Genomic DNA, 113,768 nt, shown 5'->3' with positions numbered 1-113,768 from the left:
TCGCGCAGGTCCATCACGATGGCCACCGGCCGGGTGTCGGCCAGTGCCCTGAACTCGTTCGCGACGTGCTGGTTCGACTCCGTGTCGAGCACGCCCGCCACGCGGATCACGGGGATGCCGTTGTGCGCTGTGGCGGTGTGCGCGCTGGCCGGTGCGTCGTGGCCGGTCTGTTGATCCATGTGGGCTTCCTCGAACGTCGGAGTGTGCTTGCGGGTTCTCGAGAACGTGTCGTCGGCCGGTCAGGCTGGAGGTGATGTCATGCCGCGGTGTCCGGCCGGCAGTCCTGGCCGGTGGTGCGGCTCAGCACCGCCAGCACGTCTTCCAGCCGACCGCGCCGCTGGAACGCCTGCCGTTGCCGCACGGCGCCGTTGCCCAGTTGCAGGACCTTGGCGAGCAACGCGGTGACGGCGCGCAGTTCGCCGGTCTCGCGCAGCACCGGCTTGACGTGGCGGAGCAGGTGGTGCAGCAACTGAGCGGCCGGGACGCGGCGGTTGGTGAACAGGTCGATGGCCTGCCCCGGGAGACCGTCGTGGGCGGCGCGCCAGCGGGCCGCTCGCAGAGCCTGCTCCGAGACGGGCAGCGCGCGCTCTCCCCGTCCGACAGCGCGGACGGCGGTGACGACCAGTGCGCGCACGAGGGCCGCCAGCAGGACGGTCTCGTCGACCGTGGCCGGCACGTCGGAGACCCGGACCTCGACGGTGGGCAGGTGGTCGGAGAGCCGCACGTCCCAGTAGAGCATCGCCCGGTCCACTACCGCCCCGCTGTCGACCAGCATGTCCGCCACCGCGTCGTAGTGCTCGGCGGAGGTGAAGTAGGGCGGGACTCCGGAGCAGGGCCAGCGGCTGATGAGCATCGAGCGCCAACTGGCGTAGCCGGTGTCCGCGCCGTGGTGGATCGGGGAGTTGGCGGTCAGCGCGAGCAGCACCGGCAGCCACGGCCGCAGGTGGTTGCACACCTGCACAGCGGTCTCCCGGTCGGGCACGGCGACGTGCACGTGGCAGCCGCACACCCCGTGCTCGGCGGCCAGCAGCCCGTAGTCGCGCCCGATGCGCCGGTAGCGGTCGTCGTCGGTGATCGGCTGCTCGGTGGACCCGGCCAGGGGGACGCCCACCGCCAGCAGCCGGCCGCCGGACCGCAACGTCGCCGCCGCGGCCACCGACCGCGCCATCAGCAGATGCTCGCGCACCTCCCGCATTCCCCGGCAGACCGGGGTGCTGCTCTCCAGTTGCACTCGGGTGATCTCCCGCTGGAGGTCGGTGCCGAAGCCGCCGGCCACGTCGATCACCTCGCCCGCCGCGGGGAGGGGCAGACCGGTGGCCGGGTCGACGATCAGGAACTCCTCTTCGACGCCCAGGGTGGGCAGGTCGGAGTTCACGGCGAGCGGGCGGTGGGTGTGGATCATGTCGTACCTCGACGTTCTCCGGTGATCCGCACGCGATCCGGCCGCAGACCGTCGCCACGCGCCATGAGGACGGCGCGCACTCCGGGCGGACGTTCGCGCAGAGACGTCGGCACGCTGTTTGACCGACCAGATGTCTTCCGGCGATCTTGCCTGTGCCCGCCGGAAGGAGCGCTGGAATACCACCCCGCGGCGGCGACAAACTTCTGCGAGTGGAGGAACAGCTCGCGAGCACCGATGCCGGTACCGGCCGGAACGGGTGGTTTCGACGACAGGCCCCGGGTTATCCGACCGGGACGTCAAACAGTCGGCGATGCCCGGAGCGCGTCGGTCGTGACACCTCTTGACCGATGCGCGCGCTTCGAACCCACTGGAGTCGCCATGGCGACCAAGCCTTGTCCCAGCCGCGGTGCGATCGTCACCTATCTCAATCCCGACGTCATGCACCCGTCCGTCTACGTGCGTGGAGTGGTCATCGGAACGCACGTGGTGGACCCGCAGACCGCACACACGTGGGTGCCGGTCATACGGTCCGACGGCACGATGCTGGTGCTGGACACCGCCAACATCATCAAAGTGGCGGCTTCCTCCTGAGGCCGTCGGCTCGAGGTGCGTTTCGTGCCTGGTGCCACGGGTACGGCTTCGAGATGACGCGATCCCACGGTGATGACGCCTCGGAGGAGGCGAAGCTCGCCACCGAGCAGGAAGAAGGCCTCGGCGAGGAGGACTCGTCGCTGCCCGACCGCGACCAGGAGGAGGACTCACCGGCGCCATGAGTGGCGCCGGACCCGAGGTGGTCGTGCTGGTCGGGTTGCAGGCGTCCGGCAAGAGCACGTTCTTCCGGCAGCGCTTCGCCGGCACCCACGTGCACATCAGCAAGGACCTGATGCGCAACGGGAGCCGCAAGGAGGCGCGCCAGCACGCCCTCCTCACGACCACCCTCGCCCGCGGCGCCTCGCTGGTGGTCGACAACACCAACGCCTCCGCCGCGGAACGGCAGCGGATCATCGCGGTGGCCCGCGACTTCGGGGCTCGGGTGACCGGGTACTGGTTCCCGCCGGACCTCCCCGTGCTGCTCGCGCGCAACGCCGCGCGGACGGGCCGGGCACGTGTTCCGGACGTCGCGCTGTTCGCCACGCTCGCGCGGCTGGAGGAGCCGGGCGTCGAGGAGGGGTTCGACCGCCTCTTCGTCGTGCACACCCTGCCGGGAGAGGACTTCGCGTGCCGGGCTGCCGGATGACGCGCCGTCGTGCTCCAAAACCAGATGTTGAGATCATCTGGATGTTATGAGTATCGTAGCTGCCCGTGAGAACACGAACGGAGCGGCGATGGTTCGGCTGACGCGGGCGCAGCAGCAAGAACGCACACGGGCGGCGGTGCTGGCAGCGGCGGAGGAGGAGTTCACCGAGCACGGCTACGCCCTCGCGAAGGTGGACCGGATCGCCGAGCGGGCCGAGCTCACCCGCGGTGCGGTCTACTCGAACTTCCCGAGCAAGCGGGCGCTGTACCTGGCGGTGCTGATCAGCCTGGTCGAAAGCGCCGCCGTCGCGGAGCCGCCGAACGCTCCGGCGTCGCTGCCCGACGCGTTGGGTTCGTTCGCCAGGGTGTGGCTCGAGCGGCTGCCCCTCGCCGGTGAGACGGCGGGGGGAGGACGGTTGCAACTGCGCTCGCTGGTCGGCGTCCTCGACGACGACCACGGGCGGGCGGTGCTCGCGCAGGCCGCCCGGCTGGAGGCGACGCTGCTCGGGCTCGCGCTGGAGTCGTGCGCACCGGCACGACGGGTTCGGCTGGCCTCGCTGGTGCTGACGCTGCTCGACGGCGCGGGGTACGGGGCCGAGACCGCGCCGGGATCGGGTGATCCGTTCGACCTGGCGCTCGCCTGCCGGCACCTGGCCGGGATGGACCTCGCCGACACCTGGGCGCCGCCGCACCTGTCCTACGTGGAGCCGGCGCGGTCCTGCGCGGAGGGCTGGGACCCGCCCGCGGCTCTGGTGGACCGGATCAGCGGTTCCGAGGTGGACCTCGGCGCCGACGGTGTGGTCGTCGTGCTGGGAGCGCGGCGTCTCGCCGCGGCGGAGGAAGCCGTCCGCTCCGCTCGGCAGGGGGAGCGGGTGACGGTCGTCGTCGTCACGGGTGATCCGGCCGAGACCGGTCGCCTCGTGCGGCTGAGGGTCTCCGATCTGACGGCGTCTCTGCGGCGCGTGTTCGCCGCGGATCCCCTGCCGTGCCTGCGTCTGGTGATTGACGACGACGCTGCGGTGGCATCCGCGCTCGGACTCGCGGACGCCGGCGACGAGACCGAAGCCGCGGTGCGCGTCCAGGACGGGACGGTCGTCGCCCGTGCCGCCGGACGAGGTGCAGGCCATGCCGCGGCGATCGTGTCACGGCGGCGGAAGGCCGGCCGGTGACCCACCTCGCGACCGATCTCCTCGTGCTGCACACCCTTCGCTGCATCGGCTTCGCCGGCACCGCCCGCATCGCCGCGACGGCCGGGCTGAGCGAGGCCGACGCGGAGTCCGAGCTGATCGACCTCGCGGTCACCGGTCTCGTCACGCACCAGGCCGGCGAGTTCGGCGGGTGGGGTCTGACGGCCTCCGGCCGGGCCGCGGACGCCGAGCGGATCACCGGCGAGCTGGAGGCGGCGGCCGCCCGTCCCGCCCTGACGGCCGCGTTCGACGGCTTCCTGGTGCTCAACCCGGAGCTGCTCGACCTCTGCACGGCCTGGCAGCTCCGCTCCGTCGACGGCGTGGTCGTCGCCAACGACCACAGCGACCAGTCCTACGACGACCGGGTCCTCGACCGGTTCACGGACTTCCACCGGCGCGCTGTTGTCGTGCTGGACGAGATTTCCGCGGCGTTGCCCCGGTTCGGCCGCTATCGGTTCCGGCTGGCCGATGCCTTGCAACGCGCCACTTGTGGTGCTTCGGAGTATCTGACCGATGACATCGCGTCGTACCACGCCGTCTGGGCCGAGTTGCACGAAGACCTGCTCGCGACCCTGGGGATCCCGCGATGAGGTGGATCCGGCGGCTTTCCGCCGAGACCGGGGAGACGGCGGAAGTGGTGGGCGGGAAGGCTCACGGCCTCGTGGCCCTGCACCGGCTCGGGCTGCCCGTGCCGGCCGGGTTCGTCGTCACCGCCGAGGCGTGTCGCGAGTACCTGCGCGACGGGTGCCTGCCCGACGGGCTCGAGGACGAGCTGCGCCGGGCGATGAGCGACCTCGAAACCGCCACCGGACGGGACTTCGGCGGAGTGCGGCGGCCGTTGGCGGTGTCGGTCCGTTCCGGGGCGAGCGTGTCGATGCCGGGCATGATGGACACGATCCTCAACCTGGGTCTCACCGCGGAGTCGACCGCCGCGCTGGCGGCCGAGACGGGTGACGAGCGGTTCGCCCTGTCCTCGCGCGAGCGGTTCCTGGCCGGCTTCGCCGCCGCGATCGGGGATGGCCGTCCGATCCCCGACGACGCGGCCCGGCAGCTCGCGCTGGCGGTGCGGACGGTGTTCTCGTCGTGGGACGCGCCGCGGGCGCAGACCTACCGGGAGCTGCACGGCATTCCGCACCACCTCGGCACTGCGGTGATCGTCCAGGCCATGGTGTTCGGCAACCGCGACGACCGCAGCGGCACCGGCGTCGCGTTCAGCCGGGACCCGAACACCGGCGCGAACGTCCCGTTCGGCGAAGTGCTCTTCGGGCGCCAGGGCGAGGAGGTCGTCTCCGGCGGCTCGCGAACCCGGCCCCTGCGCGAGCTCGCCGACCGGGAGCCCGCGGTGTGGGCCGCCCTGCTCGACGCCCTGAGCCGGATCGAGGGGCACTACCGCGACGCGTGCTACGTCGAGTTCACGTTCGAGGCGGGCGTGCTGTGGCTGCTCCAGGCCCGGCCCGGCCGGTTCGACGGCGCCGCCGCCGTGCGGCTCGCCACCGATCTCGTCGACGAGCGCGTGATCGGCCGCGGCGAAGCGCTGCTGCGCGTCTCGCCCCAGCACCTCCGGCACGTCCGCACCCCGCGGATTGTGGCGGGGGAGGCCGACGTCCTGGCCAGGGGACTGGGCGCCTGCCCCGGCGTCGCGACCGGCCGGGTGGCGACCACTTCGGACAGCGCGGTGCGGATGGCCGCGGACGGCCCCGTCGTCCTGGTGCGGCCGGAGACCTCCCCGCACGACCTGCGCGGCCTGGCCGCGGCCGCCGGGATCGTCACCGCCCGCGGCGGACCGGCCAGCCACGCCGCGGTGGTCGCACGTGCCATGGGCAAGCCGGCCGTCGTGGGGGTAGCGGACCTCGTCGTCGACGCCGGTTCGGTGAGCGCCGGCGGACGGACGATCGGTGCGGGCACCCTCGTCACGATCGACGGGACCGGCGGCGAGGTCGTGCTCGGCGACCCCGGCACGGTCACGCCCGCGGCGGACGCCCACCTGCGCAGGCTGCTCGGCTGGGCGGACGACGTCTCGGGCGACCACAACGGCCGCACCGAGTCCGAACGCCTCGGCGCCGCTCATGCCGTGCTTCGCGGCGCCTCGGGCCGGCGCGAGTAGCCGGCACGGGCCCGGCGCTCAGGGACGCGCGCCGGGACCGAACCCCGTCCAGCGCAGTTCGGCCGGAAGATGGCTCATGTCGTTGTACACCACCAACGTCGGCGCCAGGCCGGTTCGGTGCTCGATCACCGTCAGCGCCGCGTTCCCGCAGTCCAGCCCCAGCCAGCGGGCCGGCGGCGCGTCGAGGGCGTGCCGCACGAGCCAGGCCACCGGGTAGGCGTGGGTGACCAGGACCTCGTGGGTCTCGGTGTCCGCGGGACGGGCGAACCTCTCGACCAGCTCCGCCGCGATGCGTGCTCCCGCGGCGGCTTCGGCGGCGTCGTAGCCGTCGAAGAACCCGGCCCACGCGGGAGGGATCTCGTCGGGCACGTGCGGCACGTGGTCGACCAGTTCGGCTGCCTCCCGCACGGCGGCACCGGGCAGGTGCGCGCCCAGGATCTCCGCGGACGCGGTGGCCCTGGGCAACGGCGAATGCCAGACGGTGTCGATCGGCACGCCGGCGAGCCGCTCGCCGAGCAGTGCCGATTGCCGCCGCCCGGCCTCGGTCAGCTCGCCGAACGCATCCGCCGCACCATGCCGGACCAGGTAGAGGTGACGGGTGGCCATCGCTTCAAGATACTCAAGACATCCAGATGTTTGCAACATCTGACTGGTTCTGGTCGCAGCTCCATGAGGCGTGGCGCATTCCGGTAATTGGTTTGCGGTCGTGAGCCCGCGCCAACAGGGTGGTGCCGTGCAACCACGTATCGCGCTCGTCATCAGCGGTGGACCGCATGGCTGACCCGGCGCAGCCCGCGGTGCCAGCCTCCACGATCCGGGACTTCACGATCCAGGCCGTCACGATCAGGGAAGCCCATGACGACGACTGGCCGCAGATCTGGCCCATCCTGCGCGATGTCATCACCGAACAGCACACCCTGCCCTACGACCCCGCGATGACCGAGCCGGACGCCAAGCAGATCTGGCTCCTGCCCCCGCCGGCCAGAACGGTCGTCGCCGCCGCTGACGGCCGGGTCCTCGGCACCGCCAACATGTACGCCAACCGGCCGGGCCCCGGAAACCACATCGCTTCCGGCAGCCTGATGGTCTCCAGGCGCGCACGGGGCGCGGGCGTGGGACGTGCCCTCACCACCGACATGATCACGTGGGCGCGGCGGAACGCCTTCGACGCGATCCAGTTCAACGCCGTCGTCGACACCAACACGAGCGCGATCCGCCTCTACGAGAGCCTCGGGTTCGTCACCCTCGGGGTCGCACCAGGAGCGTTCCGCCACCCCGTCGCGGGCAAGGTGGGTCTCCGCGTCATGTGGCTGGACCTGGAGCGGGATCAGCCCTGATCGGCAAGCACGTGCGGTGCGGCGCGAACGAAGCGAGGAGACATGGTTCAGGACGGGCAGGCGGAGATCCGCGACGCGTTCGACGCCGCGGCGGCGGACTTCACCGCGCTGGGGCGGCACCTGTGGGAGCCGATCGGCGCGGCGACGGTCGCGGTCGCCGCGCCGAGGCCGGGTGAGCGCGTGCTCGACGCCTGCTGCGGCACCGGCGCCTCGGCGATCCCGGCCGCCGGGCTCGTCGGTCCCGACGGCCTCGTCGACGCCGTCGACATGTCCGCTCCGATGGTCGACGAGCTGCGGCGGCTCTCGGCGGGCCTGCCCCAGTTGCGGGCCCACGCGGCGGACGTCACGACCTGGACGGCGGAGAGCTACGACGTGGTCCAGTCGGCCCTCGGCATCTTCTTCTTCCCGGACATGACCGCGGGCACCGACCACCTGGTCAGCCTGCTGCGGCCCGGTGGCCGGGCGGTGTTCACCATCTGGCGCGGCGAGTCGATGGCCGCGGCCGGCCGGCACCTCGGCCTCGCCATCGCCGAGGCCACGAACACCCCGGTGCCCGCGCCGCGCCCGCCGCACCTCGTCGACCGGGTCAACCAGCCCGGCGGCTACGCGGCCTGGCTGGCCGGGCGCGACCTCGTCGACGTCGAGGTGACCGTCCACGAGATGGCGCTGACGATGACTCCCGAGGTGGCGTGGCTGGTGATCACGGGGTCCGGCTTCCGCGGGGCGTTGGCGAAGGTGCCGGAGGACGCCCTGCACACCGTGCGCGAGCTCTACCTCGCGTCGCTGCGGGACGCGGGCGTCACCGAGCTCGACGCCACCACCCTGATCGGCAGCGGGCGCCGCGCCACGTGACGTGCAACTCCCGAAATAGATGCAAATGATTGTCATGAGCTAACGTCGGTGCGTCACCACCGCTCATGACGACAGGACCCTGCCATGCACCACCGCGCGCCCCTGGCCGCCGCCGGTCTGACCGCTGCCTCGATCCTCCTCGCCGGGTGCTTCGCCCAGAGCGCGGGGGAGAGCGGCACGTCCGGCGGGGCAAGGATCAAGCTCGCCATGATGCAGCCGCCGCGGTCGGGTCTGTCGCCGTTCAGCGACGACGCGTTCAAGCTGTCCCGCTGGTCCACCGCGGAGACGCTGGTGACGCTGGACGACGGCGGTGACGCCCGCCCCGGTCTCGCGACCGGGTGGCGGCAGACGTCGGACACCGCCTGGGAGTTCACCCTGCGGCAGGGCGTGAGCTTCCACGACGGCAGCGCCCTGACGCCCGCGGTCGCCGTGAACACCCTCACCAGGGCGACGAAGGCGGTGCCGAAGCCGCGCATCCTCGACGGCGTCGCGCTGACCGCCGCCGTGCAGGGCGACAAGCTGGTCGTCACGACGGGTGCGCCGGATCCGTTGCTGCCGCAGCGGTTGTCGTCGCCTCAACTGTCCATCCTGGCCGAAAGCGCGTACGCCGCGGACGGCAAGGTCACGCCGGTGGGCACCGGAAGCGGGCCGTTCCGGCTAGTACGGGTCGACGGCACCACCAGTGCGACCCTCGACCGCCACGAGGGCTACTGGGGCGAGAAGGCCAAGGCCGCGGGCATCGACGTGTCGTTCGTGCCGGACGGCACCGCGCGTGCGGCCGCGATCCGCGCCGGTGAGGCGCACATCGCCGAGGCGGTCCCGGTGTCGCAGGCCGCGCTGCTCGATGCGCGGACCATCAACGAGGTGCCGATGCCGCGCACCAACACGCTGTACCTCAACACGAAGTCCGGGCCGTTCGCGGACCCGGCCGTGCGCGCCGCGGTCCGCGAGGCGATCGACCGCGACCAGATCGTCGGCACCGTCTACGAAAAGCGCGCCGACGTCGCGAAGGGACTGCTCGGACCGGCACTGCCGTGGACGGTCCAGGGCCGCAAGGAGATCACCGGCCGCGTCGCCGCCGGCCGGGCGAACGGTGCCACGATCACCCTGGCGACCTTCACCGACCGCGCCGAGCTGCCCGAGGTCGCTTCCCTGGTGCAGCAACAGCTCCAGGACGCGGGCTTCCGGGTGAACCAGGTCGTCCGCGAGTACGCGCACATCGAGCAGGACATGCTGGCGGGCAGGTTCGACGCGTTCATCCTGTCGCGCGCGACCGTGCTCGACTCCGGTGACCCGGTCGCCTACCTGAAGTCGGACTTCACCTGCGGCGGCTCGTTCAACATCGCGCGGCTGTGCGACGAGACCGTCGACCGGGCCGTGCGCGAGGCCGAGGCCGCCGAAGCCGGCGACCGGCGCCGCGCGGCGATCCTCGCGGCCGAGGCGGCCGTGCTGCGGACCGACGCCGCCATCCCGATGCTGCACGAGCGCGTGATCCAGGGTGACGCCACGTCCGTCACCGGCTCGGTGAAGGACCCGCGCGAGCGGGCGCTCATCACCTCCGCCACGCACGTGAAGTGATGGCCGAGCCGTTGCGCGGACGGGCGGCGGTCGTGGTCTCCCGGCTCGGCGCACTCGTGCTGATCTCCGCCGTGGTGGGGCTGTTGCCGTGGTTGTCCGGGCGTGATCCGGCGTTGTCGGTGCTGCGAGCGCTCTCGGCGGAGCAGGAACCGACGCCGGAGGCCTTGGCCGCGGTCCGCCGGCAGCTCGGTCTCGACGCCGGTCCCGCCGACGTGCTCACGCGCTGGGTGGCCGGCCTGGTGCGGGGCGACCTCGGCCGGTCGTGGATCAACGGCGCCGAGGTGCTGCCGTCGGTGCTGTCCGGGCTCGGCGTCTCGCTGACGCTGATGAGCGCGGCACTGGTCGTCGCGCTCGTGGTGTCCTCGGCGCTGTGCCTGCCGCCCCTGCTGCGCGGCGCCCGCGGTGACGCTGCCGCGACGACCGGGGGTGTGGGCGCGGCCCTCGCGGCACTGCCCGAGTTCCTGCTGGCCGCGGTGCTGCTGGTGGTCCTGTCGGTGTGGCTGGGCTGGTTCCCGCCGTACGGCTGGGACGGCCCCCGGCACCTCGTGCTGCCCGCGCTCGCCCTCGGCGTCCCCGCGGGCGCGGTGGTGGGCACGTTGCTCGGCGACGCGCTTCCCGCGGTCTTCCGCGAACCGTGGGTGGCGGTGTGGAGGTCGTGGGGCTGCACGCGTTCCGTCCTCGTCCGCGGAGCGCTCCGGCGTGCGCTGCCGCCGTTGCTGCCGCAGGCCGGCCTGGCGGTGGTCGGCCTGACCGGTGGCGCCGTGGCGGTGGAGGCGGTCTTCGCGGTCCCCGGCATCGGGCGCGCGGCGCTCGGCGCGGCCCGCGCGCAGGACGTGCCGGTGTTGCAGGGCTGCGTTCTCGCGCTCCTCCTGCTGGGCCTGCTGGTGGGCGCGATCGCCGAGGCGATCCGCCGGTACCTGCTGGGGCCCGCGCTGCGGGACGCGGCGCTGTCGTTGCCCGCCCACCCGCACCGGCCGCCGAGCGGGCGGCGGGTCGCCGTTGCGGCGGGGGCGGCGGTGCTGGCGGTGGTGGTGATCGGCTGGGGTCTGCTGCGCGATCCGCTGCGGATCGACGCCGCCGCCAGGCTCGCGGCACCGGGCTGGGCACACCCCTTGGGCACGGACGGGCTCGGCCGCGACGTCCTGGCGCGGGTCGCGCACGGCGCGCCGGCGACGATCGGGGTGGCCGTCGCGGTCTGCGCCTGTTCCACCGCGGTCGCCGTGGCCATCGGCTTCCTGCCGGACGTCGCCCGCGGCACGGCGGAGGCGGCGAACGCGGTGCCGCCCGTGATCGCCGGCATCCTCGTCGCGGCCGCGCTGGGTCCCAGCACGATCGGCGCCTCGCTCGCCGTCGCGCTGGTGTCGTGGCCCGCCCTGGCCGCGCACGCCGCCGCGCTGGTGGAGCAGACGCGGGCTTCCGCCCACGTGAAGGCGCATCGCGCGCTCGGCGCGGCACCGTCGCGGATCGCGTTGCGCCACGTGCTCCCGGCTGTCGCGGGCCCCGTCGCCCGCAACGCCGTCCTCAGGCTGCCCGGCATCGCGCTGGCGCTGGCCTCGCTGGGCTTCCTCGGTCTCGGAACCCCGCCGCCCGCCCCCGAGTGGGGGTTGATGCTCGCGGAGTCGTTGCCCTACGTGGAGCGGGCGCCGCTGGCGGCGTTGAGCCCGGCGGTGATGCTGCTGCTCGTCGCCGTGGTCGCGATGTCGTTGCCCGCGCTGGCCGCGTGGAGGCCCCGCACACCGCCCTCCGCCGTGGCTGCGGTGGCCCGGCGCTGACGACCACGCAGGGACGTGCGTGCGCGGGAACGCCTCGGCCGAGGGCTCAGCGGACGGCCGGGACCTCATCGGCACAGGACCCGGCCGCCGCGGTGCTGTCGATGTTGTCCTCGACCCAGGTGCGCAGCATCCGCAGCGGCACCGCGGCGCTGCGGCCGAGGCCGGTGAGCGAGTACTCGACGTGCAGCGGGACCGCGGGGTAGACGGTGCGGTCGACGAGGCCGAACTCCTCCAGGCGGCGCAGGCTCTGGGTCAGCACCTTCGGGCTGACGCCCTGCAGGTGGCGCTGCAACTGCCCGAACCGCTGAGGGCCGTCCTCGAGAGCGCCGATGGCCAGTGCGGACCACTTGTTCGCCAGCAGGTCGAGCATCGCCCGGCACGGGCACTGCGAGGCGTAGACGTCGTGGTCGGAGTGCTGTCCTGTCGTGCACGCGCTGGCCATCGCAAGCTCCTCACCTCAATGCTTCCCGACGGGAAGTACTGTCCCTTGCGGGTAACTATATCCCTGGAGATACCTTCCTGAACGTCCAGCGAGAGATCGTTCCCGGTCTCTCCGAGCGAGTGATCCAGGGAGAGAACCCGTGTCCGACTCATCGATGCGCGCCGTCGTCCAGCACACCCTCGGCGGTCCCGACGTGCTTTCGGTGCGGCAGGTGCCCCGGCCGGAGCCGTTGCCCACCGAGGTGCGGGTGCGGGTGCACGCGGCCGGCATCAACCCGGTGGACTGGAAGACCCGCGCCGGCGGCGGGATGGCGGGCGTGCTCGGCGAGCCGCCGTTCATCCTGGGCTGGGACGTCTCCGGCGTCGTGGACGAGGTCGGCTTCGGCGTCACGACCCTGCGGGAGGGGGACGAGGTCTACGGCATGCCCTGGTTCCCGCGGGCCGCCGGTGGCTACGCCGAGTACGTGACCGCCCCGGCGCGGCAGTTCGCCCGCAAGCCCGCGACGCTCAGCCACGAGCAGGCCGCCGCCGTCCCACTCGCCGCGCTCACCGCGTGGCAGGTCCTCGTCGACACCGCACACGTCACGGCCGGTCAGCGCGTGCTGGTCCACGCCGCCGCCGGTGGTGTCGGGCACCTGGCGGTCCAGTTCGCCAAGCACCTCGGCGCCCACGTCATCGGTACCGCCCGCGCCCGCCGCCACGACTGGCTCACCGGGCTCGGCGCGGACGAGCTCGTCGACTACACCGCCGTCCGGTTCGAGGACGCCGTGTCCGGCGTCGACGTCGTGGTCGACCTGGTCGGCGACGCCCACGACGACACCGGCACCCGGTCGCTGGAGGTGCTGCGCCCCGGCGGGCTGCTCGTCGCCGTTCCCTCCGGTGCGTCGCCGGAACTCGCCGCGGAGGCCGAGGCGAAGGGCGTGCGGGTGACGCCGTTCCTGGTCGAGCCGGACGGGCCCGCGCTCACCCGCATCGGCGAGCTCATCGACGCGGGCGAGGTGGTGGTCGAGGTCGAGGAGACGTTCCCGCTCGACCAGGTCGCCGAGGCCCACGCCCGCGGCGAGTCCCAGCGCACCCGCGGCAAGCTCGTCCTGCGCGTCACCTCCTGACCGCCGGCTCGAACGGCTGTCCGGCTGGTTCGCCGGAGCCGCGGCGTGGTCAGGCGTCCTCCGCGCCGGCCGCGACGAGGCCGGCCCCGGCCTCTGGCCGGATGTCGTGCGCGGTCATCACCTCTCCGCAGTGGTCGCACGCCAGCGTGACCCGTGCCTCGCCGGGGCAGTCGCGGTGGCGGTAGTGCACGGGCGGCCCGCCGGGGGCCATGTGGGTGTCGCCCCAGTCCTTGAGGGCCATCAGGACCGGGTAGAGGTCGTGCCCCTTGCGGGTGAGCCGGTACTCCGGGTGCTCGCCGTCGGAGGCCGGCCGGCGCACGAGGATGCCGTGGTCCACCAACCGGCCGAGCCGGTCCTGCAGACGGCTGCGCGGGATGCCCAGGTTGCTCTGGAACGCGTTGAACCTGCGCACCCCCGCGAACGCCTCCTTCAGGACCAGCAACGTCCACCGGTCTCCCAGCGCCACGAGCGGGCGGGTGATCGAGCACGGCAGGTCGGCGAGCTGTTCGTACCGCATGGGCCGACCATAGCCCCAAGCCAGTCTCTTTTCGAGACCGGACGTGCTAGCTTCGGTCTCGAAAAGAGACTGGCCCGGAGGTGTCCGATGAGCACGACCGCCGACCCGTCCAGCGACCTGCCCGGGGCGCTGCACCGGCTGCTCGCGGAGAGGTGGACCTGCCGGCAGTTCCTGCCCGAACCGGTTCCGAGGCGCACCATCGAGCGGGTGCTCGAACTCGCCCAGCGGACCCCTTCGTGGTGCAACACCCAGCCGTGGCAGGTGGAGATCACCGAAGGCGCCGGGACGGAGCTGCTGCGCACCCGGCTGCTCGAACACCTGCGGGACAACCCCGGCGAGCCGGACTTCCCGTTCCCGGTGCGGTACACGGGCGTCTACCAGGAGCGCCGCCGGGAGTGCGGCAAGCAGCTCTACACCAGCGTCGGCGTCGAGCGCGGTGATCACGAGGGCGCCGCACGGCAGATGCTGCGCAACTTCGAACTGTTCGACGCGCCCCACGTCGCGGTCATCACCACCGATGCCGCGCTGGGCGTCTACGGCGCCGTCGACTGCGGTCTCTACCTCGGCACGTTCCTGCTCGCCGCGCAGAGCCTCGGTCTCGCGGCGGCGCCACAGGCGGCGCTCGCTGGCTACTCCGGCTTCCTGCGGGACCACTTCGGACTGCCGGACACCAGGCGGGTCGTCGTGGGGATCTCGTTCGGTTTCCCCGATCTCACCCACCCGGTGAACGGGTTCCGCACCGCGCGGGCGGACAGTGCCGACGCCGTGACGTGGCACTCCGGCAAGAGCCCCGTGCGATAAGAGGTCGTTCCCGGCAGCCAGGTGACCGCAGCGGTGGGCGCCTATGCCTGGAGCAGCCGCTCACTCAGCTCCCAGAGCCGTTGCGCCGACTCGGGATCGACGGCGTGAGGCACGACATCGGGCGGGATGTCCTGCTCCGCACCGAAGTCGATGGGCCTCGGCGTGTCCAGCGGTGAGACGTCGTTGTCCTTCAGGTAAACGCCGCCGATGTCGGCGAGCAGCGGACTGGTCGCGGCGAACACGCTGGTGGCGGCACCCTGCTGCGGGGTCTTCATCCCGCGGGCGGGGTCGATGATCGGCTGGTTCGAGGAGGCGACCGGGAACCGGATCGGGTCCGCGTTCGCCGTCCGGCAGCATTGCCAGCTCCTGCTGCTGGAGGTGCTGCGCGCCTACGTCGACCAGACCGAGCTGCCCGCCGGGTGGCTGAAGGCGCTGACCGACGAGCGGCTGCGACCGGCGCTGCGCCTCATGCACGCCGAACCGGGGAAGCCCTGGGGCCTGGCGGAACTGGCGCGCGCCAGTTCCATGTCGCGGACGTCGTTCGCCGAACGCTTCCGCACCGTGGCGGGGATGCCGCCGCTGACCTACCTGAGCCGCTGGCGGATGTTGCTGGCACAGCGCGCTCTTCGTGACAGCGACGTCCGCATCGGGCCGCTGGCGGTCGAACTGGGCTACTCGTCGGAGAGCGCTTTCAGCACCGCGTTCAAACGCGAGGTGGGGCAGTCTCCGCTGCGGTACCGGAACCAGGCGCGCGAGGGACTGCCGGCCCGCACCGAGCCGGCGCCGTCATCGGTGTGAAGTGACACGGCTCACGTGAGTCGAGGCGCTGGAAGGCTTGAACTTGACGCCGGTGTCAAATTCTAGGTTGAGCACCATGAAACGTCTGCTCGCCGTCGTCGCCACACTGCTGTTCGTCGCCACCCCGGTCGCCTCCGCCTCCGCGTCGGCGGAGCCCTACGCCCCCGTGAACCGGCCCGGCCCGCGGCTCTCGGTACCGGCCGCCGACCTCCAGGCCGCCGTGCGGTGCACGCCGTCGGCCCACGGCTCCCACCGGGAGGTCGCCCTCTTCGTGCCGGGCACGGGCGTCGGGCCGGACGAGGCGTTCTCCTGGAACTGGTTCCCGGCCCTGGACAGGATCGGCCACCCCTACTGCGCGGTCACCCTCCCCGGCAGCTCGGTCGGTGACGTGCAGGTCTCCGCCGAGTACGTGGTGCACGCCATCAGGTACGCCCACGCGATCAGCCGCGGCAGGATCGCCGTCATCGGCCACAGCCAGGGCGGTGTCAGCTCGCGGTTCGCGTTGCGCTTCTGGCCGGACACGCGGGCGATGGTGGCGGACCACATCGGCCTCGCCGCGGTCAACCACGGCAGCGCCCAGAACGACGAGCTGTACCCCCACGGCAACGGTCCCGCCTTCGCGCTGCAGCTCAAGAGGACGGCCGAGTTCGTCGAGGCGGTGAACTCGCGGCAGGAGACCTTCCCCGGCATCTCCTACACCTCCCTGTCCACCGTCCACGACCAGTTCGTCACCCCGGTCGGCACGACGGACCTGCGCGGTCCCGCGGGCCGCGTCGCGAACATCTCGCTGCAGGACGTCTGCCCGGACAACCGGAGCGACCACATCACCATCGGCACCAGCGACGCCCTCGCGCACGCCCTGACCATGAACGCGATCACCCGCCGCGGTCCGGCGAACCCGGCGGAGATCCCCGCCTCGGTCTGCGCGCGGGACACCATGCCCGGTGCCGACCCGAGCACCGTCGCCGAGGACCTGGCGGAGTTCCTCAAGACCGCCACCGACGTCATCGCCGCCGCCCCGGTCGTGCCCGCCGAACCCGCCCTTCAGCGGTACGTGTTCGCACGTCGCTGAAGCCCGGCCGGATTAGGCTCGACGTCCGTCGACGACCAGGGGAGCAGCGGTGCGCATCGGTGATCTGTCAGCGCGGACCGGGGTGAGCACCCGCGCCCTGCGCTACTACGAGGAGCAGGGCCTGCTGACCAGCACCCGGAGCTCGGGAGGTCATCGCCGCTTCACCGAGGAAGACGTCGGCCGCGTGCTGTACCTGCAACGGCTCTACCTGGCGGGGCTGAGCAGCCAGACGATCCTCACGCTGCTGCCGTGGTGCCTGAGCACGCCCACCCCCGACAACACCGACGCCGCCTTCGCCCGCCTGACGCGGGAACGGGAGAAGCTCGACGCCCACATCGCCGAGCTCTCCCGCACCCGTGACTCGCTCGACGAGCTGATCGCCGCCAACCGGGCCTTCCGCACGTCGACGGCCTGGTGACGCACGCGCCTCCGACTGGAGAACACCGTCCGCAAAAAGAACCGTGGTTCTGCTAGCCTCTTGCTAAGCAGAACAGCGGCTCTTTTTGTGGGGGTGCAGGTGCCGAGACTCACTGACGCGCGCAAGGAACTCCGGCGGGCGCAGATCACCGAGGCGGCGGTGCGCTGCTTCGGGCGCAGCGGGCTGGAGCGGACGTCGATCGCCGACATCACCGCCGAGTCCGGGCTGTCGACCGGATCGATCTACGCCCACTACCGCAGCAAGGCCGAGCTGGTCCAGGCGAGCGCCCGCGCCACGCTGGCCAAGCGCGCGGAGGTGCTGGGGGAGTACGCCAGGGCGGAGAACCCGCCCGATCCGGACGAGCTGCTCGCCAGGATGACCTCCGCGATCGATCCGGTCGAGGCCAGGTTCGGCGTGCAGATCTGGGCCGAGGCGACGACCGATCCGGCGATCGGCCGCATCGTCGAGGACATGATCGACCGGATGCGCCTGCTGGTGCACGACTGCACGACGGCGTGGCTGGTCAAAGCCGAAGGCGGCGATCCGGTCGCCGCACGGGAGCGGGCCGCTCCGATCGCCCGCCGGGTGATCGCCCTCTACCTCGCCGAACTGCTCCAGACCGCGCTGCGCCCACTCACCGAGGAGACCACGTCATGATCAGCACGACCGGGTCGTTCGACGGCCGCGCCGTCCACCGGGTGGGTTACGGCGCGATGCAGCTAGAACGCCTGCGGGACCGGCGCGAGGACGCCGTGGCGCTGCTGCGGCGCGCGGTCGAGCTGGGGGTGGACCACGTCGACACCGCCGAGTTCTACGGCTTCGGGTTCGTCAACGACGTCATCCGCGAGACGGTGCGCGGCGAGGACGGCGTTCTGGTCGTCAGCAAGGTCGGCGCCGACCCCAACCCGCGGGGGCCGCTCCCGCTGCGGCCGGCGCAGCGACCGGAGGAGCTGCGGGCGAGCGTCGAGGACAACCTGCGCAGCCTGGGCACCGACCGGCTCGACGTGGTGAACCTCCGCCGCCTCGACGCCGGACCCGGTCTGCGGCCGGAGGGCGACCAGGTGGTCGACCTCGACGACCAGCTCGCGGTCATGACCGCTCTGCGCGACGAGGGCAAGATCGGCGCGATCGGCCTGAGCAGCGTGAGCCTCGACGTGCTGCGCCGGGCCCTGCCCGCCGGTGTCGCCTGCGTGCAGAACGCCTACAGCCTGGTCTCCCGCGACGACGAGGACCTGCTGCGGCTGTGCCTGGCCGAGGGGATCGCCTGGGTTCCCTACTTCCCGCTCGGCGGCACGTTCCCCGGCTTGCCGAAGGTGACCGACGAACCCGCGGTGCACGCCGTCGCGCAGTCCCTGGGCGTCACGCCTCCCCAGGTCGGCCTGGCGTGGCTGCTGCACCACGCGCCGAACGTGCTGCTCATCCCCGGTACCGCCGACGCCGCCCACCTCGAGGCCAACATGGCGGTCGGGGAGATCGCGTTCGACGCCGCGACGCTCGCCGTCCTCGACGCCGTCGAGTCGCGCTCCAGCGAGGTCCCCATCGGATGAGGAACAGCGAGGGCGTTGCCGTGAAGGCCGTCATCTACCGCGACAACGGTGGTCCCGAGGTGCTCGAGCTCGTCGACCGCGAGCTGCCGTCGCCCGGTCCGGGCGAGGTGCGCGTCCGCGTCGCCGTGTCGGGCGTGAACCCCGCCGACGTGCAGGCCCGTGCCGGCCTCGGACACGCCCGGAACTTCCCCGAGATCATCCCGCACCACGACGGCGCGGGCACGATCGACGCGGTCGGTGACGGTGTCGACCGCGGTCGCGTCGGCCAGCGGGTGTGGCTGTTCATGGCCGCGGCCGGCAGACCGGCCGGCACCGCGGCCGAGTGCGCCGTCGTGCCCGCCGACCGGGCGGTGCCGCTGCCGGACGGGGCCGGGTTCGACGCCGGCGCGGCCCTCGGCGTCCCCGCCCTCACCGCGCACCGCGCGCTCACCGTCGCCGAGGACGGACCCCGGCGCCTGCGACCGGGTGCGCTCACGGGGAAGGTCGTGCTGGCCGCGGGTGGCGCCGGTGCGGTCGGGCACGCCGTGATCCAGCTCGCCCGCTGGGCGGGTGCCACCGTCATCAGCACGGTCAGCGGGCCGGAGAAGGCCCGGCTGGCCACCGCGGCCGGCGCCCACCACGTCGTCAACTACCGCGAGGGCGACCCGGCCGCCGCGATCCGCGCGATCGCCCCGGACGGCGTCGACATCATCGCGGAGGTCGCCCTCGGCGCGAACCTCGAACTCGACCTCGCCGTCCTCCGCTTCCGCGGCACGATCGCCACCTACGCCAACGACGGCGGCAAGCCGGTCGATCTCGACGTGCGGCGGAACATGGTGATGAACACCCGCCTGCAGTTCCTGGTCCTCTACACCGCGGGACCGCGGGTGCTCGCCGCGGCCGTCGAGGACGTCGCCGCCGCCGTGGCCGACGGCGCCCTGCCCGTGGGCGAGGAGCACGGGCTGCCGTTGCTGCGCTTCCCGCTCGACCGCACCGCCGACGCACATCGAGCGCTGGAAGGCGGTGCGGTCGGCAAGGTCCTGATCGACGTCTCGGCGTGATCCCGCCGTGCCGCAGGCAGCGTCACTGGTAGGAGACCATCGACGGTTTCGGTTCGTAGGACATGGTCTGCTGCGGGGTGAGCATCGGCTTGTCCTCGTCGTAGAAGTTCTTCCAACCCATCGGGAGGTTGCCCGGCCGAGCTCCGACCACGGACTCCCAGGTGGACACCTTCTGGCCGGTTGTGCCCTGGCCGTCCATGTGGATCAGCAGTTGCACCTCGTCGCGGGTGGTGTCGAGCGCCTGCTCGTCGCGGATCATCGAGAGCTGGAACTGGTGTGCCACGAGCAGCTTCTGCGGCAGTTGCTTCGCGGCGGTCAGGTCGGCGAGCCACGCCGAGACCTCGTTGATCTCCGCGGCGTCGACACCGCCGATCTGCTGCAGCGGCACCTGGCCGGGCCCGAGCTTCCACTCCGGGTCGACGGCCAGGCCGACGTGGGACAGCTCCAGCAGCGGCGCGTAGCGCTTCGCCTGGTCCAGCAGACGAGCCCGGCCCGGTTGCAGGTCCAGGATCACGTAGACGCCCTCCTGCCCGGCCCTCTCCACCCACGGGCGCAACGACTCGACGTCGGTCTCGCTCGAGTAGTCGCCGTCCGGGCCGGGGGAGCTCTGCGCGACGGTGGCGATGATCTCCAGGGTCGGCACGACGGGAACGTCGCTGAGCGGGTCGTACTCGGCGGCCAGCCCCTTGACGCGGGCGATGCTTCCTTCGAGGTCCTGCTCACCGAGCGCGCCGAGCGCGGGCCCGTCCGGGTGGCCGTAGAGGCAGACCAGCATCCTGCCGGGGAAGAGCACCTGCCCGCCGCCGGGCAGCGAACCACCCCGGCCCACCGCGTCGACCCGCTTGCGCAGCCGGTCCGGCGGGCCGAAGTCCTTGCCCAGCGCCAGCAGCGCCGCCGACGGCTGCGAGCGCAGTGCGTCGGTCGCGGCCGCGTCGCTCCTCGGGTCGACGCCCCGCAGCGAGACGATCCGCGCCCCCGCCGCCCGCGCCGTGGCGACCGCGGCGGCGTCGTCACGGCCCTTGTCCGACAGCACCGTCACGTCCACGGGACCGGCGGGCTCGACGGCCGGCAGCCCGGCGGGCAGTTCGGTCGTCGTGGCACCGCCCTCCGGCGCGTCGATCCCGACCACCTTCGCCTTGCCAGCCCACGCTTCGACCTCACGGCGCGCGTCGGCGCCGACGGTGAGCACCACCTGCGGTGACAGCCGTCCCACCTCGTCGCGCACGGCCGCGGTGCCCGGCTCCGCCAAGGTCGAGGCGGGAAGCTGGAGCACCGGTACCCCGAGCCGCTCCGCGAGCGCTCCCGCGCCGGCCAGGGCCTCGCGATCGGACTCCGCGGCCACCACCACGACGGGGGAGCTGCGGAACAGGGCGGAGCTCACGGCGATCGCCGACCCCGCGCCGGGCTCGGCGTCCAGCACGGTGGTCTTCTCGGATGGCGCGGCGACCTGGGCCGTCACCACGCCGGACGTGCCGCTGGACGTGAGTCCGAACGGTCCGGCGGTGCAGCCCGTCACGAGCAGGGACAGCACCACGGCGAGGGACCAGCGCTTCCGCGCCGGGGTGCGCCACCCGGCCGCGACGGCTCCAGAAGGCTTGAAATCACGATGTTCCGGCACAGCAACCGTCCTCTGTGGATAGCCTCGTCCGAAGTCGCGACGGCATCCGCTCAGGTGCGGTCCTCCGCCAGGAGCACTGCCGGTCGTCACGACGGGAAACGGGTTCCGCATCACCGCACGGGAATAACCGGTGAGGGCGCGAATCTTCATCGCGACGCCGTGACCACCCGAAAGAGAACGATCGTGGCAGGGCTCAGGCGTTCGGCCGAACTTGCCGGACACCTGTGTGTCGTGCCACACGCGGTGATGAACCATGTCCGCAGCTCACGGCCCTTGCCGCACGTCGAGAACGCGCAGTGGCGAAACGCCGGCAACGCGGTGATCATGCCGCGGGGCGTCGCGCTTCGTAACATCGCTCAGAGGAACAGGTCCGGATTTCTTGGTGAGGTGTTCAGTGACTTCGAGCGAGACGGCGTCGACGGCCAGCATGCAGACGACCGACCACGACGGCGTGCTCGTCGCTGTGATCAGCGGCGAGCTCGACATGGTCAGCGTCGATGCGGTCGGAACGGCCCTGTTCGACCACGTGGGCAAGGATCCAGCCGGCCTGGTGGTGGAGCTGGCCGTGGACTTCATGGGCTCGTCGGCGTTGTCGATGCTGCTGGAGCTGTACGGCCGGGCACAGCGTGAGGGTGTGGGATTCGCGATCGTGGCCAACCAGGTCGCGGCGGTGCGTCCCATGATGGCCAGCGCCCTGAGCCAGGTGCTGCCGGTGTGCCAGTCGGTGGACGAGGCCTTCACGCTGATCCAGAAGCAGCAGGGGCCGGGTCAGCAGCCCGTCTCATGACCGAGGCGGTGCGCCGGGCAGAGTGGTCTGCCAGGCCATCGTCGATTTCGGGACAACCCGGCGTGGCGCGTTCCGTCAGCATGTGTTGACGACGTAACAGGCGTCAGCATATGCTGACGGCGTGTCGCTGGCAGCAGATCTGGAGCAGGCCGTCGGCAACCCCGATCCGGACGCCGGGCTGCGCGCCGTGGCCCGCCTCCGTCAGCTGGTGGAGCGCTTGGAGGCCGAACAGGTGGCGTCCGCGCGGCGTGCGGGCTGGTCCTGGCGGGACATCGCGCTGCGGCTCGGCGTCACCAAGCAGACCGTGCACCGCAAGCACCACCGTCACGTGGAGGTCTGATGTTCCAGGGCGAGCACCCTGAACTGGGGCGGGTGGTGCGTGAGGCGCTGATGTCTGCTCGCGCTCTCGGACATCCGCGCACCGGCGCCGAACACCTGCTCCTCGCTCTCACCCTGGACAACGGCACCGTCGCCGCCATCCTCGGCAGGCACGGCGTGACGACAGCAGTGGTCGAACGAGCGGCTCGTGCCGCCGAGCCCAGCGGGGCGGGCGCGGCAGCGGATCGGGAGGCGCTGGCCGTGCTGGGTGTCGAGCTCGACGCGTTGGCCCGGCGAGCAGGCATCGCGTTGCTGGACCGCGCGCCGGCGCGCGAACCACTGCTGCCGCTCGGTGCGGCCGCGGCCAGACAGCGGTGCGCACGGCTGAACCCGCCGTTGGGCCTGGACGCCCAAGCGGCGTACGAGGCATCACTGCGCCTGGCGCTCGCTCGCCGCGAACGCGAGCACCGGCAGGAACACCTCGCCCTCGCCTTGCTCGCCCTGGACCCCGGTGTCGCGTGGGCACTCGCGGACGTCGACCTCCCGGCGCTCATCGGCGAACTGGCCGCCGCTTTCCCGCCACCGCACCGCAACCCGCTCCTGCGTGCCGAGCGGCGACTCGGGCGACGATCGCGCCACCGCGACATCGTGCGCCGCTACCAGCACACGACAGGTCGCACCGCCACCGCGGGCGCCGCCCTCGCGGCGGTCATCGGCGGCTGATTCGCCGTGCTTCCGCTCTCGGCATCGGTCCGCGTTCGGGCGCGGAGCGGTACACCTTCGGCCCAAGCAGGTTCTGCTCACGTGCCACCGGTCAGCGGAGAGGAACTCGGAAGACATCCGCTTCTCGTATGGGCGCGCAGCCGTCCAGCACGGTCGGCGGCAGGTGCGGAAGTTCCGCGAACATGACGACAACTGCCTGTCGGCGAAGATGCGTGGAGCGAAGCCCAACGGTCGATCGGGAATCAACGCAGCGGACAAGAATTCAGACATGCATCCTGTTGCGCGACGCGTCATTGCATGGCCTGTCCGGGCCAAGTTCCCCCACTGTCAGCGTCATGACCTGCGGCGACTCACCCTCGGCAGTGGAACTTGCGCGCAATCTCGTCGGTGGAGGTAACCCGCGCGGTCTTCCCCGTTGCGCGAACCAAGATTTCGTGTCTTCTACTGCAGGTCAGTAGCTTCAGCGTAGACCTGCCCAGGTCTACGCCGACCGCGCCTACGACCACGACAAGTACCGCAAGCAGGTCCGTGCCAAGGGCATCCGGCCGCTCATCGCCCGCCGCGGCGTCGAGCATGGCTCCGGCTGGGCGTGCACCGATGGGCTGTCGAGCAAACCCTGGCGTTGCTGCATTGGTTCCGCCGCTTGCGCATCCGGTGGGAGACCGCGACGACATCCACGAGGCCTTCCTCAGCCTCGCCTGCTCGATCATCTGCTGGCGACGCCTGCAACGCCACCAGTCATTGCGTTAAGGCCTCTTAAGCAACACGCTCTGCGGCATGCGCGGCCGTGTTGCCCTTGCGAAAACCATTGGTGACCGACTTGCCCCGCTGATGTACTGATGGCCACCGTGAGTCTGCCGCGTGACGGAGGTAGTAGTTGTGAGTGGCTATAACGCGCTTGCCGAGGTGTACGAGTGGCTCATCTCAGATGCAAAGCTGACTCCGGCCGAGTTCGCTTCGTCGTTCGATGACGTCCTCGATCTCGTGCCGTCGGACGCTCACGTCCTCGATTGTTCGTGCGGGACCGGACAGTTGGCAGTTGGCCTCGCCGGTCTTGGCATGCACGTTGTCGCAACTGACGCCAGCGAAGCGATGGTTCGTCGGACTGCGGAGTTGTCCGAGCAGTTCAGGGCATCTGTCCGGACAGTGCGGGCGGACTGGCAAGAGTTGCCCGACCATTTCGATGACGGCACCTTCGACATGGTGTTCTGCGTTGGCAACTCGCTGCACCATGCCGAGGGCGCGCGAGGCAGAGTTGCTGCTCTGGAGTCGATGTCACGGCTTCTGCGCCGTGGCGGGCGCTTGGTACTCACCTCCCGCACGTGGGAACTCGTGAGGGCCAGAGGTTCCCGTCTGGACATCAGTGACCGACTCGTCCACCGGAACGGTCGCGATGCCGTCGTGGTCTACCGCTGGGACATTGCGCCGAATTGGGAGGACGAGCACCACATCGAGATTGCGGTCGCGCAAGTGGATACGGCTGGATCGGTTCTTGCCCGCTCGGAACTGCTGTCGAGCTGGCCCTACCGATACGAAGAACTCGAAGTCGATTTGCACCGGGTCGGACTCCAGACGGAAATGAGCACGTTCAACCTAGGGGCCGAGAACTACATGGTGGTGGCGAGCAAGGTATAGACAACGGGCTCTCAGTCCGTGGCCGGACCGCGCGGTCGCAACCAGGAGGCTTGCGTCCTCTCATCGGCAGAAGAGGACGTTCGGGCGGCGGGCTGGCTGTCCGGCGCCTTGGCGGGGGTGCCGTCACGGGTGGACCCAGCGGCGGTGAGCGTCCAGGTCGACGTTGCTGCCGCAGATCACGGTGACGACGTGACGGCCGCTGAAACGGTCGCGGTCCTCCAGGACAGCGGCGACGCCGAGAGCTGCCGAGGGCTCGACGACCAGCCCCGTGTGCTCCAGGAGCAGCCTCATGCCGTCGATGATCGACGACTCGCGGACGAGGACCGCGTCGTCCGCCACAACGAGCAGGTCGTCCAAGACCTCGGGGATGGGGAACCGTCCGGCGACGCCGTCGGCGATGGTGCCGGCCGACTCGGTGGTGATGACGCGGCGCTCGTGCCACGAGCGGGTCAACGCCGGTGCGCCCGCGGGTTGCACGCAGATCACCTCGGTCTCCGGCACCAAGGTCTTCAGGACGTGCCCCACACCGGTGGCCAGCGCACCACCACCCAACGCGATCAGGACAGCGTCGAACGGGGACTCCCCGCCCGCCAGCTCAAGACCGATCGTCGCGGCACCCTCACAGGTCTCGATGTCGAGACTGTCCTCCAGCAACCGGATGCCGCGCTCACGCGCGATGCGCGCAGCGCGCTCGCGGGCCATCTCGAAGTCGCCGTCCACCAGGTCCAGCTCCGCGCCCAGCGCCCGGATCCGATCGAGCTTGACGGCGGGGGCGCGCACCGAGGCCACGACCGTCACGCCGAGGCCGCGGCGGCGACCCGACCAGGCGAGCGCCTGGCCGAGGTTGCCGGCGCTGGCGCACACCACGGCGGTGCGGCCCTGCTCGGCCAGCAGGCCGGCCACGAGCTCGGTACCCCGCGCCTTGAAGCTGCGCACCGGGTTCGCCGTTTCCAGCTTGATGCTCACGGTGCAGCCCAGCCGGCGTCCCAGCGCATCGCACCGGTACATCGGCGTGTCCAGGTAGACGGGATCGATCGTGCGGCGAGCGGCGCGGATCCGGTCGAGGTCGAGCCGCGTCCTGGGCATGCCGGGATCGTAGCCACAGCGTCGATTCCGGCCGTCCACTCCCAGACGGGCACGCACGTGCCGCTGTCGTCGACTCGTCACGGCCGCAGCCGCAGCGCGACTCCGGACTCCGTTTCCGGCACCGGCAGCGTGACCGTCACGGTCACCGATTCTGCGCGGTCGATCCGCCTCGCCGGACAGTGATCGCCAGATGCGCATGCCCCGAGAGAAACCGCGGGACGAGGACGACCAGTTTTGCCACACTGCGGCGGTGCATGACCCAATGGCGTTCACCGAACCGGCGAACTGGACCGGCGGCTTCTACGAACTCTCGGTAGAGGTCGGCGATCGTGACGACGACCGTCTTCAGCGTGCGCTCACGGCGCTGTGGCGGGCAGTCGCCATCACCGGCTGCTACAGCAGCAGGGACCGGGAACCGGCCGACCAGATCGCGGTACCCGTCACCGTCGCGTCCCTTGAGGAGTTCGGCCACCTGCACGGTGTCGCACGGCCACCGTTCGGTGGCTCCGTCGTGTTCGGTTGCTTCTCCACGCGCTTCGAAGACGCCGAGGACTGGTTGACCCTGTACCTCCCGCTCGGCGCGTTGTCCGTGGCGGAGCCGCGCATCGGTGGCTTCCCGTTCGGTCCGGAAGGCGGAGCGCGGTCGCTGTCCTGGCGCGCGTCCTTGGACACGTGGCTGGCCGGTGTGGCGGGCCAGGTGTTCCGCCAGGTCGACTTCCGGCTCGGCCTGATCGGGTTCGAAGTCGACTACGTCAGCGCCGCCGAACTGGCCGGCGTGCTGCCCGAACAACGCTGGAACGGGTACCTCGTGCCCGCCGGTGGACAGCTGCGCTACACACCGGCGAACCGCTAGGCAGCAAGGCCCGCCTCGACGCATGACCGGAAACCTGACCGGTCAGAAACATTGACGGCCGAAACACCGGAACCCTAGCCTGGCCTTGAGAGCGCTCTCACACATTGCCGAACCACCCGCCCTGCATCGGGAGGTCTCATGTTGAGAGCTGCGTTCCTGGCGCCCCTGCTGGTGTCCACGCTCGTCCTGGCCGTTCCCCCCGAGTCCACTGCCGACGCTCCGGCGCCACCGAGCGCCACCGTGGACTGCGACTACTACTGCGACGACCGCGATCCCTCCCTGCCCCTCAGCGCACGGCGCTCCGCCTACCGGCCCGGCACCAGTGCTCCGCCGACCGCGGGACCACCGTCGACGGGAAGCGCCCCGCCGGTCGCGATGGCGGTGATCTGCAACAAGTACTGCGATGCCCGTGATCCCGCGCTCGCGCCGTCGAACCGCCACGCCCAGAGCGTCGCTGTCGGAGGACGGCAGGTCTCCCTGCGTTTCAACGACACGGACGCGATGGGATGGGCCGTGATCTCCGCCGCCCAGCAGGGGGACGAGGTGTGGCTGGACCGCTCCTTCGACGCCGGCGTCACCTGGGGCTCCGGGTCCAGGCTGGGCAACACCGCGGCCCCGGCAGGCTTCGGCGAGTGGCGCACCATGATGTTCAACGTCGACGACTGGGCCGACCTCGGGGTCGGTCTGCTGCGGGCCTGCGGACGACCGGCCGGGTCCTCCTCGATCGCGTGCACCAGTTGGTACCGCACGACGTGGAACGCCGGTGAACGCCGGACGGCCGCGGCGACGGCGCTGATGGAGCGCTACAACCTCGGCACCGGCTTGTTCGACACGACGGGGTGGTGGAACTCGGCCAACGCGCTCACCGCGGTCATCGACAACATCCGGGTGACCGGGATGAGCAGCTACCGCTACGCCATCGCCCGCACCTACGACCTCAACGTGCGGGCCTGGCAGGGCAACTTCATCAACGACTACAACGACGACGTGGCCTGGTGGGGCCTGGCGTGGCTGGCCGCCTACGACCTGACCGGGGACAGCAGGTACCTCAACACCGCGCGGATCGGCGCCGACCACATCTTCCGGTTCTGGGACTCCGTGTGCGGTGGCGGTGTGTGGTGGAGTTCGAGCAAGAACTACAAGAACGCCATCACGAACTCGTTGTACGTCCAGCTCAACGCGGCCCTGCACAACAGGATCCCCGGCGACACGACCTACCTGCAGCGCGCCAGGACGGGCTGGACCTGGTTCGCCAACAGCAAGATGATCAACAGCGCGAACCTGGTCAACGACGGCCTGACCACGTCCACCTGCGCCAACAACAACTTCACGCCGTGGAGCTACAACCAGGGCGTTCCGCTGGCCGCTCTCGTCGAGCTGCACCGGGCGACCGGCGACGCGAGCCTGCTGACCAAGGCGCGCAGCCTCGCCGACGCCTCGACCGGGAGCAGCTTCCTCAACCCCGGCGGCATCCTGTTCGACGACGGCGGCGGGGGAGACGTCCCGTCCTTCAAGGGGGCCTACGTCCGGGGCCTGGCCGCGCTGAACAGGGCGCTGCCCGACCGCCCGTACACCGGCTACCTGCGCCGTCAGGCGGACACCGCCCACTCGCGGGACCGCTCCAGCGCCGACGCCTACGACCAGCCGTGGGCGGGTCCGTTCCAGCGCAGTGACGCCGCCCGCCAGCACAGCGCGGTGGACCTCATGAACGCCGCGAGCTGACCAGGGGGCGAGCCGGGTCCGTTCACTCCACGATGGACGGGTGGACCCGGCTCGCAGTTGCCCGGCCTGCCGACATATCCTTGCCCCGGAACGGCCGTCGGGACTCGCGATCCCCGAGGTGGCCGCTGGGCATGGCTGGGGGGCTGGTGCTGAAGTACTTGGAGCCGCGCACGGACGTGCCCGCGAAGGACGACTGGTCCACCAGACTCGCGCTCGCGGAGGCGCGGATCGGGCTGGAGCAACGCCTCATCACGGTCGTCACGGCCCTGACCTTCGTCGCGACGTTCTTCCTGCCGGCCACGCCGGGAAACACGGCCGCGAGGATCGTGCTCGGTGTGCACGTGTTGCTGGCACTGCCGCTGTTGCTGGTGCACCGGTCGGAGCGGCGGATGTTGCGGCGAGGGCTGCTGGACGAACCGTGGCGGCGCGTCCCGGCGGACGTCGCGCAACGGCCGGAGAACGACTACGCCGACCGGCTGCTGCTCGGCGGACTGGTGCTGAAGGGCGCCTTCAACGACCTGGCGGACGTGGTGCGCAGCCGCCGGGAGGTCTTCGTGTGCGGCCCGGACGCCAGGGGGCGCGCGGTCGTCAGGGGCGCCGGTTCCACGTCGATGTACCCGGCCGAGGTCGACGAGGGGGAGTACTCGCCCGCTCCGCCCGCCGATAGCGAGCCCGGCCGCCCCCGTGACGACGAGCGGCTCCGGGACGGGCTCCGGCTCACGGGGTCGTTCGTGCACCTGTCATGCGTGCTGACGGTGCTGGGAGTGGTGGTCATCGGCGTCCTGGTCGCCCTGAGCGTCTCCCCGCTCGCGCCGGCGGGGCTGATCGCGGCGGCGCTGCTGATGCCGGGGCTCAGCCCGTTCAAGGTGGCGGAGGCCGTCCGTCGGCAGCGCCACCTCGTCAGGGCGGTGGCGGAGTCGGAGGAGTGGACGCCGGTGCCGACCGAGTTGCTGCCGTGGCGGCGCGGGCACCACGTCGCCGGGATCGCGGACCTGCCGGGAGGCCGGGCGCTGGTGAGGTTTCCCAGGCCCTCGCCCGACCTCGTCGCGAACATCGCCGGCACCGGGGTCATGTGGGTCGCGGGCACCCACCGGGACACGGCCGCTGTGGGCGTGCCCGGCCGGCGCGAGCTGATGTCCGCGGTGGTGCTGCCGGATCGGGCCGCCTCGCCGGGCGACCCGATGCCGTGGTGGAGGCGGTTGCGGCAGACGGACTTCAGCGACCTGCCGACGTAGAGCGACGTCTTCCCCGCGGAAGAGCCGAACGCGGTTACGCGCGGACGCTGCCGGCCAGCTCGATGAGCGCGTCGGCCGCCGCGGCCGAGGAGGCCGGGTTCTGCCCGGTGATCAGCAGACCGTCCCGCACGACGTAAGGACTCCAGTCCTCTCCCCTGGAGTAGACGCCGCCGAGGTTCTTGAGCTCGTCCTCGACCAGGAACGGGACGACGTCGGTGAGCTGGACCGCCTCCTCCTCGGAGTTGGCGAACCCGGTCACCTGCTTGCCGCGCACCAGCGGCGCGCCGTCCTCGCCGACCGCGTGGCGCAGGACGCCGGGGGCGTGGCACACCAGGGCGAGGGGCTTGCCCGAGCGCAGGGTCGTCTCGATCAGCCGCGCGGAGTTCGCGTCCTCGGCCAGGTCCCAGAGCGGGCCGTGGCCGCCGGGGTAGAAGACCGCGTCGAAGCCGTCGGTCGAGACCGAGTCCAGGCGCACGGTGTCCGCCAGCGCCGCGAGGGCCTCCTGGTCGGCCTCGAAGCGCCGGGTCTCGTCGGTCTGGGAGCCGGGTTCGTTGCTCTTGGGGTCCAGCGGCGGCCGGCCTCCCCGCGGTGAGGCGAGCACGATCTCCCAGCCCGCGTCCTCGAAGCGGTAGTACGGCGCCGCCAGCTCCTCCAGCCAGAACCCGGTCTTGCGGCCGGTGTCGCCCAGCTCGTCGTGGGAGGTGAGCACGATCAGGACCTTCATGGTGTTCCCTTCGTCATTGGACCGGTCTACTAGCGCCGGTCAGAAGACCGGTCAGGAGTGTGCAGTCAGGAGGGCCTACAGGTGCAGGAGCTGGCGCGTCACCGTCATCGTGACGTCCAGTGGCGCGAGACTGCGGTGGATCTTGGCCATGACGCTCGCGCCGAGCCACATGTCGTACAGCGCCTGAGCCGTCGTCCGGGCGTCGTTGTCGACCGACAGCGAGCCGTCCTCGACGCCGGCGGCGATCATCCGCTCGATGCGGCCGACGATCGCGTCGGTGCCCGTCTTCAGGACCAGCCTCATCGCCTCCGAGAGGTCGGCCACCTCGGCACCCAGCTTCACCGCGAGGCACCTGCCCTGGCACTCGTCCACGCTCTGCGTCCGCCGCCACTGCTCCCAGTAGGCCATCAGGCGCTCGGCGGCCGGTTCGGCCCGCGTGAGGACGCGGTCCATGTCCGCGAGGTAGTCCGCGAAGTAGCTCTTCAGCAGCGCTTCGCCGAACGCGTCCTTCGAGGCGAAGAAGTGGTAGAAGGAGCCCTTCGGGACGCCGGCCTCCGCGAGCACCTCGGTGAGCCCGACCGCGGAGTAGCCCTTGTGGGCCATGATCCGCTGGGCGGCGTCGAGGATGCTCCGACGGGTGTCGGTGCTGCGCGTGGTGGCGGGCATGGTGGTGACGATAGCGGTAAGTAGACCGGTCGTCTAGTGCCTCGGGTCAGCCGCAGCACCGCACGGTCACGTGCACCGCGCGGGCTCCCGGCGGCAACCGCACGATGTAGGGGGACTTGCCGCTGCTGGTGAGTTCGGCGAGCCACCGGTCGGTGGCGGCGTCGACGACCACGACGTAGCCGACGAACCGGCCGGGCTGGACCGGGTCGAAGTACAACGTGCCCGACCAGGTGGTGCCGGACACCGTCACGGGCTGCTGGACGTAGAACTTGCACACCCCGGGGGCGTAGAGCAGCAGCCACGGCGGTCGTTCGCCCGGCCTCAGCTCGACCGTGCCGCGGGCTTCGACGCCGTCGCCGGTCAGCAGCGTTCCCGGCGCCGGTGCGGTCATGGTGATGCCGTCGCCCGCGGTCCTGTCGGGCGGGTTGGGGCAGGGCGGCCCGCCGGACGTCAGGTCGTCGGTCGCCGTAATCGGGACGGGGTCGGCCGGCGCCCCGCGCCGAACGTCGGCGCCCGCCGCGCCGAGCAGCACGGCGACCAGCGCCGCGGCGAGCCACGCCCGGCGCGCGGGAGGCTCCGCCGGCTCGTCCTCGGCGCGCTGGGCGGGCTCGGCCGGTTCCCGATCTGTGTCGGGCCGCTGCGCGGACTCGACGAGCCGGGTGCGGGCCCGCAGCCACGACCGGACGTCCGCGTCGGCCGAGGACTCGCCCCGGCGCTGGGCCGCCAGGCCACAGGTGAGGACGATGGTCCGGACGGACCGGGCGTCGACCGGGTCCTCCTTGTCGGCGATCTTCCTGCCCACCGTGGCGTCGGAGATGCTGTCCGCGCCCCGGTCCCGCGCCACCGCGTCCACGGACATCCGCTCGACCGCGAGCGCGGTCATCTCCGAACGCTCCATCAACTTTCTCAGTGCGCCGCGGAACTCCCGCCAGGTCCGCGGATCACCGGGCAGCCGAGGTTGCTCCATGGATCCAGGTTCTCATGTGTTCTCAACGATTCCCACGCCGTTGACCACGTCGTTCGGGCGTGGCGACAGTGGTTCGAACCGTTCACGTGGAATGCGCGGAACGGTTCGATGATCGGTTTCGGAGAATGGCAGGGGAGAAGAACATGCAGGCAGTGAAAAAGCGAGTTCTGTGGGCGGTGCTGCTCACGGTCGCAGGACTCTTCGCGGTCACGGCACCGGCGTCGGCCACGACCGCCGCGGCGTGCTGGGGCACCGGGGGCTACATCGGTGAACGCCACCACCAGCTCGGCGGCAACGCGGGTCCGCTCGGGTGCGCCATCGGGCCGGAGGAGAACGCGTACGAGGGCGGGGCGGGCAAGGTGCAGCGCTACGAGCGCGGCATGATCACGTGGTCGCCGTCGACCGGTGAACGGTCCGTGCAGGCGGCATGGGTCCAGAACGGGCGCATGTGGCTGGACTGGGGTGTGACCGACCCGTTCCACTACGACAGCTGGCTCGTGCGGGTGGACCGGTACGGCTGGAACGTCGGCCAGCCCGAGTACCACAACGGTTCCCCCGGTGTCTGGGCCAACCGGGGGCGCGTCGAGCTGCCCGCCTACACCTGGGGCGACTACCGGATCGTCGTCGAGGGGTGCGATCTCGGTGGCGGACACACCTGCCGGCAGGGCTGGTCCAACCCGGTGTATCTGCGGATCGCCTGAGCCTCGCCGCGACGGTGCGACCGCTGAAGGGTGACGTCGAGGGCACTCCGCCGTGCACGGTGCGGGGTGCCCCCGACGCGTCCGCGCAGCGCGTCACCGGTCGAGCAGCTCCAGGAAGCGCTCGAGCAGCACGCTCTCGTAGTCCTCGAAGCTCCAGCCGCAGTCCTGCACCAGCAGCGTGCAGGTGCTGTGCTGCGCGGCGACCCAGCACAGGCGCTCGCCGCCGGCGTCCCGGTCGTGGTGGCCGGGCAGACCGAGGACAAGCCGGCCATCGCCGCACGGGTCGGGCTGCTCGGGCTCGGCGTCGACCTGCGGACCCGGAACCCGAAGCCGGAGCAGGTGGGCGACGCCGTCCGGCAGATCCTCGCCACGCCGTCCTACCGGGACACCGTCGCGAAGCTGGCCGAGGCCTACCGTGAGGTCGACGGTCCGCGGATGATCGTCGACCTCGTGGCGGAGGCGTTCCGGAAGGCGTGACGCCGTCCGCGTGGTCGTGACCGCGTCCCGCTGTTCCCCTCGGCACCACCCTCCCGGAGCCCGCCCGGAATTGTGGGTTGAACGACCGTCACGCCGCCGCTCCGCCGCTCCTACGTTGAGTCGTGGCAGAACAGGGGAGGCGGGGCGAACCGCCTCGGAGAGGGGAAGGATTCTCATGCGTGGAGCCAAGTTGCTCGCCGTCATCGCCGCTGTGGTGGCGTTGCTCGGGGGCGGGTTCGGGGTGGCGTCGGCGGCCGAGGGCGGGGAGGTCGAGGCGCAGGCCACCCGCGTGGACGCGTGCTTCAACGGTGCCTGTGGGAGCGCGACGTACACGGTGGTCAACAAGCGGTTGATCAAGCCGGTGAAGATGTCGGTCAAGGACAACAAGTGCGACGCGCACCCGGTCTACATCCAGGCGGGTGTGTGGGACGTGTCCAACACGGTGGCGCCCACCTGGATGAAGAACAAGAACTACAACAGGTCGGGCTGCAAGGGCGGCTACGCGTCGTGGAACACCTACATCCAGTGGCCGCGGGACATCAAGTTCGTGGTCTTCCGGGTGTGCGTGAACGACGCCGGATCCGACACCTGCCGGACCGCGTCCTGACCTCCGCGCGGTGAACGGGCGCCGGTGGCCCGGACGACCGAGCCACCGGCGCTCACAGGTCCTCGAGTGCGATGAGACCGTCCTGGACCGCCCTCGCCACGAGGGCGGCCTTCGTCGCGGCCGGGCGACCGGCGTTGGCGTAGCGGATCCTCGCGCGGTCGATGTAGCTGGAGACCGTGCGCACGGACAGCCCGAGCTTGCGGGCCACCATCTCCTTGGACTCGCAGGCGAACCAGCACACCAGCACGTCGATCTCGCGCGGGGTGAGCTTGGGGCGGTCGGAGCTGCGGTCGCCGCTGATGGCCCGCGCCATCGTCGGTGTGGTGAACGGCAGGTCGTGGTGCGCGGCGTGCACGGCGGCGATCAGGTGTTCGGGACCCTCCGCCTTGGTGAGGTAGGCGAACGCGCCGAGTTCGAGGCAGGCCAGCACGGTCTCCCGGTCCTCCCGCATGGTGTAGACGACGACCTGCCGTTCCGCGTCCACGAGCCTGCGCAGCTCCGCGTACGCGGGCACCTCGCCGGCCAGGTGCAGGTCGAACACCACGACGTCCGCGCCGGCGCCCGCTCCCGCCCACGCGACCGCGGGCGTCGTGCCGATGTCGACCACCTCGACCGGTGGCCGCGCGGCGGCGCACCACGCCCGCACCCCCGCCGTGATGGCGGGGTGGTCGTCCACCACGACCACCGACGTCACGCCGTCACATGCCACGTCGCCTCCACCCACACCCGTTCCGCCTCCGTCATGCTCGACACGGTCACCGTGCCCAGGTCGTCCGTGCCCGGGTCGTCCGTGCCCGGGTCGTCCGTGCCCGGGTCGTCCGTGCCCGGGTCGTCCGGTACGGAGGTCTCGACACCATCGGCCACCACGCTCACCGTCACCGCCGATGGCGAGCCCATCACCGTCACCTTGGCCTTGGTCCTCGCTGTGGCGAGCACGCCGGTGACAGCGCCGACCAGCGACCGGCGCACCGGCAGCGGCGGCGTGCGGTGCTCGCCCCACGTGGCGAAAAGCACCGACACGCCACGGCGTTCCGCGACTTCCACGCACGACCGAAGCTCGTGCGTCAACGGATCCGGCACGTCGTCGTGCTCGGCGAACAGCCGTCTCATCCGCGCCGCCTCGACCGCGTAGCGGGCGCGGACCCGGTCGTCGGTCAGGTCGGCCCGCCCGTCGGCGAGATCCGCCAGCAGCGGCAGCACCGCCGCGTACCGCGCCCTGCGGTCCTCGTGCACGCGCACGGCGACGGCTTCGGCCGTGTCGGCCTGTTCCCGGTCCAGCGCGGCACGTTCGGTCTCCGCCGCCAACCGCCCCAGCACGGCCGCCGCCGCGACGACCGGGAGCTGGTACCCCAGCACGAGCACCGTCACCACGGCGAGCCCGCGGACGTCCTGCCCCTGCCCGGCGGTGTGGGCGAACGAGAACGCCACGTGCGCGCCGAGGAAGGCGGCGGTCGCGGCCACGCCGCGGTCGAGCAGCAGCAGCACGCCGAACCACCCGATCACGCCGTAGGACCACTCCGCCTCGGACACCAGATGCGCCTCGTGCACCCCGGTGACCGCCAGGGCGGACGCAGCGCCGACCAGCGCGAGCAGCACCCACCGCGACCACCCCCACGGCCTCCGCCGCACCAGGAGCACCGCGGCCGTGCCGAGGACCGCGACCAGCAGTGCGAACGCGGTGACCTGCCGGGGGACCGACCGGTAGGCCGCCGTGTCCGCCGCGGCCACCAGCACGGGAAGCGCGAACCCGAACAGCGACACGGCGCTGATCAGCAGCGTGGCGAGGAGGACGGCGTGGAACAGCCGTCCGGCGACGACCGTGCGCGCGGACTCAGGCACGGGGCAACTCCAGCCGCACCACTGTGCCGGAGCCGCCGGTGACCTCGGCACGGCCGCCCACCCGCGCCATCCGGTCCACAATGGACCTGCTGATGCCGTGGTGGTGCCCGGGAACCGCGGCCGGGTCGAACCCGCTACCGCGGTCCGCGACCTCCACCACGACGTTCCGATCACCGATCGCCAGGCTGACCACGGCGTGACCGACACCGGCATGGCGCACGACGTTGACCAACGCCTCTCGCACGGCACGACAGACCGCGACCACGGCGGACGCGGTGAGGCACACGGTTTCCGGTGCCCGCATCTCGATGTCGAGCGGGCTTTCCCTGACCACGTCCCGCAGCGCCTCGGCCAGGTCGAGGTCACCGGTGGGAGCGGTGGTGGTCAGCACCGCGACGTCCTGGGCCGCGCGCTCGACCAGCCAAGGCTCACGTCCTTGCACCGCACCGCTTCCCGCGACGAACAACGTCGAGGCGGCCGTGTCGTGCAGGACCGCGAGCTGCTCGCGCTCGTCGGCTCGCCGCGCCGAGGCGACCGCGGCCTCGCGCCGCGTGCGCTCGGCGCTCGCGATCACCTGGTCGGCGGACCGCGCACCGGAGCGCAGCAACAGGACCAGCCCGCGGGACATGGCCGCTTCCGCGAAGGTCCACAGCGCGATCGGCGCGCTCACGCCACCGGCGACCTCGCAGACGACGACGGCAGCGGTGAGCACCGCGCCCGCCCGGGTCGTGAGGTACCACTGGTGTGTCACGGCGGTGATCGAGGCCGCGGCCAGCACCCAGTTCGTGCTGTCCGCCAGCGCTTCCGGCTGCACCAGCGAGGTCTGTGCCAAGCACAACGCGCACATGACGGCGGCATCGGCCCACACGACGGCACGCCGGGGAGCCAATGCGGCGAACAGCGCGCTCCACAGCACCGCCGCCACGGCGACCGTCAGGCCGACGCCGGCGACGAGCCCCAGGCTGGCCAGGACCACCGTGCGGAGAACGGTCGCGAACCGCCTGCCTGTCGCGAGCACGCGACGCTCAGCCATCCCGACCACTCTTCGGAGAGTGCCACGCCCCCACGACACCCGTGCGTGAAACGGTTGATCAGTGCCGTCATGGAGCAATCCGCCTCGAGGAGAGCCTCGTCGGCACCGGTTCCGCAGCGATTGATGCGGAAAAGCGTAGAGTGGGCGGGGTGGGTACTGGACAACGCCGCCCGGCCGGCAGGCCGCGGGAGTTCGACGCCGACGAGGCGCTCGAGCGCGCTCTGATGGTGTTCTGGGAGCACGGCTACGAGGGCGCCAGCCTGGCCGCCCTCACCGGCGCGATGGGCATCTCCACCACCAGCATGTACGGGGCCTTCGGCAACAAGGAGGAGCTGTTCCGCAAGGCCCTCGAGCGCTACACCGAGGGTCCCAGCGCCTACCTGGAGCGGGCGGTGGAGGAACCCACCGCCCTCGGCGTCGTCACCGCCCTGTTCGCCGGTGTCGTCCGGACCACCACCCGCCCGGCCGGCCCCCACGGTTGCCTCGGCGTCCAGGGCGCACTGGCCACCGGTGACTCCAGCCGCGGAGCCCGCGACATCCTGGTCGCGTGGCGCGACAACGGGTACTCCCGCCTGCGGGAACGGTTCGGGCGCGCGGTCGACGAGGGCGATCTGCCTCCGGACGCCGACCCGGCCGTGCTGGCCCGCTACGTGACCGCGGTGGGCTACGGCATGGCCGTGCAGGCCGCCAGCGGTGTCTGCCGCGACGAACTCCAGGCCGTCGCCGACGCCGCCGTGCGGGCCTGGCCGCCTCGCTGACGCAGGCCTGCCGGCCTCTGGTCCACCGCTGGGCACCTTTCTGAAGTGATCGATGCAGAACGTGCTACGGTCGAATTACGCATCGATCGATGCATAACTGTGCGGGTCGGCCTCGGCCATCCGCTCGTGAGAGGACAGCGGAATGCCAGAGAGCGACCTGCGCGAGTTCTACCTGCGCTACCTCGCCGAGCTCAACGCCCACCGGTTCGACCGGATGGACGAGTTCATCGACGACCGCACCACGTTGAACGGCGAGCCCGCCACGCGGGACGACCTCATCACCGTGCAGCAGGCGGATGTGGAAGCGGTCCCCGACCTGCACTGGGAGCTCCGGGAACTGCTCTTCGACGGTGATCGGCTGGCCGCGCGGCTGGTCAACACCGGCACGCCGGTGCGGCAGTGGCTCGGTGTGGCCCCCACCGGCGCCTCGTTCGAGATCACCGAGTACGCGATCTACCAGGTCCGCGATGGGCGTTTCGTGCACATGACGGCCCTGCACGACGCCGAAGCGCTGCGCCGGCAACTCGCCGGCTGACGCAGCGACCACCCCCCGAGTGACCACTCCACGACCCAGCCGGACCACGCACCTCAAGAGGAAACCATGACCATCACGCTGATCACCGGTGCCAACAAGGGCATCGGCTACGCGACTGCCGAACAACTCCTGGAGCTCGGGCACACCGTCTACATCGGTGCCCGTGACGCCCAACGGGGCGCGAAAGCCGCGGCCGAGCTCGGTGCCGCGTTCGTGCGGCTCGACGTCACCGACGACGCCTCGGTGACCGATGCGCTCGCGACGATCGGTGCGGAGCAGGGGCGGCTCGACGTGCTGGTGCACAACGCGGGCGTCCTCGGCAACGAGCCGCTCGGCGGCCCCGCGGCCCTGCGGGTGTTCGACACCAACGCGGTGGGAATCGTGCGGGTCACCGAAGCGGCGCTGCCCTTGTTGCGCAAGTCCGCGAACCCCACCGTGGTCACGGTGTCGAGCAGTGCCGGGTCGTTCTGGGCGGTGACCAACCCCGAGCGGCCCGAGTTCACCCTGCCGCTGGCCCTCTACTCCGCCTCCAAGGCGGCGGCGACCATGCTGACCGTCCAGTACGCCAAGGCCCACCCCGGCATCAAGTTCAACGCGGTGGAGCCGGGGACCACGGCCACGGACATGACCGCGGCCTTCGGGATCGGGCGGTCACCGCGGGAGAGCGCGCGCACCGTCGTGCGCCTGGCCACTCTCGGCGTGGACGGCCCGACGGGCACCCTCCAGGACGAGAACGGCGTGCTTGCCTGGTAGTGACCCTGTCCGGTCATCCGGGGCCGCGAACTGACCGGCTCGGTGTCCGCGCTGCGGCGTCTGGGCTGCGGCGTCCGGGCCGATGCGCGAGCGGTGACCGCCGGCGCGGCCTGCGCGGTGGCTGATCCCCGGCCACCGGACGGTGACCGGGGTCGAAGCTGACCTGTCGGATCCGTGATCATCGGTCAGGAACGCCAGGTCATCGACGCTGTGCGGGCAGCTCGGTCCTCGGCTGGACGGCAGTGCGTCCAGCCCCGTCCTGCCAGTCCGGTGTGGACGGCGTGGTGGCCGAACCGGAGCCGGCCTGCCGCACGCCTTGGTCCACGGGCTGCGGGGGTGAGGTGAGGGGCTCGTGGTCAGCGGCACCGCTGGCCCGGCTCCTGGCCTCCCGCTGCGCGGGTATCACGACGACCGGCGCGGACGAGTGCCGCACGCAATGAGCGCTGGTCGAGCCCAGCATGGTCTTGTTCAGCCATCGCCCGCCGTGCGGAGCCACGACGAGCATCGCCGCTCCCACCGACAGTTCTTCCAGCACTTCCCCGGCGGCGCCGCGGATGCTGCGCCGGACGACCTCGGGGACGTCGGTGCGGCCTGCCGCGGCCGCACACAGCGCGTTCTCCAGCAACGCCTCGGATCCCGCGAGTCCCCGGCTCGCGTCCGCCTGCGTCCAGTCCACGAGCGGCTCGTAGGTCCACGCGTGGACGATGTGCAGCGGACAGTCGCGGACGAGGGCCTCGTCCATCGCCCACCTCAGCGCTTGCTCCGACATCGGTGTTCCATCGATCCCGACGATGATCGGGCTTGTGGTGTTCATGAACTCACCTCGTGAAGTGCTGACGTCGGCCTCCGGCGGCTGCCGGAGCGTGTTGACGAGGAGCGCCTCCTCGGCGGGGCCGCCGGGTGGTGCCCATGGCCGCGCGATCGCGAGCGGGCGGGGTGTGCGGCAGACCGGTGTCCGACCCGTCGAGCCGAGAAGCATCCCGGCGGATCCTCCGCGGCCGCGGCTGCTCGCCGATCCGGGTAACACCCGTAGGGCCGATCGCGTACTACGACGCGGTGGACCTGCACCTCGGGATGCTTCTCGTGCCATCCGGCGAGCCGGTCCCGTTCCTCCGTCTCGACGTGGTGCCGGTCGATCCCGAGCCGCGAGGCGACCGTCGCCTCGCTCGTCGGCGACCCGTCCGCGCCGACCACTACCGCCCCTCCGGGAGACGGTGTGCTGCACACGAGCGGACATTGGCCGTGCGACACGAGTGCGATCACAGTCGAACCGGCGAGAAGACCGTTGGCGGCGTCGAGTTCTCGTGCCCCGAGCGCACCATCAGCCGGGCCTCGCACGACTCCTCGATCAGCGTCGTCGCCGCACCCCACCAGCCGACGTGTGTCGTCACATCGATGCCGGGCGCAGCCGCTCGTGCGGTCTTGGCGCCGGCGTTCAGTGCCATGTGCGCGCCTGTGCTTCGATCGCGGGGCGGACTTCGTCGCTCGTGACCAGCGCCTCCGCCAGGTCGCTGGGCCCGTCATCGGGGTTCTCCTCCCACCAACGCGCGTACGCGCGTCAGTCTGTCCATTGAGGACTTCTGACGATTCTTGTTTTGTTCCTGTGGAAGGAATCTCCGTGGACTTCTCGGCGCGTCCGCGTACGACGTGCACGCGCCGCCGAGGTCCGGAGCGGTCGCGACACTCCCAGCGCATACCTGGCGCGGAACGACTGCTGGTCACCATGAGCTGACGATCGACGCGTCCGGCCAGGTCGACGACGCACCGTCAACTCACGCCGGTGGACTGTGCGGAGCTCGCACCGGTGTCAGTCCTTGCCGGCCCTCATCAGGCCGGCGGCCTCCGTCGATCACCTGCTGTGCGACGTCCGACAGCAGCTGGCTGCTGTTGCGGGCGTGGGTCCGCATCAGGGAGAACGCGTCCGTGACACTGATCTGGAAACGTTCGGTGAGGATGCCTTTCGCCTGCTCGATGACGATGCGGCTGTTGAGTGCGTTCTGCAACTGTTCGGTGACCATCTCGCTGTGCCGCAGCGCCCGCACCTGGAGGATGCTGATCGTCGCGACGTTGGCGAAGGACTGGGCCAGCTCGACCGCGTCCTGCGGGATGGCGCCGGGGGAGATCCGGAACAGGTTCAGCGCGCCGACGACCTGTTCGCGCAGTCGCATCGGCAGCGCGTGGACGGCGGAGAACCCCTGTTCGCGCGCCGCGACCGTGAACCGGGGCCAGCGTTGCGGCTCCTGCGCCAGGTGGGCGCACTCCACGGGCTGCCCGGTGTGGAAGCAGTCCAGGCAGGGGCCCTCCTCGTCCTGCAGCTGGAACAGCTCGAGCATCCGGGCCTGGTCGGTGGACGCGGCCACGAGGTTCAGCGCACCCCGCTGGTCGGCCAGCAGGATCCCGACCGCGTCCACCTCGAGCAGCTCGACGCAGCGTTCGATCAGGGTGTGCAGGAAGTGGATGGTGTCGAACCGCAGCACGAGCGTGTCCGCCAGCTCGACGAAGGTCTGAGTGATCCGCCGGTCCAACACGTGACTCACCTCTGCTTCTCATGGTCGGTGTCCGGGGTGAACCTCAGTCGGCGCGCGACCACGTCAGCCGCCACCTCCGACAGGCGGATGCCGGTGAGATAGGCGTGCGCCCGCAACCTGAGGAACGCCTCACCGAGGTCGGTACCCAGCTGCACCGACACCATGCCGGTGGCCTGGTGCACGACGCCCCAGCGGCGTTCCGGCTCGGTACCCCACAACTCATCGCCTTCCGGCGCAGCCTGCGACGTGGCGCGGCCGAGCAACAGCGCTGTCGCCGTGTCCGCGAACAGCAGCGCGTCCGCGAGCTCATCCGGCGACAACGGGCCGTCGGCGTCCCGGCAGATCTCCAGCGCACCCAGCGCGATCGCCCCCAGCGTCAAGGGGAACACGAACATCGCCGCCACCCCCGCCGCGACGGCGGCCGGCGCGAACGCGGGCCATCGCCGCTCACTCCACCCGTCCGCGAGGTCCGGCACCAGCACCGGCTGGTTCTGCCGCATCGCCTCCGACGCAGGTCCTTCCCCCACCGTCACCTGCAGCTCGGCGATCTCCTCGCCCGCCGCCCCGACGACTTCGAGCGGTTGCGCGGCAACGGCCAGGTAGATCTCGACTCCGACCGCTTTCAGGCCGGTCCGGCAGGCGAGGCAGACGTGGTGGACACCCGTGGGCTCCTGGTCCGCCCTGGCGATCTCGTTGATCACCCTGAGGATGTCGAGATGCCGATTCGTGCCCATGCTGGTCACTCCTCGCCATTGTGATCCCGAGCGAACCGGAGCCTGGCTGTGGATCGCCCGCGGAGCTGTTGGACCGTCGCCGAGCCGACGAAGTGCTACTCGTTCTCGGACAGCCTGGGGACGGACCTCAGCGCGCGGTTGTGGCGCGGTTCGGTGCGGGTCTTGGCCTCGTCGACCTGACGAACGAGCTCGTTGCGGACCTCGTTGAGCGCTGCGGAGAGGTCCCGCTCCGACGACGTGGCGACGAGGTGCAGGCGAGGAGTGCGGTTGACCCAGCACTCGAGGGTGACTCGCTGCTCGGCGCCTTGGCGGTCCTTCAGGCTGATCTCCAGGTCGATCTGGTCGTCGCGGAACGACCGCAGCCGCGGACCGAGTGCGGCGAGGCGTTCCACGACCCAGCCGCGCTCCGTCGCGAGGAAGCCGGTGGCGAGGTGCAGGCGCTGCGCGACAACCGCTGCGTCGTCGGAGTTCTCGTTCATTCGCTGATCAGCCCTTCGTGGATCGTCGCTGGCCGCGGTGGCCGGAGCAGATGTCGCCGTTGCCGGGACCGCGGGAATCCCGCGGTCGCCGTGACCACCGGCAGCGCGGTGAAGAAGATGGTCCCGCCCAGGCCGCTCCTGCTCGGGTGAGCAGGATGGTGCGGGGGAACGAGCGCCGCCGTCGAGGGCGTGGGCTCGGGACGGCCGACCCGGCAGAATCGGAAGATTGTGACTGCACGGCCCGACGGCACGTATCGGTCATGAATACCCCCTTTCAGCCAGGGGGCTTGCTCATCCGACACTACGTCTTGCGCGCCGGTGACGTGCGGGCTTTCCCGCAGGAAGGCCCGCACGTCGTGCCCGGGTCTGGCTATCCGGTGCAGTTGGGCACCGCCGGGGTGCTGCCCACGCAGTTGTTCGGGGCGTTGGCGCTGATCGGCGAGTTGGTGGTGGTCATGGTCCCGCCGACGCGGTAGACACCTCCCGCGGTCAGCAATGCGAGGTTCCCGGACACGGCGGTCTGGGTCATGGTGGTCGCGGTCGAGTCGACAGCCGCGACACCGCCGCCCTGCGAGCCGGTGTTGCCGATGACCGCCATCGGGCTGCCGGAGACGCCGGTGGTCGTCAAGGTGCCCCGCAAACCGTTGTAGACGCCACCACCACGCAGCAGCGCCGTGTTGTTGGACACCGGGCTTCTGGTGAACGTCGCAGCCGGTGCTGTGCCGGAAGGGGTGTCGGCGTTGGCCAGGCCGCCACCGTCGAGCGTCGCCGCGTTGCCGCTCAAGCTGCTGCTGGTGAAGGTCACCGCGCCGCGGTTGAGGATGCCGCCGCCACTGCCGACGACGTTGCCGTTGGTGATCGCCACCGACGTGGTGAGGGTGAGGCTGCCGGTGCTGCTGACCTCGGCGATGCGGAAGAGCAGCAGCGAGGAGCGGGTGATCGTCGCAGGGCCGATCATCTCGATGCGAGTGGTGATCACCGGCAGTCCGGTGGCCAGCCCACCGTGAGGCGAGGTCAGCCCGTAGGTGCAGCCGCTCGCCAGGACAAGGGTGTCCGCGGCGGCCGTGGAGTTGGCGAGGTTGACCGCCGCCACAAGGTCGTTCTCGCCGCACGCCACGGGGATGGTGATGGCCTGTGCCGCCGGGGCGGTCACAGCCAAGCCCGCGATGACGAGGACGGTTCCGATCAGTGCGTGAATAGTCGTGCGGAGCTTGCGCATGATGCTTCAATTCCTGGAGCAAAGTTGTCGTACGAAAAAGACCTCGGTTCGCGTCCAACGCGTTACCGAGGTCCTGAGCAACAACTCGCAATCTACTCCTCTGAGGTGTTCCTGTACAGCTCGTGACCCGAATGGCCCTGTGGTGAGAAGAATTCTTTCGCGAAAGTCGCGGCGATTTCTCGTCGCGATGCAGGACACGCGGCCATCGGTCATGACTCGCCGTTGCCGAACCTGACCGAGCTGCGCCGGGAGCGCTGCCGCCGAACGGGGCGGCAGCGGATGACGCCGAGGGTGACCGGGGTCAGGAAGAGCTGGTGGTCTTGCGGTTGCGAGCCAGCCGCTCCGGCTTCGGCCAGCGGACCCTGGTCGCCCAGCCGAGCTTTTCGAAGACCCAGATCAGCCGGGCGGAGACGTCGATCTGACCGCGACCGACGCCGTGACGAGCGCAGGTGGGGTCGGCGTGGTGCGAGTTGTGCCAGGACTCGCCCATCGACAGGATCGCCAAGGGCCAGAAGTTCGCGGACTTGTCGCGCGCCTCGAACGGCCGGTCGCCGACCATGTGGCAGATCGAGTTGACCGACCAGGTGACGTGGTGCAGCACGGCGACGCGGACGAGGCCAGCCCAGAAGAACGCGGTCAGCGCGCCCCACCAGCTCCAGGTCGCCAGCCCACCGATCAACGCGGGTGCGAGCAACGTGACGGCGGTCAGCGCGGGAAACCAGCGGTTGACGCGCTGGATGTCGGCGTCGGCGAGCAGGTCCGGGGCGAAGCGGGCGGCGTTCGTCTGCTCCCGCTGGAACATCCAGCCCATGTGAGCGTGCCAGAAGCCCTTGGCCAGCGCGCCGGCCGAGGTGCCGAAGATCCACGGCGAGTGCGGGTCCCCTTCGCGGTCGGCGTAGGCGTGGTGGCGGCGGTGGTCGGCGACCCAGCCGATGATCGGGCCCTGCATGGCCATGCTGCCGGTCACCGCCAGCGCGATCCGCAAGGCGCGGTTGGCTTTGAACGCGCCGTGGGTGAAGTAGCGGTGGAAGCCGGCCGTCACCCCGAGACAGGTGAGGGTGTAGAAGAAGACGGCGAGGCCGATGTCGACCCAGCCGAGGCCCCAGCCCCACGCCAGTGGAACCGCTGCGGCCAGTGCCAGCGCAGGTATGACGGCGAACAACTTGACCAGGAACATTTCGGCCGGGGACTTCTCGCCGGCCAGCATGGGCTGCGGCGCGGTCTCGACTCGGCGGACATCTGGTTCGACTTGCGTGCTCATGTTCGTACCTCCGGAAACGGCGTGCGTGCTCCGTCGCCGGGGGCCGGGGCGATCGGTGTGGGGATGTGGCGGGTGTCAGGGGGGCGAGCGACCCGTGTCAGGCGGTCACCAAGCGGATACCCGTGACGTGACGGTGTCAAAAGCGCGGGACGACGCCGTGGTCGCCGTGCAGTAGCGAACGCCGATCGGGTCGTGCTCAGGCCACGGGTGGAGGCACACGGCGCAGACGACGGCGGTGTCGGAGCAACCCGGATGGTCGGCCAATACGCCGGTGTGCAGCTCGGACACGGACATGCGAGTAACTCCGATGATCGATGTGGAACGGAGAGGAGGCGCCGCGGCCGGTGGCACGGTGCTGCTCGGCCGCCGCTGAGGTCGGGCGGCTGGAGTGCCGGGGGCGCCGCCGGATCGAGATCGGCGGCCCGCAGGCGGAACACCTGCGGTTCGGAGCCGAAGGCCTTGGCGGTCACGCCGACCCAGTGCATGCCGTTGTCCCGGAAGGTGTCGGCGGCGCGGGCGATTCCCGGACCGACGGCGGCGAAGACCTCGTGGACGTTCTGGCTGAAGGCCTACCGGCGGGAGCGGAACAGCACCATCGATGACATGACCGTCCCTGTTGCGCTGGACGGCCCACCGGCCTGCGTGGTGAAGGGCTGGGTGATTCGTGCCGAGGTGCTCATACCGGTACTCCGTCCCTCGGTCGCGTGCCGCGGCCGGGCGATGTTCGAGCAAGTGGTCCGATATGGAGCGTCAGGCCATCTCCGGAGGAAGTGGGACTTTATATCTCAATGGTACACGGTTACCGGTGCGCGCCATGTCGTCCGGTGTGATCAGGAAATATTCCTGGCGCATGCTGAGAATCAGATGTGAGTACCTGACCTACATGTTCGCCGTCAGAGGAGATTTCTGAACGGTGTGGAGTCAATTTGTCGAGAACATCGCGCACTTGGGCAATCGAGTTCATGCCGTGCCCGTCGAAACTACACGGGCCTTCGCGTGGTGGGGGACGGGAGTCTGACATGACGTCAACACCCCACCTTTCCACCGCCTCACCTGCCGCCGAGCAGCCGCAACGGTTGCGGCTGCTCGGCGGCAGGCATCCCGAGACGGGGAGCGTCGACAGTGCTGTCCGGGCATGCCGGACTCGGCTGGAAAGGTGCACGGAACCTCGCCGCGCGGTCGGCGCGTTGAGCCACGTTCCTGTGCAGGTTCGCTGATCGCCGTTGGAGCAGACCGGCCCGAGGTGCGTGCTCGACGAGAGCACGCACCTCGCGCGCAGCAGGCCGTCAGCGGCGCCGCAGCCTCTTGTCCGCCAGCGCGGGGTTGAAGAGCCAGAGGTCGGCTGGGTTGACGTTGGTGCCGGGCGGGACGAGCTCGTCGATGCGGTCGAGGACGTCCGAGCCGAGCTCCAAGTCCGCTCCGGTCAGCAGGCTGTCGAGGTGCTCCTGCGTGCGCGGACCGATGATCACCGACGTCACGGCCGGATGGGCCTTCACGAACGCCGTCGCCAGGTGCGGCAGCGACACACCGGCGTCAGCCGCCAGCTCCGCCAGGTCGGTGACGATCTCCAGCTTGGCCCGGTTGGCGGGCACGTCGAGGTCGAAGACGCTCGCGGCCATGGCCGACCTGGCGCTGACCGTCGGATCGACCCTGCCCGACAGCCAGCCGTAGTTCAGCGGACCGTAGGTCAGCACACCCATGCCGTACTTCTGGGTCATCGGCAGCACCGATGCCTCGATCCCGCGCGTCAGGATCGAGTACAGCGGCTGTTCGGTGCGCAGCCGCTCGTGCCCGCGCCGGTCAGCGGCCCACTGGGCTTCGACGATCTGCTCGGCGGGGAAGGTCGACCCGCCGATCGCCCGCACCTTGCCGGCGCGCACGAGGTCGGACAGCGCCGACAGCGTCTCGTCGATGTCGGTGTCGGGGTCGGGCCGGTGCACCTGGTAGAGGTCGACGTGGTCGACGCCCAGCCGCCGCAGGCTCGCTTCCAGCGCGCGCACGATCCAGCGCCGCGAGGCGCCCCGGTGGTTGGCCTCGTCGATGCCGACGGGCGACCCGAACTTGGTGGCGAGCACGACCTCGTCACGACGCCCCTTGATCGCCTTGCCGACGATCTCCTCGGACTCGCCAGCCGAGTACACGTCGGCCGTGTCGACGAAGTTGATCCCCGCGTCCAGCGCGGTGTGGATGATCCGCACCGAGTCGTCGTGGTCGGTGTTGCCCATCGCACCGAACATCATCGTTCCGAGGGCGAACTCGCTCACCGAGATGCCCGTACCGCCCAGAGTTCTGCGTTTCATGAGGTGATCGAATCCCGGTTCGGCCGAGCCGGGCAGATGTCGGTGCAACCGGGGGTCTGCCAGTGCCCCTCCACACCGGCGCCCGCGGGTACCGGGGGACCCGGTTGTCCGCCCCTTCGGGCAGCGCCACCGGGCGCGCCGACCCGCTTCCGGCGGCCCGCGGAGCACGATCGGGGACGGAGCCCGTTCCGGCGACGGCAGCCTGCCGCAGGTCACCCGCCGCACTTAGCGCGAACCGGCGGATCGGTCAACCACGACCGCGAACCGCGTCGCGGACGAAGTCCTAGCCTTGCCGCATGGACGATCGCCGAAACCCCGAACTCAGGCGGTTCCTGCAGTCCCGCCGGAGCCGGATCACGCCGGAGGAAGCCGGTCTGCGCAGCACGGGGCCACGGCGGGTGCGGGGCCTGCGCCGCGAGGAGGTCGCTCAGCTCGCCGGCGTCAGCGTCGACTACTACGTGCGCCTCGAACGCGGCAAGAAGCTGACGGCCTCCGACGCGGTGCTCAACGCACTGGCGCGCGCGTTGCAGCTCGACGAGACCGAACGCGATCACCTGTTCACCATCGCCCGGCCCGTCCAGCGCGCGATCATGCCACCGCAGCACGTGCGCCCCGAGCTCCAGCGCATCCTCGACGGCATGCCGGACCTGCCCGCGATGGTGATGGGCCGCAGGCTCGACGTGCTGGCGACGAACCGCCTCGCCCGCGCGCTGTACGCGGACTTCGACGCGCTGCCCGAACGCGATCGGAACATGGCGCGGTTCGTGTTCCTGGACGAGCGGGCCCGGTCGATCTACCAGAACTGGGAACTGGGCGCCCGCATGGTGCTGTCGGCGCTGCACCTGTACGCCGGGCGGTGGCCGGACGACCCGCGGCTGGTCGAGCTCGTCGCCGAGCTGTCCTCCCGCAGCAGGGAGTTCGACCAGTGGTGGGCGGTGAACGACGTCGCCCGGCAGAGCCACGGCAGCAAGGCGTTGCGGCACCCCGTCGTCGGCGAGCTGGTCCTCTCGTACGAGACCTTCACGGCGACGGGTGACCCGGAGCAGATGCTCGGCGTCTACACCCCGGAACCGGGATCACCGTCCGCCGAGGCGTTGCGCGAACTCGCGGTCCTGGCCGCCGGTCCTGCGGCGTCGGCACTCCCGGTGCAGGTGCCGAGCATGGCCGGCTGAGCGCGGGCGCTGTCCGGTCCACTGTGGATTTCGGCGCAGTTGTGGCGCGAGGCCGGTGGGCACTTCGCGGCCCGGGAGCAGCCCGAGGCCTTCGTGCGCGACGTGCGCGCCACCCTCGCGGCCTGCGCTGACCCGGCGTCGACTCCGGTTCGACCCGGCCTCTCGAGAAAAGTGGATCACGAACATCGTTCCCCCGGCGAGGTTGCCGGCGGAGACGGCAGCAAGCTGCCACCGGCGACCGGAGCGGGCGGTCCGCGCCGAGACTGGCTCCCATGCGTGAACTCGTCGCGGCGGTCGCCATCGGTCTCGTGGTCTCGGGGTGTTCGGCGGCTGGACCGGCCGCGCCTCTGGAGCCGCCACCGCCACCGCCACCCACCCGGCCGCTGGTCGAGTGGGCGAGCGTGGTGTGCACCCAGGTGAAGGCGCTGGAGGACGCCGTGAAACCGTCGGACTCCAGCCCCTTCTTCTTCGTGCGGTCGGTGGTCGACGGCGTCGACAACGCGACGAAGGCTCTGAAGAAGGTGAAGCCGTCGGAGGTGGCGGCGGCGGACGGACACGTCGCCGGACTCGTCAAGGCGCTGGAAGCCGTCCGGTCACAGCTTCCCTCCGCGACGGACAACTCGCTGATGACCGCGCCGGAGGCCGACGCACAGGCGAAGCAGAAGCAGGTCGCGGAGCTGGTCTCCGGCCTCGGGCCGATCCGGCAGCAGCTCGTCGGCGTCGTCGAGAACGCGCCCGAGCTGCTCACGTCCTACAACCTCACGCCCGCCTGCGAGCCCGCGCGTGCCGTCGAGCTGCCCGGCCCCGCGCCGACGCGGGACCTCGTCACGTGGGCGGACAAGATGTGCGCCACCGTCACCTCCGTCACCGGGCTGAGCACCGACCCCGCCGGCGTCGCGGGCGAGGACCCCCGGTTCGCCTCGTTCGAGCTGGAGAGCTACCTCAGCACGACGAGAGCGGTGATCGGCGGTGGTGCCGCGCGGATCGCCGGACTGGGGCCGACCGGGGTCGCGGAGGCGGACAGCTTCCGCGAGACGTTGCTGGCCGCCCTGCGGGACCAGGCCGCGAAGCTGCCCGAGGACCACTCGCTCAGCGCCCCAGGGCCGCACGCCGCCCTCCAGGAGCGGGTCGACCTGGCCAAGGCGGCCGCCGCCGCGGTGAAGCCGAAGGCCGAGGGGCTGCTCGCCGCCGTCGGACGCGGCGCGGCGCTCGCCGCGTCCCACGACCTCGCACCGTCGTGCGTCCCGCGCGACGTCGCGGCGGCGCCGAAGCGGCCGCTGACCGCGCGCGACGGCACCGACCTCGCCGCCTGCAGGACCGGCACCTGCCAGGTGCTGATCACCGGGACGGCCGACGTCGTCGTGGGCGACCTGGCGGTGAGGGTGTCGATCCGCGGCGGCGGGATGGTGCTCACCACCCCGTCCACCCGGATGTCGCTCGGCCAGGACGGCACGGGGAAGATCGGCACCGCGGGCGGGCCGACCGCCGTGTTCACCCTCGCCGCGGTGGAGGGCACGACGGCCGTGCTCGACATCGGCACCGAGTAGGCGGCCCGCGCCGGCCGCCGGAACTCACAGATCGGCCAGGGGGACCGGCCTTCCCAGGTGGTAGCCCTGCGCCTGGTCGCAGCCGAGGGCCCGCAGGATCTCGAGCTGCCCCTCCTGCTCGACCCCCTCGGCGATCACGGTCAGGTCGACCGCGTGGGCCATGGCGATGATGCTCGTGACGATCGCCTCCGCCTCGTCGGAGCGGCCGAGTCCCGCCGTGAAGGACCGGTCGATCTTGAGCGTGTCCAGCGGCAGGGTGAGCAGCTGGGCGAGGGAGGAGTGGCCGGTGCCGAAGTCGTCGATCGCGAGCCGCACACCCAGCTCGCGCAGCGCCGCGAGGGTCTTGGCCGCCAGGGCGGGGTCGTACATCAGGGCGCTCTCGGTGATCTCCAGGCACAGCGAGCCGGGGTTGAGCCCCGCCTTGTGGGTGGCGTTGCGGACCGAGGAGACGAGCCACGGGTCGTCGAGCTGGCGGGCCGAGAGGTTGACGGTGAGCTGGAGCTCCGGCGCCTGCGCGGCGATCTCGCGGGTGGCGGTGTAGAGCATGTGGGCGCCGACGATGTTGATCAGGTCGCTCTCCTCGGCGAGCGTGATGAACTCGCCGGGGAAGATCAGGCCGTAACGGGGGTGCGTCCAGCGCAGCAGGCCCTCGACGGCGATGCGCCTGTTCGTGCGGAGGTCGACGATCGGCTGGTAGGCGAGCCACAGCTCGTCGCCCAGCGGCGCCATGCGCAGGTCCTGCTCGAGCTGGAGGCGGCGCTGGATGCGGTCGCGCAGCTCGACGTCGAAGAACGCGATCCGGCCCCGGCCCCTGGTCTTGGCCTCGTACATCGCGAGGTCGGCGTCGCGGAGCAGGTCGGCGCCGTCGCGGGGGTCGCCCGCCTCCGCGAGCACGATGCCCACGCTCGCGTCGACGTGGAGCTGCCGGCCGTCCACGGTGATCGGCCGGTTCAGCTCGGCCCGGACGTGGTCCGCGATGGCGGTCGCCTCGTCCGGCCCGGCCACGCCGTAGGCGACGACGGTGAACTCGTCGCCGCCGAGCCTGCCCACGACGTCGCCGCGCCGGGTGCTGTGGCTCAGCCGCGTGCCGACGACCCGCAGCACCTCGTCGCCGGCGCTGTGGCCGAGGGAGTCGTTGATGACCTTGAACTTGTCCAGGTCGATGAACAGCACCGCCGTGAGCCCCGACCGGTGCGCCCTGGCGAGCGGGCTGAGCCGGTTGATCGTCACGGTGCGGTTGTACAGGCCGGTCAGCGCGTCGTGCGTGGCCTCGTGCTCGAGCTGGCTGTCGATCATGCGGCGTTCGGTGATGTCGGTGAAGGACACCACGGTCGCCGCCGGCAGCTTGCCGTCCTGGCTGAGCGCGCGGGCGCTCAGCGACAGCCAGACGCGGCTGCCGTCCGGGCGCAGCGCCCGGACGATCCGCCCGTGCTGCGACTTGCCGGTCGTGCGGGTGATGGCCGACGGGAAGAGCTCCGGCGGGATGGGCTGGCCCGCCTCGTCGTGCAGTTCGGTCGACGAGGCCAGCTCGCCGATCGCCTCCTGGGCGCTCACCCCGAGGATGCGTTCGGCGGCCGGGTTGACGGACTCGACGCGGCCCGTGGCGCCGACCACGAGCACACCCTCCTCGATGGCGGCGACCACCGCCGTGAAGTGGCGCTCGGCGCGCCGGCGCGCGGTCTCGTCCGCGCAGATCAGCACGTAACCGTCATCCATCCGGGCGACCGAGACCCGCACAGCGAGCGGTTCGCCGTCGGACCGGTGGTGCTCCGCCTGGACGACACCTCCGGCCTCCAGGACCGCCGCCGGGTCGAGCGGCGCGCCCACCACCTCGTCGATCGGCCGGCCGAGGACGTCGGCGGCGCGGCGGCCGTAGACCTTCTCCGCGCTGGGGTTCCAGCTGGTCACGACACCGTCGGAGGTGGTAGCGATGAGCGCGTCGCTGACGTGCGCGACGAGTGCCGCCTGGTAGCGCAACGCCGCCGCGGCCGCCTTCTGCTCGGTGACGTCCCGCATGATCACCTGGAACGCCGGCCTGCCCTCCCACGTCGTGCGCACCGACACCGACTCGATGTCGGTCGTGCCGCCGTCGAACCGCAGGAGCACGGCGTCCGCCGGGTCGCTCGTCGTGCCGGGCTCGTTGAGCTTCGCGATCCGCCGCAGCATCTCCGCCTGCGAGTCCTGGTGGACGAAGTCGGTGATCGGCCGCCCGAGGATCTCGGCGTCCGACCGCGCCCGCACGAACCGGACCGCCGCCGGGTTCGCGTACACGATCCGGCCGCCCTCGTGCACCACGATCGCCTCCGGCGAGAGCTCGACCAGCAGCCGGTAGCGGTCGGCGAGGTCCGCGAGCTCCTGCTGCTGGGTGTGCCGCCGGGTCACGTCGGCGACCACGCCGACCAGGGACCGCGCGGAGCCGCGGGCCGACACGCGGGCGCGGAACTGGAGCCGGTGCCGGCCGCCCGGCGTGTCGAGCGGCTGCTCCAGCTCGAAGTCCTCCCAGGCCGGTGCCGCCTTCGCGGCGACGGTCAGCGGCCGCACCAGCTCGGCCAGCCGGGCCCGCACGGTGCCGGCGTCCGCCCCCGGCGCCCTGATCACCGCGTCGAGGCCGGGCATCCACCCGAGCCGCTCCTCGTCGAGGTCGAACCACCACACCACGGCGGCGCCGATCGAGTCCACCAGGCCCGACAGCAGCTCCTGGTCGAACTCGGCGTCACCGATCAGGCCGCTCACGTCGTGACCCCCAGATCCAGCGGTCCCTCGTGTTCGCGGTGGCGTGGCCATCGTGAAGTCGTACCGCACAGCCGGCCAGAGCCGAATTCGTCTGGCGTGAACATGGTGTGCCGTTATATCGGTAACCGGACCGGCCCGCTTGACCAGGGTCGGCTTCAGTGTCCATTGTAGACGAATGAATCGGTGTCCCGCGAGGTGGCCGGGCCGGTTACCCTGGTGGGAGAGGTGTCGGCCCTCGGTGTGGGGGAGCGGAGATGGTCGCTCGGGATGTGGGGATCTGCGGGATCGGCGTGGTCAGCGCGTACGGCTGGGGCCGAGAGTTCCTGTGGGAGGGTCTGGCGAGCGGGAAGCCCGCCGCGTCCGTCGTCCCCGAGCTGGGCGGATTCCCCGGCGACACCGTCTGGGCGGCGCGCGTCGGCGCCGGTGGTGATCCGCTGGACGGGCCGACCAGGTTCGCGCGGGCCATGCGGGCCGCGGCCAGGGAGGCCATCGAGGACGCGGGCGGGCGCGGCTGGCAGCCGGGCCGCCGGGTCGGGCTCCTGCACGCGGTGGTGCTGGGCGAGGTGGACCTGTGGCGCGACTTCTACGTCACCCGCGGCGGCGAGCTGCCGGTGCGCGACTACCTGGGCCTGATGCCCTCGACGCCGATGTCGACGTTCATGCAGGAATACGGTTTCCACGGCCCCGCGATGAACGTCTCGGCGATGTGCGCGTCGGGCAACGCGGGCATGATCACCGCCAAGGCGTGGCTGGACGCGGGAATCGTCGACGACGTCGTGTTCGTCGCGACGGATCTGTCCCTCACCCCGGAGAACGTCGCCCACTTCGTCCGGCTCGGCGTGGCGATCGCGGACGCGGAGCCGCTCGACGTGTGCCGCCCGTTCCAGCAGGGCAGCAGGGGTTTCGTGATGGGGGAGGCGTCGGTGGCGTTCGTCCTCTCACGGCGTGCGTCGCGCCCGTACGCCGTCACGCTCGGCGGCGCGATGTCGCACGACGCCTACCACGTGACATCGATCGACCCGCGCCTCGAGCAGGTCTTCGCGTGCTTCTCCGACGCCCTGGACAACGCCGCGGTGAGCCCGGCCGACGTGCGCTACCTCAACGCGCACGGGCCCGGCACCGCGCAGTGCGACGCCGCCGAGGCGGCCGTCCTCGAGCGGCTGTTCGGCCCGGACACCGCGCTCTACTCGGTCAAGCCGCTGACCGGCCACTGCCAGGGCGCGGCGTCGGCGATCGAGACCGCGGTCACCGCGATGGGCTACGACCGCGGGGTGATCCCGGCGCCGCCGGTGGTCGCGCCGGGACATCCGGCCCTGCTGGACGGCCTCACCCCGGTCGCCGACGGGCTGACGGTCAAGTCGTCACTCGGGATGGGTGGGCACAACTCGGCGGTGGTGCTGGCTCCGCCGACCTGACCTGCCAGGTTGTCGCCGGGCGCGTGCGTCCTGGCTGGTGGGGCGGGTGCACCGCGTGGGCGGTGGGGCGGGCCACCGCGTCGGCGGGAGCCAGGGCGTGGCACATCCGGTCGCCGATGGGCTGACGGTCGAGTAGTCGCTCGGGATGGGTGGCTCCAACTCGGCGGTGGTGCTGGCTCCGGCAGCCTGACCTGCCAGGTTGTCGCCGGGCATTGCGTCCTGCCTGGTGGCGCGGGCCCACCGCGTCGGCGGTGGTGCGGGACCACCGCGTCGGCTGGTGGCGAGGAACCACCGGCGGCAGGCGGGAGCCAGGGCGTGGCACGCCCCGGAGAACGTCTGCCTGGCCGCTCACCACCCAGGTCGCCAAGGTTGACCTCATGACCAACGCTCCAGCTCTTCCCCGCGAGACCCCCGCCACCGCCGGTCCGCTGCACGGGAGGGTGGCCGTGATCACCGGGGCCAGCGCCGGCATCGGGGCCGCGACCGCCCGCGGGTTCGCCGCCGGTGCCGCCGTGGCCCTGCTCGGCCGCCGGGCCGAGCGGATCGAGCAGCTCGCCGACGAGCTGCGGCAGGACAGCTCCGCCGAGGTCCTCCCCTCGCGGTCGACGTGACCTCCCCGGCCGCGGTGGCGATCCGCGACGTGCCGGGCCGCCCCGACCTCGTCGTCGCCAACGCCGGGGTGATGCTCGGAGCCCCGTTCGCCGCAGCGGACCCCGGCGAGTGGGACCGGATGATCGACGTGAACCTGCGGGCGCTGCTCGCGACCGGGCGGACGTTCGTCGAGGACCTGTTCGCTGCCGCCGACGCCGGGCGGCCGGCGGACCTGGTGAACGTCGGTTCGATCGCGGCCGAGGTCGTCTTCGCCGACTACCCCGTCTACGGCGCGACCAAGGCGGCGGTCACCCAGCTGACCCGCAACCTGCGCGTCGCTCGGGCCACGCGGCGTGCGGGTCCGGTCGGTCGCCCCGGGCTTCGCCGTGATCGAGCTCAGCGCCGACATGGCGCACGACGCCACCAGGAACCACCTTGACTCGATGCGGTCCTCGCTGGAGACGATCACGGCGGACGCCATCACCTACTCCGTGGCGCTCCCCGCCAGGGTGAACGTCGCCGCGCTGACCGTGATCCCCACCCGGCTCGGCTGAGACGGGCCGGCCGTCGAGGGTGGGTGCGACACGGCCAGGTAACCCGGCCACGCGCGCACTAGCGTCGGCGACATGGAAACGCGCAATGCACTGGGCGCCTTCTTGCGAGCTCGACGCGAACGGACGGACCCGGAACAGGCGGGCGTCGTCCTCGCTTCCCGCCGCCGGACACCGGGCCTGCGCCGGGAGGAGGTGGCCTTGCTGGCCGGCGTCAGCACGGACTACTACACCCGGCTGGAGCAGGGGCGCGAACGGCACCCCTCCGACCAGGTCCTGGACGCCCTGGCGCGGACGCTGGGCCTCGACGCCGAGGAGACGGCACACCTGCACCGGCTGGCCAAGGCGGCGCCGGCCGGCACCCGGCGCGGTGGCGGTGACCGGGCCGATCCGAGCCTGCTGCAGCTGATGGAGGGCTGGGACCACGCCCCCGTGCTGGTCCTCGGTCACCGGATGGACGTCCTCGCCGCCAACCGGCTGGGGCGCGCGTTGCACGCCCGCATGGTCGAGGCGAACGAGGACAACCTCGTCCGCTTCATCTTCCTCCACCCCGCCGCCAGGGAGCTGTACGACAACTGGGACCGGGTCGCCCGGTCCGCTCTCGCCGCGCTCCGGTCAGCCAGCGGCCTCCGGCCGGACGACTCCCGCATGAACGAGCTCGTGGGTGGGCTGTCGGTGCGCAGCGCCGAGTTCCGCACGCTGTGGGCACGGCACGACGTGCGGGCCAAGCGGCGCGAGGTCAAGCAGTTCCGGCACCACGAGGTCGGCGAGCTCAACCTCAGCTACGACTCGCTGACCGTGAACGGGATCGCGGACCAGCAGCTCATCGTCTACCGGGCCGAGGACGAGGGCACCCGGCAGGCGCTCGTCCTGCTCGGTGCCCTCGCGGCCGAGTACCCCGCGGATTCGACGCCGGGCAAGAGGTCCATTCCGGACAGTGCCCGCCAGCCGTCGGACAGGTGACACCGGCGCGGTGTGTAGGAAAGCATTGCGGTACAACAGCCTGAGGGTGGGTGTGCGGGACCCTGCCTACTCCTCGCCCACGGCCCTAGCGTTGTGGTCATGAGCAACGAGCAGATGATCGCGGACCTGCACCGGCGCTGGGTGTTCGGCTGGGACCGTCGCGAGGGGGACGCGCCCTTCGACTTCCGGCGCACCTTCGGCGAGTTCTACGACTTCGATTCGCCGGACGTCCGCCTGTACGACGACTTCGACCCCGAGCAGCGGGTGGCGACGACCGCGGCCGGCTACGGCTCGATCTGGGAACCGGCCTTCCGCGGCATGCTCTCCGCGCACCACGCCGTCGACGACGGTCCGCACGTCATCGCCGGCGACGACCTGGCCGCGTCCACCCTGAGGTTCGTGGCGCGGATCGCCACGCCCGGCAGCACCACCGACATCCGCACCACGAGCTCGCTGGTCTGGCGCCGGACGCCGGATGGGTGGCGGATCGTCCGCGAGCACAACTCGACCGCGGTCCTGCCCGCGGGTGAGCTCGACGGCCGCTTCGACGGCGCGCGAGGGTGACCGCACCCTGGCCGAGCCGGTCCGTCACGCGTCCGGTTCGGTGTCGAGACCGGACCGGCTCGGCCGGCCGGGGCGCGCGCCGGGACCCGCCACCGTCCAGCTCGCGAGGATGTCCATGGCCTGCCTCGACGGCGAACCGGGCGCCGTGGTGTAGACGTACAGCACCGTGTCCGGATCGCCCGGCAGCACCAGCGACTCGTACTCGACGGTGAGATCGCCGACGAGCGGGTGGCGCAGCCGCTTGGAACCGTAGGTGCGCTGGTGGACGCGGTGCTGCACCCACCACTGGTCGAAGTCCCGGCTGCGTTCGCGGAGCTCGCTCACCAGAGCGGTCGTGGCGGCGTCGCCGGGGTCCCTGCCGACCTCGAACCGCAGGCTCTCGACGGCGGCGCGGGCCTGGTCCCGCCAGTCGGCGAACAACGACCGCGCGTCCTCGTCGAGGAAGATCCACCGCGCGTAGTTGCGCTCCTTCGGCGGCATCTCGTCGAAGTCCGCGAACAAGGCCTTCGCCATCCGGTTCGCGGCGAGCACGTCGGTGCGGCGCCCGAGCACCAGCGCCGGTTCCCCGTCGAGCGCGTCGATGAGCTGGTGGAGACCGGGGCGCACCCGCTGCACAGCACGCGACCGGCGCGGTGCGGGACCGGCGGGCAGCCCGATGAGGTCCCGCAGGTGCGTGCGTCCCGCCTCGTCGAGCTCGAGGGCGCGCCCGATGGCCTCGACGACGGCCGGCGACGGGGTGATGCGCCTGCCCTGCTCCAGCCGGGCGTAGTAGTCCGTGGACACACCGGCGAGCAGGGCGACCTCCTCGCGCCGCAGGCCCTTCACCCGGCGGACCCTGCCGTCGGAGGGCAGCCCGGCCCGGGACGGGTCGACCTGGCCGCGTGCTCGGCGCAGGAAGTCGGCGAGCTCGCGATTGACACCTGACATGGCGTTCATTGTCGCCCAGCGACCGGATTCCCGAGTGGACCTCTGAGTCCTGGGTTCGCGAGTCCGAGGTCGCACAGGGCCTGAGATGCGCCCTTGGAGGACCTCTCCGTGCGCCAGTCTTGAGTGCAGCGGGAGCCGGAGACCAAGCCCGGACCGCGTTCCTCACCCACACCCCGCACGAAGGACAACCATGAGCTTCCCCACTGATCGTCCCGCGACCTGGTTCGTCACCGGCACCTCCCGCGGCCTCGGCCTCGAGCTCGTCAAGCAGCTCCTCGGGCGGGGGGACAACGTCGCCGCGACGACGCGCTCGACGCAGCGCCTCCTCGCGGCACTGGAAGACGCCGCCGACACCACCCGCCTGCTGCCGCTCGCCGTCGACCTGCGCGACGAAACCGCTGTCGCGCAAGCCGTCCGGCAGACGACCGAGCGGTTCGGCGGACTGGACGTCGTCGTCAACAACGCCGGGTACGGCTTCCTCGCGGCGGTGGAGGAGACCTCCGGCCGCGACGTCCGCGACATGCTCGACGTGCAGGTCGTGGGCGTGTGGAACGTGCTGCGTGCCACCCTGCCCCTGCTGCGCGAGCAGAGGAGCGGCCACGTCGTCAACGTCTCCTCCGTCCTCGGCCTGACCTCCGTTCCCGGCTGGGCGCTGTACTGCGCGGGCAAGTTCGCGCTGGAGGGCCTGAGCGAGGCGCTGGCCGCCGAGGTCGCCGGCTTCGGCGTGGAGGTCACGATCGTCGAGCCCGGCTACTTCCGCACGGACTTCCTCACCACCGACTCGCTCGCGCTGCCCGACGGCACCACCGACGCCTACCCGGCCATCCGCGAGATGACCGAGAACCACCTGAAGCTGCAGGGCAGCCAGCTCGGCGACCCGGTCAGGGGCGCCCGGCTGATGATCGACCGGGTCGTGGCGGGAGGGGGCCCGCTGCGCCAGGTCCTCGGCTCGGACTCCCACGCCTACGCCACCGCCAAGGTCCAGGCCCTGCAAGCGAACCTCGACGCCGCCGCGCAGACCGCCGCCGCGAGCGACTTCCCCGCCTGATCCCCGTCTCCTGCCCGATCGACGCGGAAGAGGAACCAGCAGATGAGCAAGATCCTGATCGTCATGTCCACCGCCGACGTCTGGGAGCGCACCGACGGCTCGGCCTACCCGACGGGCTACTGGGCGGAGGAGGTCGCCGCACCGCACGAGAAGTTCACCGAGGCCGGCTACACCGTCGACTTCGCCTCGCCCGGCGGTGTCCTCCAGCCGCTCGACGCGCACAGCGCCAACCCGGAGGTCGCGGGGCCGGAGTGCGCCCGGTACGCCGAGCACGCCGAGCGCGCCCTGCGGGAGTTCGGCCCGTTGCTCGAACTCTCCCGGGTGGACGTGGACGACTACGTCGCCATCGTGCTCCCCGGTGGTCATGGTCCCGTCGTGGACCTTTACCGGGACGCCGACCTCGGCAGGCTCCTCGTCGAGGCGGACGCGGCGGGCAAGATCATCGGCGCGATCTGCCACGGACCCGCCGGGCTGCTGTCCGCGGTCGACGCGGAGGGCCGGTGGATCTTCGCGGGCCGCAGGATGGCGGCGTTCACCGACGAGGAGGAGGAGCTGTTCGGCACCGCCGAGAACGCTCCGTGGCTGCTGGGCCGCACCCTGCGGGAGAAGGGCGCGCTGCACTCGGGCGGGCCTGCGTACCAGGCCTGCACCGTCCGCGACGGCAACCTCTTCACCGGCCAGAACCCCGCGTCGAGCGCCCCCATGGCCGACGCGATCGTCGCCGCCCTCGCCAAGTGAGGACACGAGCCGTGAACGGGTCGGGAAGGGCCTGCTGGTCGCCTGCGCGTGCGCGCGGAACTGGCAGCGGAGCTCGGCCTGCGCGACCCGGAGATCACCTGGCACGTCGCCCGCGACGGCCTGGTCGAGATCGTCTGCCTGCTCGCCGCGATCGGCGGATCGGTCGGCAAGATCGGAGCCGACGTGGCGTTGCTGTGCTGCGGCGACCTGGTCACCGAGCTCCGGACGCACCCGGTGGTCGTGGCGAGCCTCGGCGCCGAGCGGATCGACCGGCTCTGCGACCCCGCCGCGTACCTCGGCGGCGCCCGCGCGATGACCACCTCCGTCCTGAGTGGACATCCGTCCCGCGGGACTCCGGCGTCCTCGTAGAGGCTCACGACGTCGCACGAGGTGGCCAAGGGCTGACGAACCACCCGGTCATCACCTGTGACACGGGGCACAGCCCCGCGTGAGCCCTCCGGGAAAACGAGACTTGCCAACCTCGCGTCCGATGGGGATGCTCTACCCGTATCTGTTGATGAGCAAACGCTGCCCATCAACATGAGTTTATGGACCTGGGGGGAGTACTTCCGCATGCGCACGTACAGCCGAAGAGCGCTGGCCGCTCTCACCGCGGTGGCCGCGAGCACGATCGTCCCGATCGGCGCCACCACCGCCCGAGCAGCGGAAACCTTGAGGTGCGACTCGTCGGTGACGATGTTCGCCTCCCTGGCCGACGGCCAGTTCCGCAAGTACCAGCACGACGAACCGGAGAACGGCAGCCGCATGCGCCCCGGCGCCGATGCGATCGGCGGCGGCTGGAACATGCTCTGGTTCACGGGCACCGGCGGCAACGTCTACCAGGTGCTCAGCACGGGCAACCTGCACCGCTTCCACTGGAACGGCACCACGTGGGACCGGTTCCCGCCCAACAACGAGGGCTGGTCGGAGAAGATCGCCGAGGGCTGGGACCCCAACCTCAGCCAGAACAAGGTCACCGTCGACAAGCGCGGTGACTTCTACAAGATCAACGCCAACGGCGACATCACCTGGGAGCGCTACGAGAACGGCGCCTGGGAGAAGCGGATCCTCGAGACCGGGGCGCCCGAGCGGTACGACTCGATCTTCGCGGCGGGCGACGGCGTCTTCTTCGTGCGGGACCCGCAGGCCGACGGGCAGCTCTACCGCTACGAGTACGACTCCGACTCGCAGCGCTGGATCGAGCGCAAGCGGTACGTCAACGGCGGCAACGGCGCCAACTCGAACCGGCAGTACTTCTCGGCCGGCGGCGACATCTTCTACGGCGTGGAGCCGCGCGACGGTCTCGACGGCTTCCTGTGGTGGTACCGCTTCGACAAGGAGACGGGCAGCCTCAAGCCGCGCGTGCTCGTCGACACCGGCATCCCCACCGGCATGAGGTGGTCCGCGATCACCAACACCTGCGAGCTCCTCGGCACCCCGGAGCCGACGCGGCCGGTCGTCCCCCAGCGGCTCAACCAGCCGAGTGTCGCGGTCGAGGTCAACAAGAGGATGTCGTTCTTCTACGTCAACCCCAACGGCGGCCTGACGGTGGCCAAGCAGCGCAACGACGGCGACCGGGAGATCCTGGACTTCACCACGATGCCCGACCACCAGCGCTTCACCGGCTCGCCGGCGGTCGCGGTCAGGCAGGACGGCAGGATCGAGGCGGTCGCGAACTCCTCGGAGGACGCCGAGGTCCGCGGCCACCTGCAGGCGGAAGCCGGAGGCCTGTGGCCGAGCAAGGCGCTGCGCCACGGAGGCTGGATGGCCGGCGACCCCGTGATCGTGGCGGGCGCGAACAACGTCTCGTCGATGTTCTCGATCGACGTGAACGGCGCGCTGTGGAGGCGGACCGGTGCGAGGGCCAACGACGGGTTCATGCCGTGGGTGAAGGTCGGTGGCACCGGCATCCCCAAGCACGACTTCACCGTGGTGCGCCGGGGCGCGGACTTCGAGATCGTCGCGCGGTTCGCGGACGGCGCGGTCAAGGCCGCCAAGATCACGAACGAGCTCGGCGCATGGCGCACGGTGGGTGACGGCGCTGTCGGCAAGCCCGCGGTGGTGTCGCACCTGCGCGACGGTGAGCTGCAGGTCTACGTGCGACGCGCGGACGGCAAGATCTACACCAAGCGTGAGACGGGGACGTCGTTCCCGGCCGCGTGGTCGCCCGTCGGTGACTTCGTCGCGGCCGGTGCGCCGGCGGCCGTGCTGACCGGGCGCGACATCGTCGAGCTCGCGGTCCGCGGTACCGACGACTTCGTCTACCAGACGGGCCAGGTGGCGCCGGGCGAGTCCGGCTACCGCACCTGGAAGATCGAGAAGGGGCCGTACGAGACCCTCGTGGACCCGACTGCCTCGTTGCTGCCCGACGGCTCGTTCACCATCCACTGGCGAACCCCGAACGGCGAGCTGATCGCCCTGTACGGCACCGGCGGCCAGGTCGAGAGCCGGGTCTTCACCGGCGGCGTCGCCAAGCGTTGATCTGACGAGGGGCCTCCCGCCACGGGAGGCCCCTCGTACCCGCACATCCGAATCCTGGGGGACCACCATGCCCAACGGGCGTGTTCGGCGTGCTCGCCTGCCGTTCTTACGGTCGAGAAGAGGACGCACAGCCGCGATAGCAGCACTCGTGGTGCTGATGTTCGGCGGAGTGACAGCACCGACCATGATCCAGCTGTTGCCGCAGTGGATGTCCGCCGCGGCACTTGATCCCAGCCAGCTCGCGCCGGACCAGGTGTGGAACAGCGCGGAAGGCCAGTCGCAGGGCCACGTGCCCGCCGGCCAGGACGTCAACCGCGCCGAGGCCAGGTCCGAGCTCTCCCGGTACCCGCAGCCGCGCTTCCCGGAGGAAGCGCCGAAGCGCAACGCGGTGCGCGAAGTCGAGGCGCCCGGCACCTTCAAGGGCTTCGACGCCGCGAACAGCAAGGAAGACCCGTCCAAACGGGACGAGAACTCGCGGACGTTCGGCAACCCGGACGGCACGCTGACGACCGAGTACTCGCAGTCGCCGACGAACTACCGCAAGCAGGACGGTTCGTGGGCGGAAATCGACACGAAGCTCGTCAAGGACGGCAACGGCTGGCGCAACGCAGCCGACTCGACCGACACGCGCTTCGCGGGCACTGCCTCCGAAAGCCCGTTCGTGTCCATGAAGCTCGCCAACGGCGGCGAGTTCGCGTTCGGCCTGGCGGGGACGAGTGCCGCCCCGGCGCGCGTGAACGGCAGCACGGTCGTCTACCCCGGCGTCGGCAAGAACACCGACCTGCGGCTCGACGTCACCCCAGGCGGTGTCAAGGAGACCCTCGTCCTGTCCGGTGCCGACGCCGAGACCGGTTGGACCTTCCCCCTGCGGCTCGCCGGTCTCCAGGCGAAGGTCGTCGACAACGCGGTCGTGCTGACCGACGGGGCGGGCAACGTCGCGGCGACGATCCCCGCCGGGCACATGGTCGACGCGGCCGGCGCCTACTCCGCCGGCGTCAAGTACGAGCTGGTGCCGCACAACGGCGGCCAGGCGCTGAAGATGACCGCCGACGCTGACTGGATCCGGGACGGTGCGAGGAAGTTCCCGATCGCCGTCGACCCGTCCGTGACCGGTCCCAACGCCAGCCAGGGCATGACGACCTCCGGCGGCACGCGCGTGACCGGAGACCAGCTGACCATCGGCAACGGCTCCGTCATGTACCTGAAGTTCACCGCCAACGGCATGCAGAACCTGGCCAACCACCGGGTCTTCGGCGCACAGCTCTACCTGACGAACTTCGACGCCCCGTCGTGCCGTCCCGAGCCGATCACGGTGCACGAGGTCACCGGCGCGTGGAGCGAGAGCGGTTCCGGACACCCCGCCTCGAACCCCGCCGTGCTCGGCAGCGCGTCGTTCGCCCACGGCCACGTCGCTCTCGGCCAGTCGCAGTCGGCCTGCCCGCAGTCCGGTGAGTCGATCGACCTCGGTGAGGGCGGCCGTGACCTCGTGCAGCGGTGGGTGAAGGGCCAGACCGCGAACAACGGTCTCGCGGTGAAGGCCGTGCGCAGCTGGAAGACGTTCGTCGGTACCAGGGCGAGCGCGAACCAGCCCAAGCTCTTCATCACGCACACCCCGCACGACGCCGCCTACCGCGTCGAACGCGGGATGCCGGAACCTCCCGTGCACCGGCTGCAGGACGGCTTCGTCAAGATCGCGGTCACCAACCGCAGCGGCGCCACGTGGACCAAGGAGGCGGGCTACAAGTTCGCCTACCGCGCGTTCCGGACCGACGGCCGCCTGGTCGCCTCGAACGTCGCCGCCGAGCTGCCCAGAGCGGTGGCACCGGGCGAGACCGCCACGCTGGACGCGAAGATCACCAGGCTGGACCCGGGCGACTACCTGCTCGACTTCAGCATGATGCACGGCAACACCTACTTCACCGACGAGCAGATCCCGCCCGCCCGGTTGTCGTTGACCGTGTTCAACCTGCCGCCGATCGTGAAGGGCCAGTACCCGCCGGCCGGGCACAACGCGCCGACGCTGACGCCGCAGCTGTGGGCGGACGCGGTCGACGTCGACTCGACGCCGGAGGAGCCCCTCAAGTACGAGTTCCGGGTCTGCACCAGCAAAACCGACGGCTCGCCCAACGACACGGCCGACACCTGCAAGACCTCGCCGAGGGTGCAGTCGAAGACGTGGACCGTCCCGAAGGGATGGTTGAAGTGGAGCCAGACCTACCACTGGCGCTCGACCGCGTACGACCCCTCCGGCCAGCCCAGCGAGGCGCTGCCGTTCAGCGCGCTGCTGACGTCGGTGCCGCAGCCCGACATCACCTCGCACCTGGGCGGTGCGCCGTACAGCGCCGGTGACCTGGACTTCGACCCGCAGATCGGCAACTACACGACCGGTGCGGTCGACGCGGCGGTCGTGGTCACCGGACCCGAGCTCTCCATCGCCCGCACCTACAACAGCCTCGACCCGCGTGAGGACGGGCTGTTCGGCGCGGGCTGGTCGACGCGCTTCGACATGCGGGTCGTGCCGGACAACGACGGTTCGGGCAACGTCGTCGTGACGTACCCGGACGGTCAGGCGGTGCGGTTCGGCAAGAACCCGGACAACGGCAGCTTCTCGCCGCCGCCCGGCCGGTTCGCGACGTTCTACCAGGACATGGCGGACCCGGAGCGCCCGTACGTCCTGGTGGACAAGGCGAACAACACCTACCGGTTCCGCCAGACCGACGGCCGCGTGATCAGGAACTTCGACAACGCCGGCCGCAACATCGAGCTCGACTACGACGCGAACGGCCAGCTCAAGCGTGCGATCAGCCGGACCAGCGGCAACCGCACGCTGTACTTCACCTGGACCGGCGGCCACGTCACCGAGGTCAAGACCGACGCGCCGGCCACCGGTGGCACGCCGATCAGGTGGACCTACGAGTACGTCGGCGACCAGCTCAAGAAGGTGTGCGACCCCAACGCCAAGTGCACCCAGTACAACTACGAGCAGGGCTCGCACTACCGGTCCATGGTCATGGACGCCAAGCCCGACTCGTACTGGCGCCTCGGCGAGCCCAGCGGTGAGCACGCGGTCAGCCAGGTGGCCACCAACCTCAACAAGGACTGGGGCGTCCACAACAACACGACCCTCGGCGTGCCGGGGCCGTTGGCGAACAACCCCGACACCGCGGCGTCGTTCAACGGCAGCAACTCCTTCGTCAAGCTGCCCGCCGGAGCGATCAAGAAGAGCCGTGACCTGTCCGTCGAGATGTGGTTCAGGACCACGTCCGGCGGGCCGCTGATCGGCTTCCAGAGCAAGCCGTTCGACGCGACGGACAACTTCAGCGCGCTTCCCGCGCTGTTCGTCGACAAGGACGGCAAGCTGCGCGGCCAGTTCTGGCACGGCAGGTACGACCCGATCACCACCTCCGTCGCGGTGAACGACGGCGAGTGGCACCACGTGGTCCTCACCGGATCGCTGGCGACCCAGTCGATGTACCTCGACGGCGCCAAGGTCGGCTCGACCGAGGGCGAGATCGACGACAGCCTGCTGAACTACGGCCAGATCGGCGCGGCGCGCGTCCTGGTGCCCGAGTTCTGGCCCGGCTGGTGGGCGGGGGAGGGCAAGAAGCACTTCGCCGGTGACATCGACGAGGTCGCGCTCTACCAGCGCCCGCTGGGGCAGGAGACCGTCCGCGGGCACTTCCTCGCCCGTGGTCACTCCGACCAGCTCACCTCGGTGACCATGCCGAGCGGCCGCGTCGCCGCCCGGCTCTCCTACGACGTGGTGAACGACCGGCTGCGGGAGTACACCGACGAGAACGGCGGTGTGTGGAAGCTGGGCGTGCCAGCGGTGTCCGGCACGGAGAAGCAGCAGCCGGACGGCCGCACCGTCCGCAACCTCGTCCGCACCATCGAGGTGACCGATCCCGGCAGACGGCCGCACTTCTTCGACTACGACCCGGTCAAGGGCCGGATCATCCGGTTCGGCGCTCCGCTCGGCACCACCGTCCGGCACGAGGACCGCGCGGACCCGTCCGCCGTGCCCACGACGCCGACGTCGGCGCCGCCGTGCTCGGGCGTCCCGCCACCCAACCCCGACGGCAGCCCCGGCTTCTGCGGTGGTCCCGGCTCGGGCGCACCCGACTGGGCCGGTGGTCCCGCGCAGGGCATCGGGGTGCGCAGCTACGAGTACGACGAGAGCGGCTTCCAGCACAAGATCGCCGACGAGAACGGCCACCAGGTCCAGCTCGTCCACGACGCCCGCGGCAACGTCGTCTCCCGCACTTCCTGCCGTGAGCCGGGCATCTGCGACACCGAGCACTTCACGTACTTCCAGCCCGCCCCGGGCAGCGTCAACGACACCGACCCGCGCATCGACAAGCAGCTCGAGGCGCGTGACGGCCGCTCATCCGGCCCGACGGACAACAGGTACCTGACCAAGTCGGAGTACAACACCCGCGGCGACCTGACCAAGCAGACGATGCCCGACGGCTCGACCGTCGTGCACGGCTACGTCGAGTCGGCGATCGGCGCGGTGCCGCGGCCGGGGCAGACGACGGTCGGCAACGAGCCGATGGGTCTGCTGAAGTCCACAACGGACGGCCGGAACAAGACGACGACCTTCCGCTACCACGACAACGGCGACCTGTTCGAGAAGGTCGAGCCGAACGGCCTGCGGACCCAGTACGCGTACGACAACCTGGGCCGCAAGACCAGCGAGAAGGAGATCTCGGACTCCTACCCGCAAGGGCTGGAGACGAAGTTCGTCCACGACGGGCTCAACCACCCGGTCGAGGTGACCGACGCCGGCGTGAAGAACGCCGTCGACGGCAAGGTCCACACCAAGCACACCAGGACGACCTTCAACGCCGACGGCCAGCCGGAGAAGGTCGAGATCTCGGACCTGACCGGCCAGGACGCCACCCGCACGATCTCCTACACCTACGACGACCGCGGCCGCCAGGACTCGGTCACCGACGGCGAGGGCAACAAGACCTCCTACGGCTACGACAACTTCGGCAACCGCACGTTCGTCGTCGACGCGCTCGGCACCAGGATCGAGTACGCGTACACGGCGCGGAACAAGGTCGCCGAGGTGCGGTTGCGCGGCTGGCACGGCAAGCCCGTGTCCGGCGGCATCGGGCAGTCTGCGGAGGAGAAGGACGCCGGCCGGCTGCTGGTGCTGGAGGCCAACACCTACGACCTCGGCGGCAGGCTGATCCGCAGCGTCGACTCGATGGGCCGGCGGACGATCTACGAGTACACCCCGAACGGCCTCGTGGCCAGGGTGCTCGCGGAGATCCCGGTGCAGGGCGCGCAGCCCCGCAGGGTCCTGCTGGAGGAGAACAAGTACGACGGCGCCGGCCACCTCGTCCGCAAGGTGAGCGCGGGCGGCAAGGTCGAGGAGTTCGTGATCGACGCGGCAGGTCGCGTCGACCAGGCCATCGCCGACCCGGCGGGCCTGAACCGCCGCACCACCTACCGGTACGACGGCAACGGCAACGTCACGCAGACCACGGCCAGTGGCAAGGGTTCCAACACCGGGACGCTGAACCTCGACACGTCGCGGGTGGTCGACTACGCCTACGACGACACCGGCAACCAGGTCAGCGAGACGATGACCTCGGGAACCAAGTCGCTCGTCACGTCGCGCACGTTCGACCAGCGCGGCCTGAAGCTGACCGAGACCGACCCGCGCGGCAACGTGGCCGGGGCCGACAAGGCGGCGTTCACGACGACGTTCCGCTACGACGAGGCGGAGCGCCAGGTCGCGGTCAAGCACCCGGTCACCGCCGTGGAGACCGCGACCGAGGCGGGCGAGACCACCGTCGTCACGCGCGCCCCGGAGAGCTTCGTCGGCTACAACACCTTCGGCGAGGAGGTCCAGGCCAAGGACGAGAACGGCCAGGTCGTCCTCAACTCCTACGACAAGATCGGCCGGCTGACCCGCACGGAGACCCCGGAGTACAGGGCTCCCGGAGCCACCGCGGCGATCCGCGGTGTGATCGAGCGCAAGTACGACGCGGTCGGCAACGCGATCGAGGTCGTCGACCCGCGTGGCGCCGTGACGCGCTACCGGTTCGACCAGCAGGGCCGGATGGTCGAGCAGCAGGACCCGAAGGCCGACGCCCCGACCGAGGTCGGCGGTGTCTGGAAGTACACCTACACGCACAAGGGCGAGCAGCTCTCGGCGACCGACCCGACGGGCGCGCGCACCGAGGCCACGTACGACGAGCTGGGCCGCAAGATCACCGAGTCGGTGCTCGAGCGCAAGCCCGTCTCCGCGGCGTTCACCACCACGTTCGAGTACTTCGACGGCGGTGAGCTCAAGCAGGTGACGTCCCCGGCGCCGGCGAACGACATCACCAAGTTCGCCTACGACGCCCTCGGCCAGCGGACCAGCACGACCGACGCGGCCAACGTCACCACGCAGTACGGCTACGACGGTCTCGGCCGTCAGTCGTGGCAGCGTGACGCGCTGGGCAGGACGAGCTACGTCCGGCACGACGCGTTCGGCCGGATGAACGGCCAGTTCAGCCTCGACGGCACCGGCAACATCCTGCGCAACAGCACATACGCGCATGACGACGCCGGCAACGTCGTGACCGCGACCGATGCGATGAAGCGCTCGGCGACGTACACGTACGACGCTTTGAACCGGATCGTCTCGCAGGTCGAGCCGGTGACGGACACGTCGAGCATCACCACCTCGTTCGGCTACGACGCGGCGGGCCACCGCACGCGGTACACCGACGGCCGCGGCAACAGGTTCCTCACGACCTACAACTCGTGGTCGTTGCCGGAGAAGGTGATCGAGCCCTCGACCGCGGCTCACCCGGCGTTGGCCGACCGCACGTGGACCTCGGTCTACGACGCCTCGGGCAACGCGGTGCGGATGACCGCGCCGGGCAACGTGGTGCGCGAGACCGCGTACGACAGCCTGGGCCGGTTGAAGTCCGAGACCGGTGCGGGCGCGGCGGCGACGTCGACGCGGGAGCGGGTGTACGACCTCGCGGGCCGGTTGAAGGAGATGGACGCGCCCGGCGGGCGCAACGTCTACGACTACGACGACCGCAGCGGTGTGCTGTCCGCCTCGGGCCCGTCCGGCACGTCGTCCTTCGAGTACGACGAGCAGGGTCGCCTGAAGACCCGGACGGACGCCGCGGGCACGGCCCGGTTCTCCTACGCCCACGGCCGCCTGAGCACGATGACCGATCCGCTGACCGGTGTCGGCCAGGTGGTCACGTACAACGAGGCCGGCCAGCTCAAGAAGATCCAGTACGGGTCGGTGCGGTCGCGTGAGATCGACTACGACGCGCTGGGCCGGCAGAAGTCCGACGTCCTGAAGACCGCCGCGGGCGCTGTCGAGTCGTCCGCTTCCTACGAGTACAACAACAACGACGCGTTGACCCGCAAGGTCACGTCGGGTCTCGCCGGTTCCGGTGACCACACCTACACCTACGACTACGCGAACCGCCTGAAGTCGTGGACTGTCGGCGGGGTCACGACCGCGTACTCGTGGGACGGGTCCGGCAACCGCACGCAGAACGGGGCCAAGACCGCTGCCTACGACGAGCGGAACCGGCTGCTGTCGGACGGCGACTACACCTACAGGTACTCACCGCGCGGGACGATGGAGTCCCGCACGTCGTCCGGCATGGAGGAGAAGTTCTCCTTCGACGCGTTCGACCGCCTGATCGCCGTCGGCAAGACCACCTACGCCTACGACGGCGCCGACCGCGTGGTCTCCCGTGGTACCAAGTCGTTCGCCTACGCGGGCTTCGACATCGACCCGGTGTCCGACGGCAACGCCCTGTACGGCCGGGGTGCTTCCGGTGAGCTGCTGTCCATCTCGGAGGGTGGCGTCAAGCGACTCGCCCTGTCGGACAAGCACGGCGACGTGGTGGGCGGCTTCGACCCGACCGCCACCTCGGGCGTGGCGGACTCGGCGGCGTTCGACCCCTTCGGCGTCCGCACGGCCACCACGGGTTCCTCCCGCTCCGTCGGCTACCAGGGTGACTGGACGGACCCGGACACCAAGCAGGTCAACATGGGGGCCCGCTGGTACCAGCCAGGTACCGGCGCGTTCGCCTCGCGCGACTCGGTGTCGGCCTCCTCGGGCCCGTCGGTGCTGTTCAACCGCTACACCTACGGCGCGGGCAGGCCGCTGGACATGGTCGACCCGGACGGCCACTGGCCGGACTGGGGCAAGGTCTGGAACGGCGTCAAGACCGTCGCGAAGGTCGGCCTGGAGGTCGTCAAGGAGGTCTCCGGCTACAACGACGTCGCGAACTTCATCCGCGAACCGAGCTGGGCCAACGCCTTCTGGGCGGTGTCGAACTTCATCCCCGGCGGCAAGCTGCTGAAGGCGGGCAAGTACCTCGTCAAGTACGCGGACGACGTCATCGGCGGTGCCCGCAGGTACGGCGACGACGTCGTCGGCGCAGCCCGCAGGTACGGCGACGACCTGGCCAACGGCGCACGGAGGTACGGCGACGACCTGGCGAGGGCGGGCTCACGCGTAGCCGACTTCGCCAAGACAGCGGCCAAACAGGCGGTCCAGCTCGCCGCGCGCAAGGCGGCGGCCGAAGCCGCGGCCAGAGCCGCCCGGATAGCGGCGATGCAGGCCATCACCAAACGCGCCAAGGCGGCCATCGCCTACGCGGCCAAGCACAACCCGTTGCCGATCCAGAAAGCCGCCCTCACACCGAAGATCGCCGCGAAGGACCTGGTGTCCTCCGCACCGAACCTGCCGGCGCGCAAGGTGGGCGCTCTGGCGGAGAACGTCCAGGACGTCAACAAGACTTGGGACATCATCAAGGCCACGGTGGTGAAGCCGGGCGTGTCGGTCATCCAGACGGTGGCCGAGGAGGCGGTGACCGACTTCGCCGCGAGCCAGGTACCCGGGGTCGGCGATGTGCTGTCGTTGCTGGGCGGGTCGAAGAAGCGGGGCAACGGAAAGGCGAAGGAGGCCGGCGAGCGGAGCCGTGGCGCAGCAGGCGCGAGTTGTCCGGTCCAGCTGGACCTGAACAGCTTCTCGGGTGACACGCCGGTGCTGATGGCCGACGGCTCGCGCAAGCCGATCAAGGACATCGAGCTCGGTGACGAGGTCGTCGCGACCGACCCCACAACCGGGGAACGCGCGGTCAAGAAGGTCAGCGACGTCCGCTCGTACCGCACCGACCACGAGGTGTACGAGGTCCAGGTCGCGAGCAGCTCCGGCGTCGGCAAGATCGTCGCGACGGACGAGCACCCGTTCTGGGTCGCGAACAAGGGACGCTGGGTCGAGACCGAGGAGCTCGAGCCCGGTTACACGTTCACGACAGGGGACAACCGTCCGGCGACTGTTCTCGGGAAGCGGACGTTCACCGGGTCGAGGCTCGTCTACAACCTGACGGTCGACGCCATCCACACGTACTTCGTGGGGGCGACCGGTGACAGGGGCGCCACCGCTGACGTACTTGTTCACAACACCCAGGCGCAACCGCCGTCGACCTGCCCGAACAACTCCTACGCGGCTGGGTTGGACGTCGACGTGGTGACCGCTGCCAGGGGACAGGCCATGGCGTTCGGCGTACCCGGTGCTTACTCGAGCAAGACGCGTCCCGGCGCATCCGAGGCGATCCGCCTCACCAACGGGAATGTATACATGAACGGGAGCAGCAAGACTCCCATTTACGTGCATCCCGCCGTCCAGACGGTCCTTGACGCCGTGGCGAGGGCCGGCGAGCCGTCGCGCAACCATGGACGATGTGGTCTGATCGCATGCCTGTCGGATGCGATTTACCGTGAAGGGGTGAGCGCGGTGCAGGGCGCCGAAGTCGCTGCCTTCATTGGTAGAACGCAGACTCATCCCTCTTACCTGAACGAGATGGATCCCTGTAAACCAAGCTGTCACGCAGTGGTTCAACATTTCGGCCTGAACTTCCGTACGAGGGATCCGAGGGGACCTCAGTGAGTGAGTGGTCAAAGGATGTTCTGCTCGAGTTGGAGAGGGCAGGCTGGACGCCGGAGCGCCGGGTTGACACGTCGAAATGGCGGCGCGAGTTCGAATCGAGAGGGGTGCCAATGCCCCCGGCGGCAGATGAGTTCTTGTCCCGGTTCGGTGGTCTCTCGTTCGAGTGGCGGGAGATCGGGGTATACACCCATCGGGTCGACGTCGACCTGAATCCGGAGTTGTGTGTCGGCCAGGAAGACGGGTTCATAGAGTGGAGTCAGGAACTCGGAAAGGCGATGTTTCCGCTGGGGGAGATCGACCGTGGCAGGCATATGCTCGCGATCGATGAGGACGGCATGCTCTACGACCTCATTGACGGGATCGCGGTCTACGGGCCCGGTGTCGAAGGACTGAACGCACTGCTGTCAGGGGTTCTCCCAGAGCGCCTGCCGTTCGAATGACAGCGTTATCGGCGGCCGTCGAGATGCTCTAGCGCCGATGGGACAGCCATCCTCGAAAGTGAGGATGGCTGTCCCATCGGTCATCAGCACAAGTTGATGATGCGGGTGAGTGTTGCTTGGACCCGTGCTTGCCGGCGAGTGAGGCGTGCGCGGTGGAGTTCCTCCCGGCACCGGCCGCGAGCCGTTGCACGAACGCATTCTCCCGGTCGAGCCTCCGCCGGATGCTCAAGATGTGGCGAGGCAGTGCCTGTAGACGCACCAAAGTACCGCGAGACGACCCCGCAAGATCAAGACGTCGGCCCGTCACCACCGAGTAGCAGCCTGTCGCGAGCAAGCCCACACCCCCGCCGGTCAAGGAAAAAGATGGCCGATATGTGCCACCCCGGCCACCTTGCCCGCCCGCGACCAGCTCATTAGCTTCACTCTCCGTAAGGCCGAATTTCGTTCTGGCACAACGGTTGCCGGAGGCCCGGAGGACTCAATGACGAGCTCTGCGCGTTCTCGCGCGCTTGGTCGGCCGTGGACGGGAGCGACCCGATGACGGCCCCGGCCGCGGCACTGCTGTCGGTCAGCGGGCTGGTGAAGCGCTTTCCCGGGGTGCTGGCCCTGCAGGGCGTGGACTTCGACGTCCGCGCCGGTGAGGTGCACTGCCTGCTGGGGCAGAACGGTGCCGGCAAGTCGACGCTGATCAAGGTGCTGTCCGGCGCGCACCGGCCCGACGAGGGCGAGATCCGCTGGCGGGGCGAGGTCGTGTCGTTCGGCAACCCGACCGCCGCGATGCGCAGCGGGGTGGCCGCCATCTACCAGGAGCTGGACCTCGTGGCGGGGTTGTCGGTGGCCGACAACGTCTTCCTCGGCCACGAGCTGTCCACGGCGGGCTTCAGCCGGCGGGCGGAGGCGCGGCGCAGGACGCGTGCGCTGCTCGACCGGCTCGGGCACCCGGACATCTCGCCCGATCGCGACGTCGGCCGGTTGTCCGTGGCCCACCAGCAGGTCGTCAGCATGGCGCGGGCGCTGTCGCTGGACGGGCAGCTGCTGATCATGGACGAGCCGTCGGCCGTGCTCGACCCGGACGAGGTGCGGGTCCTGTTCGGTGTCATCCGGGAGCTGACCGCCCAGGGTGTCGCCGTGGTCTACATCTCGCACCGCCTGGCGGAGATCAGGGAGATCGGTGACCGGGTGACCGTGCTCAAGGACGGGCGCACCGTCGCGACGGGACTGCCCGCACGCGAGGTGAAGACCTCGGAGCTGATCGCGTTGATGACCGGGCGCGTGCTGGACAACGTGTTCCCCGACCGCAAACCGGTCGACCCGGCCGCGCCGGAGGTGCTCGTGGTGCGCGGGCTGGCCGACGGCGACCGCTTCCGCGGGGTGGACCTCACGGTCCGCGCCGGCGAGGTGGTCGGGCTCGCGGGACTGGTCGGGTCGGGCCGCTCGGAGATCCTGGAGACCATCTACGGCGCGCGGAAGGCGGCCGAGGGCACCGTCGCGGTCGATGGCAGGCCGTTGCGGCGGGGGAGCGTCGGCGCGGCCGTGCGCGCGGGTATGGGGTTGTGCCCGGAGGAGCGCAAGAGCCAGGGACTGCTGCTGGACCAGGCCGTGTACCGCAACATCACCGTCTCGTCGCTGTCGTCGTTCGCCCGGTTCGGGTTCCTGGACGACCGCGCCGAACGTGCCCGCTCGGCGCGGCTCACCGAGTCGCTGGACGTCCGGCCCGCCGGTGTCGAGCGCGTGGTGCGCGGGCTGTCCGGCGGCAACCAGCAGAAGGTCGTGCTCGCGCGGTGGCTGCTGCGGGAGTGCCGGGTGCTGCTGCTCGACGAACCGACCCGCGGCGTGGACGTGGGCGCGCGCAGCGAGATCTACGAGCTCGTCCGCGCGCTGGCGGACTCCGGCGTGGCCGTGGTCGTCGTGTCCAGTGACGTCGAGGAGGTCCTGGGCCTGGCCGACCGGGTCCTGGTGGTGCGCGAGGGCCGGGTCGTCCACGACGGTCCGGCCGACGAGATCGACGAGTCCCGGGTCCTCGACCTGGTCATGGAAGGACACGCCGCATGAGCGAGGACACGGCCGCCGTGGCCGCGCAGCAGCAGAGAGCTCCGGTCGCGAAGGACTCCGGGAGCGGCCTCTCGGGTCTGCTCGGCTCCCCGGCGGGACGCAACACCGGTCTCGTGGTCGCACTGGTCCTGTTGTGCGTGGGCGGTGTGGTCACCGCGGGCGACCGGTTCGCCGACGTCGACAACCTGCTCACCATCCTGCGGCTCGCGGCGGTGATCGGCGTCGTGAGCGTCGGCATGACGTTCGTGATCACCGGCGGCGGCATCGACCTGTCGGTGGGCGCGATCGTCGCGCTGGCCTCGGTGTGGGCGACGACCCTCGCCACGCAGGGGATCGCCAACGACACGCACTGGATCGTCATCGTCTTCACCGCACTGCTCGTGGGCGGGGCGTGCGGACTGGTCAACGGCGTGCTCATCGCCTACGGCCGGGTCGTGGCGTTCATCGCGACCCTGGCGAGCCTGGCCGCCGCCCGCGGTCTCGCCGAGATCATCTCCAACCGCAAGACGCAGATCGTGAACGTGCCGGGCTTCGCCGCGTTCTTCGACGCATCGGTGCTGGGGGTACCGGTGCTCGTGGTGATCTTCGCGGTGGTCGCGGCCGTCGGGTGGGTGCTGCTCAACCGGACGACCTTCGGCCGGCGCACGTTCGCCGTCGGCGGCAACCCGGAGGCGGCCCGGCTGGCGGGCATCGACGTGCGGCGGCACACCGTCTGGCTCTACACCCTGCTGGGCCTGTGCTGCGGGCTGGCCGCCGTCATGCTCATCGCCCGCACCACGACCGGCAGCGCGACCCACGGCGGGCTGTACGAGCTCGACGCCATCGCCGCGGTCGTGATCGGCGGAACGCTGCTGACCGGCGGCCGCGGCACGATCGCGGGCACCGTCTTCGGCGTCCTGATCTTCACCACGCTGTCGAACGTCTTCACCCTCAACAACCTCTCCATCTCCGCCCAGGCCGTCGCGAAGGGCGCGATCATCGTGGTCGCGGTCCTCCTCCAGCAGCGGCTGGCCCGACGCAGCGGCGCTTGACGCCGCACCTCACGACCGCTGCCACCCGAGGAGACAAGAAGCCATGCCACACAAGAGAACCACCCTGCTCGTCACCGCGCTGACACTCGGTGTCGCGCTCACCGCGTGCACCGGCAACACCCCCGAGAACAACCAGGGCGGCGGCACCCAGGACGGTGTGAAGGTCGCCAACGACGAGCCCGGCAAGAAGGTCGTCATCGGCTTCTCCGCACCCGCCGCCGACCACGGCTGGATGGCGGCGATCAGCAACGCCGCCAAGGCGGAGGCGGGCAAGTACTCCGATGTGGAGCTGCGCGTCGTCGAGGGCACCAACGACGTCAACCTCCAGATCAGCCAGGTGGAGACGTTCATCAACGACAAGGTGGACGCGATCGTGCTGCTGCCGTTCGACGGCGCGGCGCTCACCCCGGTCGCGCTCAAGGCCATGAAGGCCGGCATCACCGTGATCAACGTCGACCGCCAGTTCGACAGCCCGTTCGCCGCGCGGTCCACGGTGCTGGGCGACAACTACGGCATGGGCGTGTCCGCGGGCACCTACGTCTGCGAGCGGCTGAAGGGCAAGGCGGGCGCCGTGGTCGCGGAGATCGCCGGCATCGACTCGCTGCCGCTGACCCAGGACCGCAGCAAGGGCTTCGCCCAGGCGCTCGCGGGCTGCGGGCTGAAGGTGAACAACCGCGTCGCGGCCGAGTTCACCGTGGAGAGCGGCGAGCGGGCCGCCGCGAACCTGCTCCAGGCAGCACCCCGCATCGACGCCGTCTGGAACCACGACGACGACCAGGGCGTCGGTGTCGCCGCCGCCGTCAAGAACTCCGGCCGCAGCGAGTTCTTCATGGTCGGCGGCGCGGGATCGGCCAACGTGATGCGGGAGATCAAGGCGGACAACGGTCCGCACAAGGCGACCGTCATCTACCCGTCCACGCAGGGCGCCGACGGCGTCCGGCTCGCGCGGCTCGCCGTGCAGGGCAAGGCGCTCGGCGACCTCGTCGAGGTGGAGGTCCCCCGCCAGGTGCAGCTCTACGCCCCGGTCGTGACGAAGGACAACGTCGACCGCTACCTGCCGACCGCCTTCGAGTCCTGAGAAACCGAGAGGACCGCACGCCGTGACGACATCTCCGACTTCCGGGGCGACGCCGCCACTCGGCATCGCCATGATCGGCCACGCCTTCATGGGAGCCGCGCACTCCCAGGCGTGGCGGGTCGCGCCGCACTTCTTCGACCTGCCGCTGCGGCCGGTGATGTCCGTGCTGGCCGGTCGCGACTCCGACCGGGCCCAGGCGGCCGCCGACCGCCTCGGCTGGACGGAGGCCGTGACCGACTGGAAGTCCGTGCTCGACCGCGACGACGTGCACGTGGTGGACATCTGCACGCCGGGTGACACGCACGCCGAGATCGCGATCGCCGCCCTGGCCGCGGGCAAGCACGTGCTGTGCGAGAAGCCGATGGCGAACACCGTCGGCGAAGCGGTCGCCATGGCCGAAGCCGCCGAACGCGCCGCACAGCGCGGTGTGCGCGCGATGGTGGGCTTCACCTACCGGCGGGTGCCCGCGCTGGGCCTGGCCCGCGACCTGGTCGCGCAGGGCAGGCTCGGGCGGATCCACCACGTCCGCGCCCAGTACCTCCAGGACTGGATCGTGGACCCCGCCGCGCCGCTGTCCTGGCGGCTCGACAAGGACAAGGCGGGCTCGGGCGCGCTGGGCGACATCGGCGCCCACATCGTCGACGCCACCCAGTTCATCCTCGGCGACACGATCACCGAGGTGATGGGCACACTGGTCACGTTCGTGCCGGAGCGTCCGCTGGCGACGAGCCACTCGGGGCTGTCCGGCACGGCCTCCGACGAGACCGGGCCGGTCACCGTGGACGACGCCGCGCTGTTCCTGGCGCGGTTCGCGAGCGGCGCGCTCGGCTCGTTCGAGGCCACGCGCTTCGCCAACGGCCGCAAGAACGCGCTGCGCATCGAGGTCAACGGCGCGAAGGGCAGCCTCGCGTTCGACTTCGAGGACATGAACGTGCTGCAGTTCTTCGACGGCACCGAGGACTCGTCCACCGCGGGGTTCCGGCGGATCGTGGTCACCGAACCCGAGCACCCGTACGTGGCCGCCTGGTGGCCGGCCGGGCACGGGCTCGGCTACGAGCACGCGTTCACGCACCAGGTCGTCGACCTGGTGCGGGCGATCGCCGAGGGCACGGACCCGGCGCCGACGTTCGCCGAGGGACTGCGGGTGCAGCGCGTCCTCGCGGCCGTCGAGGCGAGCGCGGAGTCCGGCACGTGGCACCAGGTCTGAGGAGGGAATCGGAGATGGCACGTCCGATCACGTTGTTCACCGGCCAGTGGGCCGACCTGCCGTTCGAGGAGGTCTGCCGGCTCGCCTCCGGCTGGGGCTACGACGGCCTGGAGATCGCCTGCTGGGGCGACCACCTCGACCCGTGGCGGGCCGCGGAGGACGACGACTACGTCGCGGACCGGCTCGCGGTCCTCGCCGAGCACGGCCTGGAGGTGTGGGCGATCTCCAACCACCTCACCGGCCAGGCCGTCTGCGACGACCCGATCGACGAGCGCCACCGGGGCATCCTGTCCGCCCGCAACTGGGGCGACGGCGATCCCGAGGGCGTGCGGCAGCGGGCCGCCGAGGAGATGAAGATGACCGCGCGGGCCGCGGCGAAGCTCGGCGTCGACACCGTCGTGGGCTTCACCGGCTCGTCGATCTGGAAGACCGTCGCGATGTTCCCGCCGGCGCCCCAGTCGATGATCGACGCCGGCTACCGGGACTTCGCCGACCGCTGGAACCCGATCCTCGACGTGTTCGACGAGGTCGGCGTCCGGTTCGCGCACGAGGTGCACCCGTCGGAGATCGCCTACGACTACTGGACCACCGTGCACGCGCTGGAGGCCATCGGGCACCGGCCGGCGTTCGGCCTGAACTGGGACCCGTCGCACTTCGTCTGGCAGGACCTCGACCCGGTCGGGTTCCTGTGGGACTTCCGCGACCGGATCTACCACGTCGACTGCAAGGACGCCCGCCGTCAGGTCGGCAACGGGCGCAACGGCCGGATGGGCTCGCACCTGCCGTGGGCGGACCCGCGGCGCGGCTGGGACTTCGTCTCCACCGGGCGCGGCGACGTGCCGTGGGAGCAGTCGTTCCGGATGCTCAACACCATCGGCTACACCGGGCCGATCAGCGTCGAGTGGGAGGACGCGGGGATGGACCGGCTCGTCGGCGCGCCCGAGGCGCTCGAGTTCATCCGCCGCAACGCCTTCGACCCGCCATCGGCCTCGTTCGACGCCGCTTTCAGCTCGGGCGGCTGACCCGGCCGCGCTCCGCCTCGTGGTTCCGATGTGACAATTGTTCGATGGAGAGCACCTTGGGTGTCGAGGCGGGATCGCCGGCCGCAGTGCTGCGCATGCTGATGGACGGCAGCCCGCGCACCCGAGCGGAGATCGTGGCCGCGACCGGTCTCGCCCGCTCCACGGTGCGCGCCAGGCTGGACCTGCTCGTGGCCGCGGGGCTGGTGAGCGACAGCGGCACGGGGGAGTCGACCGGCGGGCGTCCCGCCGGCCGGTTCGGGTTCAACCCCACCGCCCAGCTCGTGCTGGCCGCCGAGGTCGGCGCCACCCACGCCACGGTCGCCGTGTCGGACCTGGCGTGCCGGTTGCTCGCCGTCGACCAGGTGGACCTCGACGTCGCGGACGGGCCGCGGGCGATCCTGCCGCTGCTGGTCACCACCTGGCGTTCGATGCTGTCGCGGGTGGACGCGGCGGAGATCGCCGGCGTGGGCATCGGGCTGCCGGGGCCGGTCGAGCACTCCACCGGCCGGCCGAACAACCCGCCGATCATGCCGGGCTGGGACGGGTTCGACGTGCCCGCGGCGATCACGGCGGAGTTCGGCGTGCCGGTGCTCGTCGACAACGAGGTCAATCTGATGGCGCTGGGCGAGCACACCGCCTCGCACCCGGACGTGCGGCACATGATCGTGGTCAAGGCGGCGACCGGCATCGGCGCCGGCCTGATCAGCAACGGCGTGCTGCACCGCGGCGCGGCGGGCGCGGCGGGCGACCTCGGGCACATCAGGGTGCCGCACGGCGCCGAGGTGCTGTGCCGGTGCGGCAACACCGAGTGCCTGGAAGCGGTCGCCGCCGGTCCCGCGCTGGCCGCGAAGCTGCGTGAGCTCGGCCATCCCGCGCACTCGACGGCCGACGTGGTGAACCTGGTCCGCGCGGGCAACCTGGAGGCCGGTCGGGTCGTGCGGCAGGCCGGCAGGGACATCGGTGAGGTGCTCGCCGGGTGCGTGAGCATGTTCAACCCCTCGCTCGTGGTCATCGGCGGGCTGCTGGCGGAGGCGGGCGAGATGCTGCTGGCGGGCGTGCGCGAGTCCATCTACCGGCGCTCGCTGCCGCTGGCCACGGAGAACCTGCGGATCGTCGCGTCGAGCGCCGGCGTGACGGCGGGGGCGCTGGGCGCGGCGGCGATGGTGGTGCGGCACGTGCTGTCGCCGGAGGTGCTGGACGCGCGGCTCGGTGAGGTCGCCGCCGCCGGGTCCGCGGGCTCCGCCGCCGAGGTGCGGCTGTCCTCTCACGCCACCCGATGACCGGGCCCTGAGTCCGGGCTGGTGGCGAGGACGGGCTGCCGCGGCGCGGGCTCACAGGGGTGGGTGCAGGTGCGGATCGCTGCGAGGTCGGATTGCCGCGGGGGCGGGTGGCAACGGATCACCGTGGCGCCGGATCACCGTGGCGCCGGCTGCCTGGCACGGACCAGCCGAACTCCCGGCAGCCCCGGCACCGCCAGCGCGACGAACACGTAAGCGTTGCCCGCCAACGACTCCGGCGGTGTCCACAGCCGTTCTTGCCCCTCGCCGCCCGGCACCGGCGCGAACACCCACCCGGCGCACAGCGCCACCAGTGCCGCGGCGAGGCCGAACCGCCACTGGGTGAGCAGCACCAGAACCGCGGGGGTGGCCGTGCGCCGGGCAAGCCCGACGACGCGGCGCTGCGGCGCCTCACTCCGCGGATCATGGCCTGCTCGTCGACCACCGACGCCCTGATCGTCACGCGGTGTCCTCCCCACCTGAGCGGGGAGGTAATGGCGATGATCGATCTGAAGACGGACTCAATTTGACGACGAAGCGCCGACTTTTGATTGACAGTCGCCAATAGTCCTGCCTACCGTCGCCTCATGTCTGTGACCCGAGTTACACCGGCGGTGGTCGTACACCCCGCTGGGTGGACGCGCCCTCGTAGGGGAAGCCGATGAGCGCCCCTGTCACGTCACGTGCCGGTCGGCGTGCGGGAGACCTGACCGCCGTCGTGGTGCCGCATCCCCGAGGTGATCGCCTCGGCGACGAAGCTGATCACCCCGCCGCCGCGAGCCGGGAGCCCACGGAGGCCACCCAGCACCTGCTGCGGCTCATGCGCACCGGCGCCACCGACCGCGCCATCGCCCGTGAGCTGGACGTCAGCCTGCGCACCCTGCACCGGCGGATCGCGCGCCTGCAGTCGATGCTCGGCGTGCAGTCGCGGTTCCAGCTCGGTGTGCTCGCCGCCGAGCTGGAGTGGCTCGCGATGACGCCGCCGTCACGCGCGGCAGGGGAGTGACCGGCCGCCCCGAGGCGGGAACCTGACCGTCGTTCCTCAACCACCGCCGGGCCCTGTCACCTGGGTGCGGCACCGCGTCCTCCGCGAACCTGCCGATCTGCGGATTTGTAGGCTGCTGCCACCGGCGGGGGACAGCCGGGGGAACCCGCGGCGGTCGGCGCGCGTCGACTCGGACGGACAAGGCGCTCGGGACACGAGGACGATGACGGAAGAGACGTTCGGGCCGTACCGGATCGAGCAGTTGCTCGGCCGCGGTGGGATGGGCGAGGTGCACCGGGCCTACGACACGGCGCACGACCGGTTCGTGGCGCTCAAGAGGCTGTCGCCCGGCTACCACGACGACGAGGAGTACCGCGCCCGCTTCAGCCGGGAGGCGCGGATCGTCGCACGGCTGCGCGAGCCGCACGTCATCCCCATCCACGCCTACGGCGAGATCGACGGCCGGCTCTACCTGGACATGCGGCTCGTGGAGGGCTCCGACCTGTCGGACGTCATCGGGGAGGCCACCATCGAGCCGGCGCGGGCCGTGCGCATCGTCGAGCAGGTGGCGAGCGCCCTGGACGCCGCGCACGCCGACGGGCTCGTGCACCGCGACGTGAAGCCGTCGAACATCCTCATGACCTCCGGCGACTTCGTGTACCTGGTGGACTTCGGCATCGCCCGCAGCGTCTCGCCGTCCGTGACGGGCCTGACGGCGTCCGGCTCGGTGGTCGGCACGCTCGACTACATGGCGCCCGAGCGCTTCGAGAGCGGGCCGGTGGACGGCCGCGCGGACGTGTACGCCCTGGCCTGCGTGCTGTTCGCGTGCCTGTCGGGCCGGCGCCCGTTCACCGCGGACGGCACCGCCGCCCAGATCTGGGCGCACCTGAACGAGGCGCCGCCCAAGGCGTCCCCGCTGAACCCCGCGGTCCCGGTGGCGCTGGACGACGTCATCGCGAAGGGCATGGCGAAGAACCCCGCCGACCGCTACGCCACCGCGGGCGCGTTCGCACGGGCGGCGGCCCGGGCCCTGACCGCACCCGCCCGCGCGATCCCGCCGGGCGGGCCGCTCCCGCCCGGTCCGTCCCCGCTGGCGAGCCCTCCCGGTGGCATGCCGCGGCTCACCGCCTCTGGACCACAGGGGCGGCCGCAACTCCCCGCGCCGATGGCTCCCGGGGCCCAGTACGGCCCACCGACCCCGCCCGCCTTCCCGCGCGTCCCGACCGGTCCCGCTCCCGCCCGGCCCAGCCAGCCCGTGCACCCGCAGGCGCACCCGCCCACCCGGTCCGGCGCCGCGTCACGGGCCGCCCTCGTCGGCGGCGTCCTCGCGGTCGTGGTGGGGATCGTCGTGACGGTGCTGATCGTCACGAACGGCGACAGGTCGTTCGGCCGGGGCACGTCGAGCGTCACGCCGACCAGCACCACGACGAGCACGGCCGGCCCCACGAGCCGCAGCACCACGACCGCGGCCAAGACCACAGCGACGACCAAGTCACCGCAGGTCGACGCGCTGCTGGCCGCCCTGCCGACCGCCTACCGGACCTCCAACTCGTGCCTGCCCGCCGCCTCGGACAACGGCGCGGTCGCCACCGTCCGCTGCGCCAACGCGAACGCCCCCAACGACCCCAGGTTCCCCCCGCCGACGGTGGCCGAGTTCCGGTTGTTCGGCGACCGCGCCACCCAGGACGCCTACTTCCAGACGCTCGTGACCAGCCGGGGCATCCCGCGGATCGACGAGCGCGGGGGGTGCCGGCCCAAGTCCGACCCCATCCACTACGCGCTCTACTACCGCTCCACCGCCGGCGCGCGGCCCGGCGAGTTCGTCACGTGCTTCCTCGACAACGGCAGCGCCGAGGTCTGGTGGGTCGACACCGGCGCTCTCACCATCGGCGCGCTGAAGACACCGGGTGACATCAACACCCTGGACAAGCTCGACCTGTGGTGGAACATGAGGATCCTGTCGGTGCCCTAGCGACCGGACAACGGGGCCCGGCACCGGCCGGGCCGCGGCGTGCACTCGTCGCCGGACCGGAACCGCCCGGCCGGGAGGTCAGCAGCCCTTGAAGTGGTCGTCGGCCGCCCAGCCGGTGTTGGCCCAGTCCCGCGGGTCGGCGGGGGTGAAACCGGGGTGCCGCTCGGCCAGTTCGCTGAGCAGCCACTTGGTGAAGCGGGCGGCACCCTGCGGGCAGGTGTGGATGCCGTCGGCGCTGCGGTCGGCCTTGCCGTCCCTGGTCTGCTGGTAGGTGGTGCCCCACACCCCGGTGGCGTCGAGCACGACGGCCTGGCCGGGGAACGCCTCCGCGGCTGCCCGCGCGGCGCCGGGCGCGCCGGCCAGCTCGGCGAGGTGCGGCTGGTAGAACTCGTCGGGCCTGATCGGGGGCGCGGTGACGAACACCAGCCCGGCGCCGGTCCCGGTCACCGTCTTCACGAGCCTTTCGTAGGCCGCCCGCTGCTCCTGCGCGCTGCCCCAGTCGTACGTGGTGAGCTGGTAGATCACCAGGGTGGCCTTGGCGGCGCTGATCTGCCCGGGCAGCTTCTCCCAGTTCTTGTCCGCGAACGGCCCGACGACGTTGCCGCCGCCCTCCGCCGCGATCGACTGGAACTCGACGCCGCTCGCCTCGAACGCGGCGGCCAAGGGCAGCGCCTCGCCCACGGCGACGGAATCGCCGGCGAACAGCACCTTCGCGAGCCCCGGTGCGCCGGTCGCACCGCTCGTGCCGCTCGTGCCGCTCGTCGTCGGCTGGCCGGAGCACGCCGTGGTGAGCAGGAGCAGCCCGATCAGCCCGGCTGCGAAGCGTGGTGTCGTGGTCATGGGTCCGACGGTGCCGGTGGCGTGTCCCGGTGACCGCGCCGCTTTGTCGCGGTTGTGTCGCAGGGAACCGCGGTCACCGGCGGACCGGGGGAGCGGTGTCCATACTCGACCCGTGGCGGCGATTCTGCTCATCGAGGACGACCCCTTGGTCCGGCGCGGTCTCGAGCTGGCTTTGAGCAGGCACGGTCACGACCTGCGCACCGCCGACACCGGCGAGGACGGGCTGCGCGAGTTCCGATCGTCCACTCCGGACCTGGTGGTGCTCGACCTGATGCTGCCGGGCATCGACGGCTTCGAGGTGTGCCGCCGCATCCGCACCGGCAGCGAGGTGCCGGTCATCATGCTGACCGCGCGGGGTGACGACTTCGACGTCGTGGGCGGTCTGGCGGCCGGCGCCGACGACTACGTGGTCAAGCCGGTGCAGCCGACCGTGCTCGACGCGCGCATCCGCGCGGTGCTGCGCCGGACGGCCGGTGTTCCCGGCGGTGTGCGCGTCCACCGCGACCTGCACGTGGACACCACGGCGTTGACGGTGACCCTGCGCGGCGAACCGGTGGCGCTGACGCCGACCGAGATGCGGCTGCTGCTGACGCTGTCCGCCGCTCCTGGCCGCGTGTTCACCCGCCGGCAGTTGCTGCAGGCGGTGTGGGAGCACGACTACCTCGGTGACTCCCGGCTCGTCGACAACTGCGTGCAGCGGCTGCGCGCGAAGATCGAGACCAGTCCGGCCGCCCCGGAGTTCGTGCAGACGGTGCGCGGCTTCGGCTACCGGTTCGGGCCCGTATGAGCGGACCGCTGTGGCCACGCGGGCTGCGGTCGCGGTTGCTCGTCGCGTTCGTGGTGGTGACGGTGCTCGGCGCGGTGGTGGCCGCGTGGTCGGGTGCGGGGACCGCCGGCGCCGCGCTGGTGGCGTCTTCCGAGCAGAGGCTCACCGAGGCCCTCACGGGGCAGATCGGCGCGGTCACCCCCGGCCTGGCCTACCCGCCGGACCAGGGTGCGCTCGAGCGGCTGCGGTCGGCGGCCGGCGCGAACACGCTGGTGACGTACGGGAGCCTGCGCTCGGCCGATGGCGTCGCGGCGGATCTGGTTCCCGACTCGCTGCGCACCGCCGTGCGCACCGGGAACCGGATGGTCACGCAGCGGACGACCGGCGGCGGCGAACCGTGGCTGCTGATCGGCACACCGGTCATGATCACCGCGCCGGACGGTGCGCGGACGCCGTCCGGCATCGAGGTGTACGCCGCACGGGACCTCGCCGGTGTGGAGCGGGAGATCGCCGGCATGGCGAGGTCCGCCGTCGTCACCGCGGCGCTGACGCTGCCACTGGCCGTGCTGCTGGCCCTGCTGGCCGCGGGCAGCGTGCTGCGGCCCGTGCGGGATCTCCGCGACACCGCCCGCCGCCTGGCCGCCGGTGACCTCGGTGCGCGGTCGAACCCGCGTGGCGCGGACGAGCTGGCGGACCTGACCGCGACCGTCAACGAGATGGCCGGGTCGCTGCAGGAGTCGATGGCGGCTCTGCGGCGGATGCAGGCGGACGCGCGCAGGTTCGCCGCCGACGTCTCCCACGAGCTGCGGACGCCGTTGAGCACGCTGACGGCGGTGGTCGAGGTGCTGTCGATGTCGGCGGACGGGATGGAGCCGGACGCGAGGGAGTCCGCGCAGCTCGCCATCACCGAGACCAGGCGGCTGGTCACCCTGGTCGAGGAGCTGATGGAGGTGTCGCGGTTCGACGCGGGCACCGCCCGGTTGCGCGTCGAGGACTTGGACGTGGCCGGCGCCGTGCGGGACTGCCTGCGGGCGAGGGGCTGGTCGCACCGCGTGGAGCTGGTGGCTCCGGGTGCGGTTCCCGCGCGGCTGGACCGCCGCAGGGTGGACGTCGTCGTGGCCAACCTGGTCGGCAACGCGTTGCGGCACGGCGAACCGCCGGTCCGCGTGGTCGTCGCGGCGTCCGGCGGCGAGGTGCTGGTCGAGGTCACCGACAGCGGACCTGGCCTGCCCGAACACGTGCTGCCGCACGTCTTCGACCGCTTCTACAAAGCCGACGCCGCCCGCACCAGGACCCCGGACAGCGGGCTCGGGCTCGCGCTCGCCCTGGAGAACGCCCGCCTCCACGGCGGCGACGTCGAGGCGGGCAACCGGACCGGCGCTCGTGGTGCGCGGTTCGTGCTGCGGCTGCCACGGGAGTCGGGGGACAGGTGAAGCGGACGTGGTCGTTGGCGTTGCTGCTGCTCGCGGCGTGCGGGATCGAGCCGTCCGCGGTGGAGGACAGCAGCGAGGCACCCACCGGCGTGGCACCGGGGGTGACGCTGTACTTCCTGGACGAGTGGGGCGAGTTGCGGCCCCAGTTGCGCGAGACTGGCCGCCTCGGCACGATCGCCGAGGCGGTGGGCCTGCTGCTCACCGGGGCGGGGCATTCGGGGCTGCGCACGGAGATCGCGCCCAGCTCGGTGACCCGGGTCGTGGTGACGACCACCCCGGAGGTCGTCGAGCTGGCGGTTCCGCTCACCGCCGGGGACGTCACGCCGCGGGGCATCGACCAGATCGTGTGCACGGCGCTGGGCGTTCACGTGCAGAGCGGCGGTGCGAGAACCATGAAGGCGCAGGTCCGCTTCGTCCAGCCGACCCCGGTGTCGGACGTGGTGCGGACCTGCCCGTTGATCCGGTGACCGGGTGATCAGTCCAGGGTCGTGAGGTCGATCGTCGCCGGGGAGGGTGCCGGCAGCAGCCACAACAGCGCGAGGAGCACCATGACCGCGCCGGAGGCGAGCACACCCGTGCGCCCCCTCGCCCACGTGGCGCGGAACCGGATCGGGTCCTCCACGAAGTACTTCGACAGCGCGGCGACACCGATCGACACCGCACACGCCAGCGCGGTGCGGCCCCAGCCCGCTTCCGGGTCGAACAGGACGAAAACGGGCCAGTGCCACAGGTACAGGCTGTAGGAGATCTGCCCGAGCCACCGCAACGGTTGCCAGGACAGGGTTCTGGCAACCGGGGCGTGCCGGTTCCGCGCGCACAGCGCGATCAGCAGCGCGGAGCACAGCGAGTGGGCGAAGAGCCCACCGGTGAACAGCCACACCGAGTTCACGCCGTCGGCGAGCAACCACGTCGTGCCGATCCCGGCCACCAGCAGCACCATGAGGGCTCCGGCCCACCGGCCGGTCGCGCGGGCCAGCACGTCCCGCACCGGCCGGGTGGCGGCCGCGGCGCCCAGCAGCAACGAGAACGCCCTGGTGTCGGTGCCGGTGTAGACCCTGGTGGGATCGGCAGGGTCCAGCACCACGATCATCAGTGCGAGCGAACCGGCGCAGACCAGCGCCGCTGTCAGCGCGACCTGCCGGTGGACTCGGCGTCCCCGCCGCGCGACGGCCAGCACGAGCAGCGGCCACACCACGTAGAACTGCTCCTCGACCGCGATGCTCCAGAGGTGTTCGAACACGCGGTCCGCGGCGAACCGGTCCCAGTAGCTCGCCGACTCCGCGAGCAGGTGCCAGTTGACCAGGTTGAGCTGCACCCACGGACCGTCCGCGAGCGTCGTCCGCACCACGTCGTCCGGTGCCACCACCCACACGACGACCGTGACGACCACCAGCACCACCGAGAGGGCGGGCAGCAACCTGCGGACCCGCCTGCCCCAGAACGCTGTCAGCGACACGGTGCCGGTCCGGTCGGCCTCCCGCAGCAGCAGGTCGGTGATCAGGTACCCGGACAGGGCGAAGAACAGGTCCACCCCCAGGAACCCGCCGGGCACCAGCCGGCCGGTGTGGAACAGCAGCACCCCGAGGATCGCCACACCCCGCAGGCCGTCCAAGGCGGCGAGGTGCTGCTTCGGCTGCCGGGAGGTGGCGATCGAACCGACTTCGGTCATGACGACGACTCTGGCGAGCCCGTGTGCGGGATCCGTCCACGTGACGTCGCATTCCCGTCGCAACCCGCGGGCCGCCGGTCCCGGTTCTGGGCGTTCCCTGGGAATGCGCCACCACGACCACGACCGGGCAGCGGGACTCCCCGGGTTCTCCCAGGAACTCCCAGGGATCGGTCGGACCGGGTCGCCAGGCTCGGTCCCATGACGATGATCGAAGTACGGGGGCTGACCAAGCGGTACGGCCTCGACACCGTGGTGGACGACCTGTCGTTCACCGTCGAGCCCGGGCAGGTGACCGGGTTCCTCGGGCCGAACGGCGCGGGCAAGTCCACGACCATGAAGGTGATCCTCGGGCTGGCCGCGCCCACCAGCGGCTCCGTCGCGGTCGGCGGGCGCCGCTACCGGGACCTGCCCGTGCCGTTGACCGAGGTGGGCGCGCTGCTCGACGCGGGCGCCGTGCACGGCGCGCGGAAGGCCCGCGACCACCTGCTGGCGCTCGCCACCGGCAACGGCCTGCCCCGCCGCCGGGTGGACGAGGTGCTCGCCAGGACCGGGCTGGAGAGCGTGGCGCACAAGCGCGCCGGCGAGTTCTCACTCGGTATGCGGCAGCGGCTGGGCATCGCGGCGGCACTGCTCGGTGACCCGTGGGTGCTGATCTTCGACGAGCCGGTGAACGGGCTCGACCCCGAGGGCATCCGCTGGATCCGCGACTTCATGCGCTCCCTGGCGCGCGAGGGCCGCGCGGTGCTGGTGTCCAGCCACCTCATGAACGAGATGGCGCAGACCGCCGACCACCTCGTCGTGATCGGCCGCGGCAAGCTCATCGCCGACACGGGCATGGGGGAGTTCCTGCGCGACCGGGGCGAGGGCACGGTGCTCGTCCGCACGCCGGAGGCCGCCGAGTTCGCGCTCCGGCTGACCGCGACCGGCGCCACCGTGAAGGAGGGCCCCGACGCGTCGCTGGTCGTCTCCGGCCTGGCGAGCGAGGAGATCGGCAAGCTCGCCGCCTACCACGGCACCGTGCTCAGCGAGCTCACCCCGCAACGGCCCTCGCTGGAGGACGCCTTCATGGAGCTGACCAAGGACACCGTCGAGTACCAGGGAGCGACCGCATGAGCAGCCTGGCGCACCGGGTCCGGTTCGGCCACGCGCTGCACGCGGAGTGGGTGAAGCTGCGCAGCCTGCGGTCCACCTGGTACACGCTCGCCTGCCTGTTCGCGGTCGGGCTCGGCATCACGGTCCTCGCGACGGGTCGGGCCGGTGAGAGGTACGCGAGCGCGTCGGCCGCCGAACGGCTGGCGTGGGACCCGACCGAGCTCAGCCTGACCACGTACCTCGTCGCCCAGCTGATCATCGGGGTGCTCGGCACGCTGGTCGTCACCTCCGAGTACGCCACCGGGCTGGTGCGGACGTCGCTCGCGGTCACGCCCCGCAGGCACCGGCTCCTCGCGGCCAAGGTGGTGGTGGCCGCGGCCGTCGCCGTGGTGGCAGGCCAGGCGCTGATGTTCGCCACCTTCCTCATCGGTCAGACGCTCCTCGCCGCCCAAGACGTGCCGTACGCACGGCTCGGCGACCCCGGTGTGATCTCCGCCGTCATGGGTGGCGGGCTCTACCTCGCCGCGATCGCACTGCTCGCGATCGGCCTCGGCACGATCCTGCGCGCCACGGCGGGTGCGCTCACCACGCTGGTGGGCATCGTGTTCCTCGTGCCGGGCTTCGCCGGTCTGCTCCCCGCGTGGCTGGAGGGCCTGCTCGACTTCTGGCCGACGATGGGCGCCGCCGCGGTGTTCAAGACGGTGCCGAGTCCCGACTTCCCGCACCCCTGGCTGAACCTGGGCGGGATGTGCCTCGGTGTCGCCGCCGTGCTGGCCGCCGCGTTCGTCGTCTTCCAGCGCCGTGACCTGTGATGACGACGCGGCGAGACGTGTGGCGGGGCGTGGCGGCGGCGGCCGCTGCCCTGGTCGCCATGGCCGCGACGGCGGCGGTGGCACTGCTGCTGCTCGACGCCGGCCGGTTCGGCGATCCTGGCCGGCTGACGGCGGGTGTGGTCGCCCTGGCCGTAGGTGGTTCCGCGGAGTTCGGCGCGGTCCCGTCAGGTGAGGTGCCGCTCGCCGTGCGGGGCGGCGTCGACGTGGTGCCGGCGGGGGTCGTGCTGGTCGGCGCCGTGGTGCTGGGCTGGCTGCTGCTCCGCCACCGGGACGGGCTGCTCGTCCGCGGCGCGGCGGCGGCGGTGGCCTTCCCGGCCGGTGCGGTGGCGGTCGCGATGGCGGCACGGGGAACGGTGACGGCCAAGGGGATGACGCCGTCGCCGTCCGGTGGTGCGGCGGGTGGGATGTCCGGCGTCTGCGGACTGCCCGCGGTAGGGCCACTCCGACGCGGCGTGTCCCTCGACGCGTTCAGCGTCGGGTTCTCGGTGCCCGTCGGGCCGGTGGCGGCCGGAGCGATCGGCTGGGTGCTCGCCGTCGTCGGCGTGTGCTGGTTGATCTCGTGGTTCCAGGTCGCCCTGCGCGGCGCGCTGTGGGTCATCGGCGGGCTCACCGCCGCGTGCCTGCTCGCCGCGTGGGCGCTGGGCGGCCCGGTGGTGGCGGGCGGTGTCCTGCTCCTGCTGCCGCTGCTCGTGTTCGGCGTGCTGTCGCTCGGCCTGGGCGTGCCGTGGACGGTCCAGGCGGACGGCGTGCTCGCCTGCGCCCTCGGTGGTGCCGCGCCACCCGCACCGGGCGGGCCGCTGACGTGGGTCGCGGTCGCCGTGCTGCTGGTCCTGGGCATCCTCGCCGCCTTGGCCGGTGGCCGCGGCGGTGGGACGCCGTTGCGCCGCGCGTTGCGCAACGGCGCGGTGCTGGGCGCGGTGGCGGGTGTGGGGCTGGGCGCCCTGGCGTGGCTGTCGCAGGTGTCGGTGCAGATCGGCGTCGGCGCGTTCGGGTTCTCGTTGCCGGTGCTCGACGCGTGGGCGGGAGCGAACCCGTTGGCCGTGGTGGCGCTGGGCAGCGTCGGTGGCGCCGCGGCGGGCCTCGCGGGCAGCCTGCTCGTCGACGGGGCTCTCAGGTTGGCGTCCGTATCGTTGCCCGCGTGGAAGAACCGGGCCGGGTGACGACGCTGCTGGTGGTGGACGACGAGGACACGGTGCGCGAGCTGCTGTCCGCGACCCTGCGCTTCGCGGGGTTCCAGGTGAGGTCCGCGGCGACCGGCGCCGAGGCGGTCGCCGCGGCCACCGAGGAACCACCCGACCTCGTGCTGCTCGACGTGATGCTGCCCGACGTCGACGGGTTCGAGGTGGTCCGGCGGCTGCGCGACCGGGGAGCGGAGGGCAGTCGCGGGCCCGTCCCCGTCCTGTTCCTCACCGCCAGGGACCGCAAGGCCGACAAGGTCACCGGCCTGTCGCTGGGCGCGGACGACTACGTGACCAAGCCGTTCGACCTGGAGGAGCTGATCGCCCGGATCCGGGCGATCCTGCGCCGCACCTCCGGCCACCGGGAGGGCCTGCTGACGGTGGGGGCGCTCGCTCTCGACCCCCAGGGCCACCGGGTGACCAGGGACGGGCTGCCCGTCCGCGTCTCACCCACCGAGTTCCGGCTGCTGCGCTACCTGATGGAGAACGCCGGGCGCGTGGTGTCCAAGGCGCAGATCCTCGACCGGGTGTGGCGCTACGACTTCGGCGGCGACGCCGGCATCGTGGACACCTACATCTCCTACCTGCGGCGCAAGGTCGACGTCGAGGACCCGAGGCTGATCCACACCGTGCACGGCGTCGGGTACGTGATGCGGGAGCCCGCCGGGTGAGGCGCGTGCTGGGCGGGCTGTCCCTGCGGACCAGGCTGCTGCTGCTCACCGCGAGCCTGCTCCTCGCCGGGCTGGGACTGGTCGGCGCGGTCGTGTCCGACCAGCTCGAGCGCTACCAGCTGGACCGGATCGACGCCCAGCTCCGCTCGCTCGGCGAGATCCTCGCCCGCGTGCCCGCCACCGGGCCGCTCGGCACCGTCGGCGCTGTCGGCACCGAGGCCCGACCGGACCTCCTCGACCCCGCCCTCGGCCTGATCGGCGCGCCCTACCTCGTGTACGTGGGCGCCGACGGCGCGGTGGTGGGCGGCCTGCACTCCAGCCGGCTCGACGGCGCGTCCCTGCCGGGACCCGGCGAGCTGCGCACCGTGCCCACCGGTGGCGCGCCCGTCGACCTGCCCGCCGCGGACGGGTCCGGGCGCTGGCGCGCGACCGCGCGGCCGACCACCGGCTGGGACGGGACGGTCGTCGTGGCCGCGTCACTGGCGGAAGCCGACGCCACCACCGCCCGGCTGCGGACGACGAGCCTGGTCAGCGGGGCCGTGCTGCTCCTGCTGCTGACGGCGGTCGGCTGGTTCGCCCTCGGGCGGGGCCTGCGGCCACTGCGCCGGATCGAGCAGACCGCCGCCGCCATCGCCGACGGCGACCTCACGCGGCGCGTGCCCGTCCTCGCCGCGCCCACCACGGAGGTCGGGCACCTCGCGGCCTCGCTCAACACCATGCTCGGCCAGCTCGAACAGGCCTTCGCCGACCGGGCCGCGTCCGAGGCGCGCATGCGCACGTTCCTCTCGGACGTCAGCCACGAGCTGCGCACGCCGTTGTTCGGCATCAAGGGCTCGACCGAGCTGTACCGGATGGGCGCGATGCCCGAGCGCGCCGACGTGGACGAGGCGATGCTCCGCATCGACCGCGAGGCCACCCGGCTCACCAGCCTCACCGAGGACCTGCTCCTGCTCGCCCGGCTGGACGAGGCGCCGCAGGCCCAGCTCGACCCCGCCCCGATGGACCTGCGCACCCTCGCCAACGACGCGCGCCACGACCTGCGCGGCCTGGACCCGTCCCGCCCGGTCGAGCTCACCGGTCCCGCCGGCGCCGGGCCGCCCGGCCCCGCCCCCGTCCACGCCGACGAGGACCGCCTGCGCCAGGTCGTCACGAACCTGATCGGCAACGCGGCCACCTACACCCCACCGGGCACCGCGGTCCGCATCGGCGTCGGCACGGTGAACGGCCGCGCCGTGCTCGAAGTGGCCGACCGTGGGCCTGGCCTGCCCGCCCACCAGGCGGCCCGCGTCTTCGACCGCTTCTACCGCGCCGACCACTCGCGCACCCGCGCGGGTGGGGCCAACGCCGGGCTCGGCCTGGCGATCGCCCGTGCGCTCGCCCGCGCCCACGACGGTGACGTCGAGCTGGACACCAGCCTGGGCGGAGGTGCCTGCTTCCGCCTCACCCTGCCCCTGCTCGACCGTCGCTGAGCAGGCGCCCGCGGCCGCCGGAGCACCGGCGTCCGGTGGGGAGGCTCGGGGTGGTGAGCCACCCGGCAGCGTGATGTCCGCCGGGCGTTCCGGCACTGCGGGGTGCGGAGGTGTTCACGTCGGCCGAGTGGGGGTATTCGGCGTCATGACCGCGACCGCGCCCGACCCGGACCCGAACATCAACGCCGGCACCAAGGGCGGTGGTGCTCCCCGCGACACCCCGCCCGACGCCGACCCCGCCCGCACCCCCGGCCTCGAAGCCGGTGGCGGTGTCGCGCCCGGCGACACCCCGCCCGAGGCGGGCCAGACGTCCGGCCTGTCCCACCCGCAGCCGATGCCCTCGCGCACGGCCCCCATCGTGACGCTGACGCTGGTGGTGGTGTTCACGCTGCTGGTGGTGGCCTTCACCGTCTCGACGGTGATGGGCTGGGTGAAGGTCTTCTGACCGCCAGGCCGCCGGACAGGGGACCGAGGCGGAGCGCCGGCCGTTCGTGAGGTCGCTCCCGCAGCCGGCCGCTGTCGAAGCAGACGCCGAGGGCGCACGAGGCGGCCTTGACGGCGTGGACCGCCGGGCTGGTGGCCTTCCACGCCCAGCGGTACGAGGAGGCCCTGGGCGGAGCTCCGGCAAGTCCGGGTGCTCCCGCCGCTGGCGAGGATGAGCGTCGGCGACCTGACCGAGGTGGCGCCGTGCTGCGGGAAGGCCGAGGACGCCGCGGCCGTGGCTCTCGTCGAGGCCGACGCCCGCGTCTTCGAGTCGCCGCACCTGTGGATGGTGGTGCACCGCGGCCATGCGCTGCGAGGAAACGAGTGGCCATCGCGGTGCCGATCGCTCCAGCGCCCAAGCTCCCGATCTTCATGACTTCCTCCCGTGCCGTCCGATGCCGGTCGTCATGCTGGTGCTCGGCAGGGCACCGCCACGTCTGTCACACGACTTGCTCCGCGGACGTGTCCGAGGCCGCGGGCTCCTCCGGGGCACCGAACGCCGGCGTTCCCCACGGCTACGCCGTCGAACAGGTGTGGCCCGCCATCTTCCCGCCCCTCCACGCAGAATTCGGAGATTCCGCCGGGAAGTTCGAATTTCGTCACCGCCCCCCCGGAATTTCTCCTGAGACGACGCGGTAAACGTGCGGCCAATGCGCACTACAGGCGTCGCCGCCGGGTGTGCCTCAGTGCCCAGAATCGCTCCCCTCGCGGTGCAATACGCAGGTCGCAGAGGCGCGAGAAGATCGATGTGTCTCGTTTGGCGGCATCGACACGGGCAAGGCCGGTAGCGTCGCGGCGAAATTTCGTTCAACTTCGGAGGATCAGTGAAAAGATCGATCGCCGTCTTTATCGCTGCATTGGCGACGCTCGGTATTGCTCCAGTGGCCAACGCGACCGGACCGATCTCGCTCGTGGCACTCGGTGATTCGTACGCTTCGGGTACCGGCGCGGGTTCCTACCAGGACGGAACCGCCGGCAACTGCTGGCGCAGCGGCAACTCCTACGGCGAACAGGTGGCGGCGCGACTGCGCGCGGCCGGCCGGCTCGGCTCGTTCACCAACGTGACCTGCAGCGGCGCCACCACCGCGGACTTCGCGCAGCCCTTCAAGGACCGCCCCGCGCAGCTCGACGCCCTGAAGCGGAGCACGAACCTGGTGCTGCTCACCGCGGGTGGCAACGACATCGACTTCTCGACGTACGGCGGTACGTGCATCCAGGCCGACTGCACGGGCGCTCCGACCGGCGCCACCCTCGCCAAGCTGCCGCAGATGGCCGTCAACGTCACGGGTCTGCTCGCCAAGATCCGCCACCGCAGCCCGCACGCGCGGATCGTCGTCGTGGGCTACGGCCGTCAGGTGTCCGCTTCGGACAGCCTGCCGGCCGTTCCGCTCGACCCGATCTGCAGCGAGTCCGTCCTCACCGCCGACGAACGCCGTGAGGGCAACAAGGTCGCGGACGGCATCGACGCCGCGCTCCGCTCCGCCGTGGCCACGGCGCGCTGGCAGGGCATCAACGCCACGTACGCCAGCCCGTTCTCCCGCCCCGGCACGTTCGACGGCCACGCCCTGTGCGAAGCCGGCACCCCGTTCCTGCGCGGCTTCGACGCGCTGGCGCCGGGCCAGGAGGGACCGGAGGCCGTCTTCCACCCCAACCAGCAGGGGCAGCAGGCGCTGGCCTCGCTCGTCCGGCTCTAGCCGATGCGGTGGCCGTTTCCGCCTTCCCCGGGGCGGAAGCGGCCACTTCGGTGATCGGCGCGGGCGGGGACCCGGCGGCCGAGCGGATCCAGCCCTGCGAACCGGTTGTTCGCGTTTTCCGCGAACCGTCACCGAATCTCACCGCTCCGCCACGGCCAATCCACTTCGCCCTGCTTCATCCGAGGAGGATCCATGCTCTCTGCGATAGCACTTGCCATAACAACCGCTGCCTCACTTGTCGTCCCCGTCACCGGTGCCAATGCCACCCCCTCCGCATTGCATTGGCAGGCCTGCGGTGATTCCGGAGCCGAGTGCGCGTCGTTGAGCGTGCCGCTCGACTGGAAGCGCCCGGAAGGTGCTCGGATCACGGTGGCGGTGACTCGAGTCCGTGCCGCCGATCCGGCGAAACGGATCGGAACCTTGTTCTTCAACCCCGGAGGACCGGGAAACGCCGCAAGGCACTTCATCCGCGACTCCGCGCCCGAGACCTTCCCCGCCGAACTGCTCGGCCGCTTCGACGTCGTCGGGGTCGACCCGCGAGGCGTCGGGGACAGCCGGCCCCTGATCGCGTGCCGGAAGCCGACCTCGGACCACACCAGGTATCCCCGCTCGCGCGAGGAGTTCGACCGGTTGATCTCCTACAACCGGGACCTGGCACGAGGGTGCCGGGAAGCCACCGGCCCGCTGATCGACCACGTCGACACGATCAGCGCGGCCAGGGACTTCGACGCCGTGCGCAGCGCGCTCGGCGAACGTCAGGTGAGCTGGATCGGCCTGTCCTACGGGACGTTGCTCGCGGCGACCTACGCGAGGCTGTACCCGGAACGGGTGCGAGCCGCCGTGCTGGACGGTCCGCTGGACCACGCCGTGGGGTCCCGCAGGCTGGTGGTGGAGGAAGCGGCCTCGGCGGAGAACGTCTTCGGGCTCTTCGCCGACTGGTGCGCGTCCGATCCTGCCTGCGCCTTGCACGGCCGCGACGTCAGGGCCGAGTACCGGTCGCTCCTCGACCGCGCACCGCTGCACGCCGACGGCTTCCCCGCCGGGGTGACCGCCGACCAGGTCGGGTTCGGCACGTACGGACGGCTGATCTTCCGCAGCGCCTGGAGCGGCCTGGCCGCAGACCTCGCCGCCGCCGGCACGAACGCCGCGGCCTTCGCCACCGTCGCCCCGACCAGCCCCGCGTACCGCGTGATCACCTGTCACGACCTGCCGACCGGAGACATCGGGTACACCGAGTTCGCCGCGCGCCAGGCCGAGATGCTTCGAGCCGGGCCGACGATCCGCGGCTACATCGAGGCCTGGGACGTCCACGCGGGATGCCTGGGCTGGCCGATCAAGCCCGCGAACCCGTGGGGCAGCATCCCTGTGCGCGGCACACCGCCGATCCTCGTCGTCGCGGGCACCGACGATCCCGCCACGCCCCACTCGTGGGGCGTCGGGATGGCGTCCCAGATCGCCGGATCGAAGCTGCTGACCTGGCCCGGCGTCGGCCACACGGCGCACTTCAACGACCCGGAGACGCTCCGCCGGGAGGTCGAGTACCTGACTCGGTGAACCCGATGTCCCGCTCTGGCCACAACGTCTCAGGCAGCCGCTCCCGCCCGGTCGGCACGACAGCCGGCCGGGCGGTGCCGACTGGAGCCGGCACCCGTGGCCGGGCAGGCCCAAGCCCAGGCGCGTCCGCGGGTAGGCGAACGGCACGATCCAGCGCGGGGACGATCCCGCACCTCCGGCCGTCTTCGCTCAGCCCTTCCTGACGGAGGCCAGGATGTCGCGCGCGACCTCGCGGAGCTTCACGTTCTGGGTCTGCGAGCGCTGGACCAGCATCAAGAACGCCTCGTCGGCGCTGCACCCGTGCACGGCCATCAGCATGCCCTTGGCCTGGTCGATCTCGGCGCGGGAGTACACGGCGGCTTCCAGCTGGGTCACCCGGCTGCGGGTGTCCCGCCACAGCTGGGCGTTGGTGATCGCGGCGGAGGCGGCGGTGGTGAACAGCCGCATCACGCTCTCGTCGAACGGGTCGAAGGCGCTCGCCGTGCTGCCGTAGACGTTGAGCGATCCCACCAGCTTCTCGCCGTCGGTGGCGGTGACCAGCATGGGCACGGAGAGGTACGCGCAGACGCCCAGGCGGTGGGCCGCCGCCTCGAACTCCGGCCACAGCTTCCGGTGCTGGCCCACCACGGCGCGGACGGCCTGCCGCGCGGTGGCCGCTTCCAGGCACGGGCCGTGACCGACGTCGTACTGCACCTCGTCGAGCTCGACGAGCTGCTCCTCGGTCGCCGCCGCGGTGTGCACCCCGTCGTCGGTCACCACGGTGATCGTGACTCCGTCGGCGTCGGCGATGGCCAGCACCGCGCTGTCGGCAACCCGTTTGAGGACCTCCCCGAGCGGTTCGGCGAGGGCGAACACGCCGCGCAGGGCCTCCAGCGCGACAGCGGCCTCGTCGATCCGTTCCAGCAGGTCCGGCCGGCCGTCGCCCAGCTCGTCGGGTCTTCGAGGGTCAACCCGGTCCATGCTCCTCCGCCTTGCTCTTGATCCTTCGGATCTCGCCTGGCGGATGGTAGCGCTCCCGGACGGCCGGGCCGTTCGCCCGGACAGCCGACCTGCCGGTGCCGCCGCGTGCTATCGCCGGGAAGGTGCCGGTGGGGTGGAACCGGCAGGGGAAGTCGAGTGCGACCGCTTGAGCGGGCCCGAGGTGCTGTGCGTCAGCGAGGTGCCCGAGCCGGTGGCGGGAGCGGGACAGGTCCTGGTGGACTGGCTGTGCGACCTGGCGGTCCACGGCGCGACCACCCGCGGCCGCGCGGAGTCGTTGCTGCGCACGTCCGCGGACAGCGGCTGCGACGTCGTGCTGACCGATGCCGGCGGCGACCTGGTGCGCCTGGCCCGGCAGGCGGACGCGGTGCGGGACCGACGTGCCCGGTGAGTGGCTGACGGCCACCACTCACCGGGCACCGCGCCGAACGCGGCGCTCCGCCCGACCTCTGGTCGACGGGCGGAGCGCCGAGGCGAACGGTCAGTCCTTGACCCAGAGCACGCCGTCGTCGTCGCACCGCCAGTCCTGCCAGCGGCCGATGACCACGCCGAAAGCCCCGTGGCTCTCACACAGGAAGTGGTTCGGGTAGTCCCGGTACCGCTGCCACTCGCGATCGGACTCGACCGGGCCGGGGCCGGGATCCGACGGGGGTTTCGCCGAGGCGGTGCCAGCGGCGGGCATCGTGGACAGCGCCACGGCGACCGCCGCGGCGAGGATGGTCGCAGCACGTTTCATCGAGTTCTCCTTGTGTCGTGAGTGCTGGGCGTCGTGAGGTGGTGGGCTCCGCCACCGGTGGTGGCCGGTCGGCGGTGCCGCTCGAAGCCGCTCCGCCGCGTGGCGTCTCGGTCCGCTCGCCGCCCACAGGTGCGCGCGGGGTGGGGTGAAAAGCGGCCGGGCCTGCTGTCCGGCCCGGTGACGCCATTGGTCATGACGATTCCCGGTGCCGGAGTGACGACAATTCCGCGTAAAAGAGGGTCGTGGAAAAACGTCTACTCAAAGCTGCCACACCGCTGCGGCTTCCTCAAGCCGTCCCTTGCTTTTCATGCTGATAGGGAGTCCCCCGTGACACTGATGGGTAGGTGTGGGGTAGGTGAAAACGGGTGGCGGGTAGCGCAGAGTGGAGAGGAACCCGCACGTCAACGGCTTGTGGGCGAGTGTGGGCGAGAACGTCCAGTTCGGGTCGGTTTCCGGTGACTCGAACGGGCAACAAAGCGCATCCGTATTGCGGCGCTCCGGCGGGCGCTGTTAATTTTCGGTTGTTCGGAGACCTCGGTTCACCAAGCCTCGGTTCGGCGGGATTTCGTGGTTCCGGCTCGCGTTGCGGAGTCATTGCGGGGTCCCGCAGATTCGTGGCAATGAAAGTGGAGGAAACATGACGCTCAGCCCCTTCACCGACCAGTGCGCCGGCCTGGCGGGGGCTCCTCGGCTCGACCTCCAGTGGGTTCGTCACCAGGTGGACACCGCGTTGGACCGGTTCCTGGACCGCAAGGTGCGCACGGCGCTGGACACGTGCCTGCCGCCGCTGATCGGCGTCCTGCGGGACTTCGTCGAGGGCGGCAGGCGGCTGCGGCCGTTGTTCCTCTACTGCGGGTGGGCGGCGAGGGGCGACGAGCCCGACGTGGAGGCCGCCGCGCGGGTCGGCGCCGCGATCGAGCTGTTCCACTCCTTCGCCCTGATCCACGCCGACGTCGTGGAGGCCGCGGGAGTGCGCGGGGGCAAGCCGACGGTGCACCGGAAGCTCGCGGAGCACTACACCGCGCCGGCCGGCTGGGAGGAGGCCAGGTGGTTCGGCGTGAGCACGGCGATCCTGCTGGGGGACCTGTGCCTGTCGTGGTCGGACGAGGTCTTCGGCGAGGCGGGGCTCGACGAGGAACGCCGCCGCGAGGCCAGGGCGCTGCTGCACGTCATGCGCACCGAGCTGATCGCGGGCCAGTACCTCGACCTGACGACGGAGTCGCACAACCCGTTGCGCGACGCGTGGCGGCTGGTCCGGTTGAAGACGGCGCGCTACTCCGTGGAGCTGCCGCTGCGGATCGGCGCCGTGCTGGGTGGTGCCGACCGGCGCGTGCTCAACGCGTGCCGGGCCTACGGACGGCCGGTCGGCGAGGCGTTCCAGCTTCGCGACGACCTGCTGAGGGTGTTCGGCGACCCCGGGGCGGCGGGGGAGCCGGACCTCGACGACCTGTGCCGGGGCCGGCGGACGGTGCTGATGGCCCTGGCGTGGAAGCACGCCACGAGCGCCCAGCGCGAGCTGATCGTGGCGCTGCACGGCAAACCCGGCCTCAACCACGGCGAGGCGCGCAGGCTGCGCCAGGTCGTCGTGGACACCGGAGCGGACGCGAGGGTGGAGCACCTGATCCGCATCCGCACCGAACGCGCGCTCGCCGTGCTGCGGGTCGCACCGGTGGCGCCCGCGGTCAAGGGCGCGCTGACCGAGCTGGCGACGTCCGTCGCCAGCCGGGGGAGTCGTTGAGCGCTGTCCGCGGAAGGCACTGTTCGTCCGGAGGGTTCCATGTCCACTGAAGACTTCACCTTGCGAGCGATCGACCTGCACAAGGCCTTCGGCTCGCGACCGGTCCTCGCCGGCGTCGACTTCGCCCTGCGGCCGGGCGAGATCATGGGGATCATCGGCGAGAACGGCGCGGGCAAGACGACCTTGCTGCGGACGCTGGCCGGCGAGCTGAGACCCGACCGCGGCACGGTGGTGCGGCGCGACCGGCTGGGCTACTGCCCGCAGCGGATCGTGCTCAACGACGACCTGACCGTCGAGCAGCACCTGCGCTACTTCCGCAGCGCCTACCACCTCGCCGGCCTGGAGCGCGCCGAGGAGCTGGTGGAACGGCTGGACCTCGGGAAGTACCGCCGCGCCAGGACGGGCACCCTCAGCGGCGGCACGCGGCAGAAGCTCAACCTGGTGCTGGCGTTGATGCACGACCCCGGCGTCGTGCTGATGGACGAGCCGTACCAGGGCTTCGACTGGGACAACTACCTGAACTTCTGGTCGATCACCGAACAGCTGCGCGACCGCGGCCAGTCCGTGCTGGTCATCTCGCACATCGCCCACGACCTGGAGCGGTTCGACCGCATCCACCGCCTGCGGGCCGGCCGGGTGGTGGCGGAGGAGCCGCCGCTCCCGGTGCCGAGGGCGGGGAAGGTGGCGGCGAGGTGACCGCGGCGCGGTCGTTGCTCGACGCGGCCAGAACGGCGTGGCTGTCCCTGGACGAGCGCACGACGTGGCAGGCGGTCCTGCTCAGGGGCATCGGCTTCGAGATCGCCCAGCACTGCCGCAACCGGCTGGCGCTGGCGCTGGTCGTGTTCTTCATCCCGTCCTGGACGGGACTGGTGTGCGCGATCATCCCGGCGGAACCGATCGGCTTCCACTCCTGGGTGCTCGACAGCGTCCTGCGGGTCGACGCGAACGAGCTGGCGATGATCACCGGTGGCATCAACGCGGTCACGTTGATCGTCGGTTTCATGATGTTCGCGTCGGTGCGCCGCTCCGGCGACTTCGACCAGAGGCTCGTGCTGGCCGGGTACCCGCGGTGGTGCCTGCTGCTGGCGAAAGCCGTCGCGCTGCTGCTCGTGTCGGCCCTGGTCGCCGTGTACGCCGGCGTGGTGATGACGGTGTTCTGGGATCCGGTGCAGCCGTGGCTGCTCGGATTCGGCCTGTTCGTCGGCGGGCTGACCTACGGCGGGCTGGGCATCGTGCTGGGGCTCGTGCTGTCCAGCGAGCTGGCCGGCATGTTCGTGATCATCATGATCAGCCTCGTCGACGCGATGGTGCAGAACCCGATCACCAACCCGTCGTCCGACCTGGACTTCATGCGGTACCTGCTGGCCTACGGCGCGATGCAGGCCGGTGCGGTGGCCGGGTTCACCGACCGGGGCGCGCTGGGGCACGCGCTGGTCGGCGTGGCGTGGCTGGTGCTGTTCGCGGTGATCGGCTTCGCGGCGTTCCACCGGCGCACCAGGGACCACGCCCGGCACGCCCCGGCGGCCGGCGAGCCGGCGGCGGTCACGGTGACGCGGCAGGCGGACGGGTCGATCGCGGTCCGGTCGTTCACCGGCCCGGTGGTCCTGTGCTCACAGCTCGCCCGATGTCCCGCGGAGTGCGCCGACGCCCCGGCACCTGTCACCCCGGCACCTGTCACACGAGCACCTGTCACACCCGCACCGGTCGCGCCGGCACCCGCCGCCCGGCCCCGCCGTCCATGCCGGACGGCGACCGCCACGGCCGAATAGGCCGGGCGCCACGAGAGCCCGCGCCCACGGGAGGGCGCGGTGGAACGGATGGAGGAGATGGCATGAAACGCATGGCACAAGTGGCCGGTCTCGTCGTCGCGGGAATGGTCCTGCTGGTACCGACGGCGAGTGCCGAACCGGTGGGCGACCGGTACGACTTCGGCGCGATCGCCGGCTCGATGGTCCCCGGCGCCTGCGTCGTGGCGGTCACCCCCGGTGGCGGACCATCGGGGCCGTCGGTCACGTTCGCCTGCCCGCCGCGAGGTTGAGCTGACCGGGGTGTCCCGGGCTCCGCCGGGCCACCCCGGCGAACGGCCACGCGCTTCGGCGCCGTCGGTCCGATGTGCGCAGTCGCAGGGGGACGGACATCTCCGGCCGGGTCACCCCGATCGGTCGATGTCCGACCCCGCGGTACCCCGGTGCACTTCACGCAGAGTGGCGCCGGTGTTCCCAGGACGGACGACGTCGTTGCCCCTACGGGATTGATCGCCGTTCGTCGCTCCGCGCACCGCGCCGCGCTGTCGCTACGTTCGGGAAGTCTTCGAACCATCCGGCGGGGTCACCGCCGACCGCGTCCGGCCGATCGCTCGACGACGAGCGGCACCGGCGCGAATTCCTTGCGGAGCACCGGATCGTGCCCGCCTGCCCTCTGAGGAACGGTGATCGGATGTCAGCGGATCTCCCCGCCGGGCGGTCGTGGGACGTGGTCGTCGTCGGCGCCGGACCGGCGGGCGCCTCCGCGGCGCGAGTGGCCGCGGAGGCCGGATGTGCCGTGCTGTTGCTCGAACGGGCGGCCGTGCCGCGGTACAAGACCTGCGGCGGCGGGCTGATCGGGTGCTCGCAGGCGTTCCTGCCCGCTGGCCTCGGCGTCACCGTCCGCGACGAGGTCGAGTCGGTCACGTTCGGGCTGGACGGTCGTCGTGAGCGCACTTTCGGCTCCACCGCGCGGGTGCGGTGCAAGATGGTGTTCCGCGACGAGCTCGACGCCGCGCTCACCAAGGCGGCCGCCGAGGCCGGCGCCGTGGTGCGGGACCGGACCGCGGTGACGGCGCTGGAGGAGGCGCCGGGCGAGGTCGTCGTGCGCGTCGGCGGCGGCGAGCGGATCCGCGCCCGCGCCGTGGTCGGCGCGGACGGCAGCGCGAGCCGGGTGGGCCGCCACGTCGGGGTGAGCTGCGAACAGGTGGACCTGGCGCTCGAGGTCGAGGTGCCGGTCGGCCCGGGCGACGCGGCGAGGTGGCGCGGCCGGATGCTGATGGAGTGGGGGCCGCTGCCCGGCTCGTTCGGGTGGGTCTTCCCCAAGGGCGACATCTGCACCGCCGGTGTGGTCGCCGCGCGCGGGCAGGGCGAGGCCACGAAGTCCTACCTGCGGGAGTTCCTGCGCCGCCACGGTCTCGCCGACCGCACCCCGCTGCACGACACCGGCCACCTGACCAGGTGCCGTCGTCCCGGTTCGCCGCTGGCGCGCGGCCGCACGATCGTCGCCGGCGACGCGGCGGGCCTGTGCGACCCGTGGTCGAGGGAGGGGATCTCCTTCGCGCTGCGCTCGGGCACGTGGGCCGGTGCGGCGGCCGCCGAAGTCGCCAGGGCGTCGCACCAGGGGGACGTCCAGCGGGCGATCGGCGCCTACGCCGGCGCGGTGCGCTCCACCCTGGAGGTCGAGATGCGCGCCTCCCGCCGGGTCATGGACGTCTTCACCAAGCGCCCCGGCCTGTTCCACACCGCGCTCACCGCCCTGCCCCCGGTGTGGCGCGGTCTCGACTCCTACATCGGCGGCGAGACCACGATCCCGGCCCTGCTCGGCACGCCGGTCGCCCGTGCCGCCCTCACCACGGCGAGGTTGCTCGCCTGACCCCGATGACGCGGGCACCCGCGCCCCGGCGCAGAGGGTCCGGGGCAGCTCTCACGGAAGAAGGATCACGGGATGGACGAAGGAAATTCGGGCACCGGGCGGCAGACGCCGGTGGCGATCATCGGCACGGCGTGCCGCACCCCGGGAGGGGTCACCTCGGCGGACGAGCTGTGGCAGCTGCTGCTGGACCGGCGCGACGTCGTGACCGGGTCGAGCCCCGGCACGAGGTGGTCCGAGAGCGAGCGCGTGGTGCCCGCCGACCTCGCTGACTCGGCCGCCCTGCGCAGCGGGTCCTTCCTCGACGACGTCGACCTGTTCGACCCCGGGTTCTTCGGCGTGCCGGTGCGCGAGGCGGCCAGCGTGGACCCCCAGCACCGGCTGCTGATGGAAACCACCTGGGAGGCGCTGGAGGACGCCGGTGTGCCGCCGCGCTCGCTGGCGGGGTCGCGGACCGGCATGTTCATCGGCATCTCGGGGGCCGACTACGCCAAGCGGTTCACCTTGGCGCACTTCAACGTCTACCACGGCATCTCCGCGGTCCCCTCCGGCGCGCCGGGCCGGATCTCCTACATCCTCGACGTCAACGGGCCCTCCCTGGCCGTGGACGGCGCCTGCGCCTCGTCCCTGGTCGCCGTGCACCTGGCGTGCCGCTCGCTGCACGACGGCGAGTCCGACCTCGCGCTGGCGGGCGGCGCCACGGTGCAGCTGGAGTGGGGCGGGCTCGTCGGTTTCGCCAGGGCCGGCGCGCTGTCCTCGCGCGGGCGGTGCGCGGCCTTCGACGAGAGCGCGGACGGCTTCGTGCGTGGCGAGGGCTGCGGGATGGTGGTGCTCAAGCGGCTGGCCGACGCGCAGCGCGACGGCGACCGCGTGCTCGCCGTGATCACCGGCACCGCCGTCAACCACGCCGGGCGGGTGCAGGGCATCACGCAGCCCTCCCGCGCGGCCCAGCGCGCGGTCATCGAGACGGCGATGCGCGCGGCCGGTGTCACCGCCGACGACATCGGCTACGTGGAGGCGCACGGCACCGGCACCCCGGTCGGCGACCCGATCGAGTTCGCCGCGCTGTCCGACGCCTACGGGACGTCCCGCAGGCCCTGCGCGCTCGGCTCGCTCAAGACCAACGTCGGCCACCCCGAGAGCGCGGCCGGCGTGCTCGGCCTGATCAAGGCCGCGCTGGCGGTGCGGCGGGGGAGCATCCCGGCGAACCTGCACTTCACGCGGTGGAACGCGCGGATCGACGCCGACGGGACCCGCTTCTTCGTGCCCACCGCCACCACCGCCTGGGACGACCGGGACCGGCCCCGCCGCGCGGGGGTGTCGGCGTTCGGCGTCACCGGGGCCAACGCGCACGCCATCGTCGAGCAGCCGCCACCCGCGCCGGCGCCGCCCCATGACGCGGGAGCGGTGCGGGACCGGACCGCGGTGTACCCGGTCTCGGCCGCCTCGCCGGGCGGGCTCGCCGCCACGGCTCGCCGGCTGGCCGGCCACGTGGCGGCCTCGGCCGACGACCTGGCGGACGTCGCGCACACCCTCGCCGCCCACCGCAGCCACCTGTCCACGCGGGCCTGCGTGGTGGCGCGCGACCGCGCCGAACTGGTCGGGGCACTCCGCACGCTGGTCGACGGGCAGGAGCACCCGAACGTCGTGACGGGGCCGACGGCCGATCCCGGCATGCCGGTGTGGGTGTTCTCCGGGCACGGCGCGCAGTGGCCGGGGATGGGCAGGGACCTCCTCGGCTCCGACCCCGCGTTCACCGCGGTGGTGGACCGGCTCGACGCCGTGGCGAGCGAGCAGGGCGTCCCGGTGCGGCGGTTGCTGGCCTCCGGCGAGCACCTGGAGCGGATGGACCTGGTCCAGCCGGTGATCTTCGCGGTGCAGACGGCCCTGGCGGAGATGTGGCGGGACCGGGGGCTGCGCCCGGCCGCCGTGGTGGGTCACTCGATGGGCGAGGCGGCCGCCGCGGTGGCCGCGGGCATGCTGACGCCGGAGGAGGGCATGCGTGCCACGCTGGCCCGCTCGTCGTTGCTCCAGCGGGTCGCGGGCGGCTGCATGGCCGTGGTCGCGCTGCCCGTGGACCAGGTCGAGGCCGAGATCGCGGGCATCCCCGGGGTGTCCGTCGCCGTCGTGACCGCGCCCGCGTCCACCGTCGTCGCGGGTGACGGCCCGGCGGTGGCGCGGCTGCTGGACCACTGGCAGGACCGCGGCGTGTTCTGCAAGCAGATCGCCGTGGTGGTCGCGGCCCACTCCCCGCAGGTCGATCCCGTCCTGGCCGAGATCGCCGCGCGCACCTCGTGGATGTCGGGCGCACCGGCGGCGGTGCCGTTCTACTCGACCGCCGTCGGGCCGCGCGAGCAGGTGGTGTTCGACAGCGCCTACTGGGCGCGCAACCTGCGCGCCCCGGTCCGCTTCGACCTGGCGTGCCGGGCACTGCTCGAAGACGGGCACCGGGCCTTCCTGGAGCTGTCGCCGCACCCGCTGCTGACGCAGGCGGTGGAGGAGACGGCGCTGGCGGTGGGCGCGCCGGTGGTGGCGACGGGCTCGCTGGTGCGGGACCTGGACGGGCGGGAGGCGATGTGCCGTGCCGCCGCCGCTCTGCACGTGGCCGGCGTGCCCGTGGACCTCGCAGCGGTCAACGGCGGTGGCGGGCGGACGACCCTGCCGCCCACGGCCTTCGACCGCTCCCGCCACTGGCAGGAGCACGAGCACGGGCCACGCGGCACGGCGGCGCACATGTGGCTGGGCGAGCGGACCGCAGTGCCGGACGCCGACGCCGAGGAGGGCACGCGCCACGTGTGGAGCGCTGACCTCGGCACCGACCGGGTCGGGTGGATGGAGCAGCACCGGCTGCACGGCACACCGCTCGTGCCGGGCGCCGCGCACGTCGAACTGGTCCTGGCCGCCGTGACCGGCCTGCTGGACTGCCCGGTGGACGAGGTTCGCCTGACCGGCGTGCGGTTCGAGCGGGCGCTGCCGCTGGCCGGGTCCGTGCCCGTGCAGGTCTCGGCCACCAGGAGCGGCCGCCGGGTCGCGGTCGAGGTCGTCCAGCGCGCGGGCGCGGACTGGGACCGGGTGGCTTCGGCGACGGCGGTGCGCTGCGAGGGACCGGCCGACCTCCGCCCGGCGCTGTGCCCGCCCGACGCCCCGGCGCCACCTGACGAGCTGTACGCGGCGTTCCGCCGGATCGGCCTGGACACCGGCGAGGCCTTCCACTCGATCACCGCCACCACCGCCGACGGCGTCACCCGGCTCGTGGTGCCCGCCGACGCGGAGGTCCGCACCGGTGCGCCGCGCGTGCACCCGGTGCTGTTCGACGGGTGTCTGCTGTCGGTGGCGGCCTGCCTGGTCCGCGGCGGGGATCCCGGCGACGGCGGTCCCTGGCTGCCCACCGGGATCGGCGAGGTCGTGCTGCGCGCGCGGCCCGGCCGCATCGCGTGGGTCCGCGCCGAGGCGCACGACGGCGGGACCACCGCGACCGGCCGCGCCGACCTCTACGACGAGACCGGGCAGTGGATCGGCGCGCTCGAGGAGGTGACCATGGTCCGCAACGCGCGGACCGCGACCGGGCACACGCGGCTCGACTCCAGGCTGTTCGAGATCTCCTGGCGCGAGCTCCCGCTCCCGGAAGACCCACTGGCGGAAGAGCCGGTGACGGCACCGTCCGGCGAGTGGGTCGTGGTCGGCGAGCCCGGCGACCACGACGGCGTCGCGGAGCGGGTGGCGGAGGCCTTGACCGGCGCCGGGCTGCGGGCTGCCGTGGTGCGCGACGTCGCCGCGATCCCCGATCCCGGCGTGGTGTCGGTCGTGTGGTGCGCCACCGGTGAGCTCGACGCGCTGGAGCGGGTGACGAGGCTGACCGAGGTCCTGTGCGAGCACGGGCGGTGCAGCTCACCGCCGCGCCTGTGGCTGGTCAGCCGCAACGCGCGGCACGTGCTCGACGGCGACCGCGTCGATCCCGGCGTGTGCGCCGTGCGCGGGTTGCTGCGCGTGGCCGCCGTCGAACAACCCGAGTCGGCCATGAGCTGGGTCGACGGCGACGCCGGCACGGCCGAGGGCCTGGCGGACGTCGTGGCGGAGCTGATCGCCGGCACCGCCGAACCGGAGGTCGCCTGGCGCGCGGGCCGGCGGTACGCGGCGAGGCTGGCACGTGCGCCGCTGCCGGCGCGGCCGCCGCAGACCGCCGGTGAGGTCGACGCGGTCGTCGGCGAAGACGAGTTCGTCCTGCGCGCGCACCCCGAGGGTGGCCTGGACCGGTTGCGCCTGGTCACGACCGGGCAGCCGCTGCCGGTACCGGGACCGGGCCAGGTGCTGCTGCGGCCGGGCGCGTGCACGGTGCACTTCCGCGAGGTCCTGATCGCGCTGGGCATCTACCCCACCGACGACGGGGTGCTGCCCGCTCTCGGCTCCGACGCCGCCGGGGTGGTGCTCGCCGTCGGAGAGGGGGTCGACGACCTGTCGCCCGGCGACCTGGTCACCGCCGTGATCGCGGACGGCAGCGGGTCGATGGCCTCCCACTGCCTGGCCCGTGCCGAGCTGACCGCGCGCATTCCCGCGGGTTTCGACCCGGTCGGCATCGTGCCGTCCGTGCTGACCTACGTCACGGCGTGGCACTCGCTGCACGACCTCGCGCGGCTGCGGGAAGGCGAGACCGTGCTGGTGCACTCCGCCGCGGGCGGCACGGGGCTCGCCGCGATCGAGGTCGCCCGGCTGCTGGGCGCGTCGGTCATCGCGACCGCGGGCACCGAGACCAAACGCCGCCACCTGCGCGAGCACGGGGTTCGGCACGTGTTCGACTCCCGGAGCCTGGACTTCGCCGGCCAGGTGCTGGAGGCCACCGGCGGCCGCGGCGTCGACGTCGTGCTCAACTCGCTGGCCGGGGCCGCCATGCGGGCGTCGCTGGACCTTCTCGCGCCGGGCGGGCGGTTCGTCGAGATCGGCAAGCGCGACCTCTACGGCGGAGCGCGCGTGGACCTGGGCAAGTTCCGGCACGGCAACACCTACACCGCCCTGGACCTGGTGCTCACCGCGAACGAGCGGCCGGCCGTGTTCCGGGCGGCGATGTCGCGGGTGCTCGCCGGGATCGCGGACGGCTCGCTGCCCCTGCTGCCCACCGAGGTCGTGCCGCTCACCGAGGCGGCGGAGGCGTTCCGGAAGCTGGCGTCCGGCGACCTCGTCGGCCGCACCACCCTGACCTTCCCCGCAGCCGGTGAGCGGGTGCGCGCACACGCGCCCGCACCGGAGCACCCCGTGCGCCGAGGCGCCGCCTACATCGTCACCGGCGGCACCCGCGGCCTCGGCCTGGAAGCGGCCCGGTGGCTGGCCGAGTCGGGCGCCGCCCGCGTCGTGCTCGGCGGCCGCGGCGACCTCGCTCCCGGAGCTCGCGCCGTGCTGGACGCGGTCGAGGCCACCGGCTGCGCGGTGGAGGTCGTGCGCGGCGACGTGACGGCTCCGGACACGGCTCGCCGCCTGGTCGAGGCGGCGGGACCGGGCCTGCGCGGAGTCCTGCACACCGCCGTGGTGCTCGACGACGCCCCGCTGGTGGCCATGACACCCGACAAGCTGGCCCGCGTGTGGCACCCGAAGGTCACGGGCCTGCTGAACCTGCACCACGCCACCGAGGGCGTGGCGCTGGACTGGCTGGTGGTCTTCTCCTCCATGTCGGCGGTGCTCGGCAACGCGGGGCAGGCGAACTACGCCGCGGCCGGCTGCTGGGTCGACGCCTTCGCCCGGTGGCGGCAGGACCGGGGACTGCCGACCCTGGCGGTGGACTGGGGCGCCTGGGGCGAGGCGGGACGGGCCACCGGCTTCGCCGCCCGCGGGTTCGACACCCTCTCCACCGCCGACGGGTTCGCCGCGCTCACCGAGCTCCTGCGGCACCGGCGCGTGCACACGGGGGTGTTCGACTACCAGCCGGAACTGCTGTACCGCGCTTTCCCGCACGCGCTGGCCAGCCCGCTCCTGGCGGACCTGCACACCGGTGCGGGCCGTCCGGAGGCGACGGCGACCTTCGACCTGCGCGGCGAAGAACCGGGACCGGCACGGGCGCGGCTGGTGCAGGAGGCGGTGGTGCACGTGCTCGCCACGCTGCTCGGCACGCAGCCCGCCGCCGTCGCGGCCCACGCGAAGTTCACCGATCTCGGGCTGGACTCGCTGCTCGCCGTCGCCTTCACCCGCAGGCTCCAGGTCGACCTGGACATCGCGGTGACACCGGCGGAGGTGTGGGCACACCCGTCGCCGGCGGAGCTCGCCGGGCACATCGACTCGACGCTCGGGGCACCCGTCGGCGTCGGGTGAACGGCACGTCCGCTCGCTCCTCCCCTGTGGATCCGTCTCACCGGGGAGGAGCGGGCGGGCGGGGAGAACCCGTTGTGCCGCAACGGGTGGACGTCACCACCGCTCCGCGGCCCGGCGGCCCGGAGTCGCGTGGTGATTGAATGATCACCATGTCGCTCGACGAGATGCGTGCCCTGCTGGCCCGGCACGCCCGGCCCGATCTGAGCACGGACATCGATGCCGTGCGCATCTTCCGCGCCGATCGGCCCAACCCGCCGACGCCGACCACCTACGGCAAGGTCCTGGCCGTCGTCGCCCAGGGCGCCAAGCGGTTCGCGCTCGGCGAGCGCCTGTACGACTACCACGCCGGGGAGTACGTCATCGCCTCGGTCGACCTGCCGGTGACCGCGCAGTTCGTCCGAGCCAGCCCGGAGGAACCCGCGCTCGGCTTCGGGCTGGACCTGCGGCCGGCCGCCGTCACCGAGGTGCTGCTGGCGGCGAACCCCGGCGAGCTCCCCGACCTCGGCCCCGGCGTGCCGCCCGGGCTGTCCGTGAGCACCGCCTCCGCCGAACTGCTCGATGCCGTCGTCCGCCTCCTGCGCCTGCTCGACCGGCCGCGCGACATCCCCGTGCTCGCGCCGCTGATCCAGCGGGAGATTATCTGGCGGCTGCTCACCGGTGAGCAGGCCGCCATGCTGCGCCAGTTCGGCCAGCCGGGCAGCGGCCTCAGCCACATCGCGAGGGCCGTCCAGTGGATCCGCGACCACCACGCGCTGCCGTTCCGCGTCGAGGAGGTGGCGCAGCGGGCGGGCATGAGCGTCTCCGCGTTCCACCGCAACTTCCAGGCCGTCACCTCGATGAGCCCCATCCAGTACCAGAAGCAGATCCGCCTGCAGCAGGCCAGGTTGCTGCTCGCCGAGAGCCCCGGCGACATCGCCGGCGTCAGCCGTCAGGTCGGCTACGAGAGCCCGGCCCAGTTCAGCCGCGACTACCGCAGGCAGTTCGGTGACCCGCCCCGCCGGGACGCGGTCCGCCTCAGCGCGAACGTCCGGGCCGCCGCGCCGGCCACCCGTCGCGACAGTTGACCGAAACTCACGATCTCGATCTCTTGTCCATTCCTGCCCGCCATAGCCTGCCCGCACAACGGCGCAGGAAGACGGCTGGTGACCGGTAAGCGACGACGGGCGCGGAAAGCGGTGGGTGGGCGGGTGTCGAACTGTTCGGGCGTCACGACGATGCGGCGCGGGTTCCGGGTCCCTCGGCGGCGTGCGGCGGGGCGGTGGCGCCCGGCTGAGCCGCGCCGGACCGAGGCCAACGCGTCCAAGGCCGGCCAGCCAGTCTGACCGAACCGTTGGCTGACCGGACTGCTTGTTCCGGGCGGGTGGCGGACCTCCTCGTCAGAAGTTCGCCACCGCCGCGTACAGCAGCGTCAGCACGATCGCCGCGACCACCACGGCCGCCACGATCCGGGTTGTGCGTCCTCGCTGGTCCATTGCGGTCAGCTCCTCTTCAGTCGTGGTCGGGTGTGCCGGTGAGGTGGTGGTCGGCGGCGTTCACGGCCTCGAACAGCAGCCGCCGCACGTGTCCGCCCCGTGCTTCGTAGAGTGCTCGCCGGCCTTCGCGGCGCACGGTCACCAGTCCGGTCATGCGCAGTTTCGCGAGGTGCTGCGAGACCGCCGGGCGGGCGATGCCGACCTCCGCGGCCAGGGTCGTGACGTCGTACTCACCGCCGCAGAGCAGCCACAACATGCGGAAACGCGTTGGGTCGGCGAGCATCCGGAACCCGTCGACAGCAGCGTTGACGTGAGCGCCAGAAGGTAGCTGTTGCCAATGGTCCGTTATTGCAACGTCGTCGCGTGCGTACATGAGCACATATAGTGCCACGCATGTTCGCCGTCCTGCGCAACCGCACGTACCGCCACCTGTTCGGCGCGCACGTCGTCGCCCTGACGGGCACCGGGCTGGCGACCGTCGCGCTGGGCCTGCTGGCCTACGACATCGCCGGCGCGGACGCGGGCGCCGTGCTCGGCACGGCACTGGCGGTCAAGATGGTGGCCTACGTCGGCGTCGCGCCGATCGCGGCCGCGCTGCTCGGCGCGTTGCCGCGGCGGGCCGTGCTGGTGGCGCTGGACGTCGTGCGCGCAGGGGCCGCCGTGGCGCTGCCGTGGGTGGACCAGGTGTGGCAGGTCTACGTGCTGATGTTCGTGCTGCAGGCGGCTTCGGCGGCGTTCACGCCGATCTTCCAGGCGACCGTCCCGGACGTCCTGCCGGACGAACGCGAGTACACCCGCGCCATCACGTTGTCGCGCATGGCCTACGACCTCGAAGGACTGCTGAGCCCGGCGCTGGCCGCCGCGTTGCTGGTGCTGGTGAGCTTCGACGACCTGTTCCTCGGCACGGCGATCGGGTTCGCCGGTTCCGCCCTCCTCGTCGTCTCGGCCGTCGTGCCGCGTCCCGATCCGGTGGTGCGCACCGGAAGCCGCTACGCCGCGACCACCAGGGGCATCCGCATCTACCTCGCCACACCGCGGTTGCGCGGACTGCTGGCCGTGCACCTCGCCACCGCGGCGGCGGGCTCGATGGTGCTGGTCAACACCGTCGCCTATGTCCGCGAGGTGCTGGACCGCAGCGCCTCCGACGTCGCCATCGCGCTCGCGTGCAACGGAGTGGGCTCCCTGGCCGCCGCCGTGGCGCTGCCCAGGCTGCTGGACCGGTTCTGTGACCGGGACGTCGTGCTGCGCGCGGTCGCCGTTCTGCTCGCGGCCCTCTTGGCCGGAGCGACGTTCGCGGCACTGCTCGGTGACTGGCACTGGCCGGCGGTTCTGGTGCTCTGGGCCGTGATCGGCGCGGGGTGCTCGCTGGCGTCGACCCCCGGCGCCCGGCTGCTGCGCCGGTCGGCGCACGCCGAGCACCGGCCCGCGCTGTTCGCCGCCGACTTCGCGCTGTCGCACGCCTGCTGGCTGCTCTGCTACCCGCTGGCCGGGTGGGTCGCGAGCGCGGCGACCACGACCACCGCGTTCCTCGTGCTCGGCGTGGTCACCGCCGGTGGCGCGCTGACGGCACTTCGGCTGTGGCCGCGACACGACCCCGCGGTCGTCGAGCACGAGCACTGCGACCTCGACGCGGGCCACGACCACCTGCACGACGCGGTCCTCGCGGGCGGTGTGTACCGGCACGCCCACGAGTTCCGCATCGACGACCACCACGAGCGCTGGCCGCGCCAGGCGTAGGAGTGCGGCCCGGACACCGCGAGGGTGGCGGAGGACAGCCGCTCGTGCGGTGACAACCGTCCACAGCGGATGGATCGGCTCGTCGGAGTTGGCCGGTACGCACGCGATGGTGTCGCGGACGCCTGGATCGCACGCGGGCGTGCGGACCAGGCGAGAGATGACGGGTTCGGCCGTGGCGGCCGCAGCCGCCACGGCCGAACCGCGATCATCGATCAGCAGGCGGGGGCGCCGATGGGGCCGAGGCCGATGTAGGGGGTCCAGCTGTTGGTGGCGGTCCAGAACTTCTGGATGAGGTCGCCGTTGCTGTTGCGGCTGAAGACGTCCATGCGTTGGTTGCCCCAGGTGACGGCGGTGGGGCTGGTGACGATGTAGCCGCCGAAGTCCTGTGGTTTGTAGGTGGTGAAGTCCGCGCCGTCGGGCGAGTACCACTGGATCAGGCTGCTGTCGTAGTGGCGCAGCAACAGGTCCACGCTCGTGCCGGCACGCGTCGTCGCGGCCGGGCGGCCGGTGATCGCCAGTCCCCGGTCAGCCCAGTTGTACCAACCGGCGCTGCTGGTCCACATCAGGGTGAGCAGGCTGCCGTCGGGTGCGCTGGTGAAGACGTTCATCCGGGTGCCGTCCGCGCTCGCGACCGCCGCGGGCGCGCTGGTGGCGGTGACGGTGCTCCAGTTGTCACCGATGGCGGCCCAGTCGTTGACCCAGCCGCTGGCGATGCTGAAGTGGCGGTAGACGATCTTGTTGGCGGCGTTGCGGGCGAACACGTCGAACCCGGTGTCGTAGCGCATGGTCACGGCGGGGGAGGACGTGATGGTGTAGGTGCCGAGGTCGGCCCAGTCGTACCACTGCTGGCCGGCGATCCAGGTCAGCTTCTTGAGGCGGTTGTCGATTCCCTGGGCGAAGACGTCGATGCGGTTGCCGTTGTCGGACACGACGGCGGCGGGGTCGCCCTTGATCTTGGCGTTGCCCGGCAGGGTGGCCCAGCACGACCACTTGCCCGCGGAGAAGTTGCGGTGCTT

Annotated in this window: 104 protein-coding genes (1 of these 104 running past the window's edge); 72 read left to right on the top strand and 32 right to left on the bottom strand. The window is 71.7% G+C overall.

Annotation, left to right across the window (positions count from 1 at the left end; translation table 11 throughout):
* Both BMW88_RS33165 and BMW88_RS33160 read right to left on the bottom strand, forming a co-directional pair.
* On the bottom strand, positions 1-179 hold the 5' end (the start) of the coding sequence (locus BMW88_RS33165) for an STAS domain-containing protein (protein WP_089958663.1). Its footprint begins 202 nt before the window's first position; 179 of the gene's 381 nt are visible here — the first part of the coding sequence; the start codon lies at positions 177-179; its stop codon lies beyond the left edge, outside the window.
* Positions 180-256: 77 nt separating this feature from the next.
* The gene (locus BMW88_RS33160; protein WP_089958661.1) at positions 257-1,402 is read right to left on the bottom strand and encodes a carboxylate-amine ligase; all 1,146 of its coding nucleotides are present in this window, start codon (positions 1,400-1,402) and stop codon (positions 257-259) included.
* A 378-nt stretch (positions 1,403-1,780) separates the two neighbouring features.
* Between BMW88_RS33160 and BMW88_RS33155 the strand changes: the two genes are divergently transcribed.
* The 6 genes from BMW88_RS33155 (at position 1,781) to BMW88_RS33135 (ending at position 5,929) form a co-directional block, all read left to right on the top strand.
* On the top strand, positions 1,781-1,993 hold the full coding sequence (locus BMW88_RS33155; RefSeq protein WP_089958659.1) for a hypothetical protein: 213 nt from the start codon (positions 1,781-1,783) through the stop codon (positions 1,991-1,993).
* Between the two features lie 53 nt (positions 1,994-2,046).
* Positions 2,047-2,175 (top strand): hypothetical protein, encoded by a 129-nt coding sequence (locus tag BMW88_RS44155; RefSeq protein ID WP_281249483.1) that lies wholly within the window; start codon positions 2,047-2,049, stop codon positions 2,173-2,175.
* Complete coding sequence (locus tag BMW88_RS33150; protein WP_089958658.1) at positions 2,172-2,639, top strand: ATP-binding protein; 468 nt, start codon at positions 2,172-2,174, stop codon at positions 2,637-2,639. The genes BMW88_RS44155 and BMW88_RS33150 overlap by 4 nt, the downstream gene beginning before the upstream one ends.
* Before the next feature lie 88 nt (positions 2,640-2,727).
* Positions 2,728-3,807 (top strand): TetR/AcrR family transcriptional regulator, encoded by a 1,080-nt coding sequence (locus BMW88_RS33145; RefSeq protein WP_089958656.1) that lies wholly within the window; start codon positions 2,728-2,730, stop codon positions 3,805-3,807.
* Positions 3,804-4,415 carry a transcriptional regulator gene (locus tag BMW88_RS33140; protein WP_089958655.1) on the top strand — a complete coding sequence of 204 codons (612 nt, stop codon included), beginning with the start codon at positions 3,804-3,806 and terminating at the stop codon, positions 4,413-4,415. Before BMW88_RS33145 ends, BMW88_RS33140 begins: the two co-directional genes overlap by 4 nt.
* The gene (locus BMW88_RS33135; protein WP_089958652.1) at positions 4,412-5,929 is read left to right on the top strand and encodes a pyruvate, phosphate dikinase; all 1,518 of its coding nucleotides are present in this window, start codon (positions 4,412-4,414) and stop codon (positions 5,927-5,929) included. Before BMW88_RS33140 ends, BMW88_RS33135 begins: the two co-directional genes overlap by 4 nt.
* Before the next feature lie 18 nt (positions 5,930-5,947).
* Here BMW88_RS33135 and BMW88_RS33130 read toward each other — a convergent pair whose 3' ends face one another.
* Positions 5,948-6,535: a histidine phosphatase family protein gene (locus BMW88_RS33130; protein WP_089958651.1), complete on the bottom strand. Its 588-nt coding sequence runs from the start codon at positions 6,533-6,535 to the stop codon at positions 5,948-5,950.
* A gap of 167 nt (positions 6,536-6,702) precedes the next feature.
* Here BMW88_RS33130 and BMW88_RS33125 point away from each other — a divergent pair, with 167 nt between their 5' ends.
* From BMW88_RS33125 to BMW88_RS33110, 4 genes are all read left to right on the top strand, one after another.
* Positions 6,703-7,266, top strand: coding sequence for a GNAT family N-acetyltransferase (locus BMW88_RS33125; protein WP_089958753.1), 564 nt, complete (start codon positions 6,703-6,705; stop codon positions 7,264-7,266).
* 42 nt (positions 7,267-7,308) lie between these two features.
* A complete protein-coding gene (locus BMW88_RS33120; RefSeq protein WP_089958648.1) occupies positions 7,309-8,118 on the top strand; it encodes a class I SAM-dependent methyltransferase in 810 nt (269 codons plus the stop codon).
* Positions 8,119-8,202: 84 nt separating this feature from the next.
* Complete coding sequence (locus BMW88_RS33115; RefSeq protein WP_089958646.1) at positions 8,203-9,696, top strand: ABC transporter substrate-binding protein; 1,494 nt, start codon at positions 8,203-8,205, stop codon at positions 9,694-9,696.
* Positions 9,696-11,468 carry an ABC transporter permease subunit gene (locus tag BMW88_RS33110; RefSeq protein ID WP_089958644.1) on the top strand — a complete coding sequence of 591 codons (1,773 nt, stop codon included), beginning with the start codon at positions 9,696-9,698 and terminating at the stop codon, positions 11,466-11,468. Before BMW88_RS33115 ends, BMW88_RS33110 begins: the two co-directional genes overlap by 1 nt.
* Before the next feature lie 46 nt (positions 11,469-11,514).
* Here the strand turns inward: BMW88_RS33110 and BMW88_RS33105 are convergent, their stop codons facing one another.
* Positions 11,515-11,910 (bottom strand): winged helix-turn-helix transcriptional regulator, encoded by a 396-nt coding sequence (locus BMW88_RS33105; protein ID WP_089958642.1) that lies wholly within the window; start codon positions 11,908-11,910, stop codon positions 11,515-11,517.
* Positions 11,911-12,064: 154 nt separating this feature from the next.
* Between BMW88_RS33105 and BMW88_RS33100 the strand changes: the two genes are divergently transcribed.
* Positions 12,065-13,018, top strand: coding sequence for an NADP-dependent oxidoreductase (locus tag BMW88_RS33100; protein ID WP_089958640.1), 954 nt, complete (start codon positions 12,065-12,067; stop codon positions 13,016-13,018).
* Positions 13,019-13,067: 49 nt separating this feature from the next.
* On the opposite strand, the gene BMW88_RS33095 is transcribed toward BMW88_RS33100, so the two are convergent.
* Positions 13,068-13,535 (bottom strand): winged helix-turn-helix transcriptional regulator, encoded by a 468-nt coding sequence (locus BMW88_RS33095; RefSeq protein ID WP_089958638.1) that lies wholly within the window; start codon positions 13,533-13,535, stop codon positions 13,068-13,070.
* 87 nt (positions 13,536-13,622) lie between these two features.
* Here BMW88_RS33095 and BMW88_RS33090 point away from each other — a divergent pair, with 87 nt between their 5' ends.
* Positions 13,623-14,336, top strand: a complete 714-nt coding sequence (locus BMW88_RS33090) for a nitroreductase (protein ID WP_089958636.1) — start codon at positions 13,623-13,625, stop codon at positions 14,334-14,336.
* 41 nt (positions 14,337-14,377) lie between these two features.
* Here BMW88_RS33090 and BMW88_RS33085 read toward each other — a convergent pair whose 3' ends face one another.
* On the bottom strand, positions 14,378-14,611 hold the full coding sequence (locus BMW88_RS33085; protein WP_218148300.1) for an SDR family NAD(P)-dependent oxidoreductase: 234 nt from the start codon (positions 14,609-14,611) through the stop codon (positions 14,378-14,380).
* Positions 14,612-14,627: 16 nt separating this feature from the next.
* Here BMW88_RS33085 and BMW88_RS33080 point away from each other — a divergent pair, with 16 nt between their 5' ends.
* From BMW88_RS33080 to BMW88_RS33055, 6 genes are all read left to right on the top strand, one after another.
* Positions 14,628-15,134, top strand: a complete 507-nt coding sequence (locus BMW88_RS33080; protein ID WP_245778221.1) for a helix-turn-helix transcriptional regulator — start codon at positions 14,628-14,630, stop codon at positions 15,132-15,134.
* 76 nt (positions 15,135-15,210) lie between these two features.
* Positions 15,211-16,206 (top strand): esterase/lipase family protein, encoded by a 996-nt coding sequence (locus BMW88_RS33075; protein WP_089958632.1) that lies wholly within the window; start codon positions 15,211-15,213, stop codon positions 16,204-16,206.
* A gap of 49 nt (positions 16,207-16,255) precedes the next feature.
* Positions 16,256-16,624, top strand: a complete 369-nt coding sequence (locus BMW88_RS33070; protein WP_089958630.1) for a MerR family transcriptional regulator — start codon at positions 16,256-16,258, stop codon at positions 16,622-16,624.
* Between the two features lie 99 nt (positions 16,625-16,723).
* Positions 16,724-17,281 carry a TetR/AcrR family transcriptional regulator gene (locus tag BMW88_RS33065; protein ID WP_177221536.1) on the top strand — a complete coding sequence of 186 codons (558 nt, stop codon included), beginning with the start codon at positions 16,724-16,726 and terminating at the stop codon, positions 17,279-17,281.
* Positions 17,278-18,171, top strand: coding sequence for an aldo/keto reductase (locus BMW88_RS33060; protein WP_089958626.1), 894 nt, complete (start codon positions 17,278-17,280; stop codon positions 18,169-18,171). Before BMW88_RS33065 ends, BMW88_RS33060 begins: the two co-directional genes overlap by 4 nt.
* A complete protein-coding gene (locus BMW88_RS33055; protein ID WP_245778220.1) occupies positions 18,168-19,211 on the top strand; it encodes an NADPH:quinone reductase in 1,044 nt (347 codons plus the stop codon). The genes BMW88_RS33060 and BMW88_RS33055 overlap by 4 nt, the downstream gene beginning before the upstream one ends.
* Before the next feature lie 22 nt (positions 19,212-19,233).
* On the opposite strand, the gene BMW88_RS33050 is transcribed toward BMW88_RS33055, so the two are convergent.
* On the bottom strand, positions 19,234-20,829 hold the full coding sequence (locus BMW88_RS33050) for a hypothetical protein (RefSeq protein ID WP_218148294.1): 1,596 nt from the start codon (positions 20,827-20,829) through the stop codon (positions 19,234-19,236).
* Between the two features lie 394 nt (positions 20,830-21,223).
* Here BMW88_RS33050 and BMW88_RS33045 point away from each other — a divergent pair, with 394 nt between their 5' ends.
* The 4 genes from BMW88_RS33045 (at position 21,224) to BMW88_RS33025 (ending at position 24,292) form a co-directional block, all read left to right on the top strand.
* Positions 21,224-21,616 (top strand): STAS domain-containing protein, encoded by a 393-nt coding sequence (locus tag BMW88_RS33045; RefSeq protein ID WP_089958619.1) that lies wholly within the window; start codon positions 21,224-21,226, stop codon positions 21,614-21,616.
* 127 nt (positions 21,617-21,743) lie between these two features.
* On the top strand, positions 21,744-21,956 hold the full coding sequence (locus BMW88_RS33040) for an RNA polymerase subunit sigma-70 (RefSeq protein ID WP_089958750.1): 213 nt from the start codon (positions 21,744-21,746) through the stop codon (positions 21,954-21,956).
* Complete coding sequence (locus tag BMW88_RS33035; RefSeq protein WP_089958617.1) at positions 21,956-22,657, top strand: Clp protease N-terminal domain-containing protein; 702 nt, start codon at positions 21,956-21,958, stop codon at positions 22,655-22,657. The genes BMW88_RS33040 and BMW88_RS33035 overlap by 1 nt, the downstream gene beginning before the upstream one ends.
* An 879-nt stretch (positions 22,658-23,536) precedes the next feature.
* The gene (locus tag BMW88_RS33025; protein WP_089958611.1) at positions 23,537-24,292 is read left to right on the top strand and encodes a class I SAM-dependent methyltransferase; all 756 of its coding nucleotides are present in this window, start codon (positions 23,537-23,539) and stop codon (positions 24,290-24,292) included.
* A gap of 123 nt (positions 24,293-24,415) precedes the next feature.
* Here BMW88_RS33025 and BMW88_RS33020 read toward each other — a convergent pair whose 3' ends face one another.
* Positions 24,416-25,378 (bottom strand): threonine ammonia-lyase, encoded by a 963-nt coding sequence (locus BMW88_RS33020; protein WP_089958608.1) that lies wholly within the window; start codon positions 25,376-25,378, stop codon positions 24,416-24,418.
* 250 nt (positions 25,379-25,628) lie between these two features.
* On the opposite strand from BMW88_RS33020, the gene BMW88_RS33015 reads away from it, so the two are divergent.
* The 3 genes from BMW88_RS33015 (at position 25,629) to BMW88_RS33005 (ending at position 29,188) form a co-directional block, all read left to right on the top strand.
* Positions 25,629-26,231, top strand: a complete 603-nt coding sequence (locus BMW88_RS33015; RefSeq protein ID WP_218148292.1) for a hypothetical protein — start codon at positions 25,629-25,631, stop codon at positions 26,229-26,231.
* Positions 26,232-26,369: 138 nt separating this feature from the next.
* On the top strand, positions 26,370-27,953 hold the full coding sequence (locus tag BMW88_RS33010) for a glycoside hydrolase family 76 protein (RefSeq protein ID WP_245778219.1): 1,584 nt from the start codon (positions 26,370-26,372) through the stop codon (positions 27,951-27,953).
* A 131-nt stretch (positions 27,954-28,084) separates the two neighbouring features.
* A complete protein-coding gene (locus tag BMW88_RS33005; RefSeq protein ID WP_143116386.1) occupies positions 28,085-29,188 on the top strand; it encodes a hypothetical protein in 1,104 nt (367 codons plus the stop codon).
* A 34-nt stretch (positions 29,189-29,222) separates the two neighbouring features.
* Here BMW88_RS33005 and BMW88_RS33000 read toward each other — a convergent pair whose 3' ends face one another.
* From BMW88_RS33000 to BMW88_RS32990, 3 genes are all read right to left on the bottom strand, one after another.
* Positions 29,223-29,912: a type 1 glutamine amidotransferase domain-containing protein gene (locus tag BMW88_RS33000; protein ID WP_089958601.1), complete on the bottom strand. Its 690-nt coding sequence runs from the start codon at positions 29,910-29,912 to the stop codon at positions 29,223-29,225.
* Between the two features lie 75 nt (positions 29,913-29,987).
* Positions 29,988-30,578: a TetR/AcrR family transcriptional regulator gene (locus BMW88_RS32995; RefSeq protein ID WP_089958598.1), complete on the bottom strand. Its 591-nt coding sequence runs from the start codon at positions 30,576-30,578 to the stop codon at positions 29,988-29,990.
* A 46-nt stretch (positions 30,579-30,624) separates the two neighbouring features.
* Complete coding sequence (locus BMW88_RS32990) at positions 30,625-31,461, bottom strand: hypothetical protein (RefSeq protein WP_143116385.1); 837 nt, start codon at positions 31,459-31,461, stop codon at positions 30,625-30,627.
* A 236-nt stretch (positions 31,462-31,697) separates the two neighbouring features.
* Between BMW88_RS32990 and BMW88_RS32985 the strand changes: the two genes are divergently transcribed.
* From BMW88_RS32985 to BMW88_RS32975, 3 genes are all read left to right on the top strand, one after another.
* Positions 31,698-32,246 carry an LGFP repeat-containing protein gene (locus BMW88_RS32985; protein ID WP_177221535.1) on the top strand — a complete coding sequence of 183 codons (549 nt, stop codon included), beginning with the start codon at positions 31,698-31,700 and terminating at the stop codon, positions 32,244-32,246.
* Positions 32,247-32,312: 66 nt separating this feature from the next.
* Positions 32,313-32,723, top strand: coding sequence for a glycosyltransferase (locus tag BMW88_RS32980; protein WP_143116384.1), 411 nt, complete (start codon positions 32,313-32,315; stop codon positions 32,721-32,723).
* Between the two features lie 175 nt (positions 32,724-32,898).
* Positions 32,899-33,330, top strand: a complete 432-nt coding sequence (locus BMW88_RS32975; RefSeq protein ID WP_089958588.1) for a hypothetical protein — start codon at positions 32,899-32,901, stop codon at positions 33,328-33,330.
* A 52-nt stretch (positions 33,331-33,382) separates the two neighbouring features.
* Here BMW88_RS32975 and BMW88_RS32970 read toward each other — a convergent pair whose 3' ends face one another.
* From BMW88_RS32970 to BMW88_RS32960, 3 genes are read right to left on the bottom strand one after another with little or no spacing between them, the layout of a single operon-like run.
* Positions 33,383-34,039: a response regulator gene (locus tag BMW88_RS32970; RefSeq protein ID WP_177221534.1), complete on the bottom strand. Its 657-nt coding sequence runs from the start codon at positions 34,037-34,039 to the stop codon at positions 33,383-33,385.
* Entirely contained in the window at positions 34,021-35,169 is a 1,149-nt protein-coding gene (locus tag BMW88_RS32965; protein WP_089958585.1) for a DEAD/DEAH box helicase, read from the bottom strand. The genes BMW88_RS32970 and BMW88_RS32965 overlap by 19 nt, the downstream gene beginning before the upstream one ends.
* Positions 35,162-36,202: a sensor histidine kinase gene (locus BMW88_RS32960; protein WP_143116383.1), complete on the bottom strand. Its 1,041-nt coding sequence runs from the start codon at positions 36,200-36,202 to the stop codon at positions 35,162-35,164. The genes BMW88_RS32965 and BMW88_RS32960 overlap by 8 nt, the downstream gene beginning before the upstream one ends.
* Positions 36,203-36,351: 149 nt before the next feature.
* Here BMW88_RS32960 and BMW88_RS32955 point away from each other — a divergent pair, with 149 nt between their 5' ends.
* The 3 genes from BMW88_RS32955 (at position 36,352) to BMW88_RS32945 (ending at position 38,248) form a co-directional block, all read left to right on the top strand.
* Positions 36,352-36,960, top strand: a complete 609-nt coding sequence (locus BMW88_RS32955; protein ID WP_245778218.1) for a TetR/AcrR family transcriptional regulator — start codon at positions 36,352-36,354, stop codon at positions 36,958-36,960.
* A gap of 142 nt (positions 36,961-37,102) precedes the next feature.
* On the top strand, positions 37,103-37,495 hold the full coding sequence (locus BMW88_RS32950) for an ester cyclase (RefSeq protein WP_089958580.1): 393 nt from the start codon (positions 37,103-37,105) through the stop codon (positions 37,493-37,495).
* 66 nt (positions 37,496-37,561) lie between these two features.
* Positions 37,562-38,248, top strand: coding sequence for an SDR family NAD(P)-dependent oxidoreductase (locus tag BMW88_RS32945; RefSeq protein WP_089958577.1), 687 nt, complete (start codon positions 37,562-37,564; stop codon positions 38,246-38,248).
* Between the two features lie 199 nt (positions 38,249-38,447).
* Here the strand turns inward: BMW88_RS32945 and BMW88_RS32940 are convergent, their stop codons facing one another.
* The 9 genes from BMW88_RS32940 to BMW88_RS32900 all read right to left on the bottom strand — a co-directional run bounded on the left by BMW88_RS32940 (position 38,448) and on the right by BMW88_RS32900 (position 46,769).
* Positions 38,448-39,062, bottom strand: coding sequence for a universal stress protein (locus tag BMW88_RS32940; RefSeq protein WP_089958741.1), 615 nt, complete (start codon positions 39,060-39,062; stop codon positions 38,448-38,450).
* 445 nt (positions 39,063-39,507) lie between these two features.
* On the bottom strand, positions 39,508-39,693 hold the full coding sequence (locus BMW88_RS32935; RefSeq protein WP_089958575.1) for a hypothetical protein: 186 nt from the start codon (positions 39,691-39,693) through the stop codon (positions 39,508-39,510).
* Between the two features lie 327 nt (positions 39,694-40,020).
* Positions 40,021-40,785, bottom strand: coding sequence for a GAF and ANTAR domain-containing protein (locus BMW88_RS32930; protein ID WP_245778217.1), 765 nt, complete (start codon positions 40,783-40,785; stop codon positions 40,021-40,023).
* Positions 40,782-41,510, bottom strand: coding sequence for a GAF and ANTAR domain-containing protein (locus BMW88_RS32925; protein ID WP_089958570.1), 729 nt, complete (start codon positions 41,508-41,510; stop codon positions 40,782-40,784). Before BMW88_RS32925 ends, BMW88_RS32930 begins: the two co-directional genes overlap by 4 nt.
* Before the next feature lie 95 nt (positions 41,511-41,605).
* The gene (locus BMW88_RS32920; RefSeq protein WP_089958567.1) at positions 41,606-41,989 is read right to left on the bottom strand and encodes a hypothetical protein; all 384 of its coding nucleotides are present in this window, start codon (positions 41,987-41,989) and stop codon (positions 41,606-41,608) included.
* Between the two features lie 370 nt (positions 41,990-42,359).
* Positions 42,360-43,208 carry a hypothetical protein gene (locus BMW88_RS32915; protein WP_089958565.1) on the bottom strand — a complete coding sequence of 283 codons (849 nt, stop codon included), beginning with the start codon at positions 43,206-43,208 and terminating at the stop codon, positions 42,360-42,362.
* Between the two features lie 301 nt (positions 43,209-43,509).
* Positions 43,510-44,469 (bottom strand): acyl-CoA desaturase, encoded by a 960-nt coding sequence (locus BMW88_RS32910; protein WP_245778216.1) that lies wholly within the window; start codon positions 44,467-44,469, stop codon positions 43,510-43,512.
* A 105-nt stretch (positions 44,470-44,574) separates the two neighbouring features.
* A complete protein-coding gene (locus BMW88_RS44525) occupies positions 44,575-44,763 on the bottom strand; it encodes an RGCVC family protein (protein ID WP_425434714.1) in 189 nt (62 codons plus the stop codon).
* Positions 44,764-45,755: 992 nt separating this feature from the next.
* Entirely contained in the window at positions 45,756-46,769 is a 1,014-nt protein-coding gene (locus BMW88_RS32900; RefSeq protein ID WP_089958557.1) for an aldo/keto reductase, read from the bottom strand.
* Positions 46,770-47,065: 296 nt separating this feature from the next.
* On the opposite strand from BMW88_RS32900, the gene BMW88_RS32895 reads away from it, so the two are divergent.
* Both BMW88_RS32895 and BMW88_RS32890 read left to right on the top strand, forming a co-directional pair.
* On the top strand, positions 47,066-47,941 hold the full coding sequence (locus BMW88_RS32895; RefSeq protein WP_089958553.1) for a helix-turn-helix transcriptional regulator: 876 nt from the start codon (positions 47,066-47,068) through the stop codon (positions 47,939-47,941).
* A gap of 272 nt (positions 47,942-48,213) precedes the next feature.
* The gene (locus tag BMW88_RS32890; RefSeq protein ID WP_089958550.1) at positions 48,214-49,488 is read left to right on the top strand and encodes a hypothetical protein; all 1,275 of its coding nucleotides are present in this window, start codon (positions 48,214-48,216) and stop codon (positions 49,486-49,488) included.
* A gap of 24 nt (positions 49,489-49,512) precedes the next feature.
* Here BMW88_RS32890 and BMW88_RS32885 read toward each other — a convergent pair whose 3' ends face one another.
* Positions 49,513-52,272: a sensor domain-containing protein gene (locus tag BMW88_RS32885; protein WP_089958738.1), complete on the bottom strand. Its 2,760-nt coding sequence runs from the start codon at positions 52,270-52,272 to the stop codon at positions 49,513-49,515.
* Between the two features lie 203 nt (positions 52,273-52,475).
* Between BMW88_RS32885 and BMW88_RS32880 the strand changes: the two genes are divergently transcribed.
* From BMW88_RS32880 to BMW88_RS32865, 5 genes are all read left to right on the top strand, one after another.
* Complete coding sequence (locus BMW88_RS32880; protein ID WP_089958546.1) at positions 52,476-53,636, top strand: beta-ketoacyl synthase N-terminal-like domain-containing protein; 1,161 nt, start codon at positions 52,476-52,478, stop codon at positions 53,634-53,636.
* Positions 53,637-54,013: 377 nt separating this feature from the next.
* Entirely contained in the window at positions 54,014-54,247 is a 234-nt protein-coding gene (locus tag BMW88_RS44150; protein ID WP_218148290.1) for an SDR family NAD(P)-dependent oxidoreductase, read from the top strand.
* Positions 54,244-54,666, top strand: a complete 423-nt coding sequence (locus tag BMW88_RS44145) for an SDR family oxidoreductase (protein WP_281249480.1) — start codon at positions 54,244-54,246, stop codon at positions 54,664-54,666. The genes BMW88_RS44150 and BMW88_RS44145 overlap by 4 nt, the downstream gene beginning before the upstream one ends.
* A 187-nt stretch (positions 54,667-54,853) precedes the next feature.
* Entirely contained in the window at positions 54,854-55,741 is an 888-nt protein-coding gene (locus BMW88_RS32870) for a helix-turn-helix transcriptional regulator (RefSeq protein ID WP_089958544.1), read from the top strand.
* Between the two features lie 99 nt (positions 55,742-55,840).
* Positions 55,841-56,305, top strand: a complete 465-nt coding sequence (locus BMW88_RS32865) for a YybH family protein (protein ID WP_245778214.1) — start codon at positions 55,841-55,843, stop codon at positions 56,303-56,305.
* Between the two features lie 24 nt (positions 56,306-56,329).
* Here BMW88_RS32865 and BMW88_RS32860 read toward each other — a convergent pair whose 3' ends face one another.
* The gene (locus BMW88_RS32860) at positions 56,330-57,232 is read right to left on the bottom strand and encodes a helix-turn-helix domain-containing protein (RefSeq protein WP_089958541.1); all 903 of its coding nucleotides are present in this window, start codon (positions 57,230-57,232) and stop codon (positions 56,330-56,332) included.
* A 190-nt stretch (positions 57,233-57,422) separates the two neighbouring features.
* Here BMW88_RS32860 and BMW88_RS32855 point away from each other — a divergent pair, with 190 nt between their 5' ends.
* The 12 genes from BMW88_RS32855 (at position 57,423) to BMW88_RS32800 (ending at position 79,546) form a co-directional block, all read left to right on the top strand.
* Positions 57,423-58,280, top strand: a complete 858-nt coding sequence (locus tag BMW88_RS32855; RefSeq protein WP_089958537.1) for an SDR family oxidoreductase — start codon at positions 57,423-57,425, stop codon at positions 58,278-58,280.
* A gap of 42 nt (positions 58,281-58,322) precedes the next feature.
* Positions 58,323-59,018, top strand: a complete 696-nt coding sequence (locus tag BMW88_RS32850; RefSeq protein ID WP_089958535.1) for a type 1 glutamine amidotransferase domain-containing protein — start codon at positions 58,323-58,325, stop codon at positions 59,016-59,018.
* 48 nt (positions 59,019-59,066) lie between these two features.
* On the top strand, positions 59,067-59,387 hold the full coding sequence (locus BMW88_RS32845) for a lyase family protein (protein ID WP_089958532.1): 321 nt from the start codon (positions 59,067-59,069) through the stop codon (positions 59,385-59,387).
* Positions 59,388-59,591: 204 nt separating this feature from the next.
* Positions 59,592-61,499: a DUF8189 domain-containing protein gene (locus tag BMW88_RS32840; protein WP_177221533.1), complete on the top strand. Its 1,908-nt coding sequence runs from the start codon at positions 59,592-59,594 to the stop codon at positions 61,497-61,499.
* 184 nt (positions 61,500-61,683) lie between these two features.
* Positions 61,684-71,436, top strand: coding sequence for a LamG-like jellyroll fold domain-containing protein (locus BMW88_RS32835; protein WP_143116382.1), 9,753 nt, complete (start codon positions 61,684-61,686; stop codon positions 71,434-71,436).
* On the top strand, positions 71,433-71,876 hold the full coding sequence (locus tag BMW88_RS32830; protein WP_177221532.1) for an SUKH-3 domain-containing protein: 444 nt from the start codon (positions 71,433-71,435) through the stop codon (positions 71,874-71,876). The genes BMW88_RS32835 and BMW88_RS32830 overlap by 4 nt, the downstream gene beginning before the upstream one ends.
* Before the next feature lie 537 nt (positions 71,877-72,413).
* Entirely contained in the window at positions 72,414-73,928 is a 1,515-nt protein-coding gene (locus BMW88_RS32825) for a sugar ABC transporter ATP-binding protein (protein WP_089958734.1), read from the top strand.
* Positions 73,925-74,959 (top strand): ABC transporter permease, encoded by a 1,035-nt coding sequence (locus BMW88_RS32820; protein ID WP_089958519.1) that lies wholly within the window; start codon positions 73,925-73,927, stop codon positions 74,957-74,959. Before BMW88_RS32825 ends, BMW88_RS32820 begins: the two co-directional genes overlap by 4 nt.
* Before the next feature lie 43 nt (positions 74,960-75,002).
* Positions 75,003-76,037 carry a substrate-binding domain-containing protein gene (locus BMW88_RS32815; protein ID WP_089958516.1) on the top strand — a complete coding sequence of 345 codons (1,035 nt, stop codon included), beginning with the start codon at positions 75,003-75,005 and terminating at the stop codon, positions 76,035-76,037.
* A 70-nt stretch (positions 76,038-76,107) separates the two neighbouring features.
* Positions 76,108-77,244: a Gfo/Idh/MocA family protein gene (locus BMW88_RS32810; RefSeq protein ID WP_089958514.1), complete on the top strand. Its 1,137-nt coding sequence runs from the start codon at positions 76,108-76,110 to the stop codon at positions 77,242-77,244.
* Between the two features lie 14 nt (positions 77,245-77,258).
* Complete coding sequence (locus tag BMW88_RS32805; protein WP_089958512.1) at positions 77,259-78,266, top strand: sugar phosphate isomerase/epimerase family protein; 1,008 nt, start codon at positions 77,259-77,261, stop codon at positions 78,264-78,266.
* A 44-nt stretch (positions 78,267-78,310) separates the two neighbouring features.
* Positions 78,311-79,546, top strand: a complete 1,236-nt coding sequence (locus BMW88_RS32800) for an ROK family transcriptional regulator (protein WP_089958510.1) — start codon at positions 78,311-78,313, stop codon at positions 79,544-79,546.
* A gap of 134 nt (positions 79,547-79,680) precedes the next feature.
* Here the strand turns inward: BMW88_RS32800 and BMW88_RS32795 are convergent, their stop codons facing one another.
* A complete protein-coding gene (locus BMW88_RS32795; protein WP_089958508.1) occupies positions 79,681-79,896 on the bottom strand; it encodes a hypothetical protein in 216 nt (71 codons plus the stop codon).
* Between the two features lie 308 nt (positions 79,897-80,204).
* Here BMW88_RS32795 and BMW88_RS41310 point away from each other — a divergent pair, with 308 nt between their 5' ends.
* Both BMW88_RS41310 and BMW88_RS32785 read left to right on the top strand, forming a co-directional pair.
* The gene (locus BMW88_RS41310) at positions 80,205-80,549 is read left to right on the top strand and encodes a LuxR C-terminal-related transcriptional regulator (protein WP_143116381.1); all 345 of its coding nucleotides are present in this window, start codon (positions 80,205-80,207) and stop codon (positions 80,547-80,549) included.
* A gap of 202 nt (positions 80,550-80,751) precedes the next feature.
* Positions 80,752-82,500 carry a serine/threonine-protein kinase gene (locus BMW88_RS32785; RefSeq protein WP_089958503.1) on the top strand — a complete coding sequence of 583 codons (1,749 nt, stop codon included), beginning with the start codon at positions 80,752-80,754 and terminating at the stop codon, positions 82,498-82,500.
* Between the two features lie 78 nt (positions 82,501-82,578).
* Here BMW88_RS32785 and BMW88_RS32780 read toward each other — a convergent pair whose 3' ends face one another.
* Positions 82,579-83,340, bottom strand: coding sequence for an SGNH/GDSL hydrolase family protein (locus tag BMW88_RS32780; RefSeq protein ID WP_245778213.1), 762 nt, complete (start codon positions 83,338-83,340; stop codon positions 82,579-82,581).
* A gap of 112 nt (positions 83,341-83,452) precedes the next feature.
* On the opposite strand from BMW88_RS32780, the gene BMW88_RS32775 reads away from it, so the two are divergent.
* From BMW88_RS32775 to BMW88_RS32765, 3 genes are read left to right on the top strand one after another with little or no spacing between them, the layout of a single operon-like run.
* Positions 83,453-84,127, top strand: coding sequence for a response regulator transcription factor (locus tag BMW88_RS32775; RefSeq protein WP_089958501.1), 675 nt, complete (start codon positions 83,453-83,455; stop codon positions 84,125-84,127).
* Entirely contained in the window at positions 84,124-85,539 is a 1,416-nt protein-coding gene (locus BMW88_RS32770; protein ID WP_089958499.1) for a sensor histidine kinase, read from the top strand. The genes BMW88_RS32775 and BMW88_RS32770 overlap by 4 nt, the downstream gene beginning before the upstream one ends.
* A complete protein-coding gene (locus BMW88_RS32765; protein WP_089958496.1) occupies positions 85,536-86,006 on the top strand; it encodes a hypothetical protein in 471 nt (156 codons plus the stop codon). Before BMW88_RS32770 ends, BMW88_RS32765 begins: the two co-directional genes overlap by 4 nt.
* An 8-nt stretch (positions 86,007-86,014) precedes the next feature.
* On the opposite strand, the gene BMW88_RS32760 is transcribed toward BMW88_RS32765, so the two are convergent.
* Positions 86,015-87,208, bottom strand: coding sequence for an acyltransferase family protein (locus BMW88_RS32760; RefSeq protein WP_089958494.1), 1,194 nt, complete (start codon positions 87,206-87,208; stop codon positions 86,015-86,017).
* A 204-nt stretch (positions 87,209-87,412) separates the two neighbouring features.
* Here BMW88_RS32760 and BMW88_RS32755 point away from each other — a divergent pair, with 204 nt between their 5' ends.
* The 8 genes from BMW88_RS32755 (at position 87,413) to BMW88_RS32715 (ending at position 96,182) form a co-directional block, all read left to right on the top strand.
* Positions 87,413-88,321 carry an ABC transporter ATP-binding protein gene (locus BMW88_RS32755; RefSeq protein ID WP_425434715.1) on the top strand — a complete coding sequence of 303 codons (909 nt, stop codon included), beginning with the start codon at positions 87,413-87,415 and terminating at the stop codon, positions 88,319-88,321.
* Positions 88,318-89,112, top strand: a complete 795-nt coding sequence (locus BMW88_RS32750) for an ABC transporter permease (protein ID WP_089958491.1) — start codon at positions 88,318-88,320, stop codon at positions 89,110-89,112. Before BMW88_RS32755 ends, BMW88_RS32750 begins: the two co-directional genes overlap by 4 nt.
* On the top strand, positions 89,112-90,293 hold the full coding sequence (locus BMW88_RS32745; RefSeq protein ID WP_089958488.1) for a streptophobe family protein: 1,182 nt from the start codon (positions 89,112-89,114) through the stop codon (positions 90,291-90,293). Before BMW88_RS32750 ends, BMW88_RS32745 begins: the two co-directional genes overlap by 1 nt.
* Entirely contained in the window at positions 90,272-90,982 is a 711-nt protein-coding gene (locus tag BMW88_RS32740; RefSeq protein WP_177221531.1) for a response regulator transcription factor, read from the top strand. Before BMW88_RS32745 ends, BMW88_RS32740 begins: the two co-directional genes overlap by 22 nt.
* On the top strand, positions 90,979-92,451 hold the full coding sequence (locus tag BMW88_RS32735) for a sensor histidine kinase (protein WP_245778212.1): 1,473 nt from the start codon (positions 90,979-90,981) through the stop codon (positions 92,449-92,451). The genes BMW88_RS32740 and BMW88_RS32735 overlap by 4 nt, the downstream gene beginning before the upstream one ends.
* A gap of 145 nt (positions 92,452-92,596) precedes the next feature.
* Positions 92,597-92,896 carry a DUF6480 family protein gene (locus BMW88_RS32730; protein ID WP_245778211.1) on the top strand — a complete coding sequence of 100 codons (300 nt, stop codon included), beginning with the start codon at positions 92,597-92,599 and terminating at the stop codon, positions 92,894-92,896.
* A 919-nt stretch (positions 92,897-93,815) separates the two neighbouring features.
* On the top strand, positions 93,816-94,628 hold the full coding sequence (locus BMW88_RS32720; RefSeq protein ID WP_177221530.1) for an SGNH/GDSL hydrolase family protein: 813 nt from the start codon (positions 93,816-93,818) through the stop codon (positions 94,626-94,628).
* 369 nt (positions 94,629-94,997) lie between these two features.
* Positions 94,998-96,182, top strand: a complete 1,185-nt coding sequence (locus BMW88_RS32715) for an alpha/beta hydrolase (protein ID WP_245778210.1) — start codon at positions 94,998-95,000, stop codon at positions 96,180-96,182.
* Positions 96,183-96,371: 189 nt separating this feature from the next.
* On the opposite strand, the gene BMW88_RS32710 is transcribed toward BMW88_RS32715, so the two are convergent.
* On the bottom strand, positions 96,372-97,142 hold the full coding sequence (locus BMW88_RS32710; protein ID WP_089958476.1) for an ANTAR domain-containing response regulator: 771 nt from the start codon (positions 97,140-97,142) through the stop codon (positions 96,372-96,374).
* Positions 97,143-97,275: 133 nt separating this feature from the next.
* On the opposite strand from BMW88_RS32710, the gene BMW88_RS32705 reads away from it, so the two are divergent.
* Entirely contained in the window at positions 97,276-97,551 is a 276-nt protein-coding gene (locus BMW88_RS32705) for an SbtR family transcriptional regulator (RefSeq protein WP_143116380.1), read from the top strand.
* A 90-nt stretch (positions 97,552-97,641) separates the two neighbouring features.
* Here the strand turns inward: BMW88_RS32705 and BMW88_RS32700 are convergent, their stop codons facing one another.
* Positions 97,642-97,896 (bottom strand): hypothetical protein, encoded by a 255-nt coding sequence (locus BMW88_RS32700; protein WP_089958473.1) that lies wholly within the window; start codon positions 97,894-97,896, stop codon positions 97,642-97,644.
* A 637-nt stretch (positions 97,897-98,533) separates the two neighbouring features.
* Here BMW88_RS32700 and BMW88_RS32695 point away from each other — a divergent pair.
* The 7 genes from BMW88_RS32695 to BMW88_RS32665 all read left to right on the top strand — a co-directional run bounded on the left by BMW88_RS32695 (position 98,534) and on the right by BMW88_RS32665 (position 110,607).
* Complete coding sequence (locus BMW88_RS32695; protein ID WP_089958470.1) at positions 98,534-99,634, top strand: polyprenyl synthetase family protein; 1,101 nt, start codon at positions 98,534-98,536, stop codon at positions 99,632-99,634.
* Positions 99,635-99,673: 39 nt separating this feature from the next.
* Positions 99,674-100,330 carry an ABC transporter ATP-binding protein gene (locus BMW88_RS32690; protein ID WP_089958467.1) on the top strand — a complete coding sequence of 219 codons (657 nt, stop codon included), beginning with the start codon at positions 99,674-99,676 and terminating at the stop codon, positions 100,328-100,330.
* The gene (locus BMW88_RS32685; RefSeq protein WP_089958464.1) at positions 100,327-101,403 is read left to right on the top strand and encodes a hypothetical protein; all 1,077 of its coding nucleotides are present in this window, start codon (positions 100,327-100,329) and stop codon (positions 101,401-101,403) included. The genes BMW88_RS32690 and BMW88_RS32685 overlap by 4 nt, the downstream gene beginning before the upstream one ends.
* 62 nt (positions 101,404-101,465) lie before the next feature.
* Complete coding sequence (locus BMW88_RS32680) at positions 101,466-101,672, top strand: hypothetical protein (protein WP_143116379.1); 207 nt, start codon at positions 101,466-101,468, stop codon at positions 101,670-101,672.
* A 398-nt stretch (positions 101,673-102,070) separates the two neighbouring features.
* On the top strand, positions 102,071-103,252 hold the full coding sequence (locus BMW88_RS32675; RefSeq protein ID WP_089958459.1) for a geranylgeranyl reductase family protein: 1,182 nt from the start codon (positions 102,071-102,073) through the stop codon (positions 103,250-103,252).
* Between the two features lie 72 nt (positions 103,253-103,324).
* Positions 103,325-109,543: a type I polyketide synthase gene (locus BMW88_RS32670; protein ID WP_089958456.1), complete on the top strand. Its 6,219-nt coding sequence runs from the start codon at positions 103,325-103,327 to the stop codon at positions 109,541-109,543.
* Between the two features lie 140 nt (positions 109,544-109,683).
* Positions 109,684-110,607, top strand: a complete 924-nt coding sequence (locus BMW88_RS32665; RefSeq protein ID WP_245778209.1) for an AraC family transcriptional regulator — start codon at positions 109,684-109,686, stop codon at positions 110,605-110,607.
* Positions 110,608-111,031: 424 nt separating this feature from the next.
* Here the strand turns inward: BMW88_RS32665 and BMW88_RS32660 are convergent, their stop codons facing one another.
* The gene (locus BMW88_RS32660) at positions 111,032-111,388 is read right to left on the bottom strand and encodes an ArsR/SmtB family transcription factor (RefSeq protein ID WP_089958454.1); all 357 of its coding nucleotides are present in this window, start codon (positions 111,386-111,388) and stop codon (positions 111,032-111,034) included.
* Positions 111,389-111,408: 20 nt separating this feature from the next.
* Here BMW88_RS32660 and BMW88_RS32655 point away from each other — a divergent pair, with 20 nt between their 5' ends.
* Positions 111,409-112,752 (top strand): MFS transporter, encoded by a 1,344-nt coding sequence (locus tag BMW88_RS32655; protein ID WP_089958451.1) that lies wholly within the window; start codon positions 111,409-111,411, stop codon positions 112,750-112,752.
* A gap of 212 nt (positions 112,753-112,964) precedes the next feature.
* On the opposite strand, the gene BMW88_RS32650 is transcribed toward BMW88_RS32655, so the two are convergent.
* The coding region (locus tag BMW88_RS32650; RefSeq protein WP_218148289.1) for a DUF8189 domain-containing protein at positions 112,965-113,768 on the bottom strand (804 nt) is incomplete at its 5' end.

It is taken from the genome of Lentzea xinjiangensis (genome assembly GCF_900110955.1).
Classification (GTDB): domain Bacteria; phylum Actinomycetota; class Actinomycetes; order Mycobacteriales; family Pseudonocardiaceae; genus Lentzea; species Lentzea xinjiangensis.
Note: the sequence above shows the minus strand (reverse complement) of the source record. Positions and strands in the feature narration are given on the sequence as shown.

Coding starts and splice junctions, on each gene's coding strand:
- BMW88_RS33160 (WP_089958661.1), bottom strand. CDS start 1,402: ATGATCCACACCCACCGCCCGCTCGCCGTGAACTCCGACCTGCCCACC.
- BMW88_RS33155 (WP_089958659.1), top strand. CDS start 1,781: ATGGCGACCAAGCCTTGTCCCAGCCGCGGTGCGATCGTCACCTATCTC.
- BMW88_RS44155 (WP_281249483.1), top strand. CDS start 2,047: ATGACGCGATCCCACGGTGATGACGCCTCGGAGGAGGCGAAGCTCGCC.
- BMW88_RS33150 (WP_089958658.1), top strand. CDS start 2,172: ATGAGTGGCGCCGGACCCGAGGTGGTCGTGCTGGTCGGGTTGCAGGCG.
- BMW88_RS33145 (WP_089958656.1), top strand. CDS start 2,728: ATGGTTCGGCTGACGCGGGCGCAGCAGCAAGAACGCACACGGGCGGCG.
- BMW88_RS33135 (WP_089958652.1), top strand. CDS start 4,412: ATGAGGTGGATCCGGCGGCTTTCCGCCGAGACCGGGGAGACGGCGGAA.
- BMW88_RS33130 (WP_089958651.1), bottom strand. CDS start 6,535: ATGGCCACCCGTCACCTCTACCTGGTCCGGCATGGTGCGGCGGATGCG.
- BMW88_RS33125 (WP_089958753.1), top strand. CDS start 6,703: ATGGCTGACCCGGCGCAGCCCGCGGTGCCAGCCTCCACGATCCGGGAC.
- BMW88_RS33120 (WP_089958648.1), top strand. CDS start 7,309: ATGGTTCAGGACGGGCAGGCGGAGATCCGCGACGCGTTCGACGCCGCG.
- BMW88_RS33115 (WP_089958646.1), top strand. CDS start 8,203: ATGCACCACCGCGCGCCCCTGGCCGCCGCCGGTCTGACCGCTGCCTCG.
- BMW88_RS33110 (WP_089958644.1), top strand. CDS start 9,696: ATGGCCGAGCCGTTGCGCGGACGGGCGGCGGTCGTGGTCTCCCGGCTC.
- BMW88_RS33105 (WP_089958642.1), bottom strand. CDS start 11,910: ATGGCCAGCGCGTGCACGACAGGACAGCACTCCGACCACGACGTCTAC.
- BMW88_RS33100 (WP_089958640.1), top strand. CDS start 12,065: ATGCGCGCCGTCGTCCAGCACACCCTCGGCGGTCCCGACGTGCTTTCG.
- BMW88_RS33095 (WP_089958638.1), bottom strand. CDS start 13,535: ATGCGGTACGAACAGCTCGCCGACCTGCCGTGCTCGATCACCCGCCCG.
- BMW88_RS33090 (WP_089958636.1), top strand. CDS start 13,623: ATGAGCACGACCGCCGACCCGTCCAGCGACCTGCCCGGGGCGCTGCAC.
- BMW88_RS33085 (WP_218148300.1), bottom strand. CDS start 14,611: ATGAAGACCCCGCAGCAGGGTGCCGCCACCAGCGTGTTCGCCGCGACC.
- BMW88_RS33080 (WP_245778221.1), top strand. CDS start 14,628: ATGATCGGCTGGTTCGAGGAGGCGACCGGGAACCGGATCGGGTCCGCG.
- BMW88_RS33075 (WP_089958632.1), top strand. CDS start 15,211: ATGAAACGTCTGCTCGCCGTCGTCGCCACACTGCTGTTCGTCGCCACC.
- BMW88_RS33060 (WP_089958626.1), top strand. CDS start 17,278: ATGATCAGCACGACCGGGTCGTTCGACGGCCGCGCCGTCCACCGGGTG.
- BMW88_RS33055 (WP_245778220.1), top strand. CDS start 18,168: ATGAGGAACAGCGAGGGCGTTGCCGTGAAGGCCGTCATCTACCGCGAC.
- BMW88_RS33035 (WP_089958617.1), top strand. CDS start 21,956: ATGTTCCAGGGCGAGCACCCTGAACTGGGGCGGGTGGTGCGTGAGGCG.
- BMW88_RS33020 (WP_089958608.1), bottom strand. CDS start 25,378: ATGCCCAGGACGCGGCTCGACCTCGACCGGATCCGCGCCGCTCGCCGC.
- BMW88_RS33010 (WP_245778219.1), top strand. CDS start 26,370: ATGTTGAGAGCTGCGTTCCTGGCGCCCCTGCTGGTGTCCACGCTCGTC.
- BMW88_RS33005 (WP_143116386.1), top strand. CDS start 28,085: ATGGCTGGGGGGCTGGTGCTGAAGTACTTGGAGCCGCGCACGGACGTG.
- BMW88_RS33000 (WP_089958601.1), bottom strand. CDS start 29,912: ATGAAGGTCCTGATCGTGCTCACCTCCCACGACGAGCTGGGCGACACC.
- BMW88_RS32995 (WP_089958598.1), bottom strand. CDS start 30,578: ATGCCCGCCACCACGCGCAGCACCGACACCCGTCGGAGCATCCTCGAC.
- BMW88_RS32990 (WP_143116385.1), bottom strand. CDS start 31,461: ATGACCGCGCTCGCGGTCGAGCGGATGTCCGTGGACGCGGTGGCGCGG.
- BMW88_RS32975 (WP_089958588.1), top strand. CDS start 32,899: ATGCGTGGAGCCAAGTTGCTCGCCGTCATCGCCGCTGTGGTGGCGTTG.
- BMW88_RS32960 (WP_143116383.1), bottom strand. CDS start 36,202: ATGGCTGAGCGTCGCGTGCTCGCGACAGGCAGGCGGTTCGCGACCGTT.
- BMW88_RS32950 (WP_089958580.1), top strand. CDS start 37,103: ATGCCAGAGAGCGACCTGCGCGAGTTCTACCTGCGCTACCTCGCCGAG.
- BMW88_RS32945 (WP_089958577.1), top strand. CDS start 37,562: ATGACCATCACGCTGATCACCGGTGCCAACAAGGGCATCGGCTACGCG.
- BMW88_RS32940 (WP_089958741.1), bottom strand. CDS start 39,062: ATGAACACCACAAGCCCGATCATCGTCGGGATCGATGGAACACCGATG.
- BMW88_RS32935 (WP_089958575.1), bottom strand. CDS start 39,693: ATGGCACTGAACGCCGGCGCCAAGACCGCACGAGCGGCTGCGCCCGGC.
- BMW88_RS32925 (WP_089958570.1), bottom strand. CDS start 41,510: ATGGGCACGAATCGGCATCTCGACATCCTCAGGGTGATCAACGAGATC.
- BMW88_RS32920 (WP_089958567.1), bottom strand. CDS start 41,989: ATGAACGAGAACTCCGACGACGCAGCGGTTGTCGCGCAGCGCCTGCAC.
- BMW88_RS32915 (WP_089958565.1), bottom strand. CDS start 43,208: ATGCGCAAGCTCCGCACGACTATTCACGCACTGATCGGAACCGTCCTC.
- BMW88_RS32910 (WP_245778216.1), bottom strand. CDS start 44,469: ATGAGCACGCAAGTCGAACCAGATGTCCGCCGAGTCGAGACCGCGCCG.
- BMW88_RS44525 (WP_425434714.1), bottom strand. CDS start 44,763: ATGTCCGTGTCCGAGCTGCACACCGGCGTATTGGCCGACCATCCGGGT.
- BMW88_RS32900 (WP_089958557.1), bottom strand. CDS start 46,769: ATGAAACGCAGAACTCTGGGCGGTACGGGCATCTCGGTGAGCGAGTTC.
- BMW88_RS32895 (WP_089958553.1), top strand. CDS start 47,066: ATGGACGATCGCCGAAACCCCGAACTCAGGCGGTTCCTGCAGTCCCGC.
- BMW88_RS32890 (WP_089958550.1), top strand. CDS start 48,214: ATGCGTGAACTCGTCGCGGCGGTCGCCATCGGTCTCGTGGTCTCGGGG.
- BMW88_RS32885 (WP_089958738.1), bottom strand. CDS start 52,272: ATGGCCACGCCACCGCGAACACGAGGGACCGCTGGATCTGGGGGTCAC.
- BMW88_RS32880 (WP_089958546.1), top strand. CDS start 52,476: ATGGTCGCTCGGGATGTGGGGATCTGCGGGATCGGCGTGGTCAGCGCG.
- BMW88_RS44150 (WP_218148290.1), top strand. CDS start 54,014: ATGACCAACGCTCCAGCTCTTCCCCGCGAGACCCCCGCCACCGCCGGT.
- BMW88_RS32870 (WP_089958544.1), top strand. CDS start 54,854: ATGGAAACGCGCAATGCACTGGGCGCCTTCTTGCGAGCTCGACGCGAA.
- BMW88_RS32865 (WP_245778214.1), top strand. CDS start 55,841: ATGAGCAACGAGCAGATGATCGCGGACCTGCACCGGCGCTGGGTGTTC.
- BMW88_RS32860 (WP_089958541.1), bottom strand. CDS start 57,232: ATGTCAGGTGTCAATCGCGAGCTCGCCGACTTCCTGCGCCGAGCACGC.
- BMW88_RS32855 (WP_089958537.1), top strand. CDS start 57,423: ATGAGCTTCCCCACTGATCGTCCCGCGACCTGGTTCGTCACCGGCACC.
- BMW88_RS32850 (WP_089958535.1), top strand. CDS start 58,323: ATGAGCAAGATCCTGATCGTCATGTCCACCGCCGACGTCTGGGAGCGC.
- BMW88_RS32840 (WP_177221533.1), top strand. CDS start 59,592: ATGCGCACGTACAGCCGAAGAGCGCTGGCCGCTCTCACCGCGGTGGCC.
- BMW88_RS32835 (WP_143116382.1), top strand. CDS start 61,684: ATGATCCAGCTGTTGCCGCAGTGGATGTCCGCCGCGGCACTTGATCCC.
- BMW88_RS32825 (WP_089958734.1), top strand. CDS start 72,414: ATGACGGCCCCGGCCGCGGCACTGCTGTCGGTCAGCGGGCTGGTGAAG.
- BMW88_RS32820 (WP_089958519.1), top strand. CDS start 73,925: ATGAGCGAGGACACGGCCGCCGTGGCCGCGCAGCAGCAGAGAGCTCCG.
- BMW88_RS32815 (WP_089958516.1), top strand. CDS start 75,003: ATGCCACACAAGAGAACCACCCTGCTCGTCACCGCGCTGACACTCGGT.
- BMW88_RS32810 (WP_089958514.1), top strand. CDS start 76,108: ATGATCGGCCACGCCTTCATGGGAGCCGCGCACTCCCAGGCGTGGCGG.
- BMW88_RS32805 (WP_089958512.1), top strand. CDS start 77,259: ATGGCACGTCCGATCACGTTGTTCACCGGCCAGTGGGCCGACCTGCCG.
- BMW88_RS32800 (WP_089958510.1), top strand. CDS start 78,311: ATGGAGAGCACCTTGGGTGTCGAGGCGGGATCGCCGGCCGCAGTGCTG.
- BMW88_RS41310 (WP_143116381.1), top strand. CDS start 80,205: ATGAGCGCCCCTGTCACGTCACGTGCCGGTCGGCGTGCGGGAGACCTG.
- BMW88_RS32785 (WP_089958503.1), top strand. CDS start 80,752: ATGACGGAAGAGACGTTCGGGCCGTACCGGATCGAGCAGTTGCTCGGC.
- BMW88_RS32780 (WP_245778213.1), bottom strand. CDS start 83,340: ATGACCACGACACCACGCTTCGCAGCCGGGCTGATCGGGCTGCTCCTG.
- BMW88_RS32770 (WP_089958499.1), top strand. CDS start 84,124: ATGAGCGGACCGCTGTGGCCACGCGGGCTGCGGTCGCGGTTGCTCGTC.
- BMW88_RS32760 (WP_089958494.1), bottom strand. CDS start 87,208: ATGACCGAAGTCGGTTCGATCGCCACCTCCCGGCAGCCGAAGCAGCAC.
- BMW88_RS32755 (WP_425434715.1), top strand. CDS start 87,413: ATGATCGAAGTACGGGGGCTGACCAAGCGGTACGGCCTCGACACCGTG.
- BMW88_RS32750 (WP_089958491.1), top strand. CDS start 88,318: ATGAGCAGCCTGGCGCACCGGGTCCGGTTCGGCCACGCGCTGCACGCG.
- BMW88_RS32745 (WP_089958488.1), top strand. CDS start 89,112: ATGACGACGCGGCGAGACGTGTGGCGGGGCGTGGCGGCGGCGGCCGCT.
- BMW88_RS32730 (WP_245778211.1), top strand. CDS start 92,597: ATGACCGCGACCGCGCCCGACCCGGACCCGAACATCAACGCCGGCACC.
- BMW88_RS32710 (WP_089958476.1), bottom strand. CDS start 97,142: ATGGACCGGGTTGACCCTCGAAGACCCGACGAGCTGGGCGACGGCCGG.
- BMW88_RS32700 (WP_089958473.1), bottom strand. CDS start 97,896: ATGAAACGTGCTGCGACCATCCTCGCCGCGGCGGTCGCCGTGGCGCTG.
- BMW88_RS32695 (WP_089958470.1), top strand. CDS start 98,534: ATGACGCTCAGCCCCTTCACCGACCAGTGCGCCGGCCTGGCGGGGGCT.
- BMW88_RS32690 (WP_089958467.1), top strand. CDS start 99,674: ATGTCCACTGAAGACTTCACCTTGCGAGCGATCGACCTGCACAAGGCC.
- BMW88_RS32680 (WP_143116379.1), top strand. CDS start 101,466: ATGAAACGCATGGCACAAGTGGCCGGTCTCGTCGTCGCGGGAATGGTC.
- BMW88_RS32675 (WP_089958459.1), top strand. CDS start 102,071: ATGTCAGCGGATCTCCCCGCCGGGCGGTCGTGGGACGTGGTCGTCGTC.
- BMW88_RS32670 (WP_089958456.1), top strand. CDS start 103,325: ATGGACGAAGGAAATTCGGGCACCGGGCGGCAGACGCCGGTGGCGATC.
- BMW88_RS32665 (WP_245778209.1), top strand. CDS start 109,684: ATGATCACCATGTCGCTCGACGAGATGCGTGCCCTGCTGGCCCGGCAC.
- BMW88_RS32660 (WP_089958454.1), bottom strand. CDS start 111,388: ATGTACGCACGCGACGACGTTGCAATAACGGACCATTGGCAACAGCTA.
- BMW88_RS32655 (WP_089958451.1), top strand. CDS start 111,409: ATGTTCGCCGTCCTGCGCAACCGCACGTACCGCCACCTGTTCGGCGCG.